The 115343-nt window shown below is 67.6% G+C and carries 93 protein-coding genes (2 of these 93 cut by a window edge); 57 read left to right on the plus strand and 36 right to left on the minus strand.

The features are described 5' to 3' along the window. The 3 genes from IBX18_RS16695 to IBX18_RS16705 all read right to left on the minus strand — a co-directional run. A protein-coding gene (locus tag IBX18_RS16695) for an LLM class F420-dependent oxidoreductase (protein ID WP_194834562.1) crosses the window boundary here: on the minus strand, window positions 1-923 show its 5' portion. 70 nt of this gene lie to the left of the window's left edge; the window shows 923 of its 993 coding nt (coding positions 1-923); it begins with the start codon at window positions 921-923; the stop codon falls past the left edge of the window. Window positions 924-1042: 119 nt separating this feature from the next. Further along, window positions 1043-1774: a class I SAM-dependent methyltransferase gene (locus IBX18_RS16700; protein ID WP_194834563.1), complete on the minus strand. Its 732-nt coding sequence runs from the start codon at window positions 1772-1774 to the stop codon at window positions 1043-1045. Window positions 1775-1866: 92 nt separating this feature from the next. Then, the gene (locus IBX18_RS16705) at window positions 1867-3267 is read right to left on the minus strand and encodes a glycosyltransferase (RefSeq protein WP_194834564.1); all 1401 of its coding nucleotides are present in this window, start codon (window positions 3265-3267) and stop codon (window positions 1867-1869) included. 335 nt (window positions 3268-3602) lie between these two features. Between IBX18_RS16705 and IBX18_RS16710 the strand changes: the two genes are divergently transcribed. The 3 genes from IBX18_RS16710 (at window position 3603) to mraY (ending at window position 7126) form a co-directional block, all read left to right on the plus strand. Then, entirely contained in the window at window positions 3603-4145 is a 543-nt protein-coding gene (locus tag IBX18_RS16710) for a hypothetical protein (protein ID WP_194834565.1), read from the plus strand. Between the two features lie 259 nt (window positions 4146-4404). Beyond that, window positions 4405-5769 (plus strand): magnesium transporter, encoded by a 1365-nt coding sequence (gene mgtE, locus IBX18_RS16715; protein ID WP_194834566.1) that lies wholly within the window; start codon window positions 4405-4407, stop codon window positions 5767-5769. Between the two features lie 280 nt (window positions 5770-6049). Continuing rightward, window positions 6050-7126, plus strand: coding sequence for a phospho-N-acetylmuramoyl-pentapeptide-transferase (mraY, locus tag IBX18_RS16720; protein ID WP_107658576.1), 1077 nt, complete (start codon window positions 6050-6052; stop codon window positions 7124-7126). Window positions 7127-7229: 103 nt separating this feature from the next. Here mraY and IBX18_RS16725 read toward each other — a convergent pair whose 3' ends face one another. Next, the gene (locus tag IBX18_RS16725) at window positions 7230-7433 is read right to left on the minus strand and encodes a DUF397 domain-containing protein (RefSeq protein WP_228541263.1); all 204 of its coding nucleotides are present in this window, start codon (window positions 7431-7433) and stop codon (window positions 7230-7232) included. Next, window positions 7421-8308, minus strand: coding sequence for a DUF5753 domain-containing protein (locus tag IBX18_RS16730; protein ID WP_194834567.1), 888 nt, complete (start codon window positions 8306-8308; stop codon window positions 7421-7423). Before IBX18_RS16730 ends, IBX18_RS16725 begins: the two co-directional genes overlap by 13 nt. A gap of 309 nt (window positions 8309-8617) precedes the next feature. On the opposite strand from IBX18_RS16730, the gene IBX18_RS16735 reads away from it, so the two are divergent. After that, complete coding sequence (locus IBX18_RS16735) at window positions 8618-8860, plus strand: hypothetical protein (RefSeq protein WP_107658573.1); 243 nt, start codon at window positions 8618-8620, stop codon at window positions 8858-8860. 357 nt (window positions 8861-9217) lie between these two features. Here the strand turns inward: IBX18_RS16735 and nrdF are convergent, their stop codons facing one another. Beyond that, window positions 9218-10180, minus strand: a complete 963-nt coding sequence (gene nrdF, locus IBX18_RS16740; protein ID WP_107658570.1) for a class 1b ribonucleoside-diphosphate reductase subunit beta — start codon at window positions 10178-10180, stop codon at window positions 9218-9220. A 417-nt stretch (window positions 10181-10597) separates the two neighbouring features. Between nrdF and IBX18_RS16745 the strand changes: the two genes are divergently transcribed. After that, the gene (locus IBX18_RS16745; RefSeq protein WP_194834568.1) at window positions 10598-10996 is read left to right on the plus strand and encodes a hypothetical protein; all 399 of its coding nucleotides are present in this window, start codon (window positions 10598-10600) and stop codon (window positions 10994-10996) included. Between the two features lie 142 nt (window positions 10997-11138). Here the strand turns inward: IBX18_RS16745 and IBX18_RS16750 are convergent, their stop codons facing one another. The 8 genes from IBX18_RS16750 to IBX18_RS16785 all read right to left on the minus strand — a co-directional run bounded on the left by IBX18_RS16750 (window position 11139) and on the right by IBX18_RS16785 (window position 30722). After that, the gene (locus IBX18_RS16750) at window positions 11139-11597 is read right to left on the minus strand and encodes a GNAT family N-acetyltransferase (protein ID WP_194834569.1); all 459 of its coding nucleotides are present in this window, start codon (window positions 11595-11597) and stop codon (window positions 11139-11141) included. Window positions 11598-11805: 208 nt separating this feature from the next. After that, window positions 11806-12624 carry an ABC transporter permease gene (locus tag IBX18_RS16755; RefSeq protein WP_194834570.1) on the minus strand — a complete coding sequence of 273 codons (819 nt, stop codon included), beginning with the start codon at window positions 12622-12624 and terminating at the stop codon, window positions 11806-11808. Then, window positions 12624-13442 (minus strand): ABC transporter permease, encoded by an 819-nt coding sequence (locus tag IBX18_RS16760; RefSeq protein WP_194834571.1) that lies wholly within the window; start codon window positions 13440-13442, stop codon window positions 12624-12626. Before IBX18_RS16760 ends, IBX18_RS16755 begins: the two co-directional genes overlap by 1 nt. After that, window positions 13439-14437: an ATP-binding cassette domain-containing protein gene (locus tag IBX18_RS16765; RefSeq protein ID WP_194834572.1), complete on the minus strand. Its 999-nt coding sequence runs from the start codon at window positions 14435-14437 to the stop codon at window positions 13439-13441. The genes IBX18_RS16760 and IBX18_RS16765 overlap by 4 nt, the downstream gene beginning before the upstream one ends. Next, window positions 14434-27798, minus strand: coding sequence for a non-ribosomal peptide synthetase (locus IBX18_RS16770; protein WP_194834573.1), 13365 nt, complete (start codon window positions 27796-27798; stop codon window positions 14434-14436). Before IBX18_RS16770 ends, IBX18_RS16765 begins: the two co-directional genes overlap by 4 nt. A 230-nt stretch (window positions 27799-28028) precedes the next feature. Next, window positions 28029-28484: an AMP-binding protein gene (locus IBX18_RS16775; RefSeq protein ID WP_194834574.1), complete on the minus strand. Its 456-nt coding sequence runs from the start codon at window positions 28482-28484 to the stop codon at window positions 28029-28031. Window positions 28485-28638: 154 nt separating this feature from the next. Next, window positions 28639-29736 (minus strand): ABC transporter substrate-binding protein, encoded by a 1098-nt coding sequence (locus tag IBX18_RS16780; protein WP_194834575.1) that lies wholly within the window; start codon window positions 29734-29736, stop codon window positions 28639-28641. A 179-nt stretch (window positions 29737-29915) separates the two neighbouring features. Continuing rightward, on the minus strand, window positions 29916-30722 hold the full coding sequence (locus IBX18_RS16785; RefSeq protein WP_194834576.1) for a VOC family protein: 807 nt from the start codon (window positions 30720-30722) through the stop codon (window positions 29916-29918). Window positions 30723-30971: 249 nt separating this feature from the next. On the opposite strand from IBX18_RS16785, the gene ctaD reads away from it, so the two are divergent. From ctaD to IBX18_RS16835, 10 genes are all read left to right on the plus strand, one after another. Next, window positions 30972-32714: a cytochrome c oxidase subunit I gene (gene ctaD / locus IBX18_RS16790; RefSeq protein ID WP_135232624.1), complete on the plus strand. Its 1743-nt coding sequence runs from the start codon at window positions 30972-30974 to the stop codon at window positions 32712-32714. Between the two features lie 130 nt (window positions 32715-32844). Further along, a complete protein-coding gene (serB, locus tag IBX18_RS16795; protein ID WP_194834577.1) occupies window positions 32845-34062 on the plus strand; it encodes a phosphoserine phosphatase SerB in 1218 nt (405 codons plus the stop codon). Between the two features lie 91 nt (window positions 34063-34153). Next, window positions 34154-34600, plus strand: coding sequence for a protease inhibitor I42 family protein (locus IBX18_RS16800; protein WP_194834578.1), 447 nt, complete (start codon window positions 34154-34156; stop codon window positions 34598-34600). Further along, window positions 34600-35406, plus strand: a complete 807-nt coding sequence (locus tag IBX18_RS16805) for a peptidyl-tRNA hydrolase (protein WP_194834579.1) — start codon at window positions 34600-34602, stop codon at window positions 35404-35406. Before IBX18_RS16800 ends, IBX18_RS16805 begins: the two co-directional genes overlap by 1 nt. Window positions 35407-35638: 232 nt before the next feature. Next, on the plus strand, window positions 35639-35806 hold the full coding sequence (locus IBX18_RS16810; RefSeq protein WP_194834580.1) for a hypothetical protein: 168 nt from the start codon (window positions 35639-35641) through the stop codon (window positions 35804-35806). 62 nt (window positions 35807-35868) lie between these two features. Then, on the plus strand, window positions 35869-36702 hold the full coding sequence (locus IBX18_RS16815) for an ABC transporter ATP-binding protein (protein ID WP_107658558.1): 834 nt from the start codon (window positions 35869-35871) through the stop codon (window positions 36700-36702). Window positions 36703-36811: 109 nt separating this feature from the next. Next, window positions 36812-37582, plus strand: coding sequence for an NUDIX hydrolase (locus IBX18_RS16820; RefSeq protein WP_228541338.1), 771 nt, complete (start codon window positions 36812-36814; stop codon window positions 37580-37582). Window positions 37583-37612: 30 nt separating this feature from the next. Then, window positions 37613-38389 (plus strand): enoyl-CoA hydratase-related protein, encoded by a 777-nt coding sequence (locus IBX18_RS16825; protein WP_194834582.1) that lies wholly within the window; start codon window positions 37613-37615, stop codon window positions 38387-38389. 168 nt (window positions 38390-38557) lie between these two features. Continuing rightward, window positions 38558-39535: a class I SAM-dependent methyltransferase gene (locus IBX18_RS16830; RefSeq protein WP_194834583.1), complete on the plus strand. Its 978-nt coding sequence runs from the start codon at window positions 38558-38560 to the stop codon at window positions 39533-39535. Continuing rightward, window positions 39536-40729, plus strand: a complete 1194-nt coding sequence (locus IBX18_RS16835; RefSeq protein WP_194834584.1) for a class I SAM-dependent methyltransferase — start codon at window positions 39536-39538, stop codon at window positions 40727-40729. It abuts the gene before it with no gap. On the opposite strand, the gene IBX18_RS16840 is transcribed toward IBX18_RS16835, so the two are convergent. Then, window positions 40713-41255, minus strand: coding sequence for a DUF1697 domain-containing protein (locus tag IBX18_RS16840; protein ID WP_194834585.1), 543 nt, complete (start codon window positions 41253-41255; stop codon window positions 40713-40715). The genes IBX18_RS16835 and IBX18_RS16840 overlap by 17 nt on opposite strands. Window positions 41256-41270: 15 nt before the next feature. Beyond that, complete coding sequence (locus tag IBX18_RS16845; RefSeq protein ID WP_194834586.1) at window positions 41271-42017, minus strand: acyltransferase; 747 nt, start codon at window positions 42015-42017, stop codon at window positions 41271-41273. 316 nt (window positions 42018-42333) lie between these two features. Here IBX18_RS16845 and IBX18_RS16850 point away from each other — a divergent pair, with 316 nt between their 5' ends. Next, window positions 42334-43647 carry a PQQ-binding-like beta-propeller repeat protein gene (locus IBX18_RS16850; protein ID WP_194834922.1) on the plus strand — a complete coding sequence of 438 codons (1314 nt, stop codon included), beginning with the start codon at window positions 42334-42336 and terminating at the stop codon, window positions 43645-43647. A gap of 159 nt (window positions 43648-43806) precedes the next feature. On the opposite strand, the gene IBX18_RS16855 is transcribed toward IBX18_RS16850, so the two are convergent. The 3 genes from IBX18_RS16855 to IBX18_RS16865 are packed head-to-tail and all read right to left on the minus strand — an operon-like array spanning window position 43807 to window position 47449. After that, a complete protein-coding gene (locus IBX18_RS16855) occupies window positions 43807-45060 on the minus strand; it encodes a glycosyltransferase family 4 protein (RefSeq protein WP_194834587.1) in 1254 nt (417 codons plus the stop codon). Next, window positions 45057-46634, minus strand: a complete 1578-nt coding sequence (locus tag IBX18_RS16860; RefSeq protein ID WP_194834588.1) for a glycoside hydrolase family 57 protein — start codon at window positions 46632-46634, stop codon at window positions 45057-45059. The genes IBX18_RS16855 and IBX18_RS16860 overlap by 4 nt, the downstream gene beginning before the upstream one ends. Next, window positions 46631-47449 (minus strand): class I SAM-dependent methyltransferase, encoded by an 819-nt coding sequence (locus tag IBX18_RS16865; protein ID WP_373889197.1) that lies wholly within the window; start codon window positions 47447-47449, stop codon window positions 46631-46633. The genes IBX18_RS16860 and IBX18_RS16865 overlap by 4 nt, the downstream gene beginning before the upstream one ends. Before the next feature lie 360 nt (window positions 47450-47809). On the opposite strand from IBX18_RS16865, the gene IBX18_RS16870 reads away from it, so the two are divergent. The 4 genes from IBX18_RS16870 to IBX18_RS16885 all read left to right on the plus strand — a co-directional run bounded on the left by IBX18_RS16870 (window position 47810) and on the right by IBX18_RS16885 (window position 51459). Then, window positions 47810-48595 carry an electron transfer flavoprotein subunit beta/FixA family protein gene (locus IBX18_RS16870; protein ID WP_107658547.1) on the plus strand — a complete coding sequence of 262 codons (786 nt, stop codon included), beginning with the start codon at window positions 47810-47812 and terminating at the stop codon, window positions 48593-48595. 36 nt (window positions 48596-48631) lie between these two features. Continuing rightward, window positions 48632-49588, plus strand: a complete 957-nt coding sequence (locus tag IBX18_RS16875) for an electron transfer flavoprotein subunit alpha/FixB family protein (RefSeq protein WP_107658546.1) — start codon at window positions 48632-48634, stop codon at window positions 49586-49588. A 150-nt stretch (window positions 49589-49738) separates the two neighbouring features. Then, window positions 49739-50308: a DUF4365 domain-containing protein gene (locus tag IBX18_RS16880; protein WP_194834589.1), complete on the plus strand. Its 570-nt coding sequence runs from the start codon at window positions 49739-49741 to the stop codon at window positions 50306-50308. After that, window positions 50305-51459: a hypothetical protein gene (locus tag IBX18_RS16885; RefSeq protein ID WP_194834590.1), complete on the plus strand. Its 1155-nt coding sequence runs from the start codon at window positions 50305-50307 to the stop codon at window positions 51457-51459. The genes IBX18_RS16880 and IBX18_RS16885 overlap by 4 nt, the downstream gene beginning before the upstream one ends. Before the next feature lie 22 nt (window positions 51460-51481). On the opposite strand, the gene IBX18_RS16890 is transcribed toward IBX18_RS16885, so the two are convergent. Beyond that, window positions 51482-52339: a LysR family transcriptional regulator gene (locus IBX18_RS16890; protein WP_107658544.1), complete on the minus strand. Its 858-nt coding sequence runs from the start codon at window positions 52337-52339 to the stop codon at window positions 51482-51484. A 111-nt stretch (window positions 52340-52450) separates the two neighbouring features. Between IBX18_RS16890 and IBX18_RS16895 the strand changes: the two genes are divergently transcribed. The 3 genes from IBX18_RS16895 (at window position 52451) to IBX18_RS16905 (ending at window position 55998) form a co-directional block, all read left to right on the plus strand. Further along, the gene (locus tag IBX18_RS16895) at window positions 52451-53743 is read left to right on the plus strand and encodes an NAD(P)/FAD-dependent oxidoreductase (protein WP_194834591.1); all 1293 of its coding nucleotides are present in this window, start codon (window positions 52451-52453) and stop codon (window positions 53741-53743) included. Window positions 53744-54127: 384 nt separating this feature from the next. Further along, a complete protein-coding gene (locus tag IBX18_RS16900; protein ID WP_194834592.1) occupies window positions 54128-54955 on the plus strand; it encodes a GNAT family N-acetyltransferase in 828 nt (275 codons plus the stop codon). Beyond that, a complete protein-coding gene (locus IBX18_RS16905; protein ID WP_306796289.1) occupies window positions 54952-55998 on the plus strand; it encodes a lysophospholipid acyltransferase family protein in 1047 nt (348 codons plus the stop codon). Before IBX18_RS16900 ends, IBX18_RS16905 begins: the two co-directional genes overlap by 4 nt. 58 nt (window positions 55999-56056) lie before the next feature. Here IBX18_RS16905 and IBX18_RS16910 read toward each other — a convergent pair whose 3' ends face one another. Further along, window positions 56057-56404, minus strand: coding sequence for a DoxX family protein (locus IBX18_RS16910; RefSeq protein ID WP_194834593.1), 348 nt, complete (start codon window positions 56402-56404; stop codon window positions 56057-56059). Between the two features lie 250 nt (window positions 56405-56654). Here IBX18_RS16910 and IBX18_RS16915 point away from each other — a divergent pair, with 250 nt between their 5' ends. The 7 genes from IBX18_RS16915 to IBX18_RS16945 all read left to right on the plus strand — a co-directional run bounded on the left by IBX18_RS16915 (window position 56655) and on the right by IBX18_RS16945 (window position 65494). Continuing rightward, window positions 56655-57542, plus strand: a complete 888-nt coding sequence (locus IBX18_RS16915; RefSeq protein WP_194834594.1) for an NAD(P)-binding domain-containing protein — start codon at window positions 56655-56657, stop codon at window positions 57540-57542. 257 nt (window positions 57543-57799) lie between these two features. Beyond that, window positions 57800-59029, plus strand: a complete 1230-nt coding sequence (locus tag IBX18_RS16920) for a cysteine desulfurase family protein (protein ID WP_194834595.1) — start codon at window positions 57800-57802, stop codon at window positions 59027-59029. After that, entirely contained in the window at window positions 59029-60150 is a 1122-nt protein-coding gene (gene mnmA, locus IBX18_RS16925) for a tRNA 2-thiouridine(34) synthase MnmA (RefSeq protein ID WP_194834596.1), read from the plus strand. Before IBX18_RS16920 ends, mnmA begins: the two co-directional genes overlap by 1 nt. Window positions 60151-60335: 185 nt before the next feature. Beyond that, the gene (locus IBX18_RS16930; protein ID WP_306796290.1) at window positions 60336-61409 is read left to right on the plus strand and encodes a methionine synthase; all 1074 of its coding nucleotides are present in this window, start codon (window positions 60336-60338) and stop codon (window positions 61407-61409) included. Window positions 61410-61530: 121 nt separating this feature from the next. Further along, the gene (ligA, locus tag IBX18_RS16935) at window positions 61531-63654 is read left to right on the plus strand and encodes an NAD-dependent DNA ligase LigA (RefSeq protein ID WP_194834597.1); all 2124 of its coding nucleotides are present in this window, start codon (window positions 61531-61533) and stop codon (window positions 63652-63654) included. Window positions 63655-63764: 110 nt separating this feature from the next. Continuing rightward, window positions 63765-64460, plus strand: a complete 696-nt coding sequence (locus IBX18_RS16940) for an SDR family oxidoreductase (protein ID WP_194834598.1) — start codon at window positions 63765-63767, stop codon at window positions 64458-64460. Further along, window positions 64457-65494 carry an S-adenosylmethionine:tRNA ribosyltransferase-isomerase gene (locus IBX18_RS16945; protein WP_194834599.1) on the plus strand — a complete coding sequence of 346 codons (1038 nt, stop codon included), beginning with the start codon at window positions 64457-64459 and terminating at the stop codon, window positions 65492-65494. Before IBX18_RS16940 ends, IBX18_RS16945 begins: the two co-directional genes overlap by 4 nt. A gap of 1 nt (window position 65495) precedes the next feature. On the opposite strand, the gene IBX18_RS16950 is transcribed toward IBX18_RS16945, so the two are convergent. Continuing rightward, window positions 65496-65843 carry a hypothetical protein gene (locus IBX18_RS16950; protein WP_194834600.1) on the minus strand — a complete coding sequence of 116 codons (348 nt, stop codon included), beginning with the start codon at window positions 65841-65843 and terminating at the stop codon, window positions 65496-65498. A 227-nt stretch (window positions 65844-66070) separates the two neighbouring features. Here IBX18_RS16950 and IBX18_RS16955 point away from each other — a divergent pair, with 227 nt between their 5' ends. The 3 genes from IBX18_RS16955 (at window position 66071) to IBX18_RS16965 (ending at window position 68326) form a co-directional block, all read left to right on the plus strand. After that, complete coding sequence (locus IBX18_RS16955) at window positions 66071-67315, plus strand: ATP/GTP-binding protein (RefSeq protein ID WP_194834601.1); 1245 nt, start codon at window positions 66071-66073, stop codon at window positions 67313-67315. A 43-nt stretch (window positions 67316-67358) separates the two neighbouring features. Then, entirely contained in the window at window positions 67359-67706 is a 348-nt protein-coding gene (locus IBX18_RS16960) for a hypothetical protein (RefSeq protein ID WP_194834602.1), read from the plus strand. Window positions 67707-67807: 101 nt separating this feature from the next. Next, entirely contained in the window at window positions 67808-68326 is a 519-nt protein-coding gene (locus tag IBX18_RS16965) for a GNAT family N-acetyltransferase (RefSeq protein ID WP_194834603.1), read from the plus strand. A gap of 419 nt (window positions 68327-68745) precedes the next feature. Here IBX18_RS16965 and IBX18_RS16970 read toward each other — a convergent pair whose 3' ends face one another. Next, complete coding sequence (locus IBX18_RS16970; RefSeq protein WP_014987212.1) at window positions 68746-69396, minus strand: amino acid-binding protein; 651 nt, start codon at window positions 69394-69396, stop codon at window positions 68746-68748. Between the two features lie 486 nt (window positions 69397-69882). Here IBX18_RS16970 and gatC point away from each other — a divergent pair, with 486 nt between their 5' ends. Continuing rightward, window positions 69883-70182, plus strand: a complete 300-nt coding sequence (gene gatC / locus IBX18_RS16975) for an Asp-tRNA(Asn)/Glu-tRNA(Gln) amidotransferase subunit GatC (RefSeq protein WP_194834604.1) — start codon at window positions 69883-69885, stop codon at window positions 70180-70182. Then, window positions 70179-71651 (plus strand): Asp-tRNA(Asn)/Glu-tRNA(Gln) amidotransferase subunit GatA, encoded by a 1473-nt coding sequence (gatA, locus tag IBX18_RS16980; RefSeq protein WP_194834605.1) that lies wholly within the window; start codon window positions 70179-70181, stop codon window positions 71649-71651. Before gatC ends, gatA begins: the two co-directional genes overlap by 4 nt. A gap of 90 nt (window positions 71652-71741) precedes the next feature. On the opposite strand, the gene IBX18_RS16985 is transcribed toward gatA, so the two are convergent. Next, a complete protein-coding gene (locus tag IBX18_RS16985) occupies window positions 71742-72587 on the minus strand; it encodes an SDR family NAD(P)-dependent oxidoreductase (protein ID WP_194834606.1) in 846 nt (281 codons plus the stop codon). 110 nt (window positions 72588-72697) lie between these two features. Here IBX18_RS16985 and IBX18_RS16990 point away from each other — a divergent pair, with 110 nt between their 5' ends. After that, window positions 72698-73285: a TetR/AcrR family transcriptional regulator gene (locus tag IBX18_RS16990; RefSeq protein ID WP_194834607.1), complete on the plus strand. Its 588-nt coding sequence runs from the start codon at window positions 72698-72700 to the stop codon at window positions 73283-73285. Between the two features lie 242 nt (window positions 73286-73527). Here the strand turns inward: IBX18_RS16990 and IBX18_RS16995 are convergent, their stop codons facing one another. The 3 genes from IBX18_RS16995 to IBX18_RS17005 form a co-directional block, all read right to left on the minus strand. Continuing rightward, entirely contained in the window at window positions 73528-73971 is a 444-nt protein-coding gene (locus tag IBX18_RS16995) for an SRPBCC domain-containing protein (RefSeq protein WP_194834608.1), read from the minus strand. Window positions 73972-73996: 25 nt separating this feature from the next. Further along, window positions 73997-75292: an alpha/beta-hydrolase family protein gene (locus tag IBX18_RS17000; protein ID WP_373889203.1), complete on the minus strand. Its 1296-nt coding sequence runs from the start codon at window positions 75290-75292 to the stop codon at window positions 73997-73999. Between the two features lie 188 nt (window positions 75293-75480). Continuing rightward, window positions 75481-76272 carry a hypothetical protein gene (locus tag IBX18_RS17005; protein ID WP_194834610.1) on the minus strand — a complete coding sequence of 264 codons (792 nt, stop codon included), beginning with the start codon at window positions 76270-76272 and terminating at the stop codon, window positions 75481-75483. 167 nt (window positions 76273-76439) lie between these two features. Between IBX18_RS17005 and IBX18_RS17010 the strand changes: the two genes are divergently transcribed. Next, window positions 76440-77651 carry a sensor histidine kinase gene (locus IBX18_RS17010; RefSeq protein WP_228541264.1) on the plus strand — a complete coding sequence of 404 codons (1212 nt, stop codon included), beginning with the start codon at window positions 76440-76442 and terminating at the stop codon, window positions 77649-77651. A gap of 42 nt (window positions 77652-77693) precedes the next feature. Next, window positions 77694-78359: a response regulator transcription factor gene (locus IBX18_RS17015; RefSeq protein ID WP_135232589.1), complete on the plus strand. Its 666-nt coding sequence runs from the start codon at window positions 77694-77696 to the stop codon at window positions 78357-78359. Between the two features lie 3 nt (window positions 78360-78362). On the opposite strand, the gene IBX18_RS17020 is transcribed toward IBX18_RS17015, so the two are convergent. After that, window positions 78363-79262, minus strand: a complete 900-nt coding sequence (locus IBX18_RS17020) for a hypothetical protein (protein ID WP_306796292.1) — start codon at window positions 79260-79262, stop codon at window positions 78363-78365. 274 nt (window positions 79263-79536) lie between these two features. Here IBX18_RS17020 and IBX18_RS17025 point away from each other — a divergent pair, with 274 nt between their 5' ends. Next, window positions 79537-81510: a protein kinase gene (locus IBX18_RS17025; protein ID WP_306796293.1), complete on the plus strand. Its 1974-nt coding sequence runs from the start codon at window positions 79537-79539 to the stop codon at window positions 81508-81510. 10 nt (window positions 81511-81520) lie between these two features. Here IBX18_RS17025 and IBX18_RS17030 read toward each other — a convergent pair whose 3' ends face one another. Together IBX18_RS17030 and IBX18_RS17035 are read right to left on the minus strand one after the other, a co-directional pair. Beyond that, entirely contained in the window at window positions 81521-84013 is a 2493-nt protein-coding gene (locus IBX18_RS17030) for an FtsX-like permease family protein (RefSeq protein ID WP_194834612.1), read from the minus strand. Continuing rightward, entirely contained in the window at window positions 84010-84717 is a 708-nt protein-coding gene (locus tag IBX18_RS17035) for an ABC transporter ATP-binding protein (protein ID WP_194834928.1), read from the minus strand. The genes IBX18_RS17030 and IBX18_RS17035 overlap by 4 nt, the downstream gene beginning before the upstream one ends. 275 nt (window positions 84718-84992) lie before the next feature. On the opposite strand from IBX18_RS17035, the gene IBX18_RS17040 reads away from it, so the two are divergent. The 9 genes from IBX18_RS17040 to gatB all read left to right on the plus strand — a co-directional run bounded on the left by IBX18_RS17040 (window position 84993) and on the right by gatB (window position 97196). Further along, window positions 84993-86321 carry a sensor histidine kinase gene (locus IBX18_RS17040; protein WP_194834613.1) on the plus strand — a complete coding sequence of 443 codons (1329 nt, stop codon included), beginning with the start codon at window positions 84993-84995 and terminating at the stop codon, window positions 86319-86321. A 58-nt stretch (window positions 86322-86379) separates the two neighbouring features. Continuing rightward, window positions 86380-87075 carry a response regulator transcription factor gene (locus IBX18_RS17045; RefSeq protein ID WP_194834614.1) on the plus strand — a complete coding sequence of 232 codons (696 nt, stop codon included), beginning with the start codon at window positions 86380-86382 and terminating at the stop codon, window positions 87073-87075. A 61-nt stretch (window positions 87076-87136) separates the two neighbouring features. Next, window positions 87137-90010, plus strand: a complete 2874-nt coding sequence (locus IBX18_RS17050; protein ID WP_306796294.1) for a protein kinase — start codon at window positions 87137-87139, stop codon at window positions 90008-90010. Between the two features lie 52 nt (window positions 90011-90062). Beyond that, a complete protein-coding gene (locus IBX18_RS17055; RefSeq protein WP_306796295.1) occupies window positions 90063-90890 on the plus strand; it encodes a hypothetical protein in 828 nt (275 codons plus the stop codon). A 110-nt stretch (window positions 90891-91000) separates the two neighbouring features. Then, window positions 91001-92548 carry a serine/threonine-protein kinase gene (locus IBX18_RS17060; RefSeq protein ID WP_306796296.1) on the plus strand — a complete coding sequence of 516 codons (1548 nt, stop codon included), beginning with the start codon at window positions 91001-91003 and terminating at the stop codon, window positions 92546-92548. A 72-nt stretch (window positions 92549-92620) separates the two neighbouring features. Further along, complete coding sequence (locus tag IBX18_RS17065; protein WP_194834616.1) at window positions 92621-93655, plus strand: ATP-dependent 6-phosphofructokinase; 1035 nt, start codon at window positions 92621-92623, stop codon at window positions 93653-93655. Window positions 93656-93732: 77 nt separating this feature from the next. Continuing rightward, window positions 93733-94176, plus strand: a complete 444-nt coding sequence (locus tag IBX18_RS17070) for a hypothetical protein (protein ID WP_194834617.1) — start codon at window positions 93733-93735, stop codon at window positions 94174-94176. A gap of 74 nt (window positions 94177-94250) precedes the next feature. Continuing rightward, on the plus strand, window positions 94251-95636 hold the full coding sequence (locus IBX18_RS17075) for a S9 family peptidase (protein WP_194834618.1): 1386 nt from the start codon (window positions 94251-94253) through the stop codon (window positions 95634-95636). A gap of 54 nt (window positions 95637-95690) precedes the next feature. Beyond that, window positions 95691-97196, plus strand: coding sequence for an Asp-tRNA(Asn)/Glu-tRNA(Gln) amidotransferase subunit GatB (gene gatB / locus IBX18_RS17080; RefSeq protein ID WP_194834619.1), 1506 nt, complete (start codon window positions 95691-95693; stop codon window positions 97194-97196). A 299-nt stretch (window positions 97197-97495) separates the two neighbouring features. Here gatB and IBX18_RS17085 read toward each other — a convergent pair whose 3' ends face one another. Further along, window positions 97496-98599 carry a sorbosone dehydrogenase family protein gene (locus tag IBX18_RS17085; protein WP_194834620.1) on the minus strand — a complete coding sequence of 368 codons (1104 nt, stop codon included), beginning with the start codon at window positions 98597-98599 and terminating at the stop codon, window positions 97496-97498. 151 nt (window positions 98600-98750) lie between these two features. Between IBX18_RS17085 and IBX18_RS17090 the strand changes: the two genes are divergently transcribed. Continuing rightward, complete coding sequence (locus IBX18_RS17090) at window positions 98751-99608, plus strand: DoxX family protein (protein ID WP_194834621.1); 858 nt, start codon at window positions 98751-98753, stop codon at window positions 99606-99608. 1148 nt (window positions 99609-100756) lie between these two features. Here IBX18_RS17090 and ilvD read toward each other — a convergent pair. Together ilvD and IBX18_RS17100 are read right to left on the minus strand one after the other, a co-directional pair. Beyond that, the gene (gene ilvD, locus IBX18_RS17095) at window positions 100757-102598 is read right to left on the minus strand and encodes a dihydroxy-acid dehydratase (RefSeq protein ID WP_194834622.1); all 1842 of its coding nucleotides are present in this window, start codon (window positions 102596-102598) and stop codon (window positions 100757-100759) included. A 520-nt stretch (window positions 102599-103118) separates the two neighbouring features. Further along, entirely contained in the window at window positions 103119-103826 is a 708-nt protein-coding gene (locus tag IBX18_RS17100; protein ID WP_194834623.1) for a PH domain-containing protein, read from the minus strand. A gap of 328 nt (window positions 103827-104154) precedes the next feature. Between IBX18_RS17100 and IBX18_RS17105 the strand changes: the two genes are divergently transcribed. From IBX18_RS17105 to ilvC, 3 genes are all read left to right on the plus strand, one after another. Beyond that, on the plus strand, window positions 104155-106110 hold the full coding sequence (locus IBX18_RS17105) for an acetolactate synthase large subunit (protein WP_194834624.1): 1956 nt from the start codon (window positions 104155-104157) through the stop codon (window positions 106108-106110). Continuing rightward, entirely contained in the window at window positions 106107-106610 is a 504-nt protein-coding gene (ilvN, locus tag IBX18_RS17110) for an acetolactate synthase small subunit (protein WP_107658505.1), read from the plus strand. The genes IBX18_RS17105 and ilvN overlap by 4 nt, the downstream gene beginning before the upstream one ends. A gap of 105 nt (window positions 106611-106715) precedes the next feature. Continuing rightward, a complete protein-coding gene (ilvC, locus tag IBX18_RS17115) occupies window positions 106716-107795 on the plus strand; it encodes a ketol-acid reductoisomerase (protein ID WP_267897906.1) in 1080 nt (359 codons plus the stop codon). 237 nt (window positions 107796-108032) lie between these two features. Here ilvC and IBX18_RS17120 read toward each other — a convergent pair whose 3' ends face one another. Together IBX18_RS17120 and IBX18_RS17125 are read right to left on the minus strand one after the other, a co-directional pair. Further along, entirely contained in the window at window positions 108033-108326 is a 294-nt protein-coding gene (locus IBX18_RS17120; protein ID WP_135232572.1) for a hypothetical protein, read from the minus strand. Window positions 108327-108660: 334 nt separating this feature from the next. After that, a complete protein-coding gene (locus IBX18_RS17125; protein WP_194834625.1) occupies window positions 108661-109872 on the minus strand; it encodes a sodium:proton antiporter in 1212 nt (403 codons plus the stop codon). A 122-nt stretch (window positions 109873-109994) separates the two neighbouring features. Here IBX18_RS17125 and IBX18_RS42805 point away from each other — a divergent pair, with 122 nt between their 5' ends. Further along, a complete protein-coding gene (locus tag IBX18_RS42805; protein ID WP_255528069.1) occupies window positions 109995-110117 on the plus strand; it encodes a hypothetical protein in 123 nt (40 codons plus the stop codon). 247 nt (window positions 110118-110364) lie between these two features. Here IBX18_RS42805 and IBX18_RS17130 read toward each other — a convergent pair whose 3' ends face one another. Beyond that, entirely contained in the window at window positions 110365-110781 is a 417-nt protein-coding gene (locus tag IBX18_RS17130) for a PPOX class F420-dependent oxidoreductase (protein WP_194834626.1), read from the minus strand. A gap of 97 nt (window positions 110782-110878) precedes the next feature. Here IBX18_RS17130 and IBX18_RS17135 point away from each other — a divergent pair, with 97 nt between their 5' ends. From IBX18_RS17135 to IBX18_RS17150, 4 genes are all read left to right on the plus strand, one after another. Next, on the plus strand, window positions 110879-111757 hold the full coding sequence (locus tag IBX18_RS17135; protein WP_194834627.1) for a MoxR family ATPase: 879 nt from the start codon (window positions 110879-110881) through the stop codon (window positions 111755-111757). 420 nt (window positions 111758-112177) lie between these two features. Next, entirely contained in the window at window positions 112178-113596 is a 1419-nt protein-coding gene (locus IBX18_RS17140) for a VWA domain-containing protein (RefSeq protein ID WP_194834628.1), read from the plus strand. Window positions 113597-113809: 213 nt separating this feature from the next. Next, entirely contained in the window at window positions 113810-114973 is a 1164-nt protein-coding gene (locus tag IBX18_RS17145) for a DNA cytosine methyltransferase (protein WP_194834629.1), read from the plus strand. A gap of 246 nt (window positions 114974-115219) precedes the next feature. Then, window positions 115220-115343, plus strand: partial view of a Z1 domain-containing protein gene (locus IBX18_RS17150; RefSeq protein WP_194834630.1) — the beginning only. 2450 nt of this gene lie beyond the right edge of the window; only the first 124 of its 2574 coding nucleotides appear in the window; its start codon is at window positions 115220-115222; its stop codon lies off the right edge, out of view.

Genomic DNA, 115343 nt, shown 5'->3' on the forward strand with positions numbered 1-115343 from the left:
AAGTTGAAGATGGCGTAACCGAGTCCGAGATCCCGTATCGCGGACAGCTTTTCGATGACCTGCTCCGGGGTGCCGGTGGCGGCGGAGGTGCGGAACATCCCGTCGACGTAACCCTTGGCCTGATCGTCGCCGATCGCCGGAGTCAACTTTGCCTGGATCGCCGAGAGGCGTTCTTCGACTTCGGCTTCCGTGGCAGCGATCACCGCGTTGAAGTTCGAGGAACGCACGATGGCGTCGAAATCGGTGCCCACGTCGGCACAGTGGGCGCGCAGGATCTCAGACTTCTGCGTGAACTCCTCGGGCACATTGCTGAAGTTGGTGTACTGGGCGTACTTCGCCGCGATTCGCAGCGTCTTCTTCTCACCGCCGCCCGCGATCCACAGCGGAATCCCGCCCTCCTGCAAGGGAAGTGGCTGCACGATGGCACCGTCGACCTGGTAGTGGACGCCGTCCAAGGTGGCCTTGCCCTCGGTCCAGGCCTGCCGGAAGATCTGCACGCCCTCGTCGAGCCGGGCGAGCCGCTCGCCCGCTGTCGGGAACCCGTAACCGTAAGCGCGCCATTCGTGTTCGTACCAGCCGCCACCGATGCCCATCTCGACCCGGCCGCCCGAGATCAGGTCGACGGTCGCGGCGACCTTCGCCAGATACGCCGGATTGCGGTAGCTCATCGCGGTGCACATCTGCCCGAGCCGAATCCGCGAGGTGGACGCCGCGAACGCCGACATGAGCGTCCATGCCTCGTGCGTCGCCTCCTCGGTCGGCACCGGAACCGTGTGGAAGTGGTCGTACACCCACAGCGACTCCCAGATGTCACCGGCGTCCGCGCGTTGCGCGAGGTCCCGCATCACCCGCCACTGCTCCGCCGGTTCGATACCAACCAGGTCGTGCCGCCAGCCCTGCGGGATGAAGATGCCGAAGCGCACAGATTTCTCCTTCGTGTATGTACCCCAAACCTAACCAATCATCCCGTGATGGGCCGATCGAGGCGCGGTGACCGGCGAAACGCCAGTTACGCGGGACGGGGGAGCGGTCAACTGGTTGATCAGGCTGCGGGTTTCTCCCAGACGGAGACGTGCTTGCGGCTTTCGTGGGTGAAGGGGGTGCGGGTCCAGTCTGTCCAGCGGTGGCGTAGGCGGAGGCCGGCGAGTTGGGCCATCAGGTCCAGTTCGGCGGGCCATACGTAGCGGAAGGGAATGGATCGGTACTCGCCGCGGCCGTCGATCACTTCGAGGTAGTTGGAGCTCATCTGCTGGGTGGCGACGTCGTAGTGGTCGAAAGCCCAGCGGGTGGAACTGCGCTGGAACGGGACCATGGTCTGGCCGGGTGGCAGGCTGCGCAGGTCGGGGACGCCGACCTCGATGACGAAGCAACCGCCGGGTGCGAGATGGGTTGCGGCGTTGGTGAAACAGGCGACCTGCTCGGCTTGGGTCGTCAAATTCATGATGGTGTTGAAGACGAGGTAGGCGACGGAAAAAGAGCCGTCCACGCGGGTGGTCGCGAAGTCGCCGAGCGTGACATCGATCCCGTCGCCGCCGGGCTTGGCGCGCAACCGATCGACCATCGCCTGCGACAGGTCGATGCCGTGCACCGGGACGCCCCGGCGCGCCAGCGGGAGCGCGATGCGGCCCGTGCCGATGCCGAACTCCAAAGCTCGGCCGCCGTCGGCGAGTTCCGCGAGCAGGTCGACCGCCGGTCCGACGACGTCCGGCTCGAACATCGCCGCGGACGACTCGTCGTATCGTGCCGCTACCTGCTCGCCGAAGTGATCGTCCATAGCCGGAACGTACCGCGCCGAATGCGCACGGCGCACGTGCTTTTCACGCGGTGGTATCGAAAATGCCTGGCGCACGGGCGTTCAGACAGCGATCAACGGTCACGACGCTGCCAGGTCGTCCAGTACTGATCATCGGTAGGCGGAGAATCCTTGGGCGGCAAGACAATCGGGTCCGGCTCGCCAGGTGTGATCTCCGGCGCCACCTCGTTCGTCGGATAAGCGTGCGAACTGTGCGTCGGCGTAGTTCCGGTCCAGGCTGTGTGCTCGATAGCGTGCCCGGCAAAGTGCCGCTCCAGCAGCTCCGCACCGCGCAAGGTGCCGCCCGCCGCCGCGAATCCCGCGGCCACCCGGGCGGCGCCGTCCCGGCAGGTCATCGCCTTTTCGATCCCGGCACGCAGGTGCGCCACGGTGAGCCGCTTGGCGGACACCCAGGTGCCCGCCTCGTTGGTGACCACCCGCCGCGCGACCTCGGACTGACTCCGCCCGAACGGCACCACACACACCGGAACCCCTGCGGCCAAAGCCTTTTGGGTGATGCCCATGCCGCCGTGCGTGACCACGACGGCAGCCCGGTCGAGCAGGAGATGGTGGGGCAAGAACTGTTCGACCCGCGCGTTCGGCGGAACAGTCAACGTCGCGGCGTCGACGGCCCCCGCGGTGACGACGGTGTACAGCCCACTGTCGGCCAGCGCGTCCATCGCGACCTGAGCGAGTCTGCCGTCGTCCTGGAACTCGGTCGAGCAGGTGACCACTGCCAGCGGCCGGTCGATCTCGTCGAGCCAGCCCGGCGGCTCCGTGTCCGGCGCCCATAGGCCCGGCCCGATCTGGTGCACCGTCGGCGGCCAGTCGCTGTGCACTTCGTCGAACGGCGGCGCGGTGAAGTTGAGCGTCAGCGTCGGCTGGCGCAGGTAGTCCTCGGTGTTTCCCAGCGGATCCAGTCCGTAGTACTGGCGCATGTGATTGAGCTGCGGCAGCACTTCGTTCCATCGCCGGGTGAGAAACCAGCGCAGGCTGCGGTCGCGGACCCGGCCGAGCAGGTCCGACCGCGGTCTCAACCCGGGTCCGAACGGTGGCGAGTCGCGCGAGGGGATCGGCAGCAGCATCGCGGCCCACGACGCCCACGGCAGCCCACTGGCCGAGGCGAGGATCTGCGCGCCGGGCGCGGTGACGTCGATCAGCAGCGCGTCCGGCCGCTCGGCGATGATCGCGCTGCGCAGGGCCTGGATCTCGTCCGGGATGCGGGCGACCAGCGCGCGGACGGCTGCGCGCAGGGCCGGGATCCGGGCGGTGGTCCCCCAGTCGTCGAGCGTATGCGGCGCCAGCGTGGGCGGCAGTTCGCGCACGGTGATGCCGAACGGATCCAAGGCCGCTTGGCTACCGGGCAGCGTCAGCACGGTGACGTCGTGGCCGCGCGATACCAGCTCAGCCAGGACCGGCGCGACCGGATACAGGTGTCCTTCGGCCGGTGACGTGAACGCCAGTATTTTGGTCATACGACAGGCTAACTTGTAGCTAATAGCTACGTCACCCGTCTGGCCATGCGTTATCGGCCATAGAGCCGGATCGTTGCATGTGGTTTGATGGGGACTTTGCGCTTGGTAGTACCGGTTTTGCAGCCGCTAGCCCAGCGCTCAGTCTGTTGGCTGACGACGGAGAAGGCGCACAGTCCGTAAAAACCTCGAACTCATTACAAGCCTCCAGCAACTGACTGGCTGACAGTGCTGGGCATGTCGTTTTTCCGGACCGCTACGGGTCGATGAACCGCCGCCGCTACGGGCCCGAAATTCACTGGCGTCGGCCGGGTAGTCCGAGTCATGCTCGAACGCACATGAAAACAGAGAAACAACCTCGACTCGGCGTCGATTTCGGCCGAGTCATCCAGGGGGCGGCCCTGCGACCGGGGGATGGCGACACGGTATTCCTCTCCGGCGGCCTCGACGAGGCCCTGCGCACACCACCCAGCCCCGACGCCTTCGACGTGCTGCCCCGGCTGGTCCGGCGCTTCGGCGGCCGAGCATGGGTGATCTCCAAGTGCGGGGTGCGGATCGAACAGCGCACCCGGCAATGGCTCGACCACCACGACTTCTACGACCGCACCGGGATCCCGCGCGACAACCTGCGCTACTGCCGCAAGCGCGCCGACAAGGCGGGGCACTGCGCGGCCCTCGGCATCACGCACATGATCGACGATCGCATCGAGGTGCATCACCACCTGCGCGACCAGGTGCCGCACCTCTTTCTGTTCGGCGCGCAAGCGGGTCCGGTGCCCGACTGGGTGCGGCACGTGCCCACCTGGCTCGCCACGGAGACCGCCGTCACCACCACGCTCACGCCGGAGTGGTCAACTGACCAGCACGATCGTTCGTGGTGAGCACTTCAACCGATTGCCTGTATCCTGCACAGGGATGCTTTCGCATCCGATCAAGGTTTCAGTAATGGTGCGGACGCGTCAGGTCTGCGGCAGCGACGAGAAGGAGGTGGGGTTGCCATGCGCAGCGAACCTCCCAGTCGAAGGCCGCGCGGCGTCGCCCCTTCGCATTCCTGAGTAGTCAGCGACGGTGGGGGCCGACGCCCGCGCGGTGTGAATTTTCGCGCTCCCATTCACTCACGCTTATTGCTGAGGACACCCCATGTCGCAGACCGATGTCATCGAAGTACGTCCGTCGCTGTCCGAATCACTGCAGGACATCGCCGACACCCACCGCGTCGACGCCGCGCTGGCCTGGCTCGACACCCATCCGCCGCACGTCATCGCCGACCAGCTGGCCCGGATGGACGCCGTCCAGGCGGGCATGGCGTTCCGGCTGCTGGACAAGGATCTGGCGCTGGCCGTCTTCGAAGAACTCGAACCGGTCGACCAGCAGCAGATCCTGCAGGGCCTGCGCGACCAGAGCTTCCGCGACCTGATCGAGGGCATGGCGCCCGACGACCGGGCCCGCATGCTGCGCGAGGCCCCCGCCAAGGTGGCCAAGAAGGTGCTGGCCGGGTTGAGCCCGCGCGAGCGCCGGATGACCGCGGCGCTGCTCGGCTATCCGGAGGGTTCGGCGGGTCAGTACATGACCCCCGAGGTGGTCGCGCTGCCGCAGAACCTGACCGTCGCCGAGGCGCTGACCATGGTGCGCGCCAAGGGTGCCAACGCCGAAACCGTCTACACGCTGCCCGTGGTGGACGCGGGCAGGCGGCTCACCGGCATCGTCGAACTGCGTGAGCTGGTGCTCAGCAAGCCGGACACGATGATCGCCGAACTGGTCGTCACCGAACCCGTCTGCGCCCGCGCCACCGACTCCGCCGAGAAGGCGGCCCGGCTGATGCGCGAGACCAACGACATCAACATGCCCGTCGTCGACAGCGAGAACCGGCTCGTCGGCCTGCTCACCATCGACGACGCCGTCGAGGTCATCGAGGCCGCGGACAGCGAGGACGTGGCCAGGCAGGCCGGCTCGGCGCCGTGGGAGGGCCACTACATGGCGGCGGGGGTGTTCCAGCTGGCCCGCTACCGCGCGATGTGGTTGCTGCTGTTGCTGTTCGCCGCCACCCTCACGGTCAGCGTCACCGACATGTTCGAGGGCACGCTGCAGCAGGCCGCCCATCTCGCGCTGTTCATTCCGCTGCTCATCGGCGCGGGCGGCAATGCGGGCGCGCAGGCCGCCACCGCCTGCGTGCGGGCGCTCGCCGTCGGCGAGGTGCGGGTGACCGACCTGTTCAAGGTGATCTGGCGCGAGTGCCGGGTCGGGCTGGTGCTCGGATCCATGCTCGCCGCGGCCGGATTGGTGATCGGCGGACTGTTCGTCGACCTGCGCGTCGCGCTGGTCGTCGGCATCACGCTGGTGCTGATCTGCGGGTGGGCCGCCACCATCGGCGGCACCATGCCGCTGCTCGCCAAGAAGCTGCGGATCGACCCCGCGGTGGTGTCCGCGCCGATGGTCACCACCCTGGTCGATGCCACCGGCCTGATCATCTACTTCACCACCGCCAAGCTGGTCCTCGGTATCTGAGCACCGGTCGGCGCGTGCGACTCGCGCTGACCGGAAGTCCGCATGCACGCCGCGGCCACCCGCACCAGGGTGGCCGCGGCTTCGGCATGTAGCGGAACTTCACGGGACAGCACACATCCCGCACGCTTGCTAACGTCGTGCATTCGCGAGGGCGATCTTTGACGCTCGGCGCTGTGTGGTGCGATCCGCAGCGGTGGCCGGGCGGCTGGGCAGTGAAAACGAGTCCGCGCGTTGGTGTTTCAATGAACGAAGAGTCCGATGACGGCCGCATGAGGGGCGAATGAGACAGATCTTGTTCTCGGCGATGATCGCGCTGGCGGTTTCCATCACCTTGACACCATTGCTGATCATGCTGTTTGCCAGGCGAAATGTCGGGCAGGAGATCCGGGCCGACGGACCGGTCAGCCACCAGGCCAAGCGCGGCACGCCGACGATGGGTGGCATCGCGATCCTGGTCGGTATGTGGGCGGGGTACCTGGGGGCGCATCTGATCGGGATCCGGCACGACGGGGAGGGGGTATCCGCCTCCGGGTTGCTCGTGCTCGGTTTGGCCACCGCGCTGGGCGTGGTCGGCTTCCTGGATGATTTCATCAAGCTGCGCAGGCAACGCAATCTCGGCCTGACCGCGACCGGCAAGTACATCGGCCAGCTCACCGCCGCAGTGGTTTTCGGTGTGCTGGCGCTGCGGTACCCCGCCAGCTCGGGTCTGACGCCGGGCAGCAGGCACATGTCCTATGTCCGGGACGTGGCCACCGTGTCGTTCGGGGTGATCGGGTTTCTGCTGGTGGTCAGTTTCCTGGTGGTGGCCTGGTCCAACGCGGTGAACATCACCGACGGCCTGGACGGACTGGCCGCCGGATCGATGAGCTTCGCGCTCGGCGCCTACGTGATCATCACCTTCTGGCAGTACACCAACGCCTGCGCGGTCACGCCCGGCGCCGGCTGCTACAACGTGCGCGATCCGCTCGATCTGGCGGTGGTCTGTGCCGCCGGGGTCGGCGCCTGCACCGGATTCCTGTGGTGGAACGCGGCTCCGGCCAAGATCTTCATGGGCGACACCGGTTCGCTGGCGCTGGGCGGCCTGCTCGCCGGTCTGGCCATCACCACCCGCACCGAGCTGCTCATGGCGGTGGTCGGCGCCCTGTTCTTCGCGGAGATCCTGTCGGTGCTCCTTCAGATCGTGGTGTTCCGCACCACCCGCAACCGGCTGTTCAAGATGGCACCGTTCCACCACCACTTCGAACTCAGCAAGTGGGCCGAGACCACCGTCATCATCCGCTTCTGGTTGCTGGCAGGCGTCGCCGCCGCCGTCGGCCTGATGCTGTTCTACGGTGAATACCTCGCCGCCATCGGCTGATTCACCGTAACGGTCCACTGTGCGAAAGTCCGGCGGCGACATCGTCGTTCGACGCACAGCGCGAGACCCCCACGGGTAGTGGGGGTCTCGTGGAACGGGTCGATTACGGATTGTCGAGATCACCCTGCGCGAGGCTCGAGGTGAAGGTGTCCCATGCCGCGGGGCTGAAGACCAGGGCGGGGCCGGTGGGGTTCTTGGAGTCGCGAACTCCGACCGATCCGCCGTCGAGATGTGCTACCTCGACACAATCTTTCACAGCGCTGCTGTGGGTGCTCTTGAACCAGTGTGCGTCAGTCATATCGTACATGCGGAGAACTCCTCTGCTATTTCTCGAATGAGAGTGCGACTTTCGGTCTCACCCAACGCCAGACGCTTGAGGTCTGTGTACACAACACGATACGCCGCAATCTCCTCCGGGCGTTCTAAATACAAATCTCCGGTGAAACCTTGGACGTAAATCACCGGTGGCTCAGTCAAATACGCGGTCGGGTGCGGCGGGAACTCCAGCAATACGAATGTTCCAACTGTTAAACCCTGATACGTTCCCGTCGACGCCGGCATCACGCGCACCGAAACATTCGGCAGCTGTGCGACATCGGCGAGATGCCGCAATTGACCGGCCATCACCGCGGTGCCGCCGGTGGGTCGGCGCAGCGCCGACTCATCGATCAGCACATCCAGGGTCACGGGATTGGCATCACTGTGGAGTCGGTCTCGGCGCAGTGCCGCTATCCTTATTGTTGTCTCCACCTCTGGCGACGGCATATTGGGAAATTCCACCCAAATCATTGCGCGCCGGTACTCATCGGTCTGCAACATTCCAGGTATAAACGTTGTCTGATACGAAATGATGTGATGCGCCGCGTCTTCCAGGCCGACGAACAGCCCGAAGTCCCTGGGTATCGACTCGTCGAAGGTGTGCCACCACCCCTTGGTCTTCGTCTCCTCGGTCAGCGCAAGCAGTACCTGGGTCAGCCCCGGCGATACCTCGTAGAGCTCGCATAACCGTTTGACGAACAACGGGTTCAACCGGATCGGGATCCCGCTCTCCATTCGCCAGAATGTTTGCTTGCTGACGCCGATGGCGTTCCGCGCGGTTTCCGAGCTGACCTTCGCCGTTGCGCGAGCTCGGCGGAGCTCGCGGGCCAATAGCCTACGGGGAAGGGTCGAGCCAGTCGTCATAGCTGTATCTCCGAGGGGTCGCTGAAGAATGGCGGTCTATTTTGGAACCCAAGTGCGGCAGCGACTGTGGAACCTCACCGAAATACCGACAGAGCTCAGTCTCGGAAGGGTGCCGACCGTGTGGCTGCGGTGTTGCACTGCATGTGTTCGGAAAGCCGATCAGCCCCAACAACCGGCGAATCGGTTTCCGCGCTCATCCAACCAGCAGACTGTAATGGAGGTTTACGGATTCGCCGAATTGCTCAGTGCGACAACGCAACAGGAACAATCCAGAATATAAATTCCTTCCAGGAAAGGCGCTGTATAACGATGGACGCGGACCTGAAATGGCAACTGGAAGCCATGGAAAATCGCGAGGCCCACATGGAGTTCGGACTGTCGACCCTGGCCGACCGAGCACGAAGAATGGATGAGCAACTGCGCTCGCTGACCGTCGCGGTCGGTGCTATCCGGTTCGCCGTCGACGGCCTCGCCGCGGACAGCGCGGACGTGCTGCACATTCTCCGGAGTGTCTATGGCGAGGGGTGGTTCGAGGAACGCGACTCGGCGTAGGCGCGCGTGGGCGGGGGGTGAACCGTGGCGATGCACACCAACTCCCGGCCGCCTGGTGCATGACGGCCGGGAGGTCGGTGCGTCAGCCGCCGAGTTCGAATCGTTCGGCGAAGCGCGACATCTCGTCGAACGGGTTGCCGGGATCGGTGCTGCCGACGACGATCCGGGTCACCCCTTCCGCGGCGAGACCTTCGACACGTTCGGCGGGCAGGTCGATCGAACCCAGCGGGTGTACTCGAGTGCGCCCGGATCACCGCCTGCGGCAACGGGTCCCGTACGGAGAGGTCCCGCACGCCATCCCCGGAAACGCGAAACGGCGGCGGAAAGCATCCGCCGCCGTGTCGAGCTGGGTATCGCTCAGAACTCCCAGTCTTCGTCTTGGGTGTTCACAGCCTTGCCGATCACGTAGCTCGAACCCGAACCCGAGAAGAAGTCGTGGTTCTCGTCCGCGTTGGGGGACAGGGCCGACAGGATGGCCGGGTTCACCTCGGTCTCGTCCTTCGGGAACAGTCCCTCGTAGCCGAGGTTCATCAGCGCCTTGTTCGCGTTGTAGCGCAGGAACTTCTTGACGTCCTCGGTGAGGCCGACCTCGTCGTAGAGATCCTGGGTGTACTCGACCTCGTTGTCGTACAGCTCGAACAGCAGCTCGAAGGTGTAGTTCTTCAGCTCGTCGCGCTCGGCCTGGCTGACCAGTTCCAGACCCTTCTGGTACTTGTAGCCGATGTAGTAGCCGTGCACGGCCTCGTCGCGGATGATCAGCCGGATCAGGTCCGCGGTGTTGGTGAGCTTGGCCCGCGAGGACCAGTACATCGGCAGGTAGAAGCCGGAGTAGAACAGGAAGCTCTCCAGCAGCGTCGAGGCCACCTTGCGCTTGAGCGGATCGTCGCCGTTGTAGTAATCCAGCACGATCTCGGCCTTGCGCTGCAGGTTTCGGTTCTCCTCCGACCAGCGGAACGCGTCGTCGATCTCCCTGGTGGAGCACAGCGTGGAGAAGATCGAGCTGTAGCTCTTGGCGTGCACCGACTCCATGAACGCGATGTTGGTGTACACCGCCTCCTCGTGCGGGGTCAGCGCGTCCGGGATCAGGCTCACCGCGCCGACGGTGCCCTGGATCGTGTCCAGCAGCGTGAGGCCGGTGAAGACCCGCATGGTCAGCTGCTTCTCATCGGTGGTCAACGTGCCCCACGAGGGGATGTCGTTGGACACCGGAACCTTCTCGGGCAGCCAGAAGTTGCCGGTCAGCCGGTCCCAGACCTCGGCATCCTTCTCGTCGGGCACCCGATTCCAGTTGATGGCCGATACCCGATCGATCAGTTTCATCCTGCCTCCACACCTTTCCCGAGCCCGCTGCCGTGACGGATCTTCTCTCCACCGGACACTACTCCTAGTGGGTGACAAGTCCGTGCAGCACAACACCTTGTGTCGCAGCGATGCGTGTCACCGAGGCGAGAAACGCCGGGAGCCATCGCGTGCGGCCCCTATTCTGCGGCACGATCGCGCGAACAGCCACATCGGTGCTGGCGCGCCGCGCGAGATCGCCAATTGTTTGCCAATGGTCCGTCCGTGGCTCGGCGCGTGCGGGCACCACGACGTGATCGGGGCGCGGCACGTTTGCCCGGCTCCGCCCGGTAGTCGGCGCCATCCGGTGACCCACCTGCCCACCTGCGCCGATTTCGCCTGATCAGGGGCTACGTTGGGCGGATAGAAGTACCACGCGTTTCGGAAGGAGTGTGTGTTATGACTAGTCCCGGCCCCGTCCGGACCGGCCCGGTGCTCAACGACATGACCATCTTCGCCGGTGTGCTCATCCTCATCACCGGCGTGCTGCACCTGCTGACCGCCGTCGCCGCCATCGCAGGCCGCGATATCTTCGTGGTCACCGAGGATCAGGTGTTCCTCGTCGACGTCTCCGCATGGGGATGGATCCACCTGGTGATCGCCGTGCTCGTGCTGATCGCCGGCTTCGGCATCGTCACCGGCAAAACCTGGGGCTACCTCGCCGGCATCGTCATGGCGTCGGTCAGCATCCTGGACAACTTCCTCTTCGCCCCCATCTACCCCTTCTGGGCACTGGTCATCATCGCCATCGATGTCCTGGTGATCTGGGCGCTCGCCCGCCAACTCGGCGCCCGGTAGCTCTCGAAACCTTCGGCCCCGGCACCCCTTTCGGCGTGCCGGGGCCGATTCGCGCCCGCTCGTTCATCGAGTGGCACACCATGGAGAGGTCCTCTCGGCGAACGCCGCCACCATGTGCCACTCGACGAGCGACTGCGGCCTACTATTCGCTGGAGTAGAGGGAGAGGCAGATCATGTCCGGTTCGAATCCGAGACCTGCCCAGAAGCGGTGGTCCTCATGGGCCTGGGCACAGGATAGATAGCGAATCGGGGCGGCGCCCCGATCGCGTAACCAGGCGACGGCGGCCTCCGCCAGCGCCCGGCTGATTCCCGAACCGCGGTGCCCCGCAACCACGTACAGCGAGTCTATTTCGCCGCTCATGCCCGGCAGTAGTCCGTCACCGGTGTCGACCCGCCCGTTGACGAACCCGGCAATCGTCGAATCCACCACCGCGACAAGGCAGAACGCGTCCCGATGCCACGCACTCATATCGAGCATTCGCGACAGCTCTGCCAATCCCCGCTCGGTCAGCGGGCCGCCGTCCACCACCTCCCGGCACATGCGATCCCACAGCTTGCCGACCACATCACCCTCACCCCGTGCAATCCGCCTGATTTCCATAGCAATTCCTTCGTCTCGTTCCATCGGTCAGCGACTGAACGGACGAAAGGCGGAGCCCGGGGCCACCGGACGTATCGAGATCTCTAGCGTCAACCTGGCATGCCACCACGGTATCGAGGCGGGGTGCTGCGGGCAACGGATTTCAGCCCAGCGGGGAACGACACGTGGCTCGAGTCCGCTGTGTAGCCGATCCGGTGGTCGCAGCGGGTCAGCGCCTGCTCGCGCGGCGGTAGCCGATGGTGGCGGGGATGGCGAAGAGGAGGATGGCGCCGAGGGACCAGAGGAGGGTGAGGGTCAGGGGGCGGGCGAGGGGGCCTTCGAGGGCAAGGGCTTTCATGGCGTCCACGGCGACGGACATGGGTTGGTTGCGGACTATGGGTTGGATCCACTGGGGGTAGGCGGCGAGGGGGACGAAGCCGGTGCTGAAGAACATCATCAGGGAGGTGAGGATGGTGATGGCTTCTACCAGAGTGGCTTTGGCGGTGAAGACGGCCACCGCAGTGACGACGGTGGCGAAGGCCAGCCCGAAAAGTACTGGGATGAACAGGAATACGAGGGTCGCGAGGACGCCCTGGTGGAAGCGGAAGCCGAGCAGGTAGCCGACGAGGATGATGGCGAGGGTGCCTGCGAAGATGCGGCACCCCTCGGCGAGGATGCGGGAGACGAGCCCGGATGCGCGGTGCACGGGCAGTACCCAGAACCGGGCGAGCAGGCCCGCGTCCCGCTCGCGGCCGAGCAGGACACCACCGGCCACCGCGCCGGACAGCGCGCCCACGAGGGTGACCATTGGTACCGAGCCGAACAATGCGCTCTCCCCGGTGAACTTACGGATCTGACCGCCGATGACGGTCTCCAGCATGATCAGCAGCAGGCACGGGATGATCAGGGTTTCCAGCAGCGTGATCGGATTGCGCGTCCAGCGCAGCAGCAACCGCTGCGTCTGAATCATGGTGTGCTGCACCAAGGACGCGACCGACACCTCCGAACCGGTGCGGGTATCTGCGGTGTGTTGAGCCAGCAGCGCCATCACGCCCTCCTCGAACTCAGTCGGATGGTCAGCGGAATGCACAGGGCGAGAATGGCGATCGCCCACGCCAGCGGCGGCCCCATCAACGACCAGGTCACCTGGCCGGCGTTGCCCACCGTGTCACCGGCCAGCGCGCGCAACCCGATCGCGAATTGGGACACCGGCTGGTTGCGTACGAAGGGCTGCACCCACGCCGGAAACTGCTGGGCCGGAGCCAGGCCCGTCGAGAGCATGCCGAAGATCAACGGCGGCAACACCAAAGCCTGAGTGGTCGCCTCCGGACTGCGCGACACCGTGCCGATCACATCGGCACCGAGCATCAGGGCAAGCCCGACGAGCATCGCGAACAGCAGGAAGCCGATGGTGTGCACGGTGTCGAGACGGAACCGGAAGCCGATCACATGACCGCAGATAACCGCCGTGACCAGCGCGATCGCCAGCCGGAACAGATTGCCGGACATGCGCGCGGCGACGGGTACGAGCGGCCCGACCGGCATGGACCCGAAGCGCCGATTGAGCCCCGCGACCGAGTCGGTGGCCGCCCGGAACGCAGCCGAGATGGCCGTGAACGCGGCGGCCTGCAACACCACGATGGGCATCATGAACTGGGCGTAGCTGCTGAATCCGGTGCCCGCGAAGGTCATCACGGTTTTCAGGGGAATGTAGAAGCTGGCCGTGAAGGCCGCGGGCGCCAGGATCGAGGCGAGCACCTCACCGGTCTTCACCGACGGCACGATCAGTCGCGTCGTCAGCACCCACCACTGCTGTGCCCGCACCGGCGTGGCTCGGGTCTGCGTCAGCCAGGTGCCGGCGGTCACGAGACACGCTCCACATCAGCCGTTTTAGTGTCGGCTCCGTCAGCAGAGGCGAGGTGGCCGGTCAGCTGGAGGAACACATCATCGAGCGACGGCCTGCGCAGCGCGATATCGACCAGTTCGACGTCCGCGCCGTCCAGGCGGCGCAATGCCTCCGCGAGGGTCTTCGCGCCGTCCGGCGCCGGGATCGCGATCCGATCCGAGTCCGGCGTCATCGCGGCCCGAATATCCTCCGGCAGCAGCGAACCGAGCGCATCGGCGATGACCGGCAGATCCTTCAGATCCAGCGGCACCACCTCGCAGTAACTTCCGCCGGTCCTGGACTTCAGCTCGTCCGCGGTGCCCTGCGCGATCACCACACCGTGGTCGATCACGATGATCCGGTCGCTGAGCGCGTCCGCTTCCTCCAGGTACTGGGTGGTGAGCAGCGTCGTGATGCCCGCCTTCTTGAAGCTGGTCACCAGATCCCAAACCCCTTGCCTACTGCGTGGATCCAGACCGGTGGTCGGTTCGTCCAGGAACACCACATCCGGCCGGACGACGAGACCGCACGCGATGTCGATACGCCGCCGCATGCCGCCCGAGTACGTGCCGACCCGGCGGCCCGCCGCGCCCACCAGATCGAACTCGGCGAGCAGCTCGTCCGCCCTGGCCCGGGCGGCGCGCTTGCGCAAACCCATCAGCCTGCCGAACATCACCAGATTCTCGTAACCGCTGAGCATGTCGTCGAGCGCGGCGTACTGCCCGGTCAGCATGATGGACCGGCGCACCGCCGCCGGGTCGGCGACCACGTCGTGCCCGGCGACCACCGCGCGTCCCCGATCCGGGGTAATGAGCGTCGACAGGACGTTCACCATGGTCGTCTTCCCGGCGCCGTTCGGGCCGAGGATGCCGAGCACCTCGCCCGGCTCGGCGACGAAATCGACGCCACGCAAAGCTTTTACGGTGCCGAAGGACTTCTCGATTCCTTCGACGACGACTCCTTGTTCGGAATTCATCCTCGGCCTCCCAGATGTTCGTCGAGCACGCGCGCGATGATCGGCAGCACGTGCGGTGCGGTCAGTTCGTCGTGGGTGACCTCGACGTCGTGGTTGCTGATCTCACCGGTCACGTACGGCCGCCAGCCGTCCGGACCGAAGATGTCGGAGGTATCGACGGTCGCGCTGAAATACACGATGTCGCCGTCGAATACCGGTCGTCGATAGCCGGTGCGGGTCCGCGCCGACGCGTTATAGGAGGCGGCCATCCGCTCGATGGTGTCCGCGTCGATGAGCGAAACACCGCCCAGCCGTTCCCGAATCAGGTCGGCGGCCTCCTGCGCCGTCGCCTCGGCGGGGACGTCGTCGATGCCGAAGACCGAGCCGAAGGAGTTCACGAACGCGCCCGCGCTGAGCCGTTCGATGCTGTCGCCGTCGATATCGGCGGTGTCGGCGTCCAGCAGGGCGACGACGCCGACGGTCTCGCCCGCCTGCTGCAACTTGGTGGCGATGGCGTGCGCGATGAGTCCGCCGAATGACCAGCCGAGCAGGTGGTACGGGCCGCTCGGTTGGATGGCGCGGATCTCGCGCACGTACCGGCCGGCGAACTCCTCGATCGAGCGGGCCGGTGGTTCGTGGCCGCCGAGATCGGGCGCTTGCAGACCGTAGATCGGCCTGCACGGCCGCAACGCATCCGCCAATCCCAGGTAAGTCCAAGACATCCCGGAGGACGGGTGTACGCAGAACAGTGCGGGTTCGGTGCCGTCGGGGCGGATCGGCAGCACCACGTCCAGCCCGAGTCCGGTGGGTGCGGCCGTGGCGATCTGTGCCGCGGCTTGCGCGGCAATGGCGGCGGTCTCGTCGTCCGCCGCGGTGCGTGCGGCGGGGGACTGCGCGAATTCGGCGGCGGCCCGCAGCGTGTCGACCCACAGATCGGCCAGCTCGGCGACCTCGTCCTGTGACAAGAGCTCTGCCGGGAAGCCGAAGCTCGCCTGCAACCGGTCACCGACCACCACGGCGTTCACATCGATCGCCGATTGCAGTGGCACAGTGGGATGTTCGGTGGCGTGCAGGTCGCCGAGCTCGTCGGTGGGCAGCCAGCCGAGTCCTTCGAGCCCGGCCGGGATGTCACCGGTCGAGTACCGGCCGAGGTAGTTGAAGCTGACCTGGCCCGGCAGTCCGGCCGGAAGTTGTTCGGCCGCCACTGGATTCAGGTAGCGCAGCAGGCCGAAGCCGATGCCCTTGTCCGGCACCGCGAGCAGCTGATGCTTCACGGCGCGGATAGCCGTGCCCATCGCCGCACCACCGGCGAGCGCGTCGTCGAGGTCGATGCCGTCGAGGTTCAGCCGGACGGGGTAGATGCTGGTGAACCAGCCGATCGTGCGGGACAGATCGGCACCGGGGATCACTTCCTCTTGCCTGCCGTGCCCTTCGAGCCGGAGCAGTGCCTCGGCGGTTCCGGCGGTACGAGACCGCCAGCGCGCCAGCGCAATCGCCAACGTGGCGAGCAGTGCGTCGTTCACCCCACCCTGGAACAACCCGGGCAGTGTGGTGAGCAGTGCGTTGGTGACCTGCGGGGAGACCTCGCGGTCGAGCATGCGCAACGTGTGCGCCTGGTCGATGGCGGAGTCCAGCGGGCGGGAACCGATCAGGGGATCGTGCCCGGTGATGACGTCGCGCCAGTAACCGAGCTCGGAAACCCGCTTGTCCGTGTGCGCCTCGTAGACCAGGGCATGCGCCCACCGCCGCATCGACGTGCCGGTCTCGGCGAGCACCGGGGTGTTGCCGACCGACACCTGTGCCCACGCGGCGACCAGGTCCGGCACCAGGATGCGCCACGAGACACCGTCGATGACGAGATGGTGCGCCACCACGATCAAACGTCCGGCGCGCGTGCGGGTTCCACCATCGCCCACCGGGTCCAGCCAAATGAACTGGAGCACAACACCGTCGGCCAAATCGAGCCGGTTCATCGCGGCATCCAGCTCGGTCACCGCGTATTCGCGCAGCTCGACCGAGTCGGCGGCGGCGTCGAACTCGATACGGTGCACGAGCGCGTCCACCTCGACCGAACCGACTTCGCCGACTCGCAGGCCCGGCGCACCGTTCTCGTCGGGAGAAAGCCGGGCACGCAGCATGTCGTGCCGGTCGACCACCGCTGCCAGCGTGGCGACGATCTGGGCTCGATCGATCCCGACCGGCAGCTCCAGCACCGCAGTCTGTGCGAAGCGGCGATAGTCGCCGCCCCGTTCGAGCATGTAGTGCACGATCGGCGTCAACGGCAGCTCGCCGACGCCACCACCGGGCAGTTCGTCCAGTATGACTACCGCGCCTGCGGCGTCGGCGGCCGCGGCCAGTGCGGCCACGGTCCGGTGCTCGAACACCTGCAGCGGTGTGCAGTGCACGCCGTGTTGCTTTGCCCGCGAGACCAGTTGGATGGCGAGGATGCTGTCGCCACCGAGCGCGAAGAACGAGTCGTCGGCGCCGACCTTGTCGAGCCCGAGCAGCTCGGCGAAGATCCCGGACAGGGTCTCCTCGGTCGGCGTGGACGGCGCACGGTACTCGGTGCGTTCGGCGGTGAATTCCGGTGCGGGCAGCGCCTTTCGGTCCAGCTTGCCGACCGCGGTGAGCGGAATGGCATCCAGCACAACGAAGGCGGACGGAACCATGTAGGCGGGCAGCGTGTCGGCGGCGTTGGCGCGGACCCGGGCGAGATCGAGCTCGACGCCCGGCGTACGCACCAGATAGGCAGCCAGCGCGGTTGCCCCGGTCGGACCGGGAACGCCGAGGGTTACGGCGAAATCGACACCGTCGACCCGGCCGAGCACAGCGTCGATCTCGCCGAGTTCGATGCGTTGACCACGGACCTTGACCTGGAAGTCGGTGCGGCCGAGGTACTCCAAGGCCAAGCCGGCGGTGGTGCGCGTCCAACGCACCAGGTCGCCGGTGCGATACATCCGCTCGCCCGCTTCGCCGAACGGATCGGCGATGAACCGGCCCGCCGTCAAGCCGGGTCGGGCGTGGTAGCCGCGGGCCAAGGCAGGCCCGGCCAGGTACAGCTCGCCCGCGACGCCGACCGGCACCGGGCGCAGCCGGTCATCGAGGACGAGGGCGGCGGCCCCGCGCACCGGCGTGCCGATGGCCACCGGCTCGCCGACCACCAGTGGCACGGAACCCGTTGCCCAGATGGTGAATTCGGTCGGGCCGTACAGGTTGATCATGGTGCGGTCGGCGGCCCAACGCTCGACCAACTCTGCGCCGACCGCTTCGCCCGCCACCGCGAGCATCCGGACACTCGATACCTCGCCGGGATCCAGGGTGGCCAGCGCCGACGGTGTGATCACCATGTGGGTGACCTGCTCTGCCGCAATCAGTTCAGCGAGGGCGCTGCCACCGAATACTTCTGGTGGCGCGACCACCGAGGCGCCGCCGGAGCCGAAGGCCATGAGCGCCTCGAAGACCGAGGCGTCGAAACTCGGTGAAGCCACCTGCAATACCCGGGAGTGCTCATCGAGTCCGAGCGACTCGCGTTGCGCGACAATCAAGTCGGCGACGCCGCGGTGCGACACCGAGACACCCTTCGGTGTTCCCGTCGAACCGGAGGTGTAGATCATCCACGCCGGGTTGTCCGGCCGGATCGGGCTCGGGAGTTCGCCGTCGCCCAGCGGGCTCGCACTCGCCCGGCACCAGCGTCCGACCAGGTCCACGTCGTCCAGCACCAGCCAGTGCGTGCTGTCCGGCAGCAGCGGCCGGTAGGCGGCCACCGTGAGACCCACGCGGGCCTGAGAATCGGTGAGCATGTGGTCGATGCGCTCCACCGGATGCTTCGGGTCGACCGGCAGGAAGGCCGCGCCGACCTTCGCCGCCGCCCACATGCCGGTCAGCAGTTCGGCCGAACGGGGAAGGCTGAGGGCGACCACGGATTCCGCGCCCACGCCGGCTTCCAGCAGTAGGCGGGCCAGCCGGTTGGTGTGTGCGTCGAGTTCCCGATAGGTCGTGGTGTGTCCGGCGGCGACCACGGCGGGTCGGTCCAGGTGCCGGTCCATTGTCCGTGCGAGTAGCTCGGGAAGTGTTGTCGTCCCGGCACTCTCGGGTCCGCGCACCAGTACCAGGGTGGCGCGTTCGGTGTCGTCGAGGATGTCGATATCGGCGAGCCGTGTGTCCGGCTCGGCCAGCACGGTCGCGAGTACGCGCCGCCATCGAGTGGCGAACGCCGCCACTGTTGCCGCGTCGAACAGGTCCGTTGCGTAGGTCAGCACACCGGACAGTCCGGCCGGACCCGTCTCGCCGAAGCGCTCGCGCAGGTCGAGGGTCAGGTCGAATTGTGAAGTGCGCCGGTCGAAGTCCTCCACCTCGAACCGTAGTCCCGGCAGTTCCAGCACCGGCTCTACGAAGTTCTGCAACGTCAGCGACACCTGGAACAATGGATGATGCGCAGTAGACCGAGTCGGATTCAACACCTGCACAAGGCGTTCGAACGGCACATCGGCATTCGCGAACGCATCCAGATCCACGGCGCGCACCGCGGTCAAGAAGTCGCCGAATCCGGCGCCCGGATCGACCGATGTGCGCAGCGCCAGGGTATTGACGAACATCCCGACCAGCTCGTCCAGCGCTTGCTCCCCGCGCCCGGCGACCGGCGTGCCGATCACCACATCGTCGGTGCCACCGAGCCGCGCCAGCAGCACCGCGAGCGCCGCGTGCACGACCATGAACAGGCTGACATTGTGCGACGCCGCGAATTCCACCAGCGCACGGTGCAATCCGGCATCGATGGTGAACTCGACGTCGGCACTGCGCATGGTCTGCACCGCAGGTCGCGGCCGATCGCTGGGCAACTCCAGGACATCGGGCGCTCCCGTGAGCGTGTCGTTCCAGAACCGAAGCTGCTGCGCCGCCATCGAGTCCGGATCCGATTCGCTACCGAGCAACTCGCGATGCCACAGCGCGAAATCGGCATACTGCACGCCCAGCGGAACCCTGGTCGTCTCCGCACCACTGACCCGCTCCGAATACGCGGCGACCAGGTCGGCCGCCAGCGGCGCCATGGACGCACCATCCGCACTGATGTGGTGCACCACGAGGACGACGATGTGCACGGCCGGGGTATTCGTGCCGGGGGAGTCGTCGGTTACCACCGGAGCTGTGGCCATCGAGTGGCCCGACGATACCGGTGGGGTGCCCGACGATGGGCTGGACTCGACCGGAGGGCGGCCCGCAAGAGGACTCGACACCACCGGCGCGGAACCCGCGAACGTGCTGGCCGGGGCCAGGCCGGAATCCGCTGCGTCCGCCGTGACGATGCGGAACAACCCGACACGCAGCGGCGGCTCCTTGGCGATGTCGAATCCATTGCCCGCCAACGCGTTGATTCGCGCGCGGAGCGGCGCACCGTCCTCGCTGTCGATCAATGTCAGGGTGGGCGCCGCCATCTCGGTACTCATCACCACCTGGCGGGGGCCGTCGGAGTCGGCGGGGTAGATGGTGCGCAGGCTTTCGTGCCGGTCGACGACGTCGGTGAGGGCCAGCCGCATGGCGTCCACGTCGAGCGCACCGGTCAGCCGCAGGGCGACCGCGATGTTGTACGCCGACGAGGTGGGGTCGAGCCGGTTGAGCACCCACATGCGCTGCTGTGCGGGGGACAAGGGGATGCGGTCCGGCCGGATCCGGGGGGCGAGCGCGAAGCGGCCGGGCTTGCCGTCGGTTGCCGGGACCACGCGCCCGGACAGTTGGGCGACGGTGGGCGCGTCGAACAGGTCACGCAGCGCGATCGTTGATCCCAACGCCGAATTGACCCGGGCGACAACCTTGGTCGCGCTGAGCGAGTTGCCGCCGAGCTCGAAGAAGGACTGGTCGACACTGACCCGCTCGCGGCCGAGCACATCACCGAACACCTCGGCCACCGCCTGCTCGACCGGTGTACGTGGCGCCAGGTAGGGCCGGTTGGTATCCGAGAAGTCCGGCACGGGAAGGGCTTTGCGGTCCAGCTTGCCGACCGGCGTCAGCGGAATCGAGTCCAGCACGACGAGATAGCCGGGCACCATGTAGCCGGGCAGCTCGGCGGCCACCTGGACGCGCAGTCGCTCGGTATCCAGCTCGACGCCCTCGGCGGGCAGCACATACGACACCAGCACGGTCGCGCCCGCCGGCCCGGCCCGGCCGATCGTCACCGCGTACTCGACCTGCTCGTCGCGCGAGAGCACCGCGTCGATCTCGCCGAGCTCGATGCGCAGGCCGCGAATCTTGACCTGGAAGTCGCTGCGCCCCAAGTACTCCAGCTCGCAACCGCCACCGCGACCGACCACCCAGCGCACCATGTCGCCGGTTCGGTACATCCGCTCGCCCGGCTCGCCGAACGGATCGGCGACGAAGCGACTCGCCGTCATCTCGAACCGGTTGAAGTAGCCGCGCGCAAGGGCTGGTCCGGCCAGATAGAGCTCACCCGCGACCCCCACGGGCACCGGCCGCAGCCAGGTGTCGAGCACCATGTTCGCCGCGCCACGGATCGGCCCGCCGATGGTGATCGGTTCGCCCGCAACGAGTTCCGCAGGCCCGGTGGCCCAGATACTGAACTCCGTCGGGCCGTACAGGTTCACCATCCGCCGCCCGACGGACCAGCGCTCGATCAGCTCGGGCGTGGCCGCCTCACCCGCGACCGAGAGCACCCGCAGGTGGTCGAGATCGGTCGGGTCCATGGTGGCCAGCGCGGACGGCGTGATCACCGCGTGGGTGACCCGTTCGGTACGCAGCAGTTGTTCGAGTTCGCTGCCGCCGTAGACATCCGGCGGGGAAACGACCAACCTGCCGCCCGAGCCATGCGCGGTCAGCAGTTCGAACACCGAAGCATCGAAGCTCGGCGACGCCACCTGCAACGCACTCGCGGTCGGATCCAATGCCAGCGAGTCCCGCTGGGTGGCAACCAGATTCGCGATACCCCGATGGCTGAGCAGCACGGCTTTGGGCTTGCCGGTGGAACCGGAGGTATAGATCAGGTACGCGGTCTGATCGACATCGATCGGACCGCCGCGCTCCTCGTCGGTGATCGGATCGGCGGACACCGTCATCACCCGGCGGATCGTGTTGAGGTCGTCGAGCAGCAGCCAGTCGATGCTGCCCGGCAGCGTCTCACCGGTCGCGGTGACCGTCACGCCGATGGGCGCCTTCGAGTCGGTGAGCATGTGCTCGATCCGCTCGACCGGATAGTGCGGGTCCAGTGGCGCGAACGCCGCGCCCGACTTGGCCAGCGCCCACACCGCGACCACCGACTCCAGCGAGCGGGTGAGGGCGAGCACGACGAACACCTCCCGCCCGACGCCCCGGCTCAGCAGCAACCGCGCGAACCGGTTCGACCAGGCATCGAGCTCCCCGTAGGACATGCTGAGCTCGCCCGCGCTGACCGCGATGGCATCGCCATCGATGGCCGCACCGGCGGCGAGGATGTCGGGCAGCGTGCGCACGGGCAGCGACTCCGGTCCCCGCACCGGCAGCAGCGCGGCACGTTCGCCGTCGTCGCAGTACTGCACCTGCGAGACCAGGGCGCGCGGGTTGTCGGCGAGCTGGGTGAGCAACCGGACGAAGCGATCCAGCAGCGGTCGCGCGTCCGCGGCATCGAGCTGATCGGCCATGAATTTCAGGCTGACGCGCAAGGTGTCGTGACCGTCCGCGCCGCGCAGCGGAATGACCATGAGGTTCAACGGGTATGGCGTCGCGTCGGTGCCTTCGACGTCGAGCACTCGCATGCCCGCGATGTCCAGCGCCTGCGAGAGCGCCTCCCGGTCGATCGGGTAGGACTCGAAAACGGTGAGTGTGTCGAACAATTCGGCGAGACCGACGGCCTGATGGATGGCGGCCAGCCCGACATGCTGATGATCCATCAGCCGCGCCTGCTCGGCTTGCAGGCGGGCGAGCAGGTCGACCACCTTCTCCGCCGGATCGAGGCGAACCCGCACCGGCAAGGTATTGATGAACAGTCCGATCATCTCTTCGACACCGGTGAGTTCCGGTGGCCGCCCGGAGACCGTGCCGCCGAACACCACATCGGTGCGGCCGGTGCGCATGGCGAGCAGCATCGCCCAGCTCGCCTGCACGAGAGTGTTGACCGTGGCTCCGGATTCGCGAGCGGTCGCCTCCAAACGGGCGACGGTGTCGGCGGACAGCTCGGTGGACAGCATGCCGGTCTCGGTCGATTCGATGCCCGCCAAGGTCGGCACCGCGCGGGTGGGGGTATCGATGCCGGCGAGCGATTCCCGCCATGCGGCAATCGATTCGGCGTCGTCCCGCTCGTCCAGCCAGGACAGAAATTCGCGATAAGAGTGCGCGGGCGGCAGCGCCGAGGCGTCACCCGAGGTGACGTACAGCGCGAGCAGCTCGCGCACCAGCAGCGGCGTCGACCAACCGTCCAGCACCAGATGGTGATTGGTGAGCACGAACCGGTAGGCGTCGACGGAAATACGGATCAGCGTGCAGCGCACCAGCGGTGGCCGGGTCAGCTCGAAGCGGGTGCGGGCGTCGAGCGCGATCACCCGGTCGAGTTCGCGCTGCCGCAGTTCGGCATCGTCGATGCCGGCCAGATCAACTTCCTGCCACTGTATTTCGGCGTCGGCCAGGGCGAGCTGCCGTGGACCGTCGTCGGTTTCCACGTAGGCGACCCGCAGATTCTCGTGCCGGGCCACCAAAGCCTGTGCGGCGGTGCGCAATCGGGCCGCCTCGACGGTGCCGGCCAGGGTGAGCAGCGACTGCACCGTGTATCCGTCGGCGGTATCGGAGTCGTAGAGCGCGTGGAACAGCAGGCCGTATTGCAGTGGCGAGAGCGGCCATACGTCGGTGAGATTCGGGTAGTCGCGTTCCCAGGTATCGATCTGCGACTGCGTCACCGGGACGAGCTCGAAGTCCGACGGTGTGCGGCCGCCCGATCCCGCGGACTCGGCATGCGCGGCGAGCGCTCGCAGTGCCTCGGTCCAGAGCTCGGCGAGCCGGTCGACGTCGGCTGCGTCGAGCAGCCGAGATGCGTACGCCCAGGTCACTTCCAAACCGCTGTCGGTGAGTACCGCGTTGATATCGACGACGGCGGCCAGCGGTGCCCGATCGTCCTGGGTGGCCGCGAAGCGTTGCGGCAGCCACGGTCCGGTGTCGGCGCCGGTGGTCGCCCGGCCCAGGTAGTTGAAACTGATCTGCGGCGTGGGCCCTTCGGCGAGGACCGCGGCGGTGTCGGCGGTGAGGTAGCGCAGCATGCCGAAGCCGACACCTTTGTCCGGCACCGTCCGCAGCTGTTCCTTGGTGGTCTTGATGGCGGTGCCCGCCGCGGCGCCACCGGTGAACGCGTCGGCGAGATCGACCCCGGTCAGGTCGACGGCCACCGGATACACGCTGGTGAACCAGCCCACCGTGCGCGCGACATCGGCGCCGGGCAGGATCGCCTCCGTCCGTCCGTGCCCTTCCAGGGTGAACAGCGTCGCGGTCCGCTCGCGCCACCGCCCGATCGCCATGGCGAGCGCGGCGAGCAGCACATCGTCTGCGCTGCAATGGAATCGATCGGGTGCGGTGCTGAGCACGGTGTGCGCGATATCGGGCGTGACGATGGTCTGCCGGTGCGCCATGGTCGCCACGACATCGACGGCCGGATCCAGGGTGTCCGAACCGAGCGCCGGATCGGGAGTCGCCAGGATGCGTTGCCAGAGCGGCAATTCGGCGGCCCGTTCGCCCGCCTGCGCCACCTGGCCGTGGGCCCAGCGCCGGAACGAGGTACCGACCGGCGCGAGGGTGCCACCCAGCGCGGCGGTGGCGAGATCGGGCAGCAGGATGCGCCAGGAGACCCCATCCGTCACCAGGTGGTGCAGCACCAGCCAGAGCACGGGCTCCGCATCGCTGTGCTCGATCAGCACGAAGCGGGCGACCACCCCTGCGGCGGGATCGAGCAGATCGGCGGCGCGCTGCAACTCGCGTTCGTACGTTTCCTGGGTATCCGGTCCGGCCGCGACGACATCCACCAAAGATTCGGCAGCCACCGAACCACGCTCGGCCACCACCCACTCCCAGTTCCCCGCGGTGTGCCGCAGCGACGAACGCAGCAGATCATGCTGGTCGAGCAGCGCCTGCACCGCCGTGACGAGGCGAGCCCGCTCGAAGCCGGCGGGCAGTCCGACAAGCACCGCCTGAGCGAATCGGCCCCAGCTGTCGCCCTGATCCAGCATGGCGTGCACGATCGGCGTGAGCTCGACCGCGCCGACCCCACCGCCGGGCAACTCGTGCACCACCTGCGCCTGCACCTCGGTGGCGACGGCGGCCAGCGCGGCAACGGTCTTGCGCTCGAACACATCCCGCGCACTGAGCCCGATGCCCGCGGCTTTGGCCCGCGACACCAGCTGGATGGACACGATGCTGTCCCCGCCGAGTGCGAAGAAGCTCTCGTCGACGCCGACCGACTCCAGCCCGAGCACCTCGGCGAACAGCGCGGCCAACGCCTCTTCGCGCGGGGTGGACGGCGCGCGGCTGACGATCGCGCGCGCCCCGAAATCCGGTGTGGGCAGAGCCTTGCGGTCCACCTTGCCGAGCGGTGTGAGTGGGATGCTGTCGAGCACCATCACCACCGCGGGCACCATGTAGGCCGGAAGTGTTTCTCCGGCAGCAGCTTTCAGCGCCTCGGGATGTACCTCGGCCCCGGGCTTCGGCAGGACATACGAAACGAGTGCGGTGGCACCGGATCCCGTTTCGGCCCCGACCGTGATCGCGAAGTCGACATCCGGATGCCGTTGCAGCGCGGCATCGATTTCCCCGAGCTCGATGCGAAAGCCGCGGACCTTCACCTGGAAGTCGCTGCGCCCCTGGTACTCCAGCTCGAGCCGGCCGCCGCGTTCGCTCCAGCGCACCAGGTCGCCGGTGCGGTACATGCGCGCCCCGGCTTCATAGGGGTTCGCCACGAAACGCTCTGCGGTGAGCCCATTGCGCCGGTGGTAGCCCCGTGCGAGTCCGGCACCAGCCAGATGCAGCTCACCGATGGTCCCGGGCGGGACCGGCCGCAACCACGGGTCGAGCACTACAGCAGCGACACCGCGCACCAGGCTGCCGATGGTGACCGGCGCGGCAGGGACGAGCCCCTCGCTCAATGTCGCGGTCACCGTGGTTTCGGTGGGGCCATACCCGTTCAGCAGGGTGCGACCGGCCCACTTGGCCACCAGCTCGGGCGGGCAGGCATCGCCGCCGACGATCACGGTGCGCAGCTCAGGCAGGGTCGCCGGATCGAGCGATCCCACGACCGTCGGCGTGACATTGAGATGGGTGACGCGATGGGTGCGCAGTACTTCCGCCATCTCCTCGCCGGCGTACGCGGCGGGCGGCACGACGGCCAAGGTGGCGCCGCAGGCCAGCGTCACCAGAATCTCCTCGACTGATATGTCGAAGCTCGGCGAAACCGCATGCGCCACTACGGAATCGGCGGTTACGCCGAATCCGGCCCCGGAACCGGTCGCGAGGTTGGTTAGTCCGCGATGCGAAACCAGTACGCCCTTGGGCAATCCGGTGGATCCCGAGGTGTAGATGATGTACGCGACCTGATCGAGGTGCATGGCGACGGTGACGGCGGTCGTGTCCTGCTCGCGCACGCTGCGCGTGGTCACCTCGTCATCGAGGATCAGCCAGGTCACCCGCTCCGGCAACGACTTCCGGGCGGCCGCGACGGTCACCCCGGCGACCACACCGCTGTCGCCGACCATGTGCTCGATCCGGTCGGCGGGATAGGTCGGATCGATCGGCACGAACGCCGCGCCGGTCTTGGCCACCGCGATCATCGCCAGCACCGACTCTGCCGAGCGGGGGATCGAGATCGCCACGGCGCGTTCCGGTCCGGCGCCGTTCGCGATGAGCACCCTGGCCAGCTGGTTCGTGTACTCGTCGACCTGACGGTAGGTCAACGCGGTAGCCCCGGCTCGGATCGCCACCGCATCGGGATCGAGTGCCGCACCGGCCGCGAGGATTTCCGGCAGGGTGCGAGGCGTGACTCCTGCGGGTCCACGGGCAGGCACCAGCTCGGCCCGCTCGTCGTCGGACACGACCGGCACCGTCGAGAGCGCGGCTTCCGTTCCCGCAGCGAGGAATTCGTGCAGGAACAGCAGGAAGCGGCGATGGTGCGCCGCCAATTCCGCGTCGCTGTACAGGTTTCCGTTGGCTTGAAAATCGATGTGGGTGCTCTCGCCGCCCACGCCCGGATACACATTGACGAACAGATCATCGATCAACCCGGACGTCAGCACGTGCAGGCGACCGGTGACCGCACCGAGCTGAATCCTGGTGTCCACCATCATCAAATTCACCGAGGGCCCGAACGACGCGGTCTCGTCCATCGGCCAGCCCAGATCGCGGAAGATGTCCTCCTGGCGGTATCGCTGCCGCCGCAGTGCCCCGGTCAGCTCGCCCTGGGCCGCCCGGATGACATCGCCGACCGTGGTGGTCGGCGTCATGGTCAGCCGCAGCGGAACGACATTGGCGATCATGCCGCCGGACCGGCGCAGTACCGCCGTGGTACGCGCCGAAACAGGCAGGCTCAGCACAACTTCGGGCGCACCGGTCATCGCGGCGAGATACGCCCCGAACGCCGCGACCACCGTCGGCGCGACACCGGAGGAGGCCGCCTTCGCGACGTCGTCGAGCAGCGCGGTGGTCTCCGCGGGCAGCGCGCCCGCGACGCGACTCGGGTGCGCGTCGACAGCTGCGGTGCGGCCGGCGAGACTCACCGGATCGGCCATCCCGTGCAGATGCTCGCGCCAGTACTCCCGGTCGGTGCCGAACCGATCCGAACTGCGGTACGCCGCATCGGCCTCGACGATCCGGCGCAGATCCTCGGCCTTCGCGGCAGGCGGCTCCTTGCCCTCGACCGCCGCGTTGTAGAGCTCCCCGGTGCGCTGCACCATGGTCAGCGCGCCCATGCCGTCCAGCACGATGTGATGGATCCGCGAGTACCAGTACCAGTGGTCGTCGGCGACCCGCAGCATGACGACGCGCACCAGTCGATCGCGGGTCAGGTCGAGCGGAGCGTCGTATTCGGCCCGCATCCACGCGTGCGCGGCGGTCACCGGATCGCGTTCCCCGCGCAGATCCAGGGTGTCCAGGGTGTCGTCGAGGGTGGTGTCCACGAACTGATACGGATGGCCGTCGACCTCGACGAGCCGCAGATACCCGGTGCCGAACTCGCGGCCGGCCTGACGCGCCGCATCGGCGAGCAGGTCCAGGTCGATCGGTCCGCTCAACTCGACGTACTGGGCGATGGAGATCGGCGTGTCGCCGGCGAGGTGCTGGGCGAACCAGATGCCGCGTTGCGCCGCGGACAGCTCGAAGGCGTCGATGGGCAGAGCGCTGCCGGATTCGGTGGGCGAGGGGAGAGGCTGTTGCATGAATAGTCCTACGTTTTTACCGCCCGCAGCTGCCGCGGAGTGACCGCCGCTGAGCCACCGCGGTAGTGGTAGTACTTGCCGCACAGCTCGCGACAAGATTCATTCTGAACCGATGACGTGTGCACCGATGGCGTTTGCCAACACGAGGTCCGAACATGCCGACAGGCGCGTCCCGAACATGCCGACAGGCGCATCCCGAACGGACATCGTCCGGGGCGCGCCTGGGGAAATCAGGCCGACTTCGGCAGTGCGAACTCAGCCGAAGTCAGCGGTGCATCGGAGCCCGCGAGGTAGCGCTGCAACGTCGAGCGGTCGTCCAGCACCAGCCAGGAGATCGCGTCGGTGAGCTCGCCGCGCTGCGACTTGGTCGTCACACCGAGGGCGGTACCCAGCGCGAACGAACCGTCGTCGGTGATCGGCGCGGGAGTGGCGCCGATCTTGACGATGGCCCGCTCGGCGACCACGGACTCGATCTCATCGGTGATCGCGATCGCGATTCGAGTGTTGGCTGTGGCGCCGATCCCGAGCAGCAGCCGAGCCAGCCGGTTCGACCAGCTGTCCAGTTCGGCGTAGGTGAGCGTGCAGTCGCCGGTGGACACCACAACCGCGTTCGGATCGACCTCGGCGACGGGCCGCGCGAGCGGCAGCAGGCGGATGTTGTCGAGCGATTCGGTCAGCGTATGCATGGTGGTTGTTCCTCGGAGTCTCGGTGAAGAGGTGTCTTGCGTACCTCTAAATCTCGTCTACGAGGGCGAACTTCGACAGCAACCCAAGCGCTGGTCGAGGTACCTCCCAGGGTGGGGAAAATTTCACCCCAGGGGTACTGCGGAGCTGGACAGGTCAGTCGGTGACGAACCCGTTGAGCGTGCCGCTCAGGTCGGCGAGCAGGGCGCGGGCGGCGGTGAGGCCGTTGCCGTGCCAGACGGTGTCCTCGACGGCGAACACGCGCTTGTCGGTCGCGGCGCCGAGGTCTTTCCACTCCTCGGTGCGCAGCACCGTCTCGCCGCGCTTCTTGCCCTCTTCACCGGCCAGGAGCACGTAGATCAGGTCGCCCTCCACCTTGGTGGCGAACTGGTCCGGGGTGACATCGAACGAGGCGCCGCGCTGCGCGGTCGGCCGCTGCACACCCGCGTCGCCGACGACCTGACCCGCGAAGCTGTTGTTGCCCTGAACTTCGTTGGTATCGGCGGTGAATCGGATGAGCGAGGCTTGAGTTTGATTGGCGGCGATGTCGTTGCCGGTGGTCGTTGCCTGGGTGCGGTAGTCGTCGAGCGCGGTGTCCGCGGCCGCGCGCCGACCCAAACCTGCTGCGAGCGCGGTGAATTCGGCCTGCCAGCTGTTGTTCGCGCCGACCAGCACGGTGGGCGCGATGGCCCGCAGCGTGTCGAAACTCGCGGTGGCAGTAGGGATATCGCCGAGTATGAGGTCTGGGTGCAGGTCGGCGATGAGCTTCGGATCGGGCTGTGCGGCGGAGCCGACGCCGGGGATCTTCAGCACGCCGGTGCCGAGATAGGCGGGCTGCGGGCTCGGGCCGTCCAGGGTGACCGCGCCGACGACGCGTTCCCACAGACCGACCGCGCACACCGCGTCCAGCGCCGAGGTGGTGAGCACGACGATGCGCTGCGGGTCGGCGGGCACCTCCGAGACGCCCGCGGCGTGCGTGACGGTGCGCGTGCTGCCGTTGGCCGGATCGGGTGCGCTCGGCAGCGCACAGGCCTTACTGGTGTCGCGTTCGAGCCCGACCACGCCGGCGCCGGCGATGTTCGTGGTGGTGCGCACGATGCTGCTCGCGTCGTCGGGTGTGCTGCTGCACCCCGCCGCGACGACCGTCGCGCATAACGCGGCGACGGCGACGATCCGGCGCCGTGCCACGCGGGCGGTGCCGGATCGGGGAGAGGCTGTGCGGTTTCCGGTGCGAACGTAGGCGCTCAGCGGCATGCGGGTGAGGGTACATGCGTGCCGGGAGCACGGCGGGAAGTGCCCACCGTGCCCGCGTGCCCATAGCGATGGCCGCGCCGATGGCCGCGCGGAACCCCGGATGCGCCAAAGGATTCCGTGCGGCCGCCGGTTCGGAGTGCTGGAAGTCGTCCTCGGGAGTGCCTGCGCGCGAGCCTGCCTCAGGCGCTGTCTCCGCCGATGCTGAAGCGGGCGCCGGTGACATCGGCGACCGATGCCATCCGGCCGTACGGGGTGTCCTGGGGCGCGGAAAGCACCGTGCCGCCGAGCTCGACGACCTTCGCGGCCGCCTTGTCCGCATCGTCCGCGCCGAAATACACAGTCCAGCTCGCGGGCACACCCTCGGGAAGGAAAGCGGAAGCGTCCATGACCCCGCCGAGCATCGGGCTTTGCGAGTGGATCGTGGTGTAGCGGAACTCCGGTGCGTCGGAGATGGTGAACGGGTCCTGCCAGTCGAATACGGTGCGGTAGAAGTCGAGCGAGGCGTCATACGCACGGGTATGCAGTTCGAACCAGGAGGGCGCGCCCGCGTGGTCGCGCCACTTCCCGTCGTTGACCAGCGCCCTGGTCTCGAAACCGGCGAATTGGCCTGCCTGCCAGATGCCGATGCTCGCGCCACCCACATCGCCGAGGACCGCCATCTTGCCGACATCGCCGACCGGCATCGGCGCCAAGGCCACCGAAGCGCCTTGCGCGACCGCCTTTTCCACGGTGGCCTCGACGTCGGGGCTGGCGAGATAGATCGTCCACAGCTCCGGGCTGTCGACGTCGCCGTCCATCCGTCCCATCGCGCCCGCGACGGCGAGGCCGTCCTTGCGGAAGGTGACGTAGCCGCCGAATTCCGCGCCGGCCCGCTCGGCGGTCCAGCCGAACAGCTCGCTGTAGAAGGTGATGCTGCGGTCGAGGTCGGAGGAGTAGAGATCGACCCAGCAGGGATCGCCGGGCTTGGGCTGGTTCTGGTCGGTCATAGCTGGTCTCCTGGACGAGGGTGGAAGACTGATCACCGATATAGACGGCTGCCGCGCAAGAAACTCATCGCGGCGGCCCGGTCCACCCGGACCAACGAAATACGACACAGAGTAGGACCCGTGCGGATTGCTGCGGCAGCACGGTTTACGATTCCAGAAGCGCAAGCGAACTGTCGTCTGTTCCGACATGGGGATGGATGCAAGCAGCGGAGCCTGCGGAGCGACCTAAAGGCACCTTCAGGAGGATCAGTGACTGCGGTAGAGCCCCAGCCAGTCCAGCAGTTGGAAGCGACTCGGCCGTATCCGGCGCGGACCGGGCCGAAGGGTTCGTATCTCTACAAGATGGTCACCACCACCGACCCGAAGGTCCTGGGCACCATGTACCTGGTGACCGCGATGAGCTTCTTCCTTATCGGTGGTCTGATGGCGCTGTTGATGCGAGCCGAGCTGGCGCGCCCCGGCCTGCAGTTCCTCTCGCCCGAGCAGTTCAACCAGCTGTTCACCATGCACGGCACGATCATGCTGCTGTTCTACGCGACGGCCATCGTGTTCGGCTTCGCCAACATCGTGCTGCCGCTGCAGATCGGCGCCCCCGACGTCGCCTTCCCCCGACTGAACGCGTTCAGCTATTGGCTGTACCTGTTCGGCGGCACGATGGCGACCGCGGGCTTCATCACCCCGGGTGGTGCCGCGGACTTCGGCTGGACGGCTTACACCCCGCTCACCGACATCCTGCACTCGCCCGGCGTCGGCGCCGACCTGTGGATCCTGGGCCTGGCCGTCTCCGGTCTCGGCACCATCCTCGGTGGCGTCAACATGCTGACCACCGTCGTCTGCCTGCGTGCGCCCGGCATGACCATGTTCCGGTTGCCGATCTTCACCTGGAACATCGCCGTCACCAGCGTGCTTGTCCTGCTGGCCTTCCCGCTGCTCACCGCCGCGCTGTTCGGACTCGCCTTCGACCGTCACCTCGGTGGCCACATCTACGACCCGGCGACCGGCGGCATCCTGCTCTACCAGCACCTGTTCTGGTTCTTCGGCCATCCTGAGGTGTACATCATCGCGCTGCCGTTCTTCGGCATCGTGTCCGAGATCTTCCCGGTGTTCTCGCGTAAGCCGATCTTCGGTTACACCACGCTGGTCTACGCGACGCTCGGTATCGCCGCGCTGTCGATCGCGGTGTGGGCGCACCACATGTACGCCACCGGTGCGGTGCTGCTGCCGTACTTCTCGTTCATGACGTTCCTGATCGCCGTCCCGACCGGTGTGAAGTTCTTCAACTGGATCGGCACCATGTGGCGAGGTCAGTTGACGTTCGAGACACCGATGCTGTGGTCGATCGGCTTCCTGGTCACCTTCCTCTTCGGTGGTCTGTCCGGTGTCATCCTGGCCAGCCCGCCGCTGGACTTCCACGTCACCGACTCGTACTTCGTGGTCGCGCACTTCCACTACGTGCTCTTCGGCACCATCGTGTTCGCCACCTTCGCGGGCATCTACTTCTGGTTCCCGAAGATCACCGGCCGGATGATGGACGAGCGCCTGGGCAAGTGGCACTTCTGGGCCACCTTCGTCGGCTTCCACACCACCTTCCTGGTGCAGCACTGGCTCGGCGCCGAGGGCATGCCGCGCCGCTACGCCGACTACCTGCCCAGCGACGGGTTCACCGTGCTGAACACCATCTCCACCATCGGCGCGTTCATCCTCGGCGCCTCGATGCTGCCGTTCGTCTGGAACGTCTTCAAGAGCTTCCGGTACGGCGAGGTCGTCACCGTGGACGACCCGTGGGGCTACGGCAACTCGCTCGAATGGGCCACCACCTGCCCGCCGCCGCGGCACAACTTCTACGAGCTGCCGCGGATCCGGTCCGAGCGTCCGGCCTTCGAGCTGCACTACCCGCACATGATCGACCGGATGCGCGCCGAGGCGCACGTCGGCTGGGGTTCGGGTAAGCACGCCACCGAAGTGCACGAAGGCGCAGTGGCAACGAAGTAGGAATCAGTAACGACGACGAGTGTGCGCCCGCTGGTGACCAGCGGGTGCACACTCGTTTGTGCAGTACCGGAGCGCGTGACAACGAGGTCCAGCAACAGCTACGGCAACTTCGAATCTGGAGTACACACAGTTGGCCGACACAACCGTTCTCGTCACCGTCACCGGGCCCGACCGTCCCGGCGTGACGTCCGTACTGCTCGCGGCGATGTCCCGGCACCAGGTGAGCCTGCTGGACGTCGAGCAGGTCGTCATCCGCGGCCGGCTGACCCTCGGCGTGCTGGTCACCTGCCCGGGTGACCCGGAGTCGTTGCAGGACGAACTCGAGGAGGCGATGACCACCGTCGGCATGCACGTCGACGTCGAGGTCGACGCGGCGATCGGCAGGCAGCCGATGTCCACCCACGCGGTGGTCGTCCTCGGCGCGCCGGTCACCGCGCACGCGTTCAGCACGGTCTCCCGCCGGCTTGCTGCGCTCGGCGCGAATATCGACTCCATCCGCGGCATCGCGGACTACCCGGTCACCGGGATGGAACTGCTGGTCACCGCGACCGACACCAGTGCGGACACCGACGCACGGCTGCGCACGGCACTGGCCGAGATCGCGGTTGCCGAGCAGGTCGACGTGGCGGTGGAGTGGGCCGGACTGGCCCGCCGGGCCAAGCGCCTCATCGTGTTCGACGTCGACTCGACGCTCATCCAGGGTGAGGTCATCGAGATGCTCGCCGCGCACGCCGGGGTGGAGGACGAGGTCCGCAAGGTCACCGAAGCCGCCATGCGCGGCGAGATCGACTTCGCCGAGTCGCTGCGGCAGCGGGTCGCGACGCTCGAGGGCCTGGGCGAGTCGGTGATCGAGGAGGTGGCCGACCAGATCGAGCTCACACCCGGCGCGCGCACGACTATCCGCACGCTGCGTCGGCTCGGTTTCCGCTGCGGCGTGGTGTCAGGCGGGTTCCGTCAGGTGATCGAGCCGCTGGCACACGAACTCGAGCTGGACTTCGTGCAGGCCAACACCCTGGAGATCAAGGGCGGCAAGCTGACCGGCCGGGTCGTCGGCGAGATCGTCGATCGCGCGGCCAAGGCCACCGCGCTGCGCAAGTTCGCGGCCGAGGCGGGTGTGCCGATGGAACAGACGGTCGCGGTCGGTGATGGCGCCAACGACATCGACATGCTCAACGCGGCGGGGCTCGGGGTGGCGTTCAACGCCAAACCCGCGCTGCGCGAGATCGCCGACGCGGCGCTGTCGCATCCGTTCCTGGACGCGGTGCTGTACGTCCTGGGTGTCACCCGGCACGAGGTGGAGGCCGCCGACGCCCGCGATGGACTGCTGCGCCGGGTGCCGCTGAGCTGACCACGGCGGACCCGGTGTCGTAGCGCCGGTCCGGTGGTCGCCGTCGGTAGGCTGGCGCCGACCAGGATCGTCGGGTGAATCGGAGGGTGCGTTGCGGAAATCTCTGCTTGTGCTGCTGCTCGGCTTGTCTGTAGTGGGTTGCGGCACCAACGATTCGACCGACGGGGACGCGACCTCCTCGGCCGCGCCGACGTCGGCCCCCGGGCCTGCCGCGGTGACGGCCACCGAGTCCGACAACGGCCAGGAGCGACGGCTCACCGTCGGACAGCACCTGGTGGTGACGCTGCCCGCGAATCCGTCCACCGGATACCTGTGGCAGATCTCCGAGCTCGATGCGAATGTGCTGCAGGCGCAAGGCGATCCGGGGTTCGAGACGGACCCGAACGTGCCGGTCGCCCCCGGTGCCGGCGGTAGTTCGGTATGGACCTTCGCCGGTAAGGCCCCGGGCAGCACCAAGCTCTCGATGCAGTATCTGCGACCGTGGGAGCAGGGTGTCGAACCCGCGCAAACGTATTCGTTGACGATCAAGGTGGAGTGATGTCGAGCATCCCGGAATGTGGTGCCGGAGTCCGGGACGCCGTGGCAGACCCGATCGAGCCGGCCGAATTCGACGAGGCAGGCTTCCGCGTCCGGCACGCGGAACTCGCGCAGGGCTACGGCGGCGCGGGCGATCCCGACGACCCGGCCATGGTGCAGGCCATGCAGATCGTGCTGCACCTGCCCAAGGTGGACCCGCCGCCGCGCAGCGCGGTGCTGGCCGCGGCGGCGACCGCGTCGGTGGCGCTGTGCCTGGACGAGCGGGTCGGTCCCGGCGGCGAGTGGGCGGAGCGTTATCTGGCTTGGAAGCGCTCACGTATTCGTAAAGTCAGTCGACGCGCCCGCGGTGCGCAGTGGCTCGCGGCCAACGAGGTGGACGGCGTCACGGTCGAGGTCGAGGGCGTGCAGGCCAGGGCGCTGGTCCCGGGGCCGGTGGGCGAGGTGGACCCGCGGATCAAGCGGTTACAGATCGGCGGCACCGACCTCGAGCACGACGAACCCGGCCCCGCCGACCCGGAACTGCCGGTGCTGTGGGTGAATTCGGCGCTCGGCATGACCGTGGGCAAGGCGGCCGCGCAGGTCGGGCACGCCAGCATGTTGCTCGCGGGGGCGTTGAGCGCGGCGCAGGCGCTGCGGTGGGCCGAGCGGGAATTCCGTTGCTCGGTACGGGATGCCGACGAAGGACTATGGCGGACGTTGGCCGATCAGGTCGCGCGTGGCACGGCGGTGGCCGTGCGCGATGCCGGGTTCACCGAGGTGGCGCCCGGCTCGATGACGGTGATCGCGGTACCTGCGCGATCTTGGTGAGGGGGAGCCTTGGTGCGTCGCGGATGCGTCAGGCCGCTGAGCGCGCTTGCCGGCCGCGACTGCCGCACACCGGAAAAACACCTGCGTGGATTGCGCGTTGCGCAAGGCCGATTGGGGTATGTCTTCGGTCTACTCCTCTGAGGACGTTGTGCCCTACCCGCGCTGAGCTCTCCAGGCGGAGGCTCGTCGTATCGAGGCATCGCGGCCTCGCCGACCGAAGGAAGGACCAGCTATGACGACGCTGCTGGTGATTCTCGTCCTGTGGGTGCTCCTCTCGGTTCCACTGGCCCTTCTGGTGGCCCGGCTGCTACACAAGTCCGACGGTGAGGAGCATCCGCAGCCCGATCAGGGCGACGACCAGCGGCTACGCGACCACTTCCTGCTCGGCCACCGCCGCTGACCCGAGCGACACGCTGCCCGCACCCCGCCCGCGTTGGCGAGCAGCCCGTGGAGTGGGCCAAGATGGACCGCGTGCCGCAACCCGATCCCGATCTGCTCATCGATTTCACCGACGTCACCGTTCGCCGCTCCGGCCACACTCTCGTTGGCCCCGTCACCTGGCAGGTAGAGCTCGACGAACGCTGGGTCGTGCTCGGCCCCAACGGCGCGGGCAAAACCTCCCTGCTGCGCATGGCCGCCGCCGAGCTGCACCCGACCTCGGGCACCGCGCATCTGCTCGGTGAGGTGCTCGGCAAGGTCGACATCAGCGAACTGCGGCCGCGGATCGGCTTGTCCTCCGCCGCGGTGGCCGGCCGGGTGCCGCGCGACGAGAAGGTCAGCGATCTGGTGGTGTCGGCGGGCTACGCGGTGCTCGGCCGCTGGCGTGAACGCTACGAAGACATCGACACCGACCGCGCCGTAGACATGCTGGAAAGCCTAGGCGCGGAACATCTTTCGGACCGCACCTACGGCACGCTCTCGGAGGGTGAGCGCAAACGGGTGATGATCGCCCGCGCGCTGATGACCGACCCGGAGCTGTTGCTGCTCGACGAACCGGCGGCCGGCCTGGACCTGGGCGGGCGCGAGGAACTCGTGGAGCGGCTCGGCGATCTCGCCGCCGACCCGGACTCGCCCGCCATCGTCCTGGTCACCCACCACGTCGAGGAGATCCCGCCCGGCTTCACCCACGGCCTGCTGCTCAACGAGGGGGAGGTGGTCGCGCAAGGTCTGCTCACCGACGTGCTGACCTCGGAGAACCTCAGCGACGCCTTCCGTCAGTCGATCGCCCTCGACCGGGTGGACGGCCGCTACTTCGCCCGCCGCGCACGTCGCGCGGGCAAGCACCGCACCCGCTGACCCGCCGCCGTGACGGCGCTCACCGTGCGCGGGTTAGTGTGCAGGAGTGAGTGAGATAAACCCGCAGGCCGACTCTCAGCCGTCGGCGCCGAAGGACGCGTCGACGGTGATGCTGGTGCGCGACGGCGCTGCCGGGCCGGAGATATTCCTGCAGCGCAGGGTCGGTGCGATGGCGTTCGCGGCGGGGATGACCGTGTTCCCCGGCGGCGGCGTCGACCCCTCCGACGGGACCGCCGACATCGAGTGGGCCGGGCCCGAACCCGGTTGGTGGGCAGCGCGTTTCGCCACCACCGAGCCGCGGGCCAAGGCGCTGGTCTGCGCCGCTGTGCGCGAGACCTTCGAGGAATGCGGTGTGCTGCTTGCCGGTCCGACCGCCGACAGCGTGGTCTCCGATACCGCGGGCTACCGCGAGTCGCGCGGCAAGCTGGAGCGGCGCGAGCTCTCGCTGGCCGATTTTCTCGCGCAGGAGAAGCTGGTACTGCGCGCGGATCTGCTTCGGCCGTGGGCGAATTGGATCACTCCGGTGGTCGAGCCGCGGCGCTACGACACCAGGTTCTTCGTCGCGGTACTGCCCGAGGGGCAGCTGGCCGACGGCGCCACCTCCGAGGCCGCTGAAGTGCACTGGCGCACGCCCGCGGAGGCGCTGGACCGGTGGCGGGCGGGCACCGACATTCTGCTGCCGCCCACCTGGTCGCAGTTGTTCGCGCTCGCCGAGTTCGGCTCCACCGCAGAGATTCTCGCCGCCGACGTGGTGATCGAGCCGATCATGCCGGTGCTGCACGCAGGCGAGGGTCGGCGCGGGCTGGCCTTCCCGGGCAGTGAGCAGTACTTCGCCGGTCTTCCGGATGCGAGCAGGCTCAAGGGATCCGTCCGCAAGTAAGTCGCCCGGCGACCGGTAGCGTGGCGTCCCATGGCCGAATTCGTGACCCTGGATCTGCTCGAGGGTGCCGGCGCGCGCCGCGTCGCCGTCCTCCGGATCGCTCGCCCGCCGATGAACCTGCTGAACGCACAGCTGGTGCGCGAGCTGGCCGCAGCGGCCGAGACGGTCGCCACGGACCCGACGGTCGCGGCGGTCATGCTCTACGGCGACGAGCGGGTGTTCTCGGCGGGTGACGACCTGACCGAGCTGGCCGGCCTGAGCGAAGATCAGGCGCGGGCGATGGCCGCCGATTGGCAGCGCGATTTCGGCTGCCTGGCCCGGCTGCCGCAGCCGACGGTCGCGGCGATCAGCGGCTACTGCCTCGGCGGCGGGCTCGAGCTCGCCCTCGGCGCGGATCGGCGCATCATCGGTGACAACGTCAAGCTGGGTCTGCCGCAGATCAAGGCCGGGCTGATCCCGCTCGCCGGAATCCGCCGCCTCGCCCTGCTGATCGGCCCGGGACCGGCCAAGGACCTCGTCTACAGCGGCCGCTTCGTCGAAGCCGAGGAGGCCCGCACCCTCGGACTGGTCGACGAGGTCGTCCCGCCCGACGACGTCTACACCGCTGCGCTCACCTGGGCGCAACGTTTCACCGACGGCCCGGCCCGCGCCCTCGCCGCCGCAAAAGCCGTTTTCGAGGCAGGCCCACACGGCCTGGACCGCGCCCAGACCGAATGGTCTGCTTTGTTCGCCACCGAAGACCGTCGCATCGGGACCGAGTCCTACCTGGCCGACGGACCCGGCTCGGCGGCCTTTGTCGGCCGCTGAGCCTTGCCGAAGTCGATCATTCGAGTCCCGATCGCGACGTTCTGAGCAGCGGTTTTTCGAAGATCGCCTGATGGGAACAGGTTGCTATCTGGCCATAGGTCCAGCTATGCCCGGAAACCATGGGCCGACAGCAGGGCAGGTCTGCGTATTTGGGTAGGCTTAGCCTCCATGACGGTACGTCCCGACGACCCAGCGCCTAACCCGCATGCGACCGAGGCCGAGGTCGAGGCAGCGCGCAAGGATACGAAGCTCGCCCAGGTGCTTTATCACGACTGGGAAGCCGAGACCTATGACGACAAATGGTCGATTTCCTATGACGAACGCTGCATCGAATACGCCCGCGGCCGGTTCGACGCGGCCGTCGGCCCCGCCCCGCTGCCGTACGAGCGGGCCCTCGAACTCGGTTGTGGCACCGGCTTCTTCCTGCTGAACCTGATGCAGGGTGGCGTGGCCGAGACCGGCTCCGTCACCGACCTGTCGCCTGGCATGGTGAAGGTCGCGCTGCGCAACGCCGAGCACCTCGGCCTGGACGTCGACGGACGGGTCGCCGACGCCGAAACCATCCCGTACGAGGACGACACCTTCGATCTCGTGTGCGGCCACGCGGTGCTGCACCACATCCCGGATGTCGAACTCGCGCTGAAGGAATGCCTGCGCGTGCTCAAGCCGGGTGGGCGCTTCGTCTTCGCGGGCGAGCCGACCACCGCGGGCAACTTCTACGCGCGCTGGCTCGGCCGGATCACCTGGAAGGCCACCACCACCGTCACCAAGCTGCCGCAGTTGGCCGGTTGGCGGCGGCCGCAGACCGAGCTCGACGAGTCCTCGCGGGCCGCGGCGCTGGAGGCGGTCGTCGACCTGCACACCTTCGACCCCAGCGACCTGGAGCGGATGGCGAGCTCGGCCGGTGCGGTCGACGTCAAGGCGACCACCGAAGAGTTCGCAGCCGCGCTGTGGGGCTGGCCGGTGCGCACCTTCGAGGCGGCCGTGCCCGACGAGAAGCTGACCATGGGCTACCGGCTGGCCATGTACAACGCGTGGCTGCGGCTGAGCTGGCTGGACGAGAACGTCATGCGCCGGGTGGTGCCGCGGCAGTTCTTCTACAACGCGATGATCACCGGCGTGAAGCCGGGCACGTCTGCCAAGTAAGTGGGCTACGGCTTCAGTCGCGAGGATGTCGCCTACCTCGGTAGTCCGGCGGGCACAGCCGCGCTCGCCGAGGTAGACCGGCTGGAGCTGACCCAGGCGACGCACCTGCGCGATCTGGCGCGGGTGCGGCGCGACCACGGGGATCAGGCGGCGGCGCTGGTCGAAACGGTGCGTTTGCGGCGTAAGGCGGGTGCCAAGCTCGTCGGCGCGGGGGACTGGCTGTTCACCGACGATGCTTTGCAGCAGGCGACTCCGACACTGGTCGCCCGGCACCGGGCCGCCCGGTTGGCCGGGCGCGCGGTGCACGACGTGACCTGTTCGATCGGGGCGGAACTCGCCGAGCTGGCGCGAGTCTGTCCCGCTGTGATCGGTAGCGACCTGGATGACGCGCGGCTGTCAATGGCCGCGCACAACCTCGCCGGATCTCGAAATATATTGCTGGCCAAGGCAGATGCGCTGGTGCCGGTGAGCAGGGACACCATCGTCGTCGCCGATCCGGCCCGCCGGGCCGACGGCAGGCGCACGCACGATCCGGCCAAGTTGCAACCGCCGCTGCCGGATCTGCTCGCCGCCTACCCTGGGCGGGACCTCGCGGTGAAGTGCGCTCCCGGACTGGATTTCGATCGACTCGACTGGTCCGGGGAGATCGAAGTCGTCTCCCTGGACGGAGCTGTTCGCGAAGCGTGCCTGTGGTCGGCCGGCCTGAGCGGTCCGTCGGTCGCCCGCCGCGCGACCGTAACGTCCTCGGCTGGAACGTCTTTCACCCTCACCGACGCGGACTCCGACGACATCCCCGAACAGGAACCCGGCGACTGGATCATCGATCCCGACGGTGCCGTCGTGCGGGCCGGTCTGGTCCGCCACTACGCCGCGAAACACGGCCTCTGGCAACTGGATCCGCGCATCGCGTACCTCACCGGCAACGCCGTTCCGCCCGGCACCCGAGGCTTCCGCATCGTCGACCGACTCGACTACCGCGAGAAAACCCTCCGCACCGAACTCCGCCGCCACGACTGCGGCCCCCTGGAAATCCTGGTGCGCGGCGTGGACGTCGACCCCGACAAACTCCGCCGCACCCTCAAACCGCAAGGCACCCAACCGTTCACCCTGGTGATCACGCGGATCGGCCGCACGCCGACGGCCTTCCTGTGCACCGCTGTCGCACCGGTGCCGCCTACTACTCCATCTTCTTGACGACGCGCTGCACCGTGAGCCAGGTGCGGGTGGTGATGTCCTTGCCGTAGGTCTTGTCGAGCCAGGTCATGAAGTCGGGGGTCTTACCGGGTTCGCTGTTGTCGACCACCGCGAGGAACGCGTCGCACGCTTTGTCGTAGCCGACGACCCGGGTGAGCGGGTCGGGCTGTTCGGGCAGCTTGCCGGGTGCTTTCTTGCGCTGCTTGCGGAACGTGGCGATGAGGTAGGTGCCGCGTCCGTGCGTGAGGCCGGGGAACGGATCGGTGTCGAGCAGCGCGCGCAGCTCTTCGTAGCTGCGGATGATCGTTCCGCCTGCGATGCCGAGTTCCGCGTTGAGCGCCTGCTGAATCCGGGTCTCCAGCTCGCTGACGTCGGTGTCCGCGCTCTGGAACACGATGTTGCCACTGGCGAGCACCGAGGCGACCTTCTCGAACCCGAGCCCCGCGAAGACACCGCGCACCTTCTCGTTGCTCATATTCGGATTGCTCGGCGCGATCCCCCGCAGCAGTGCGGCATAGCGATTCATATCGGGCAACCTACGTTATCCGGTCTTGGCGCCGTTCTTCTTGCGCTCGATATCTTCCAGTGCCGCAAGGTATTTCGCGCGCTCCTCGGCGCTCGCCTCCCAGGCGGTCTTGCGATTCTTGACCACCTTGGCCGGCGCGCCGACCGCGATGCTGTAGTCCGGGATCTCGCCCTTGACCACGGCGTGCGCGCCGAGCACACAGCCGCGGCCGACCCTGGTCTCGCGCAGCACGGTGACCTTGGCGGCGATCCAGGTGTCGGGGCCGATCCGGACGGGGCTCTTCACGATGCCCTGGTCCTTGATCGGCAGCGTGATGTCGTCCATCTTGTGGTCGAAGTCGCAGATGTAGCACCAGTCGGCAACCAGGGTGGATTCACCGATCTCGATGTCGAGGTAGGTGTTGACCACGTTGTCCTTGCCGAACACCACCTTGTCGCCGATGCGCAGCGAACCCTCGTGGCAGCGGATGGCGTTGCCGTCGCCGATGTGCACCCAGCGACCGATCTCCATCCGGCCCAGCTCGGGGGTCGCGTGGATCTCCACCCGCTTGCCGAGGAAGACCATGCCGCGCAGCACGATGTGCGGGTTGGCCAGCCGGAACTTGAGCAGCCGGTAGTAGCGCACCAGATACCAGGGCGTGTACGCCCGGTTCGCGAGCACCCAGCGCAGCGACGCCACGGTCAGAAAGCGCGCCTGCTGCGGATCCCGGCGGCGCGATCCCCGCCAGCGCGAGCGCAACGGTGCGCCCCACATGCTCGTCACGAACGGCTCTCCTGTCGTGGTCCAACGGCTCGTCGCCTGCCTCGGCGGGCGACGGGTAGAGCATAACGGGCGCGCTCGAGGGCGATCCGCGCACGCGGGGGACGGCAACCCGCGCTGCGCAACGGCGGGACTCGCACACCCGCGCGGGCCCCTACCGTACAGTGACTGCGGCGCCGCGGGCGGCGCCCGGCGAATCCACCACGCGTACACCCGAACCGGGTCGCGCCAGCGCGGTGGTTCGGCACGCTTTAGTCTCGTGCGAGCGGAAACGACGACAGGAGTGCAGCAGGTGCGAAGCGGCGTACTGGCTAGTTCCATGTGGCGACCGTCCCGGCTGCGGGTAGTTGCGTCGCTGGCCGCGGCCGGTGCGCTGGCGTTGACCGGGTGCGGCACCGACGTCGACGACATCACGGTCGGCTCGGGCAAGGGCTGGCCCGCCGCGTACCACGACGGCCGCAACGGGGGCAGCAGTCCGGTGGTCGGCGCCAAGAAAGTCGCGCTGAGCTGGTCACGCCCGATCGGCGGGCCGGTCGCCGAGCCGGTGACCATCGGCCCCGACGGGCAGATGTTCCTCACCACCCGAGCGCCCGGCTGCTCGATCTTCTCCTTCCAGATGGCCACCGGGCGCAAACGTTTCTGCACGCCGCTCGGCGCGACCGCGGTCGCGGCACCGTCGGTGGTGGACGGCATGACGAACGTCTACGTCGGCGACGACACGGACAACGTCGGCGCGGTCATGTCCTTCAACTACCTCGGGCAACCGAGATGGCGCACCCCGGTCGCCGGTACCCCGGTCTCCTCGCAGTTCACCGGCGACGGAAACCTGCTGACGGTCACCCAATCCGGTCAGATCGACGTGCTCTCGCGCCAGACCGGCCAGCGCATCGTGCCCACCGTGCAGCTGCTCGGCCAGCCCGACTTCCTGGACAACCCCAACCTCGACTGGCCTGCCGCCGGACAGGGTCTGGACGACTGCCACGCCGGCGAACCGCAGTGCCCGGTCGCGAACATCTCGGCCGTCGACACCGCGAGCGGACGCTTCTTCGTCACGGTGTGGAAGCCGGGTAAACCGACCGCCGCGCTCGTCGCACTTCGCTACGCGGACAACAAGATCGAGCAGGAGTGGAGCGCCGACCTGCTGTTCGGCGGTAGTGCGACCAGCCCGACCCTTGCGCCCGACGGTAAGACCGTTTACGTGGGGGACAACAGCAACCGGCTGATCGCCGTCGACGCCGCCGATGGTCGTACCAAGTGGGTACAGCCGCTGGAATGGACTCCGCGCGGCGGTATTTCGGTGTCCGGTGACGGCCTGATCATCCCGTCCGGCGACGACGGCTACCTCCTCGCGCTGCGTGACAAGGGCGATGTCGCCGAACTCGCCTGGGAGCGTAAGGATTTGGGCCTGCGCGGTGTCCCGGTGCAGACCGCGGGCGGTACCGGCTATACGCCGGCCGCGATCGGCGAGGGCCTGAACCTGATCACCTTCGACACCAAGACCGGTGCCACCATCGATTCCGATGTGCTGCCCGGCGCGCAAGGCAGTACCACCGGCACGTCCGTCGGCGCGCAGGGTGAGGTCGTCGTCGCCACCCGCATCGGTGAGCTCTTCGTCTTCAAGCCCGAACGCTGACTTCGGCGCGGGACCGGCTCGGCGCGACCTACTTCAGGACGCCGGCTTCAGCACGCGTCAGCTGGACGGGACCTACTTCGAAACGCTGACTGTCGCACGGGGTCGGCTCGGCGCTACCTAGTTCAGACGCTGACCCACGCGGTGTCAGCTCGACGCGACCTACTTCGGGTCGCGCTCCGGCAGTGGCCGCTCGATGATGGTCGGGCGGCCCAGCGGATTGCGTACTCGACGCTTGGCCGAGTGGTAGACCTGCGCAGTCTCGGCGGCGACCACGTCCCACGCGAAGTCGGCGGTGAGCCGCTCGCGGGCGGCGTACGCGCGATCCTGAGCAGCGTCGGGATCATCGAGGGTGGCACGCGCGGCCTCCACCAGGCCGTCGACGTCCGCAGGCGCGAAGGACGCGCCGGTGACGCCGTCGATGACCGCCTCACCGAGCCCGCCCGCGGAGGACGTGATCAGCGGGGTGCCCGCGGCGGCCGCCTCCAGTGCGACGATGCCGAAGGGTTCGTACCGGCTCGGCAGCACGATCGCGTCGGCGCCGTGCAGCCAGCCGAGCAGTTCGGCGTGGTCGAGCTGGCCGGCGAAGTTCACCGCACGGGCCACCCGGTGCACGCGCGCCCGTTCCCGCAACCATTCGAACTGGGTGCCGACGCCGGCGATGGTGAGCGTCGTGCCGGGGTGCGCGCGGCGGATGCGCGGCAGCGCGGCGATCGCGTCCTGCACGCCCTTCTCGTATTCGAGCCTGCCGACATACAGCAGCCGCGGCGGCCCGGTGCGCGGCGAGCGCGGCCGAAATGTCCAGGCGCCCACGTCGATTCCGTTGCGGATCACCGTCATCGGCACCCGCTCCGGGCCGTAGAGCCGCTCCACCTCGTCCTGCATCGAGGCCGAGCAGGTGATCAGCGCGTCGGATTCGTTGGCGAGCCACCACTCGACCGAGTGCACCTGCCGGTTGACCTTGCCCGCGACCCAGCCGCTGTGCCTGCCTGCCTCGGTGGCGTGGATGGTCGACACCAGCGGCACGTCGTAGTACTCGGCCAGCGCGATACCCGGGTGGGCGACCAGCCAGTCGTGCGCGTGCACCACGTCGGGTGCCCAGCCGTCACCGATGCCCGGCTTGCCGAGCGCGATGCCCGCCCGCACCATCGCGTGGCCCATGGCCAGCGTCCAGGCCAGCATGTCCTCGCCGAAGTCGAAGACCGGCGGATCCTCCGCGACCGCGACCACCAGCACGCCCTCGGCGATGAAGGAGTGGGTGGGATGGGTCGAGGAGTCGGTGCCGGAGGGGCGCCGGGCCAGCACGACGACCTCGTGGCCGGCCACGGCCAGCTCGGTCGCCAGGTGGTGCACATGCCTGCCCAACCCGCCGACCACGACCGGCGGGTACTCCCACGACACCATCAAAATCTTCATGCATGTCCTTCTGCGCTGGACGCGGCGTGCTGAGCAGCCACGGCGAAGCTTCCTCCGGACCCGGCGCCGCCGAGCCGTCGCGCATCCACACCGGGGAAGAGTCCGTCAGCCGCCCCCCATCCTGCCGCCAACTGCTGTGCTTTCGCGAGTTGGCCCGCTCCGACGGCGGCCGCGATCTCTCGCACGGCGTGCGCGTGCCGGTGTGCGCGGTCGCGCGCGTAGCCCGCGGCGGAGTCCTTGCTGACCATGAAGGCCCAGTCGCTGGACACGGTGAGGATGGCTTCGCGCAGCAACTGGTCGGCGACGTTGTCGCGCAGGCCGGGTGCGCCGTCGGCGGCGCGCATCTTGTCGATTGTGTCGAGGGTGAGGCGCACGATGTCGGCATTGAGTTCCACCAGGTCGTTCACCTGGTCGCCGGCCCAGACCCGCCAGTCCTTGCCCGAACCCCAGGACGAATCGGCCAATGGCACCGGCGCACCGACGAATCCGCGTTCGCGCGCGTCGGCCAGCGTGCCGATCGTGACGCCCGCTTCGGGCAGCGCCCGCAACACCTGGGCCAACCACTGCGGCCCCTCGTGCCACCAGTGGCCGAACAATTCGGTATCGAAGGCGGCGACCACGAGCGCCGGTCGACCGATGCGCTCGGATTCGCTGAGCAGTCGCTGGCGCACCGTCTGCACGAAGTCGTCGACGTCGCGGCCGATCGCCGCGGCCGCGAGTTCCGGGTCGTAGGGGGCCTTGTCCGGACCGTCGACGGTCTTGCCGGTGACCCGGGACGGCTTGAGTCCGGTCGCGTGGTCGTAGTGATGAAAGTCACGGTAGGCGCTCTGGCCCGGGTAGCCCGATTTCGGCGACCACACCCGATAGCTCACCTGGAGATCCCGCCCGAACGCGACCACGTCGGACTCGCGCACCGGCCGACCGAGGGTCGTGTCGCCGCGCAGTGCGGGTCCGTCGACCATGAAATGGGTCACACCGGCGGCGGCGTAACCGACCTCCATGCCCGGGGTGTATCCGCACTCCGGAGCCCAGATGCCGGTGGGTGTGTGGCCCCAGCGGTGTTGCGCGTCGTCCAGGCCTTCGACCAGCTGGAACTGCCGCAGCCGCGGATCGAGCAGCGGCTGGAACGGATGGGCCAGCGGGCCGCCGAGCAGTTCGATGGTGTCGGCGTCGATGAGCTCGCGCCAGACCGGGGCGGCGCCGTGCCGCCAGCGCTGCTCGAAGTCCGCCAAAGCCGCTGTGGCCAAACGATGTTCGTGCCTGCCGAGGGCGAGGTTGCCCGCCATCGCGGCCTCGTCGGCGCGCAGCTGCCAGTTGCCGAGCCAGTGGTGCATGCCGGCCAGGCAGTGCGGGTCGTCCAGCTGGGCCGCGAGCACCGGCGTGATACCGAGGCTGAGCAGATGCGAACGTCCTTCGGCGGCAAGGGTTCTCAGCACCTGAACCAGCGGAAGGTATGAGGCGGCCCAGGATTGGTAGAGCCATTCCTCGCCGACCGGCCAGCGGCCGTGGTGTGCCAGCCAGGGCAGATGGGAGTGCAGGACCAGGGTGAACTGGCCGGGAACCGCCTTGCTCAAGGCTTCACCGCGATGGCGACCAGATCGAGGCTCGCGTCGATGTCCTCGGCGATCAGCACGAAGTCGTCGATGGTGACGGCCGCGACGTCGGCGGTGAGGTCGGCGGGCCACGGCTCGCCGGCCAGCGCCCGCTCGATCTGCGCATCGATGAACGAGCCACCGTGCTTGGCGTCCAACGCTTTCAGGCTCGGGCCGTGGTGCACGCCGGTCATCTGCGCGACCTCGAATCCGGCTTCGACCAGCAGTTCGGTGAGCTCGGCGGCGTTCAGTTCGCGGGTGTGGAACGGGTTGAGCGGGGTATCGCGGCCGGGGGAGAAGGTGATCCGGTTCGGCGTGCTGATCAGCAGTTCGCCACCGGGACGCAGCACCCGCAGGCACTCCCGGAGGAACTGACCCTGGTCCCAAAGATGTTCGATCACTTGGAAATTCACCACGACGTCGACCGAGGCGTCGGGCAGCGGCAGGGCCGCGAGGTTGCCCTGGATCATCTCCACCCGCGGGTACCTGGCCCGCACGTGCTCGACCGCGCCGGTGTCGTAGTCCACGCCGGTGACCTTGGTGGCCACCGTGGCGATCATGTCGGCGCCGTAGCCTTCGCCGGATCCGGCCTCCAGCACGGTTTTTCCGGCGCAGCGGTCGAGCAGCCGGGCATAGGCGATCTCGTGCCTGCGGAACCAGTAGTTCTCCTCGGCGATGCCGGGGACGGTGCGCTCGCCGGTCAACGGCAGCGGTTCGACGGCACCGCCGGTTGTTGCCGGGGCATCGGTCATGCCCGTCAAGTCGTGCACTGCGGCAGGGATCACAGCCTCGCTCATGACTCCACCTCGCTGGCGCTCGGTTCCGTCACGAGCGAGAGCTCGGCTGTGTCCATTGCTCGCTCGCTTCGCTCGCTCATTATTCCGACGTTACTGGTACCCGAGGTTCGCGGGATACCCGCACCCGGTCACCGGGACACCCCTACCCAGTACCGATGCCCCGTCATGCGGGGGTCACGAGGCTGGGCTCCAGCCCGGCACGATATCGCCGGGACTGGCGTTGTGAGAGAGAAGCGACTAAGTTACCCATGAGTAACTTAACGTAGGGTAGTGTCACGCCCTGAGCTACTCACACGGACGTACGGCCCGCTCGTGCGACCGCCCATACGTGTAACCAGAACAGGAGGTCGACGAAGACCGATGCCGAACATCGTCGTACTCATCAAGCAGGTTCCCGACACCTGGTCCGAGCGCAAGCTGACCGATGGTGACTACACCCTCGATCGCGAAGCCGCCGACGCCGTCCTCGACGAGATCAACGAGCGCGCCGTCGAAGAAGCGCTGCTGATCAAGGAGGCGCAGGGCGGCGAGGTCACCGTGCTGGCCGCCGGTCCGGACCGGGCCACCGAGGCCATCCGCAAGGCGCTGTCCATGGGCGCCGACAAGGCCATCCACATCAACGACCCGGCGATCCACGGCTCCGACGCCGTGCAGACCGCCTGGGTGCTGGCGAGCGCGCTCGGCCAGGTCGAGGGCGTGGAGCTGGTCATCGCGGGCAACGAGGCGACCGACGGTCGCGCCGGTGCGGTGCCCGCCATCATCGCCGAGTACCTCGGCCTGCCGCAGCTGACTCACCTGCGCAAGCTCACCGTCGACGGTGACAAGGTCACCGGCGAGCGCGAGACCGACGATGGCGTCTTCAAGCTGGAGGCCACCCTCCCGGCCATCGTCAGCGTGACCGAGAAGATCAACGAACCCCGCTTCCCCTCCTTCAAGGGCATCATGGCCGCGAAGAAGAAGGAAGTGCAGACCTTCACGCTGGCCGATCTGGGCGTCGACCCGTCGACCGTCGGTGTCGCGAACGCGGGCACCACCGTCACCGGCGCCACCCCGAAGCCGCCGCGGACCGCGGGCGAGAAGATCGCGGACGAAGGCGACGGCGGCACCAAGATCGCTCAGTACCTCGTCGGTCAGAAGATCATCTGAGTTCGCCGGTCCGAGACTGCTTAGGAGAGAACACAAATGGCTGAAGTACTTGTGCTCGTTGAGCACGCAGACGGTGCGCTCAAGAAGGTCAGCACCGAGCTCCTGACCGCCGCCCGCAACCTGGGTGAGCCCGCCGCCGTCGTGCTCGGCACCGCGGGCACCGGCGAGAAGCTGGCCGACGCGCTCGCCGCGGCCGGTGCGGAGAAGATCTACATCGCCGAATCCGACGACGTGGAGAACTACCTGCTGACCCCGAAGATCGACGTGCTCGCCGCGCTGACCGAGCAGGTCTCCCCGGCCGCCGTCATCGTCGCCGCCTCGGCCGACGGCAAGGAGGTGTCGGGCCGCCTCGCCGCCCGCATCGGCTCCGGTCTGCTGGTCGACGTCATCGACGTCAAGTCCGACGGCACCGCCGTGCACTCCATCTTCGGTGGCGCGTTCACCGTCGACGCCAAGGCCACCGGCGACGTGCCGGTGATCTCGGTGCGCCCGGGTGCCATCGAGGCGTCCGCGCAGGCCGGTGCCGGCGAGAAGGTCACCGTCGAGGTGCCCGCGCAGGAAGACGGCGTGGTGAAGGTGACCGCGCGCGAGCCGATCGTCGCCGGTGACCGCCCGGAGCTCACCGAGGCGAACATCGTCGTCTCCGGTGGCCGTGGTGTCGGTTCCGCCGAGAAGTTCTCGGTCGTCGAGGAGCTGGCCGACTCGCTCGGTGCCGCCGTCGGCGCCTCGCGTGCCGCCGTCGACTCCGGCTACTACCCGGGCCAGTTCCAGGTCGGCCAGACCGGCAAGACCGTCTCGCCGCAGCTCTACATCGCCCTCGGCATCTCCGGCGCCATCCAGCACCGGGCAGGCATGCAGACCTCGAAGACCATCGTCGCGGTCAACAAGGACGAAGAGGCCCCGATCTTCGAGATCGCGGACTACGGCATCGTCGGCGACCTGTTCAACGTCGCCCCGCAACTGACCGAAGCGGTCAAGTCGCACAAGGGCTGAGATAGCATCGGCTCGCTCGAACATGGTGGCCCCGACTGAAATTCAGTCGGGGCCACCTTTTCGTTGCTGGGTGATCCGGTGACGAGAGCAGCTAGTGTTTTCGAGGGGGCACGCGCTGCGCGGGTTCTGCGGACATCGGGGGAGGGCTGCATGGTTGATGTCGATGGCAGGGGAAGTCTGCAAACGGAGTCGGCGGCACCGACTCTGGATGGTGGCCTGCCGATGTCTGCTCGACAGGAACAATTCAGTCTGGCCTTTATTCGTATGGTTGCCGCCGCTGCGGGCTGTTCGATCAAGGGCCATGAGACTGACTACGACGGAGTCGACATCACGATCGTCGCGTCCGCGGAATATGCGAGATACTACTGTCCAGAATTCGAGATGCAGCTCAAGTGCACCACACAGAGTCGGCTGCTCCAGGCCGACCACCTGGCATGGTCGTTGAAGCGCGACCGCTTCCTCAAACTGGTGAGCCCCAAACGCTTCACACCTGCACTACTCGGCGTTCTGCTCGTACCCGAGGATCCTGATCAGCTACTCGACCTTTCCGAAGCAGGCCTGACCACTTCGAGCCGAATGTACTGGGAGCATGCGAAGAAGCTCGGCGGGATCGAGGACGGTAAGGCCAGCAAAACGGTCCACCTGCCTCGAAGCAATCTGTTCGACGTGGGCAGTCTTCAGGGCATCATGCAGGTAATCGGCGAAGGAGGTCAGTGGTGAGGAAGATCCCGCTAGATGCTCTCCAGGAGATCGCGTCCTCTTTGTCGCCTCCGGCCGTGTCCCAATATCTTGCGAGCCACGATTGGCAGCTGGAAGCTCGCGACCACAATGTCAAGGAGATCTGGCGGTTGCCGGGGGCGGACGGCCTCCTCGGTCGGGTGATGCTGCCGTTGGCTACCGATTACGTCGACTTTCCAGTGCGCTTTCGGGACACTCTCCAAGCTCTCGCCGCCATCTACGATTGGGATCCTGCGCAGCTGGCGGAACGTATCGCCGCAGCGCGTGCCGATCTCTTCTTCGTGCGGCTCGACCAGGAAATGACGGACGGGACGATCCCGTTTCGGCAGGCAGAGGCGACGCTGGAAGCATTACTCACGATGATGCGGGCCGCCGCGACAACTGCTGACGACCCGACTCATTCGCACCGCGGTAGAAGGTCGGCTACGGTCACCGAATTTCTGGAAGAGGATGTCCGTCTCGGGCACACGAAACCCGGCAGCTTCGTATTCACAGTCGTAACTCGTCTCGGTGATGTCCTGCCGCCACACGAAGACGGGTCGCCGACCGTACCTTTCCCGCGCAAGGTGATGACAACGTTGGCCACGGGTCTGCAGTCCACCAAACAGTTGGCGCTCGATTGGGACGAGAGCGCGCTCGACCGGTCCGGGCAGCTGGGGCTCAGCGCCGGTTTGGTGGAGTCGGTGCTGGAGTTGACTCAGCCGGAAACGCTACGCGCACTTGACCTATCGTTCGATTGGGCGGCCGCGGAGCCGCCACCGGAGGTCAGCACGTCGCGAATCATCGTCGATCGCAATGCAATGGCCGGCTTGCCTCGCGTCCGGGAACGGTTGGTGCGACGTGAGGAGCCGCCGCGCTACACGACGCTGCTCGGCACTGTGCGCACACTCAATCGGGATGACCTCGGTGACGAGGATCAGGAAGCCACCAGCATTGTGCTGTCGACACATGTGGACGGCCGCCCGCGAAAGGTCCATGTCCCACTGGCGGGCCAGGAATACGCCTGGGCGATTCGCGCGCACCAGAGCAGGCAACCGATCGTCGTGTCGGGTGATTTGATCTTCGAACGGGGTGTTTGGCGGCTTACCGGAGACATCAGCGTGGACCCGAGTTTCATAGACCGCCAGCCCTGACACTCACGCCCGCACCGGGGGGTCAGGTTCGGTGTAGGGCGGCGAGCAGGGTGGTGAGGATGGGGGAGCGGCGGGCGTCGCTGCGGAGGACGGCGGAGACGGGGATGCGGAGTTTGTGTTCGGCTAGTTTGAGGACGACTAGGCCCTCGGTGGGGCTTTCGGCGTAGAGGACCGTCCAGGCGTCGGGGCGGTTGATGAGTTCCATGGTCGCGGTGTGATCGGGTGGGATCGGGGGGCCGAAGGTGGGGCCGGTGGGGAGCTCGGCGAACGCGGACCGAATCACGGTGTGCAGCAATACTTGTTCCTGCTCCGGCGGCAGCAGTAGCGGATGCCTGCTGAGGTCGGACAGGGTGACGGTTTCTCTGGTGGCGAGCGGGTGGGCGCTCGAGGTGGCGATGACCAGATCCTCGACCCACAGCTGTTCGACCTCGAGGCCGGGCTGATCGACGCTGCCGCGGATCAGTGCGAGATCGCAGTCGCCGTCGGCCACCGCGGTGATCCGCTGCCGGAACGGCTTGATCACGAACTCGATCTCGGCCTCGGGATGCGTCGCGCGGGCGCCCGCGATCGCCGACAGCGACCTAGTCGCGAAGGACATGTTCGCGGCGAGCCGGATGCGCGGCCCGACGGTGCGTACCGCGGCCCGGATGGCCGACTCGAGGCTCAGCATCTGTTTCGCAAGGGGAAGTAGCCGTGCGGTGGCGTCGGTGGGCACGACTGATCTTGTCGAGCGCTCGAACAACGAGACGCCCAGATCGCGCTCGAGCCGGGAGATTTGATGGCTGATCGCCGACTGTGAGATAAAGCACCGTGCGGCGGCACCGCTGAAGCTGAGCTCCTCGCAGACGGCGACGAAGTAGGTGAGCTGCCGAAGTTCCACAGCGCCTCCGATTAATGACGGATCGAGATAAGAGTCATCTGCATTATGCGCCCTAACACCTGAAATATCTCGCTTCCCGATGACGGTTGGTAATGAGAGAAGGAGGCTGTCATGCAGTACGTGGATGCGGGAATCGAAACCGCGGGTGTCGTCATCGTCGGATCGGGGTTCGGCGGACTCTCCGCCGCAAAGCAACTTGCCAAGTCGGGTATCGATTACGTGCTGATCTCCAGCACCCCGGAGCACCTGTTCCAACCGTTGTTGTACCAGGTAGCGACCGGTGTGCTGGCATCGGAGGAGATCGCGCCGCCGATCGCCTCCATTCTGCGCCGTCACCGCGAGGCCGATGTGCGTCTCGGCAAGGTCGTGGCGATCGACCCGGACAAGGCGATCGTCACTTATGAGCACGACGGCGAGCAGCGCCGCATCCGGTACGGCTCGCTGATCGCCGCCACCGGCGCCAGCCAGTCCTACTTCGGCCGTGACGATTTCGCCGAGAAGACCTTCTCGCTCAAGACCATCGACGACGCGAAACTGCTGCGCGCGCAGATCCAGCTGGTCTTCGCCGAGGCCGCGGGCGCCGATGAGGAGACCAGGCGCAGGCTGCTGAGCTTCGTGGTGGTCGGGGCGGGCGCGACCGGCGTCGAGGTGGCCGGTCAGCTGAAGGAACTGGCGAAAAGGTACTACCACCAAGAAGTTTCGGTCACCCTGGTCGAGGGTGCCGGTGAGGTGCTGCCACCGTTCGGCGGCGGGCTGTCGGAGTACGCGAAGAAGTCGTTGACCCGCACCGGCGTCGACGTGCTGCTCGGCACCTTCGTCACCGACATCGAGCACGGCAAGGTCACCGTCAAGGACAAGAGCGGCGCCCAGCGCGACATCGCGGCGGAGACCATCGTGTGGTCGGCCGGTGTGCAGGTGGGCGGGTTCGCGAAGGTGCTGGCCGAGGCCACCGGCGTCGAAACCGACCGGGCCGGACGGCTGTTGATCAATCCCGACCTGACCGTCGGCGGCTACGCCGACATCTACGCGATCGGCGACATGACCTCGCTGAACGGCTACCCGGGCCAGTCGCCGGTGGCCATGCAGGAGGGCAGGCACGCCGCCGACATCATTCGCCGAAAGAAGCAGGCGGGCACCGCGTTCAAGTACTGGGACAAGGGCAGCATGGCGGTGATCAGCCGGTTCAGCGCGGTGACCAAGCTGAACGACAAGATCACCTTCCGCGGCCTGATCGCCTGGTTCATGTGGCTCGCGGTGCACCTGTTCTACCTGGTCGGGTTCCGTAACCGCTTCGCCGCGGTGGCGTCGTGGCTGGTCGCCTTCATCGGGACCGGGCGGCCCGGGTTCGCCGAGGTGGAGAAGACGGCCAAGCTCTCGCCGGTGTCTGAACGCACGGCCGCTTAGCGCCCGTTCGGCTGCTGAAAGCCGCGTCGCGATAACCGTGCGACGCGGCTTTCGCGCTGTCGGTGCGCTCGAAAATACGCCGCTGAGAAGGGTGATCAGCGGCAGGACACGCTCGAAATGTGTTCGCCGACAAGGTTGATCAGCAGCACGACATGTTCGGAGTACGCTCGGCGCGAAGGTTGGTCAGCGGCAAACTCGCGCTCGGAATGCGTTCGCCGCGAAGGCATTGATCAACCGAATAACGCGATTTCGGCGCGACCGCGCGAACAGGCCGCGACGGTCTGATGAACGCTCGGTGTGACTGGCATCTCGTTCACCGAGTCGGCATCATCGAGACACTTCGAGGTTGCTCCAGCGCAGTCTCGGGCTGGCTTCATCAGCAATATGACTATTACGTCCGTGTTGACAGCCCCGGCGCGCTCGACGGACTCCGGGGTGGAACGGTCACGGTACTCGCTGGTCGTCTCGTCCGACGCAGAGCATCGCGCGGCGGCGCAACGACTGCGCTACGGCGTGTTCGCCGGCGAGCCCGGATTCCACATCCCCGACAACGGCACCGGCCTCGATGCCGACCGATTCGACGACCACTGCGACCACCTGCTGGTCCGCGACGACCTGACCGAAGACTTCGTCGGCTGCTACCGCATGCTGCCGCCGGACAAGGTCGCGGCGGCGGGCGGCTACTACACGGCCACGGAATTCGATCTGACCCAACTGGATCCGGCAGGCCGCCGGATCGTCGAGATGGGTCGCGCCTGCGTGGTGCCCGATCACCGCAACGGTTCGGTGCTGACGCTGATGTGGGCGGGCATCCTGCACTACATCCAGCTCACCGGTTACGACTGGGTGATGGGCTGCGTCTCGGTGCCGATGCAGGACAGCCCCACCGACGAGCCCGGCGTGAACGTGCGCGGCGTGCGCGACATGCTGCTCGGCAGGCACGCCTCGGATCCGGAACAGCGGGTGCACCCGCTGCGCCCGGTGGTGGTCGACGGCAAGACCCTCGACGACATGACCCCGCCCGCCCGCCCCAAGCTGCCGCCGCTGCTGCGCGGTTACCTGCGCCTCGGCGCCGAGATCTGCGGCGAGCCCGCGCACGATCCGGACTTCGGCGTCGCCGACTTCGTCGCCATCCTCGGCCTGGACACCATCAACACCCGCTACCTGAACCGATTACAAGACGCCGCCGCGACCTTCGACGGGGGACGGTGAGGACCGTGGTCTTCGACGCGCCGCCCGCAAAGGCCACCGCACACGCGTGGATGCCGTCGAGCCCGTGTGGGGCCGGCTGCATCGAGTCGATCGATGAGGTCGGCACCGGCCGGGTGCTCGGCCGGCTACTCGGCGTCGCCGGGTTGTTGATCAGCTTTCCGATGGTGAATCTGGTGACGCCACCGAGTAAACGGGAAAGCGTGCAGCGCGGGTACGCGCGCACATTGTTGAGTTGTCTGGGAATGGAATTGCGGATCGTCGATCGCCGGATCGACCAGAACACGCGCGGTGCTGTCGGTGAGGGCAGCACCGCGCGCGCCGTTTACGGGGAGCCCGGAACCGGTGTCATGGTCGTCGTCGGGCACATCGGCTGGACCGATATCGTCGCGCTCGCCGCGGTGCAGCCGCTCGGCTTCGTCGCCCGCGCGGACATGGTCGACTGGCCGGTGCTCGGCAAGCTGGCGACGCTGATGCGGGTCATCCCGATCGAACGGGAGAAGTTGCGTGCGCTGCCCGGCGTGGTGGCGCAGATCGGCGCCAGGCTGACGGCGGGCGATCGGATCGCGGTGTTCCCCGAGGGCACCACCTGGTGTGGTCGCGCGTACGGCAGCATGCGGCCCGCGCTGTTCCAGGCGGCGATCGACACCGCGACTCCGGTGCAGCCGGTGCGGTTGCGCTACCTGGACCAGCACGGGGCTCAGTGCACTGTGCCGGGATTCGTCGGGGACGACTCGTTCGGCTCATCCGCCCGCCGGGTGCTCCGCTCGCGCGGCATGGTCGCGGAGATCGTGTTGGCAGAGGTTCAGCAGCCGGGCAGTGATCGGCGAGATCTCGCGCGTCGCTGCGAAGCCGCGGTGCGCGGTACCGAACTGTCGCGGCACGGCGTGCGCGATGCCACGGTGTGGATCGAGGCGGGCAAGACGCGGGTGCAGGACCCGACGGTGGCCTCGGACGCGCCGGAGGTTCGCAGACCGTCTCGACGTCTGCGGCCCGTGCTGCGTGGTCGCGGTCGCAAGGTCGAATCGGCGGATAGCAGCGCCTGATCTTCGACACACGAGCAGCCGCGGGTCGGTGACCCGCGGCTGCTCCGTCGTTCGCTGACTATCTGGCCAACTGCAGCGCGAGCGTGGCCGCCGCCGGGACCAGGTACAGCACCGGGAACACCGCAGTCTGGTACGAGCGTGCCCGAATGGCGGTCGCCGACGCACCGACGAAGTACAGGATCAGACCGATCGCCGCCGCGACACCGATGACGGGCACGAAGAACCCGACGATCAAGCCGAGCGCCCCAGCCGATTTCGCCATTGCCAGCCAGTTCCACCACGCCCGCGGCACCCCGTACTGCTCCAGCGGTTCGACCACGAACTGCTGCTGCGAGAACAGCGAGTACCCCGAGAACCCGATCCACAGGGCAGCCAGCACACCGACGATGTAGTAGGCGACGTTCATTGCAATCCTCTTTCCTCATCAGGCTTTCTGCCCGTTCGCCTGATGGACGACGCAGCGTGCGCGGGTGTGACATCCACTCCGAGTAACGCGCGCCGGAGTGACGCTGATCATGCGGCGCGGCAGGGGGCAGCGGTGAGCTGGTTGCTTACCTCGACGTGCGTATTCGACCGAAAAGTGCGTACTTGTCGGCTGTTCCGGTGCCGCCGAGGCTTGTTCTGCACGGGGGCAGACGATTTGGAAGGCAACCACGATGACCGATGGCACACGGGTACCGGTGACCGTTCTCGGATTGGGATCGATGGGGCGGGCGCTGGCCGAGGCGTTCCTCGCGGCCGGGCACCCGACCACCGTGTGGAACCGGAGCCCGGACAAGGCGGCGCCGTTGGTCGCCGCGGGGGCGATCCACCGGTCCGCGATCGAGGACGCGGTGCGCGAGAGTCCGCTCGTCATCTCCTGCTTGACCACATTCACCGCCACACAGGCAGCCCTGGCGCCGGCGAGCGCGGCGTTGTCCAGCCGGACACTGGTTACCTTGAACAGCGGAACCCCAGCAGCGGCAAGGGAATTCGCCGACTGGGTGGCCGGGCACGGCGCCCGCTACCTGGCCGGCGCGGTCAAGAACGTGCCGACGGCCGTAGGCAAGCCGGACACCCTGCTCTACTACGGCGGTGACCGGGCGACCTTCGACGAGCATGTGGCGACCCTGCGCGTACTCGGCGGTGACACAGTGCACCTCGGTCCGGAACCGGACCTCGCCGCACTGTACGAGTCGGCGGTCGGCGCGACGCTGCTGCCCGCCTTGCTCGGCTTCTTCGAGGGTGCCGCCGTGCTGACAGCGCGCGGCATGACCGCCGGGTCGATGGTGCCCTACGCGACCAAATGGTTGCAGATGATCGAGTCGCTGCTGCCGATCATGGCCGACGAGATCGACACCGGCGACTACACGAAGCTGGGGTCGTCGGTCGGCCTGTTCCACGAGGCCATCGGCAACGAGGCCGAACTCGGCGCGGAAGCCGGGGTCGACATGGCTTGGCACGAACCGATGGATGACCTGCTGCGGCGAGCGGTCGCGGCGGGACACGGGGAGCACAGCATCACGGCGCTGATCGAGGTGCTCCGGAAGCCGACGTCCGCATAACGTCGCTCACCGAGCAACCGGTAAGCACGGTCCTGCGCCGTTTCCCTCGGCGGCCTCGCGCCGCCGAATTCATCGGGATGCCGCGATGTCCCGGTGGTGACCTGCACGCCGCGCTGAATCGACCGACACCCTGCTGCGGGAATACCGCACTGTGCTCAGCGGGTTACGACTCGTAAGCGAAGTTCTGCATAATTCGCAGAAACCGGGGGGCTACCCCAAAGAAGCGCAGGTCAACGGTGGGATAGGCTTTATCGGTCATGAAGGCGGCTTTTGCGGGTCCGGTCCACGGTGCGGCGGCCCATACGGTCTACCTCGATCATGCGGCTACCACCCCGATGTTCCCGGCCGCCATCGAGGCGATGACGGCTGCGCTGGGCATCGTGGGGAACGCGTCGTCGCTGCACGGGTCGGGTCGCGCCGCCCGGCGGACGCTGGAGGAGGCGCGGGAGTCGATCGCCGCCGATCTCGGCGCCCGGCCCTCGGAGGTCATCTTCACCTCCGGCGGGACCGAGAGCGACAATCTGGCGATCAAGGGCATCTACTGGGCGCGCCGCGACGCCGAGCCGCGCCGGACCAGGATCATCGCCAGCTCGGTCGAGCATCACGCGGTGATCGACGCCGTCGAGTGGCTGGAGCGGCACGAGGGCGCCAGGGTGACCTGGTTGCCGGTGGACGCCGAGGGCACCGTCTCACCGCGCACGCTGCGATCCGCGCTGTCGGCGAACCCCGACGATGTCGCGCTGGTGACCGTCATGTGGGCCAACAACGAGGTCGGCACCGTCCAGCCGATCGGTGAATTGGCTGCCGTGGCACAGGAATTCGGCGTACCCATGCACAGCGACGCGGTCCAGGCCGCGGCGCAGCTGCCGATCGGCTTCGCCGCGAGCGGGTTGTCCGCGGCGAGTTTCGCCGGGCACAAGGTCGGCGGGCCGCACGGGATCGGCGTGCTGCTGCTCGGCAGGCAGGTGCCGTGTGTGCCGCTGCTGCACGGCGGCGGACACGAACGCGACCTGCGCTCGGGCACCTCGGACACCGCGGCGGCGGTCGGCCTGGCCACCGCGCTGCACCAGACGGTGACCGAATTGCCCACGCGCACTCCAGAATTGATTGCGTTGCGGGACGCGCTGATCGACGGCGTGCTGGCCATCGAACCGGATGCCGTGCTCAACGGCGCGCCCGGTGAGCGGCGGCTGCCCGGCAACGTGCACTTCACTTTCCCCGGCTGCGAAGGAGATTCGCTGCTGATGCTGCTGGACGCGGCGGGCATCGAGTGTTCGACCGGGTCGGCCTGCACCGCGGGCGTCGCGTCGCCGAGTCACGTACTGATCGCGATGGGTGTCGAGCAGTGGCAGGCCCGCGGGTCGCTGCGGTTTTCGTTGGGGCACACCTCGACTCGCGCCGATGTGGACGCGCTGTTGGGTGTCTTGCCCCAGGTGGTTGATCGGGCCAGGGCCGCGGGTCTGGCCGGTGCGAAGGGAGGTGTTTGATGCGAGTACTTGCCGCGATGAGCGGTGGTGTTGATTCGGCAGTTGCGGCGGCACGTGCTGTCGACGCTGGTCACGAGGTGGTAGGCGTGCATCTGGCGCTGTCCGCGTCGCCGGGCACATTGCGCACCGGGTCGCGTGGCTGCTGCTCGAAGGAGGACGCGGGCGACGCCCGGCGGGCCGCCGACGTGCTCGGTATCCCGTTCTACGTCTGGGATTTCGCCGATCGCTTCAAGGAAGACGTGATCGACGATTTCGTCGCCGCCTACGCGGCCGGTGAGACGCCGAACCCGTGCCTGCGCTGCAACGAGAAGATCAAGTTCTCCGCCCTCGCCGACCGTGCCCTCGCGCTCGGCTTCGACGCCGTGGTCACCGGTCATTACGCGCGACTCGACGACGGCGTGCTGCGCCGGGCCGTCGACGCCGACAAGGACCAGTCCTACGTGCTCGCCGTGCTGAACGCCGAGCAGCTCTCCCGCGCCATGTTCCCGGTCGGCGACACCCCGAAGCCGCGGATTCGCGAGGAGGCCGCCGAGCGCGGGCTGGCCGTCGCGAACAAGCCGGACAGCCACGACATCTGCTTCATCCCGTCCGGCGACACCCAGGCCTTCCTCGGCGCGAAGATCGGCATCCGGCCGGGCGCGGTGGTCGACGCCGACGGGCAGAAGCTCGCGGATCACGAAGGCGTGCACGGGTTCACGATCGGCCAGCGCAAGGGGCTCGGGCTGCCCGGGCCCGCCGCCGACGGTAAGCCGCGCTACGTGACCGGGATCGATCCCGACTCCGGCACCGTCCGGGTCGGCTCGGTCGAAGACCTGCAGGTGTGGACCGTTACGGCCGAGCGCGCCATCTGGACATCCGGTGCCGCGCCGGACGGGCCGATCGAGTGTGTCGCGCAGGTGCGCGCGCACGGCGGCACCGCTCCCGCGATCGCCGAGGCGGTCGGCGACGGGCTCTCGGTTCGCCTGCGCGAACCGCTGACCGGCGTCGCGCGCGGCCAGGCGGTCGTGCTGTATCGCCCGGATCCGTTGGGAGACGAGGTGATCGGCAGCGGAACCATCTCCGGTACCGGCGGCGTCGACAGCACACCGGTGGGCAGCGACGCGGGTTCCGCCACGCGGTGAGCCGCGCCGGTGTACCGGTGTGGGAGGGTGAGCCGGACCGATTCGGTCCGGACACGGTGATCCGGGTCGGATTCCGCCGGCTCGGCGAATCTGCCTGGTGCGCATAGTGGTCAGCGCGCATCCGGGCAGTTGGTGCGCACGATGATCGACCAACGGAGCGGACTACGGTGAAGCAAGACGGCACAGTGAGTAAAGATTCCGTCGTCACGGACAACAGCGAGCTGTTGCGCGGTGGCACCGCTACCGCCGTCGGCTCGTGGCCCGGCACCGATCGGCGGGAGTCCGCCGCCACCATCCTCGGTGAGCTGCCCGATCTGCCGCACCTGGTGGAACTGCCCGGCCGTGGCGTCGGCGCGGATCTGATCGGGCGGATGTCGGCGCTGCTGGTCGACATGCGATTCGACACCACCACCCGGGGATACCGGCTCGCCCCACGGCCAGGCGCCGTGTCTCGGCGGGCTCGTGATCTGCTCCGCGCGGACCTCGACACGCTCGAAGAAGCTTGGGAGACAGCAGGTTCGACGGGCACGAATCGCCCGATCAAACTGCAGGTCGCCGGTCCGCTGACGCTCGCCGCTCAGGTCGAACTGCCCAGCGGTCATCTCGCGCTCACCGATCCCGGTGCGCTGCGCGACCTTTCGGAGTCCCTCGCGGAGGGGCTGCGTAGCCACGTCGCCGAGGTGCGTAAACGCCTCGGCGCGGAAGTTGTTCTGCAACTGGACGAACCGTCACTGTCGGCGGTGCTCGAGGGTTCGCTCAGCGCGGTCAGCATGCTCGACAGTGTCCGCGCGATGCCCGAACCCGAAGCACTCACCGTGCTCAACACCGTGATCGCGACCCAGTCCGCGCCGGTGCTGATCCACAGCTGCGCCGCCCCACCCGCCCTCGCCTTCCTGCGCGGCAGCACCGCCGCCGCCGTCGGCTTCGACATCACCACCATCGGCACCCGCGAACTCGACAGCATCGGCGAACTCCTCGACGCCGGCAAACATCTGGTACTCGGCCTGGTCCCCACCACCGCCCCCGCCACCCCACCCACCTGGCGCGACATCGCCGAACCCGGCGTCCGCCTCATCGACCGCCTCGGCTTCCCCCGCACCACCCTCGCCACCCAAGTCCTCGTAGCCCCCGCCTGCGGCCTCGGCAACACCCCCCTCACCTGGGCCCGCAAAGCCCTGACCCTCGCCACCGAGGTAGCCCGCGCCTACGCCGAAGACCCCGAATCCCTCACCTTCGAGGGCCCCTCGAACACCGCCTGACCCACCCCTTCGCGCGCACCCGCCCGGTCTGACAGCTGCCACGGCTCAACCGCACATCCAGTGCGGCGACGTGCGGGAACAGTGCCGGGAGATGTCGGTGGGCTGCGCTAATGTGCGTTGGGTGAGTGAGAGCGGTGCGGTAGGGAAGGACGCGAGCCCGGCGACGGCGGAGCAGCGCGTCGAGTGGCAGCGGCTGGCGGACGAGGTGCGCGAGCATCAGTTCCGCTACTACGTGCGGGACGCACCGATCATCTCCGACGGGGAGTTCGATGCGTTGCTGCGCCGGTTGCAGGCGATGGAGGAGGAGCATCCCGATCTGCTCACGCCGGATTCGCCGACCCAGCTCGTCGGTGGCGGGTTCGCGACCGATTTCACCGCCGTCGATCACCTCGAGCGGATGTTGTCGCTGGACAACGTGTTCGACTTCGACGAGCTGCGCACCTGGGCGAGCCGGGTGGAGGCCGAGACCGGGCCGAACCTGCACTATCTGTGCGAGGTGAAGATCGACGGTGTCGCGCTGAACCTGGTCTACGAGAACGGGCGGCTGGTGCGCGGCGCCACCCGCGGCGACGGGCGCACCGGCGAGGACGTCACCCTCAACGCGCGCACTATCGAAGACATCCCCGGCGAGCTGACACCCACCGACGAATTTCCGCTCCCGACGCTGCTCGAGGTGCGCGGCGAGGCGTACATGCGGCTCGAGGACTTCGAGACGCTCAACGCGTCGATCGTGGCCGAGGGCAAGCCGCCGTACGCCAACCCGCGCAACACCGCCGCGGGCTCGCTGCGGCAGAAAGACCCGTCGGTCACCGCGCGCCGCAGGCTGCGGATGATCTGCCACGGTTTCGGCCGCATCGAGGGCTACACCCCGTCCTCGCAGCACGAGGCCTACCGCGCGCTCGCCGCGTGGGGTCTGCCGGTGTCCGAGCACACCAAGCTGGTGCAGGGCATCGACGCCGTCATCGAGCGCGTCGAATACTGGGGCGAGCACCGCCACGATATCGAGCACGAGATCGACGGCCAGGTCATCAAAATCGACGAGATGGCGTTGCAGCGTCGCCTCGGTTCGACCTCGCGGGCCCCGCGCTGGGCGATCGCCTACAAGTACCCGCCCGAGGAGGCGACGACCAAGCTGCTGAACATCGCGGTGAACGTGGGTCGCACCGGTCGGGTCACCCCGTTCGCGGTGATGGAGCCGGTCTCCATCGCGGGCTCGACGGTCTCGATGGCCACGCTGCACAATGCCTCGGAGGTCAAACGCAAGGGCGTGCTGATCGGCGACACGGTCACCATCCGCAAGGCGGGCGACGTGATCCCGGAGGTACTCGGCCCGGTGGTCGACGCCCGCACCGGTGACGAACACGAATTCGTGATGCCCACGCACTGTCCGGAATGTGGCACCGAATTGGCACCGCAGAAGGAGGGCGACGCCGACATCCGCTGCCCCAACCAGCAGTACTGCCCCGCGCAGCTGCGGGAGCGGGTCTATCACGTCGCGGGCCGCGGCGCCTTCGATATCGAGTCGCTCGGCTACGAGGCCGCGAACGATCTGCTGAAGTCGGGTGCGATCACCGACGAGGGTGATCTGTTCGACCTCGACGAGGCGACGCTGCTCACCACCACGCTGTTCGTCAACAAGGACGGCGGCCTGTCCGCCAATGGCAAACGGCTGCTGGAGAATCTGGCGACGGCCAAGAATCGGCCGCTGTGGCGGGTGCTCGTCGCACTGTCCATTCGGCACGTCGGTCCTACTGCAGCTCGGGTACTCGCCCGCGAATTCGGCAGCCTCGACCGGATCCAGGACGCCTCGGCCGAGGAACTGGCTGCCGCCGACGGGGTCGGACCCACCATCGCGGCAGCGGTCGCGGAATGGTTCACCGTCGACTGGCACCGCGCGATCGTGGACAAGTGGCGTGCCGCGGGCGTACGGATGGCCGACGAACGTGACGAGTCCATCGAGCGCACGCTCGAAGGTCTGTCGATCGTGGTGACCGGGTCGCTGGAGGGGTTCTCGCGTGACGGGGCCAAGGAGGCGATCCTGATGCGCGGCGGGAAGGCCGCCGGATCGGTGTCGAAGAAGACTGCGTTCGTGGTGATCGGTGATTCGCCGGGGACGAAGGCGGCGAAGGCGGAGGAGCTCGGCGTGCCGATCCTCGATGAAAACGGCTTCCGATTGTTGCTGGAATCGGGGCCCGAGGCGGTCACACCGGCCGCAGCAGATGCCGATGCTGATGCGGAAGAGTAAGCGAACCAACGCTTTTCGCTGATCGGTGTGCGCGGTCGGTATCGAGTGCTTGACCTGAACCTCTCTTTAGGTATGAGGATTGAGCGGTAGGCAACTACCAGGAGGTTCTCATGGCTCGTCCCACCGCACTGGTCACCGGCGCGTCCGCCGGGTTCGGGCTGGCGCTCAGTCACGCACTCGTCGAACGCGGGTGGCGCGTGATCGGCACCGCCCGGCGGGCCGATCGGCTGGCGCGGGTATCCGAGGAGCTCGGCGAGGCATTCATCGCGGTCCCCGGCGACGTGACCGATCCGGCGCAGCGGTCGCTGCTGGCCGAAACCGTAAGCAGCACGGGGGAACTCGCGTTGGTGGTGAACAACGCGAGCAGGCTCGGGCCGAGCCCGCTCAGCAAGCTCGCTGACTATCCGCTCGATGAGCTCGAACTGGTGTATCGGACCAATGTCCTCGCCCCACTCGCGATTCTGCAATTCGCGTTGCCGCTGCTGACGCCGGGTGCCGGCGTGGTCAACGTCAGCTCCGATGCCGCCGTCCAGCCGTATCCCGAATGGGGCGGCTACGGTTCGTCCAAGGCCGCGCTCGATCAGCTGACCGCGATTCTGGGTGCCGAGCATCCGGAGCTGTCCGTCTATGCATTCGACCCCGGCGATATGCGCACCGAGATGCATCAGGCGGCGTTCCCCGGTGACGACATCTCCGACCGTCCCGAACCCAGCACAGTGGTGCCCGCGCTGCTGCGGCTGTTGGCGGAGAAACCCGAGAACGGACGATATGCCGCAGCCGATTTCGCCGTCGGACGCGCGTCATGACGGTCACACTGGCGCAGCCTTCCTTTGTTCTGCCACCCGAACGCAATGCGGTCGCCCCACCGGAGGCGCGCGGGCTGGCCAGGGACGAGGTCCGGCTGCTCGTGGCGGGAGATGGCGTGACCCACGCACGTTTTCGCGAGCTGCCCCAGCATCTGACGCAAGGCGACCTTGTGGTGGTGAACAATTCGGCGACCCTCGCGGCGGCGATCGACGGGCGGATCGACAGCGGGCCGATCGCTGTGCATTTCGCGACCTGGCTCGACGACGGTGGTTGGGTGGTCGAGCTTCGCACCACCGCACGCACTCCTGTTCCCGCAGAAGAGCTTTCGACAGGCATGCGCATTCAGCTGCCGGAGGGAGCGCAAGCGACGCTGCGTGAACCGTGGCTGGCCGGTGCCCGCCGCCTGTGGATCGCCGACGTCACCACTGATCCCCGGCACCTACTGGACGTCTACGGCTATCCGATCACCTATTCCTATGTGCCGCAACGATGGTCCGCGTCCTACTACTCGACAGTCTTCGGTCGCATCCCAGGAAGCGCGGAAATGCCTAGCGCGGCAAGGCCGTTCACTGAGCACTTGGTGCTTGATCTGATTGCGGCAGGCATCGGAATCGCACCGATCACCTTGCATACCGGAGTGTCCTCACCGGAAGCGGGTGAACCCCCGAGTCCGGAACGCTTTGGCGTCCCGGATTCGACCGCCCGCTCGGTGAACGATACGAAGGCCGCCGGCGGACGCGTCATCGCGGTCGGCACCACGGTCACCCGAGCCCTGGAAACCGCAGCCGACCCGTCGGGCCGCGTTGATCCGGCACACGGGTGGACCGAACTGGTCCTCGGCGAAGATCGCCCGGCCCGCGTGGTCGACGGCCTGATCACCGGCTGGCACGCACCCGGCGCCTCCCACCTGGATCTGCTGGTCGCGGTGGCAGGGGAGGCCACCGTCCACGCGGCTTACTCGGCAGCGTTGGACACCGGATATCTCTGGCACGAATTCGGCGACAGTGCCTTGCTGCTGGGTGGTTGCGCCTGAGTCAGTTCGGGGTGACGGAGACGGTGGCGCTCTGCTGGCCGGCGATCTCGAACCGCCCGCAGCGCCCATTGCTCAATTCGAGCCGCTGGGTGACGGTCTTCTTCCTGGCGTTCAGGTAGGTGGCCTCGGCGACCACGTCGGCGCCCGCCATCGAGCACACCTTCGCGATCGTCTGCTCGCTGTAGCTCGCGGTGCCCGTCTGACACGAGGGCTCGCTGTTGGAGAAGAAGATGCGAGCCGAGCCGTCGGCGCACGTCTCGGCGGCGGCCTGTGGCGCGATGACCACGATCGACCCCAAGGCGATGGCGGCGGCGACGGAGCTTCGGACTGCAATGCGACGAACCGTCATACCTATCGTTACCCATCAGTTTCGAACGTTTCCAGCAATAACGGCACACGAACAAGTCGTGGCGCCCAGCATGCTAACCCGTAACCAGCGTCTTTGTCGGGCGATCGACGGGCAGCACCGGCCAGTGCTCGCACTATGCGTATTGGCTATGAATCGTTTCCAACTGTTCGGCGCGCGGATAAAGCCCTGCCGTCGCGGCACGGCGGCCGGGACGAAAGGATAACGGGATGCTGCGCAGTTTCCAGGTGACGAATCACAGATCGCTGGCCGAGGGGCAGGAACTACGGCTGACCAAGGGGAGTGGCCCGGTAGCCGTGCCGGTCACCGCGATCCACGGGTCCGCCGCGGCGGGAAAGACGAACCTGATCGACGCGCTGGCGCAGATGCGCGACGCGGTGCTGCATTCGGTGACCGGCTGGGATCCGTACGCCGGACCGGTTCGCGCGCCGCACCTCGGATTCCCGGACCGCCCTTCGGAATTCGTCGTCGGCTTCGTGGCCGAGGGCGTGCCCTATACCTACGGCTTCCGGCTCGACAACGCCGACGTTACCGCCGAGTGGCTGTACACCCAGCCGCGTTCGCGCAAGCGAATCGTGTTCGAGCGCAACGGCGAACAGATAAAGATCGGTCCGATGTTCGAGGCCGCGCGCTACGGGATCGCCGCGCTGGTGCCGCTGGTGCGCCCGAATGCGTTGCTGCTCAGCCTCGCCGGGCAGATGTACGCCGACGCACTGGTGCCCGCCTACCGCTGGTTCGAGTCGATGCTGGAGGTGCAGCTCGGCCCAGCCGAACCGGCCGCCATCGCGCACCGGCTCGGCAGTCACCTCTCGCGGTCGCCGGAGAACGCCGGGCGGCTGCTCCTGCTGCTGCGCACCGCGGGCCTCGGCATCACCGATCTGCTGCTCGCCGAGAACGATCCGATGTACGCCGACTATCTGCGCGACCTGGACGCCGACATCGCCGCACTCGGCAAGCAGATCGAACTGTGCGCCACCTCGCCCGATTTCGCCGATCGGCTGTTGCAGGAGAACGGCTTCACCCCCATGCTGCTGGAACGCGAGCTGACCAACCTGAAAGCCGCCAGGGACGCCCTGTACGCCCGGATGGTGGCCCGGCGCGGCGTCGGGCTCGGCCTGGTCCACGACGGCATTGCCAACCCGTTCGACATCACCGACGAATCCACCGCGACACAGTCGCTGCTGCGCGTCCTGCCGACCATGCTCGACGCCCTCGACTCCGGCCGTGTGCTCGCCGTCGACGACATCGGCGCGCACCTGCCCGCCGAGGAGACCGACCGGCTCATCCAGCTGTTCCAGAACCCGGAAACCAATTCCCGTGGCGCCCAACTGATCTACACCACCAACAACCGTGCCCTGATCGATCGCGGCAACGGGCGGTCGTCGCGCACCCGCAGCGCGGTCTGGCAGATCCGCCGGACCGACCACGGCACCAGCGAGCTCGCCACGGTGTAGGCGGTGTGCCGGGTTTGTCCGCCCGGCGCAATAGCATGGGGCCATGCTGGAGTTCGGAATGCTGCTGATCATGATCGTCGCCGCCGTCGGCATCGCCATGATCTATCTGCGCGGGCGCGGCAAGATGCGCCCCGCACAGGGCGAAACCGGCACGCTCTACGTCACGGGCGTGAGCCCGCCACCCGACGGCGCGGTCGGCGAGCAATACGTGACCATCACCGGCAACCTGACCGGCCCGACAGAACCCGGCGCCGTCGTCTACGGCCGGTTCGCCTGGGATGTGAACGCATGGCCGTCCATCGGTGATCTGATCACCGTCGTCTACCCGTCGGGCAAGCCGGAACGCTGGCAGATCGCGCACCCCGGCGCCCGCCCAGGTCTCGGTTCCTGACGCTGCGCGCCCGCGCTCGGCACGCCTCGAGTCTCGGTTCTCGGCTCCGCACACGCGCCCACGGCATGTGTGACGTAGACCGTTCTACGGCGAATGGCACGATGCCGGGTATGGATGCGAAGGACACGGGATTGGTCATCCGGACGGCCGAGCTGGACGAGTACGCGGCGGTCGGCGCGCTGACCGTGGACGTCTACGTCGGCGAAGGCTTTGTGCAAGAAGAGAGTCCGTACGTGGCGGACCTGGCGGACACCGCGCATCGCGGCGCCTCTGCGCAGATTCTGGTGGCGATTCACGCCGACCGTATCGTCGGATCGCTGACCGTCGCCCGCCCCGGCACGCCGTACGCGGAGATCGCCCGCCCTGGCGAACTCGAATTCCGGATGCTCGCGGTGTCGAAGTCGGCCCGCGGTCTCGGCGCGGGAACCGCCTTGGTACGCACGGTGATCGACATGGCCAAGGCCGAAGGCTTCCACGCCGTCGCCCTCACCACCATGGCCGCCATGTCCGACGCCCGCCGCATCTATGACCGCTTCGGCTTCGTCCCCACCCCTGACCGCGACTGGCGCACCGGAGCAGGCGAACTACTCAACGTCCTCCGCCTAGACCTGCAGCCCTAACGCCGAACGGGACATCACGTCGTCGCTACCCGCACTTCCGCGCCCGCATGTCCCGAGGTGCGTGCGCAGTGGTGTCGAGCGGGACATGATGGTGCCGTCACTCGCACTTCCGCGCCCCGATGTCCCGTACGGCGCAGCATTCCTGCGCTGCGGATATGAGTTCGCCGATCGACCGGCTGCGGTCCTCGGCCGAGGTTTCCCACACGGCGGATAGCTGGGCGAACTGTCGTACCGCGCGACTCCCCCGTAGGCGATCCGAGACCCATCTACCTCGTAGACAAGGTCGTCTCTACTCGCACTGTGCCGCAGTCACGTCCCATTCGCGCGTGGGTTGCGTACGGGCTGAATCGGATCGGTGAGTGGCACACCATGGTGAGTGCTTCTCGCGATTTGCCGCAGCCATGTGCCACTCGCGGGAGCTACCCCAGGACGGTGGCGACGATGCCGGCAAGGTACCCGAGGCGTGCCACTTCCGAGGGACGGAAGTCGGGTCCGCCGGGGCGGCCGAGGAGCAAAACCTTGCCGGTGTTGCCGAGGGGAGCGGCGGCGAGTTTGGTGTCCATGTCGCGCCAGATCTCCGGGACCCATTCGGATTCGGGGTCGAGGATGGCGGGCTTCTCCAGCGGCATCCATGGTGCCGAACCCGCTTGTGTCTCCGGCGCACTCGGGCTGCCGACCACGCGGTAGGCGCCTTGCGGGCCCATGTCGATGATGGTGCTCCAGCCGACGCGCAGCACCCGGGGCACGCCGTCGACCAGTACCTGCAGCCGGTCGTCCTTGGCGCTGGCCACCTGGTCGATGAGTTCGAGTTCGCGGTGGGTGTCGAGCACACCGGAGTACGGGCGGATGGAGTCGACCCGCACATCGCCGATCGATTCGGCGGCGGTGATCAGGGTGTCGGGTAGCGCGCCTTGCGGCACCTCGACCACGAGGTCGTCGACGGCGAAACCGGCGCCGCGTTCCACCACATCCAGCGAGAGAATGTCGGCGCCGACGGAGCCGAGTGCGAGCGCGAGAGCGCCGAGGCTTCCCGGTCGATCCGGAAGTTGCACGCGGAGCAGATACGACACGTGCGTTCCTTTCCTAAAGCGGCCGAGGCTCTGAACGGATACCCGGGTCACGCAATCCTTACACTCCCGCGCCCCAGTAATCGACTGGAAGTGCGGCCAGTGATGTACGCCACGCGGCGATTTCGTGACAATACGGCGTGTCGAGCTAGTTGGGAAACCGTGTCGACGAATCCGGTAATCGGATCAGCACCGTGGGAGGCCCGACCAGCCTACCTCTGGGCAGAGACATCGGCGGCGGGTGTCCCGCTGTCGGCGATGGTCGGTCCGCCGCGATCGGATAGGTCGTATCCGATCGGATACGTCGTATCGCTTTGCGTCCCTGCGACGCGATCTCGCTGGCCGAGACATGGGCGGCCGGTGTGGCCTCGCTGTCGGTGGCTAGGCTGTGGGATTGGATCAGATGTAGCCGTTCGGATGCGTCGTATCCTATTGCGTCTCTGTGACGCGATCCCAACTGTTGAAACCGAAGCCGAAAGGGGTCCCGCGGTGCCCGCCATCTCCCGTGACGAGGTAGCACACCTCGCCCGGCTGTCCCGGCTCGCGCTGTCCGAAGCCGAACTGGATCAGTTCGCCGGTCAGCTGGATTCGATCCTGAGCCACGTGCGGACCATTTCCGAGGTCGCCGCCGCCGATGTCCCGGCCACCGCGTCGCCGAACCCGACGACCAACGTGACCCGTCCCGATGTGGTCGTGCCCTGCCTGACCCCGGAGGAGGCGCTGTCCGGCGCGCCCGCGGCGGAGGAGCAGAAGTTCGTGGTTCCGCAGATTTTGGGAGAGGCCGAATGAGCGACTTGACTACGTTGTCGGCCGCCGAACTGGCCGACAAGATTCATGGCGGCGAGGTGTCCTCGGTGGAGGTCACCCAGGCGCACCTGGATCGGATCTCCGAGGTCGACGGCGAGTACCACGCTTTCCTGCACGTGGCGGGGGAGCAGGCGCTCGAAGCCGCGGCGGCCGTGGATTCCGCGCTCAGCGCCGGCACCGCGCCCGCCTCGCCGCTGGCCGGAGTTCCGTTGGCGCTCAAGGATGTTTTCACCACCACCGACATGCCGACCACCTGTGGTTCGAAGATCCTCGAGGGCTGGGTATCGCCCTACGACGCGACGCTGACCACCCGGTTGCGCGCGGCGGGCATCCCGATCCTCGGCAAGACCAACATGGACGAGTTCGCGATGGGTTCGTCCACCGAGAACTCCGCCTACGGCCCGACCCGCAACCCGTGGGATGTCACCCGGATTCCGGGCGGTTCGGGTGGTGGTTCGGCGGCCGCGCTCGCGTCGCATCAGGCTCCGTTGGCGATCGGCACGGACACGGGTGGGTCGATCCGGCAGCCCGCCGCGGTCACCGCCACGGTCGGCACGAAGCCGACGTACGGCACGGTGTCCCGGTACGGGCTGGTCGCGTGTGCATCCTCGCTGGACCAGGGCGGTCCCTGCGGGCGCACCGTGCTCGACACGGCCCTGCTGCACGAGGTGATCGCAGGACACGATCCGCGCGATTCCACCTCGCGCAATGTGCCGGTGCCCGCCGTGGTCGCCGCCGCTCGCGAGGGTGCCAAGGGTGACCTGAGCGGCCTTAAAGTCGGTGTGGTGAAGGAACTTCACTCCGACAGCTACCAGCCGGGTGTGCTCGAATCCTTCGACGCCGCCGTGGCGGTGCTGAAAGAACTCGGCGCCGAGGTGATCGAGGTGTCGTGCCCGAACTTCGAGTACGCGCTGTCGGCCTACTACCTGGTGATGCCGTCGGAGGTGTCCTCGAACCTGGCCCGGTTCGACGCGATGCGCTACGGCATGCGCGTCGACGACGACGGGCAGCACAGTGCCGAGCAGGTCATGGCGGCCACCCGTGCCGCCGGGTTCGGCCCGGAAGTCAAGCGCCGCATCATGATCGGCACGTACGCGTTGTCCGCGGGTTACTACGACGCCTACTACGGTCAGGCGCTCAAGGTCCGCACGTTGATCGCGCGCGACTTCGACAAGGCGTACGAGCAGGTCGACGTGCTGGTGTCGCCGACGAGCCCGTTCACCCCGTGGAAACTGGGTGAGAAGGTCGACGACCCGCTGGCCATGTACCTGTCCGACCTGTGCACCCTGCCCACCAACCTGGCGGGCCACCCCGCCATGTCGGTGCCGTCCGGGTTGAGCAAGGACGACGGCATGCCGGTCGGCCTGCAAATCATGGCTCCCGCGCTGGCCGACGACCGGTTGTACCGCGTCGGTGCCGCGTACGAAGCTGCTCGCGGCGCCATCGCCTGACCTGCTTTCCCACGCCTAGGACTTCGCACACCGGACAGTTAGCCGCCGTGTGTGCGGAGTCCTGGCGCGCGAAGTTCTGGCGCTCAATAGTCAGACCGGCCAGGTGAATTCGGGATCCGTCAGATAGTCCTGGCGGCGCTGATCCAACGCCATCGAGACCATCTGATGGGCGCCGGGCCCGATGATTTTGCGGACCGGCGGGTTGGGCATGTTCACCAGCGCGAGGAGCCCCGCCGCGCCGACTTCCGGTGCGGCCTCCTGCCATTCGGATTCATAGTCGGTGGCCGGCGGCGGCGCGCTCGGGTCCGGGTAGTCCGGCATGCCGAGGATCGCGGTGCGCACCTGCTCGTAGGCGGGTAGCGCGGTGCCGAACTTCATGCTCGTCTTCGCCCAGTCGGTGTCGAAACCACCCAGCTGAGCGAGGGTTACGGAAATGCCGAAAGGCCGCAGCTCGTCGGCGAGCGCCGCGCTGAATCCTTCCAGTGCCCACTTGCTCGCGTTGTACATGCCGAACAGTGGAAGGCTGCCGACCGCGCCGACCGTCGAGATCTGCACGATGTGTCCGGAGCCCTGCGCGCGTAGGTGCGGCACGGCTGCTTGTGAAACCCACAGGGCACCATAGAAATTGGTGTCCATCTGATCGCGGATGTGCGACTCGCTCAGTTCCTCGATCGCACCGACCAGGCCGTAGCCCGCGTTGTTCACGATCACATCGATCGTGCCCGTGAGCGCGAAAGCCTTGTTCACGGTGGCGATTACGTCATCGCGACCGCGAACATCCAACGGCAGCACGGTGAGTCGATCCTGGGCGAGGTCGGCCATGGACCGCGGGTCGCGAGCGGTCGCGACGACGCGGTCACCCTCACTGAGCGCAGCCAGCGTGAAGGCCCGGCCGAGTCCGCGGTTGGCACCGGTGATGAGCCACGTTTTGGTCATGGGGGAGATCCTTTCGTCGCGAGACGCTCCGTCTCGTTTGAAGAGAATGCACCGCTGGTCCAGCAATGTCAATACGAGACGTTTCGTCTCGTTGGTGTTAGCCTGGCCGCATGCCGGACACCCCCAGCGCCACCCGCCGCAGCGAACGCGCTCGGGCCGCGATCATCGCCGCCGCCACCGAGCTCATTCGCGAAGTGCCCTACGCGAAGCTCACCGTCGAGGCGATCGCGGCCCGCGCGGCCGTCGGCAAGCAGACCATCTACCGCTGGTGGCCGTCCAAGGGTGCGGTCGTCTTCGACGCGATGCTCGAACTCGACTCGGGCCCGGACGGTCTGGCCCTCCCGAACACCGGCGACATCGCCGCCGACCTGCGCGCCCTGCTGCGCGGCTCGATCGCCGCCCTCACCGACCCCGGCTTCGAATCCTTCCTCCGCGCGATGTACATCGAGATCCAGCAAGACCCGGAAATCGGCGCCGCCTACCGCGAACGCCTGCTGCTTCCGCAACGTGCCGCCGTCGCCGACCGCCTCGCCGCCGGCGTCCGATCCGGCGAGCTCCGCCCAGACCTCGACCTCGACCTGGCCACCGACCTCCTACTCGGCCCGATCCAGAGCCGCTGGTCCCTAGGCCTCGGCGGCCTCACCGAGTCCTACGCCGACGCGGCACTCGACGCGGCCCTAGCTCACCTCCGCGCCTGACTGGGCATCGAGCCGCGGCAACGTCTCGCAGTTCGCGGCCTGGCCACTCCGTGAACTGGTGGGCTGAACGTGCGGTCCGGCGAGCTCTGCGGGCCACCTGGCGGCCGAACACCCTTTGTGTAAGCCGCACACCACGTGTACTGGGTGTGCGGCTTACGAAAAGGGTGTGCGCTATCTGCTGATGCGCATCCTCAGCGCAGCGCAGGGAGCACTGCGGCCACAATGCGACCGTGCTGGGTGGATCAGCTGGCGCGCAAAGATTCCGCCCGCTCTTTGACCCCTGCTGTCATCCCGGCGAAACCGCGCTGGAGGTGCTTCCCGAGCAACGCCACCACCACCGGTCGCAACCAGCCGTTCAACTCGAAGTGCGACTCGTACCGGGTGCGCTCCGCATCGATCGGTGTGATCGTGTGCGAGCGGAAACTGTTGAGCGTGCCCAGCGGCACCGGCTTCATCGAATAGCTCAACTCGTGCCCCGGTGTGTGCGAGCGGATCCATTCGCGCTGCCGACGCGGTCGCGGCCCGAGGTGGACGACCATGTCGATCGGCTCGCCGGGGACCAGCGAGCTGCGGCATTCGCTGACGAAGGGGTTCCACTCGCCGTAGCGGGGGAAGTCGGTGATCACCTGCCAGACGAGTTCGGCGGGCGCGTCGATGTCCACGGTGGCGTCGATGACAAAGGCCATGGGCACAATTAGAACACGTTCTATGTCAGCAGCTGCCCATGGCAGTGCCCTGATCGGTGCCGTAGCGGTGACCGTGCCCTGCGGGTGCGTTCAGTGCGGCGAGCAGGTCGGCGGTCGCCTGCACGAAGCTGACCGCCGGAAGCCATTGGGGCAGTGGCGCATCCATGCGGGCGCCGGTCAGGTCGGGTGCGCGCCACAGCAGCGCGGGCGACCAGTGGATCACCGGGTCGGAGGTGTTGGCCAGCACGGTTGCGCCGGCGCGATGGACCTGCCCTGCGGGCGGTCCGGCCCAGAGCGTGGCGCAGGTGCGACGGTCCTGGTCGGCGTCGTCGGCGAAGACCGAGCTGCCGCCGATCGCACCGAGGCTCTGCCCGTACAGGTAGAGCGCGGGCTTGTGCTCGAGCGTGCGAATCCGGTCCTCCACAGCGGTGAACAGCGCCCGCGCGGCATCGACGGCATCGTCGCGACCGAAGACGAAGGTCACCCAACTGGGCGCGTAGGAGTACTGCAAACCGACGAGGGAGACGTCGCCACCGAAGCGCTGGTCGAAGCCGCGCACCGCGTTGCTGTCGATCCAGCCCGAACCGGTCGGCACCATCACCACCAGGTTCGACCGCTCGAAGCCGCCGGAGCGTTCCAACTCCCGAACGGCCAGTGCGACACGGGAATCCAGATCCGGCGCCGACTCCACCCCGACGTACACCCGGGGCGGCCCGGCGGGCGCACCGCTGACGAACTTGCGCCCCTCCGCCCCGAGCGACGACCAGCTCACCGCCGACGCCGCACTACCGGACCTGGCGTCCGAGACCGGCTGCACCAGAGCCGGATCCAGCGCGGCATTGGCACCGGCGTAGGCGGTCTGCCGCCAACCCACCGCCGCTGGTGCCGCGACGAGATACAAGAACCCCGCCGCGACCACGGCCAGTGAAACCCCACGCGCCCAACCGAGTTTGCGTAGTACCCACCCGATCGAACGGCTGATCCCCAGCAGCACACCGACGATCAGTACCGACTCGATCAGCCACAGCAGCCAGTAGCCCGCCCCGATCGGTGCCGTACTCATGGCCGCCCGCAACGAGTTCTGCCAATCCCCGGCCAGTGCGACCGCGCCGACCACCAGCACGGCGGTCCCGATCAGCAACGGCAACCGGGCCCGCACCAGCCTGCGATGAACATCAAAACCCCAGCGCCGCACCACGAACCGAACGATCCCTGCGATACCCAACGAGAGCACCACGAGCAATCCGGTCAATATCGCCTGTGCCCCAGGCGTCCGCGGCAGCAGTCCCGGAGCGAGGGAAATTAGCGTGCCCACACCGATCGCCACCGTAGTACCGGCACGCGGTACCGAAAACTGTTGTGCCGCAGTCGATAGCGCGGCGCCCAACTTCCGGCGGACAGCGCCGCGCGGCCTTCGTACCTGCAGATCATCGAATCCCAGCACAGCCCCATCGGCAAGCGCGTCATCCGTGACATCGGTGTCGACCGATCTCGACAGTGTGCTGGTCATCACTGAACCCCCTGTGCCGCAGTAGCTTTCATCGCCCAAGGAACACCGGCGCTCTGTGTCGCCCGCCGCACCGTCAGCACCGCACCCAGCCCGGCCACCCCGGCACCGAGCACTCCGAGCAACTGCCAGCTTGTCGCCGAATCGGCGTCGGCCGCACCGAACGTCGACTCCACCACGGGCGCCCCATAAGCCTGCCGACGCGAATTCAGATCCACGAACGTGCTCGCGATAGCCGCCATGGCATTGCACCTGGTCCGCGAGAACGGATCCACCCGGCTCTCGCACGACTCGTGCATGTGCCGATCGAGCGTGCTGTCCAACGCCTGCCGCGCCCACGGCCCGAGCGGTTCACCGCGCTGCTCGGCGTAGCGCAGCAGGTCGTACCCCAGGTCGTGCGCCTTGCACGCCGTCTCGAACTCCACGGGCAAGGTCACCGGCGACGAACAGTCACCCTGCGGGTTCGCCAGCAGTCCGTCGACGGTGCTCGGCCGATACCCGAACCGCGCGGCGAAGTCGTCCGGCATGGCGGCGAGGGAACCGGGACCGCCCGAGGTCAGGTCGGCCACCGCCGCGCCCGCCACCGCGTTCTCGACCGGTGCGGACACGCTCGCCGCCGCGGCCTGCGGTGCGGGCGCCAGGAACACGGCGGCGGCCATGGTGGTCAGTGCCGCGGCGGTCAGTGCCGCCGCCCGTCGCGTCGCGGAACCGGTTGCGGCGGAGGAAGAACGGGGGGCGCCTGCGGCCTGTGCGGACCGCGCCGTTGCGGGTCCTGCGGTGGTCGGTGTGCTCATGATCTAGACGCTAGGAATCCGACCCGCTCGCGGGCCTCACGCCGGGGACCGGTTTCCGGGGCCGTGCCCCCGGGGGAGTCCGGTCATGCCCTCCTACCTGGGTACGGGGTGCGAAATCACCCGGGGGTATGACGTGGTAGCACGCTGGACTTTCTAGGGTCGTAACTATGAAGCAGCAGAGCCGTGCCCGGGTCCGGCAAATGAGCGCCCAGATGTGGTTCGACTTCAGCACCGTGGTCGTCGCCCTCATCTTCTTCACGGTGGCCTGGCCGACCCTGCACATCACCCACGCGGTGCCGCCTGCGGTGCAGCCGTTCATGGCGGCGCTGGCCGCGTTCCCGGTGCTGCTGGTCCGGATCAATCCGGCGCTGGGTTGGGCCATCTCGGCGGGCTCCGGCATGCTCATCGCCCTGGCGATCCCGCACCAGCCGAACAACGACATGCCGATGCAGGTCGTGCACATCCTCTCGCTGTTCGTGCTGCTGTTCGCAGTCGCGGTGCGGACGACGGTCCCGATCATCGGCGTCGCCTGGGTCGCGACATCGCTGCTGCTCGGCACCACGATGTCGAACGAGGGCGGTGTGGCGAGTTCGGTGTGGGGCTGGCCGATCGCGCTCGGCGCGGTGGTGCTGTTCGGCCTGCTGGTGCGGTGGCTGGTGCAATCACGCAAGCAGTTGGTGCGCCAGGAAGAGGAGAACGAGGTCGAGCGGGCCCGTCGGGTGATTCTCGAAGAGAAGGCTCGCATCGCCCGCGACCTGCACGACGTGGTCGCCCACCACATGTCGCTGGTGGTGGTGCAGGCACAGACCGCGCCGTACCGGGTCGAGGGCGTAACCCCTGCTGCCCGTGCCGAATTCGAATCCATCGGCGCCACCGCCCGCGAGGCGCTCAACGAGATCCGCGGCATGCTCGGCGTGCTGCGCAGCGACGGCCAGGCGCCCGAGCACACCCCGCAGCCGAAGGCCACCGATGTGCCGAGCCTGTTCGAGGGCGCGTTGCGCGCCGGCGTGCGGATCGCGTGGACGATCGACGGCCAGCTCGAGACCGTCCCCGACGGCGCGGGCCTGGCCCTGTACCGGATCACCCAGGAATCGCTGTCTAACGCGTCACGGCACGCACCGGAGGCCCCGGTCCAGGTGCACCTGCGCGTCGGCCCGCTCGTGGAGCTCATCGTCGGCAACGGCCCCACCGCCACGGTCGCGCGCCCCGTCGGCAACGGCGGCCACGGCATCGCGGGTATGCAGGCCAGGGCACTGGCCGTCGGCGGCGACCTGACCGCGGGCCCGCGCCCCGACGGTGGCTTCGAGGTGCACGCCCGGATTCCGCTCAACCCGACGACCACCCTGGACCCGGTCCTGGTCGAGCAAGCCGCCAACTGAACCGTCTCGCTGTCGCGGGCGTCGTCCCCTTAGGGTAGGGCGGTGGCAATAACGGTGTTGATCGCTGATGATCAGGCAATGGTGCGGCAGGGCTTCGGTGCGCTGCTCGCGGCCCAGCCGGACATCAGCGTGGTGGGGGACGCGCAGGACGGGAAGATCGCGGTGGCCGAGGCCAAGCGGCTGCGCCCCGACGTGGTTCTGATGGACGTGCGCATGCCGGAGATGAACGGACTGGACGCGGCGCGGCTGATCCTGGCCGCCGGGTTCGAGCCGCCGGTGCGGGTGCTGATGCTCACCACCTTCGACATCGACGACTACGTGTACGAGGCGCTGAGCATCGGCGCCAGCGGCTTCCTGCTCAAGGACGCGCCCGCCGAAGAGCTGGTGCGCGCGGTCCGGGTGGTCGCCGACGGCCAGGCCCTGTTGGCGCCGACGGTCACCCGGCGGCTCATCGCCGACGTCACCCGCCGTCGCTCCGCCGCTCGCGCGAAACCGGCGCCCGCGCTGACCTCGTTGACGCCCCGTGAGCGTGAGGTGCTGGAGCTGATCGCCAAGGGCATGTCCAACACCGAGATCGCGGAATCGCTGTTCGTCGCCGAGCAGACCGTGAAAACGCATGTCTCCAAGGTCTTTTCGAAGCTGAACCTGCGCGACCGGGCGCAGGCCGTGGTGCTGGCCTACGAATCCGGACTGGTCACGCCCGGCTGACGGTCATGGCGTGCAGCTGCCGCCGCGCAGCTCGTTCAGGTGCCGTCCGAGCAGTACGGCCAGCCGGCTCAGCATGGCGGTGGCGTCGTCGTAGGTCCCCGAATCGGCCTGTGCCGCAAGGGCTACGGCGACCAGCCCGGACTCCGTCGGCACCACCCCGAATTGCCGGACCGTGTAGATGCCGGTGTCGTCGTCGGGACCCCAGCCGCCCTTGAACGCGGCGCCCGGCAAAGTGCCCAGCCCCCAGGACTGTTCGGGCGTGATCTCCGACATCAGCGCGGTCACCTCGGACGTCTGCGGCAGGCACGGCAGCCGTGAGGCGAACCGCACCTGGTTCGCCAGCGTCCACTCGGTCTGCCCGAATGCCGTGTAGTCCAACCTGGTTCGCGGCCCGGCCACGCCGGTCGTGGAGTCGCCGCCCTCGTCGATCACGTCCTGCACCGCCTGGGCGGCCTCCAGGCCGTCGCCGAGCGATTGCCAGAGTTGCTCGGCCGCATCGTTGTCCGAGACGGTGATGGCGGCCTCGGCGTCTTCGAGGATGCGGCGGTCCGAGTCGTGCCGCAGCGCCGCGATGGCCAGCGGGACCTTGATGGTGGACCAGGCGATGCCACTGGTCCAGTCGCCGAAGATGGTCATCCGGCCGCCGCCGACCGGCATGATCGCCAGGCCGACCTGGCCGCCGAGGCTCGGTTGCAGCTGGGTGAAGTCGGCGGCCAGCGAGTCGGGGATGGACACCGAGAGGCCGGGCCGGAAGGATCCGGCGGTGTCGACGACGACAGCGGGCCGGTCGTTGTGGTTGCGGTCGCCGGGGAGCAGCGCGCACGAGGTCAAGCCGAGCAAGGTGACCAGGGCGGTGCCGCGCAGTAATCTGCGCAGCACAGATCCGGTTCCCGTCGACTTCACCACGCGTCCTCCCCACCACCCGCTCTGCGTGTCATCGCTGTCAGTCGGCGGTGCAAAATTTAGCTCATCCGGTCGACCCGATCGGTAACCGGGCGTGCGGACATTATGAACGCGTCATAGATCGTTGACGTGACCATGATGTCTCCACCATAGTTTCACCGATTTCCCCTAAGAATTCGAAACGGCATGGCTACGGGGTTACCGGTTATGCTCCAAGCTCTGTGTGACGCGCTCGGACGTGACATCCGGGGGCCGCGGTCGACCTGAAGGGAACGTGTTGCTGACCAGCGGTGAGGTTTTCGCCGGGTTCACCATCGAGAAGCTGCTCGGGCAGGGCGGCATGGGCTCGGTGTATCTGGCCCGCCATCCCAGGCTGCCACGGCAGACCGCGCTGAAACTGCTCAACCGTGAGCTGTTCACCGATACCGAGGTGCGGGCGCGGTTCGAGCGAGAAGCCGATCTGGCCGCTCAGCTCGATCATCCGAATATCGTCGCGGTGTACGACCGCGGCACCGAGGACGACCAGCTGTGGATCTCCATGCAGTACGTCGACGGCATCGACGCGGCGACGGTGACGCCGCAGAAGCTGCCGCCGGAGCGGGCCGTGCAGATCATCGAAGGCGTCGCCGGGGCACTGGATTACGCGCACGGCATGGGCGTGCTGCACCGCGATGTGAAGCCGGCCAACATCATGCTGGCCCGGTCCAGCGGCGGGCACCGCGAGCGGGTGTTCCTCACCGACTTCGGCATCGCCCGGCTGCGTGAGGATTCCACGCACCTGACGCAGACCGGCATGTTCACCGCCACCCTGGCCTATGCCTCGCCGGAGCAGATGACCGGCGCGCACCTGGATCACCGCTCCGACCAGTATTCGCTGGCGTGCGCGCTGTATTGGTTGCTCACCGGGGTCGCGCCGTTCGACGCGCCCGCCCCGGCCGACATCATCCGCGGGCACCTGCAGTTACCGCCGCCGTCCGCGTCGGCGCTGCGGGCCGGTCTGCCGCCCGCGCTGGACGCGGTCATCGCGGTGGCGATGGCGAAACGTCCCGACCAGCGGTTCGCGTCGTGCCTCGACTTCGCCACTGCCGCAAAGCAAGCGCTCGCCGGGCAGCTGCCGCAGTTGCCCACCGCGGTGCAGTACACCGCGCCGCCCGCTCCGACGGTGCTCGCGCAGCCGCCGAGCCAAGGTTCGTACCAGGTGCCGTCGTACCCGGCGCCGCTCGCCGGCTCCGCCCCGACCTACGCCGCGCCGCAGTACACGTCGGGCGCTGTTGCCGGGCAACAGTTCCCGTCCGCCGGAACCGGCTATTCGGCGCCGCCGCAGCAGTCCGTTGCTGGACAGTCGTTCACACCGGTCAGCCAGGCCGGCGTTGGCTATTCGCCGCCGAATTCCGCTGCCGGACAGACTTTCCCCCCGGTCAGTCAGGCCGGCGGCGGCTACGCGCCCAGTTCCAGCGCCGACCAGTCGTTTCCACCGGTGGGCCAGGCCAGTGGTGGCTATCCGCCCAATTCCGGTGCCGGGCAAGCCTTCCCACCAATGGGTTACAGCCCAGCGGGTGCCGCTCAGGGCTACCCGGCCCCCCAGGCCCGGCGCTCGAACACCGGCCTGATCGCGGTGATCGCCCTGATCGTCGTGGTCGTGCTCGTGGTCGCCGGGGTTGTGCTGACGAAACTGCTGGATTCGGACTCGGCGGACCCGCTGGACGTCGGTAAGCCCCCGGCAGCGGACACGTCCGCCGATGCGTCACTCGTCGCCAAGGCCTTCCCGAAGATCCTCCCGCAGGGCGTCGACACCCAATACGGAATCGGCACCGGCAAGGGCTATCACGACAAGACCTGCTTCCTGGACACCGCTAAGGCGGGCGAGAAGATCTCCAGCGACGACGACGTGCCCGCCTTCCCGAAGTGGGAGACGGGGTGGAACTGCTGGGGCGTGCCGATCGCCGAGCCGGACTTCATCGTGGTCGCCTTCAAGACACCCGAGGACGCCAAGGCCGCGGTGCGCGACCTGCCGTCCAACACCAAGGCGACCGAACGCAACGGCGGCAAGTCCTACACCACCTATCGGTGGCAGAAGGCCGACGGCGGCTTCCCCGACGGGTTCCTGGTGGTGAGCTTCGAATCCGACTCGGCGCGGTCGAACTACCTGTTCTTCGCCAAGGTGACGCTCACCGACAGCCAACCGGAATCCGGATTCGGCATGACCCAGCAGAAGTTCAAGACCTGGTTCACCGGATTGCCGTTGTAGCCAACGGTATTCAGTCGACCGCCAGCGCCGCCACGATCGGCAGCCGTCCCGCCCGCAGTGCGGGCGGGATGGAACCGAGCAGTGCGAGCGCGAGCGCGATGGTTCCGTAGACCAGCAGCATCGGGCTCGGCTGGTAGACGACGTCGATGGTGAGCGCGTGCGCCATGGCGAGGGTGGCCAGGTACTGCACGGCGATGCCGACGACGAGACCCAGTGCCGCGCCGATCAATCCGATGCCCGCCGCCTCGGCGAGCACCGAACGCATCAGGAATCGGCGGCTGGTGCCCATGGCCCGCAGCACGCCGAGTTCCCTGCGGCGTTCGAGCACCGACAGCATCAACGTGTTCAGCAGGGCCACCGTGGCCACCAGCACCACGATCCAGAGGATGGCGTTGCTCATCGCCGAGCCCTGTTCGATGCTGGCGGTGGCCGCGATGACCGCGTTGGCTCCGGTGTCCACGTGCATCTCCGGCGGTACCAGTTGCCGGATCGCCCCCTGCACGGCCGCGGGATCCGCGCCGGGTGCGATGTTCACCGCGACGATCGTTTCGCCGGGTCGCTCGTACCACGTGCGCAGCAGGTCGAGATCCATCATCACGACGCCGGAGATCGCCGAGAAGTACGGAATCACTTGCAGCACAGTGACGGTGCGTGGGCCGGTGGGGGAAGGCAGGGTCAGCTGGGCGCCGGCGTCCACGCCGAGCGACTTCGCCACGTCACGCGAGATCGCCACGCCCGCACCGGCGGACAGTCCGGCGGCGACCGTGTCGTCCAGCATGCGCATTCGGGTCTGCCGTGCGCTGGGCGGGAAGCCCTGCAACATCACCCGGCCGCTGCCGAGGGTGGCGAAAGCCATTTGGGCCGGGCTGACCTCGGCCACGCCGGGGACCGCCGCGATCCGGTCGGCCAGTCCGGCGGGCAGCAGCGGACCGGTCGGAAACTGTGCCCTCGAGGCGGGGCTGACGTACAGATCGGTGCTGGCCAGGTCGTCGAACGTGGTGGTGGCCGAATCCACCATGTTGTTCGACGCCCCGCTCATCGCGACGGTCGCCGCAACACCGATCAGCACGGTCATCGCGGTCGCCCACACCCGGCGCGGTGCGCGTTCCAGCGTGGTCGCGCCGAGCGCACCGGGCGCACCGAACGCACGCGCGATGGCCGCCGCCGCTCGAACGAGTGGACCGGTGGCGGCGAAGCAGAGCGCGATGGCCGCGACGAACGCGGTCGAGATGGCGCCGAGCGAATAGCGGCCGAGGTCCACCGTGGCGATCGCGACCGCCAGCGCGGCCAGCCCGAGACCCGCGCCGACCGCGGCCCAGCGCAGCAGCGGGCTGGTCGTATCCGCACTGTTGACACCGACCGGCACCAACGCCTCGATGGGCTCCACCTTGTACACCTGGCGGGTGGCCAACCCGGCGGCGGTCACGCTGGCGACCACGCAGGCGGCGACGGCGACCGGGATCGCGTAGCCGGGCACCAGATACTCGGTGCGCGCCTCCACCGACGACATGATGGCGACCGGCAACTGGTCGATCGCGAGGCGCCCCATGAAGATACCGAGCACCGCGCCGACGGCGCCGCCGAGCAGGCCGAGCAGCGCGGCCTCCGCGAGCAGATCCCGCACCATCGGCCCGCGCTTGCCGCCGATGGCCCGCAGCAGCGACAGCATGGGTCTGCGCTGGGCGATGGCCATGCTCATGGCGTTGTAGATGAGGAAGGCCGAAACGATCAGCGCCGCAGCCGAAGCCATCATGGTGGAGTACCGCACCAGCTGCACGGCGCTGCCTGCCTGGGCGGTGCGCAGGCTCGGGTCGGCGACCACCGCGCGACCATCGACGGCCGCGGTGAGTTCGGCACGCAAGGCCTCGCCCGAAATGCCCTGTGCCGGAATGACCTGAATGGAATCCAATCGGCCGCTCCGCCCGGTGACCTGCTGGGCGAGCCCGAGCGGCGCGGCGACAATATGGCCACCGTTGAGCTGTTTCGACGTCTCCTCGTCGAGAACGCCTGCGACGGTGACGGTTCCGGAACCCAGGACGAACCGCGCACCCTCCGCATGTCCCATGGCGGCACCGACCAGGACGCCGTTGGGCACCGTGAGCAGCTTGCCGACCTGTGCGGTCATCGGCCCGGCCAGTCCGCCACCCAGCGCGCCGATATTCTGGTCGGCCCCGATCAGCAGGGCCCGGTCCGCGCCCGAACCGATCTGCGCGCGCACCATCGGCACTGCCTTGTCCACCCCGGGCATGGCCGCGACCCGTTGCAGCAGTTGCTGATCGAAGCCCGCGTCGGTGACGCCGGTGACCTCTAGCGCGGCCCGGCCGCCGAGGCTGTGCGTCAGCCGGTCCACCGACCCGGTGACCGAACCGGAGATGCTCAGCACCGCGACGAGCAGCCCCGCCGATACGCCCATCACCACGAGGGACAGGACGGTGCGTCCGCGATGGACGAGAAGTTCTCCGATATTGAACAGCCGCAAGCGATCCCATGCGGCGCCGATCATGCGCTGACCGACCGCTCGGCGGTTTCGTTGGACCCGATCTTGCCGTCGCGCAACGTGATCACCTGGTCGCAGTAGGTCACCGCGCTCATATCGTGGGTCACCATCACCACCGAATTACCCGAACCGGCGATCTCGCCGAGCAGCTCCAGAATGGACGCGCCGGTATTGGAATCCAGGTTGCCGGTGGGCTCGTCGGCCAGGATCAACGGCGGATCCATGATCATCGCCCGGGCCACCGCGACCCGCTGCATCTGACCGCCGGACAGCTCGGCAGGCCGATGGCCCGCACGATCGCTGAGCCCGACGCGGTCGAGCAGCTCCAGCGCGCGGGGTTTGGCCTTGCGTAATCCGGTACCGTCCAGCAGCTTCGGGACCGCGACGTTCTCCCACGCGGACAGTGTCGGCAGCAGGTTGAAGAACTGGAAGATGAAACCGACCCGGTGCCGGCGGAACTCGGACTGGCGCTCGTCGTCCATCCCGCCGATCTCGGTGCCCTGGAACAGGATCGAGCCCGCGTCCGGAGTGTCCAGCGCGCCGAGCAGGTGCAGCAGCGTGCTCTTGCCGGAGCCGGACGGCCCGATGATCGAGGTGAACTCGCCCGGCTCGATGCGCAGACTGATCGCGTCCAGCGCGCGGACCGTCTGCCCGCCGACTCGGTATTCCTTGGTCACGTCGGATAATTCGAGCATGGCCGGATCCGGCATAGCTGCCCCCACTCTGTTCGGTCGGTCTGATTGTCGCTTCTCGCCGTGCCAGCGCGCCAGGGCCTCCGGCGCGTGGCGGCGGCGATACCGGGCGTCGAGGACGGCACGCAGCGACATGACTCTCGCCTCCCTGTGACGCTGCGACTCACGTTACGGACGAGCCGGTCGGCCTGTCTTCGTGCCACGGACCCGAATCGATCTCCGCCCACGGTAGGAGAAGCGACCCGCTCCAGGAACGATGTACGGGCCGCGACCGGCCGGTTAGCCTTACCCGCATGGGTGTGATCGGCGTCTCCGCCCCGGCCGGTGAGCCGAGGCCGGCGGCCCGCGTGTGGCGGCGCGTGGTCGTCGGTCTGCGCCGCAGCGGGGAACGGATCGCCGAGTTCGCCAGACAACCGGTGGCCTCGTTCCAGCGCCGGGTCGAGGAACTGCCCTTCGACTATCCGCCGTCGGTCATCATCGCGGTCGATCTGGCGTTGGTCATCGTCGCCATCGGCGCGGCGATCCAGCGGCACAGCTACTTTCCGACCGCCCTTCCGATCCTGGCCGTGCTGCTGACCTCCGCGTTCGGCCCGATGTACGCGTTCCTCGGGGTGATGCCACGACCGGTGACGCTCGGGCTGCTCGCGATGGCGGCCGAGGCGCTGTTCCTCCTCCAGCCGGTCTCGCCGGATCTCGCACCTTTCGTGCTCGTCGCCGCGGCGGGTGAGGTGTCGGCGATCGCGGCCAAGCGGATCAGCGTGCCGGTGACCGCCGCGATGATGCTCGAACTGGTCCTGTTCGACATCTACGGGAACCTGTCGGAGGGTTTGCCGACCTATCTCGTCACCGTTGCGTTCGGGTGGATGGTCGGTGTGCTGATGCAGTATCAGCGGCGCTTCCTCTATCAGGAGCGCGGCTACCAAGACATCCGTGCGGCCCAGGCCGCCGACGAGGAACGCCGCCGGATCGCCCGCGAGGTGCACGACGTGATCGCGCACTCGCTGAGCATCACGCTGCTGCATCTCACCGCGGCACGGCACGCGTTGCAGACCGACCGCGACGTCGACGAGGCGGTGGAATCGCTCACCGACGCTGAACAACTCGGCCGTCAGGCCATGGCCGATATCCGGCGCACCGTCGGGCTGCTCGACGCGCGACCGTCGAAACACGTGCCGGAACCGGGTGTGGAGGACATCGCGACGTTGGTCGGCGACTTCGCCAGAGCCGGGCTGGACGTGCGCTACGCGTGCGCCGAGGACCTGCGTGCGGTCTCGCCCGCGGTCGGGCTCGCGCTGTATCGGATCGGGCAGGAGTCGCTGGCCAATGTCGTCAAGCACGCGCCGGGCGGGTCCGCGCTCGTACAGCTGGCGGTGGACGCGGCCGCGGTGACACTGACGGTGCACAACACGTTGCCCGCGGGCCTGCCCGCGCAACCGGGTACCGGAATGGGTCTGTCGGGGATGGTGCAGCGGGCCGAACTACTCGGCGGCCGCATCATCGCTGGCCCGGACGACGGCGGCTGGTCGGTCCGCGCATCCATTCCGCTGGCTCCGGTCCGCGGCGCGTGCCTGCTGTCCGGCAGTCCGCTCGGCGGCGCGGCGGCGAGCCGGGAGGCGGGATGATGACGACCCACCGCATCACACAGCCGGGGTGCGTTCCCCGCGACGCACGGGAGGCTCTGTGACAGCGGCATCACCCGCGGGCGCCGAAGACGCGGTGACCGTCCTGGTCGTGGACGACCAGGAGTTGGTCCGCGGCGGACTGCGCCGGATCCTGCGCCGCCGGGACGGATTCATCGTCAGCGAATGCGCCGACGGCGACGAGGTGGTCGCCGCGGTGGCGGCCGCGCGGCCCGACGTGGTGCTGATGGATCTGCGGATGAAACGCGTCGGCGGCATCGACGCCACCCGCCTGCTGCGCTCGCGCGACGGATCGCCGCCGGTGCTGGTGCTGACCACCTTCGACGACGATCAGCTGCTGTCCGGTGCGCTGCGCGCGGGCGCGGCCGGTTTCATTCTCAAGGATTCGCCCGCCGAGGATCTGATTCGCGCGGTGCGGATGGTCGCCGGTGGTGGCGCCTGGCTCGACCCGTCGGTCACCGAACGGGTGCTGTCGGCCTATCGCACGGTGCGGCCGAGCGCGACACGCACGAGCGCCAGGTTGTCCGATCTCACAGCGCGCGAGTACGAGGTGCTCGAATTGATCGGGCGCGGCCGGGTGAACGCGGAGATCGCTCGCGAACTGGGTATCTCGGAAGTGACCGTGAAAAGCCATGTCGGACACATATTCGGCAAGCTCGAGCTGCGGGATCGGGCCGCCGCGATCGTCTTTGCGTTTGACCACGGGGTGGTGACACCCGGAGAATCCACTCTTTGACGGGCCGGTGTTGTGAGAGTTATGCGTGCACATCCGGCCCGGGATGTGGAGGATTGACGGGGTGGAGGCACCTGGGCCCAGAACCGGTACACGGTTCGGGCCGTACGAATTGCGGTCACTGCTGGGCAAGGGGGGCATGGGCGAGGTCTACGAGGCCTATGACACGGTGAAAGACCGAGTGGTGGCGGTCAAGCTGCTGCACGAGGAACTCGCCGGTGACCCCGCGTACCAGGTGCGGTTCCGGCGCGAATCGCAGGCGGCCGCGCGGGTCGCCGAGCCACACATCGTGCCCATCCACGACTGGGGCGTCATCGACGGCGTGCTGTTCATCGACATGCAGTTGGTGCCCGGCGTCGATCTGCGCACCCTGCTGCGCAAGGAAGGACCGCTGAGCCCCGTTCGCGCGGTGAACATCGTCGAACAGATCGCCTCCGCGCTGGACGCCGCGCACGCGGGCGGGCTGGTGCACCGCGACGTCAAGCCGGCCAACATTATGGTCACCGCGGCCGATCACGCCTTCCTCGCCGACTTCGGCATCGCGCACACCGAGGGCGACAGCGCCGTCACGATGGTCGGCATGGCCGTCGGCTCCTACATCTACATGGCGCCGGAACGATTCGACGTCGCCCAGGTGACCGGCCGGGCCGACATCTATTCGCTGTCCTGCGTACTGCACGAGTGCCTGACGGGTGCTTCACCTTTCCCGGCCGCCAGCATGAACGTGCTGATCCGGTCGCATCTCTCCGAGACGCCGCCGCGGCCGAGCTCCCAGCAGGCGGGCATCCCGGCGGGCCTCGACGCGGTGATCAGCCGCGGCATGGCCAAGGATCCGGCCGATCGGTGGCCGACCGCGTCCGCCATGGCTCTGGCGGCGCGGGCCGCGCTCAGCAGTGCGCCCTCGACCGGCGTGCCGCAGGCGAGCGGGCCGGTGGCGGGTGCGAATTCGGCGGGTGCGCCGACTGTGTCGCCGCCGATCGGGGCGCCCAACGTGCCGCCGCCGACCGGTCCGATGCTGGTGGTTCGTGCGCCCGGCGCGGGTGGGGTGCCGCCGGAGTCGACGGGGGAGATCTCCGCCGTGATCCTGCCCAGCGCACCGACCGTGGTGCGGCCGACCGAGATCCAGTTCACGACGCTGTCGTCCGCGCCGGAACCTGCGCCGCCGCTCGGGCCGACGCCGCGATGGACCCCCGATCAGGGTCTGCCGCCGGTGCGGCCGTTCCCGGACGCGCATCTGTACTCGGAGGAGTCCGGGGGACAGGCGTATTCGGAGCATGGTGGGGGACCGGAGTATCCGGATCAGTCCGGGCAGCCGTATCCGGGGCCTGCCGGGGGACCGGCTTACTCCGAGCAGCCCGGTGGGCAGCGGTACTCCGATCAGCCTGACGGACAGCCGTACTCGGAACAGCCCGGACGGAATCATTCGGAGCCGTTCGGCGGAGAGCCGTATTCGGGTCGGCCCGGAGGACTGCCCTATTCAGGTGCGGCCGGGGGACAAAGGTACTCGGACGAGCCCGACCGGCAACCGTATCCGGAGCAGCCTCAGGGACCGCCGGACTCGGATCAACCTGAGGGCCGGCCGTACTCGGATCAGCCGGGCGGGCGGCAGTTCTCGGATCCTTCGGAGCAGCCGGGGTACTCGGGTCAGCCGGGGCGGCAGCCGTATTCGGAGCAGCCTGCGGGGCCGTCGTATTCGAGCCGGCCCGGGGGACCGCCGTACTCGGATCAGCAGGGTGGGCAGTTCTCGGATCGCTCCGAGGGGCCGGGGTACTCGGGTCAGCCGGGGCACCAACCGTATTCGGATCAGTCCGGCGGCCCGTACTCGGATCGCCGTGGCGGACAAGCGTATTCAGATCACCCTGACGGACCGTCGTACCCGAACAATCCCGATGGGCGGCAGTACCCGGATCGCGCCGATGCCGGGTCGTATTCGGAACAGCCTGGCGACCAGTCCTATTCGGATCGGCCGGGCCAGCCGTATCCGGGGCATCCAGGTGCGCAAGCCTATTCGGCCGAGCCCGGCCAGCCGTACGCGGAACACCCTGGGGCGCAGGCCTATTCGGAGGACAAGCCCTTCGTCGGCGGGCAGGCATACTCGGCCGCTCAGCAATACGAGACGACGCGCTTCCCTGATGAACCCGGCTTCGGGCGACCGCCGGGCGCCGACGACTATCCCCCCGACGACTATCCCGCCGATCATCAGCCCACCGAGGTCTATGCGGCACCGGGCGGGTACACGCCGCCGGAAGCCTATTCCGCACCGGACGAGTACTACGACCCCGCAAGGTTTTCCGAACCCGGCAGTCACGCCCGCGCCGACTATCCGCCGCAGAGCAACTACGCGAGCCGCAGCGAGTACCCGGAGCAGGGCTACGCGCCGGAGTACGACGACTACGACCCCGAGGAAGAGCCCTACTCGACCGGCAAGCGCCGATCCATCGTGCTGCCCATCCTGATCGCGGTGGTGGTGATCGTCGTGGTGGCGGTCGTCGGAGTGGTGGGCTGGCAGGTGTTCACCTCCACCAATGTCGCAAAGCCCACCGACCAGCAGGCCACCGCTCCGGTACCGACGGCCAGTGCGCAACCGCAGGCGCCGGGCAGTCCGTCGGCACCGCCGGCCACCTCCTCCACCCCGGCCAAGACGACCACGGCGGTTCCGCTGCCCGCCGGTGCGAAGCAGTGCACCCAGGGCGATTCGGGCTCGGGTGCGTTCACCAAGTCCGCCACCGGCTCCGCCGCGACGACGTGCGCGTTCGCCGAGGAAGTCCGGCGGGCGTACGCCGAGGCGAGCCCAGGGAGCACCACCTCGCGGAACGCACCGCGCACCGTGGTGGCGACCAGTCCGGTGACCGGCCGGACCTACACGATGAATTGCCTCAGTGAAGGCCAGCTCGTCACATGCAGTGGCGGCGAAAATGCGGTGGTGTATGTATATTGATCGATCCCGCGCGGCTCGTGTTCGAAAAGCATTGAGCTGTGCGGCATTAGCCGTGTTCCTGGTGGCCGGATGCGGGTCGGGCACCGACCGTTCGGACGCGGACGAAACCAGCATTACCGAGGCCGCGTCGCACGCGGACCAAAAGGGCCTGTCCATCACCGTCCCAGGCACTTTGGCTGCGAGCGTCGCGGAACTACAGGCGGGGGTGCGCGGACACCTCGGCTTGGCGATCATGCCGGTCGGCGGCGACCAGGTGGTCAGCTTCGGCGACTGGACCACCGGCCCCGCCTGGTCGACCATGAAGGTGCCGTTGACCATTGCCGCACTGCGGCGTAGTCCGGGCAACGCCTCCTATGCGGTGTCGGCCGCCATCACCGCGTCCGACAACGCCGCCGCCGACACGTTGTGGCAATCGCTCGGCACGAATCAGGAAGCGGCACAGGCGGTGCAGTCGGTGCTGCGCGAGGGCGGCGACACCAAGACCACCGTGCCGGCCACCCGGGCCAGGTCCGAGCATTCGGCCTTCGGTCAGGCGGAATGGTCACTGGCCGAACAGGTTCGGTTCGCCTCGCGACTGCCCTGCCTGCCGCAGTCCGCGACCGTGATCAACCTGATGGAGCAGGTCCAATCGGCCCAGCGCTGGGGCCTCGGTGCGTTCAGCGGCGCCGAGTTCAAGGGTGGCTGGGGTCCAGACGCCTCGGGCGCGTACCTGGTCCGGCAGTTCGGGTTGATCTCGACGCCGTCGGGGCAGATCGCGATCGCGTTCGCGGCCCAGCCGGACTCCGGTGCGTTCTCCGACGGGATGACGATGCTGGACAAGCTGTCCACCGTTATCTCCCAGCACTTGGACGAGCTGTCGGGCGGTCGCTGTCCTGCCTGATCAGCCGAGTTGGACCGGGTAACGGCAACCCCTGAAAATCCCGACGTATCGGATGTAGGCCGCCGGGCCTGCGGTGCGCCGGGTCGCGCATGTGAGGTGGAGGTGACGGGGTGGACGGACCGCGGACCAGAATCGGAACTCGATTCGGTCCTTACGAGCTGCGCTCGCTGCTGGGCCGCGGCGGCATGGGCGAGGTCTACGAGGCCTACGACACGGTGAAGGACCGGGTCGTCGCGGTCAAGCTGTTGCCGACCGAGCTCGCGAAAGACCCGATGTTCCAGCAGCGGTTCCGCCGGGAATCGCAGGCGGCCGCGCGGGTGGCCGAACCGCACGTCATCCCGATCCACGACTGGGGCGAGATCGACGGCGTGCTCTACATCGACATGCGGCTGGTGCGCGGCCATGATCTGCGCTCGGTGCTGCGCGGGGAGGGACCGCTGACACCGGCCCGCGCGATCGGCATCGTCGAGCAGATCGCCGCCGCGCTGGACGCCGCGCACGCGGAGGGGCTGGTGCACCGGGATGTCAAGCCGGCCAACATCCTCGTCACCGCCTCGGACTTCGCGTACCTGGCCGATTTCGGCATCGCCAGGTCCGCCAACGATCCCAGCATGACCGGCACCGGCGACGCCGCGGTCGGCTCCTACAGCTACATCTCGCCGGAACGCTTCGAGAACGGTCCGGTCACCGGCACCGCCGACGTCTACTCGCTGGCCTGCGTGCTCTACGAATGCCTCACCGGCACAACACCGTTCCGGGCCGAGGCGATGAGTGTGCTGATCCACTCGCATCTTTCGGCGCCGCCGCCGCGCCCGAGTGCGGTTCGTGCGGGGGTGCCCGCGGCCTTGGACGAGGTGATCGCGCGCGGCATGGCCAAGCGGCCGACGGACCGCTACTCGACCGCGGGCGGGCTGGCGTCGGCGGCGAAGTCGGCGCTCACCGGACGGCCGGTCGTCGCGGTCACCGAGTTACCGACCGACCAGATGGGCGCCGTATTGCCGAAAGCGCCGCCTACCGTGGTGTTTCCGAATGTCGGTCCCGAACAGCTGAATGCGAACGCCGTGCCGACGGACGCGATCGGGCGGCCGCCGGTCAACGGTCGGCTCGGTGCCGGGCGGATCATGCGACCGGAACCGGATCGAGGGCAAGGCCCCCGCGGTGAAGTCGTGCTGCGCGAACCACATCGCGTCCTGGATCCGATCCCCGACGCGGATACCGGCCCGAAAGCCGTGGTGGCCCCGGCGAAAGAGGCCGCGCCGCGACAGCGCCGGTCACGGCGCAGATGGCTGCCGGTGGTCGGTGCGCTCATCATCGTGCTCGGGCTGACCGGTGTCGTCGGCTGGCTGGGGCGGGGCTCCTTCAGTTCCGGCCCCGCATCCCTGACACTCGCCCCGGTCCCGGCCACCGCCAGGGGCTGCGAGACGAAATATCCGCCGGCCGGCCGTTTCCTCTACTCGGCGATCGGCACCGAGGTCACCTCGTGCGAGTTCGCCGAGGAGCTGCGCAAGGCCTACGGCCAGGGATCCGATGCCGCGGGCACTCGCCAGGTGACCGCGTTCAGCCCGCCGCTGCGGCAGAACTTCACCATGGAATGCGTCACCCTGGACGGCCTGGTCACCTGCACCGGCGGGCAGAACGCGATCGTCTACATCTACTGAGTTTCGCGAAAGAGGTTGGCCCAGCCGGGGGTCGGCCTGCCGAACTGGGCCCGGCGGGGCAAGATAGCGGCCATGCGCATCGGAGTCTTGACCGGAGGCGGAGACTGCCCCGGACTGAACGCGGTCATCCGTGCTGTCGTTCGCACCGCGAACGGACGTTACGGAGACGCGATCGTCGGGTTCGAGGACGGCTGGCGCGGTCTATTGGAGGATCGCAAGATCCAGATCCACAATGACGACCGCACCGACCGGCTGCTCACCAAGGGCGGCACCATCCTCGGCACCGCCCGCACCAATCCCGACGTGCTGCGCGCCGGGCTCGGCCGGATCAAACGGACCCTGGACGACAACGGCATCGACGCACTCATCCCGATCGGTGGCGAGGGCACGCTCACCGCGGCCAGCTGGCTGGCCGACGAAGGGGTGCCGGTGGTCGGCGTGCCCAAGACCATCGACAACGACATCGACTGCACCGACGTCACTTTCGGCCACGACACGGCACTGAGCATCGCCAGCGAGGCGATCGACCGTCTGCACACCACCGCGGAATCACACCAGCGGGTGATGCTGGTCGAGGTGATGGGGCGGCACGCGGGCTGGATCGCGATCAACGCGGGCATGGCGGCGGGCGCACACCTGACGCTCGTGCCCGAGGTGCCCTTCGACGTGGACGAGGTGTGCGCGATGATCAAGCGCCGCTTTCAGCGTGGGGACAAGCACTTCATCTGCGTCGTCGCCGAGGGCTCGCATCCCGCCGAGGATTCCGATTTCGCCTTGCGGGCGGGCGGCATCGACGAATTCGGGCACGAACGGTTCACCGGTGTCGCCCAGCAGCTCGGCGCGGAGATCGAACGCCGCATCGGCAAGGAGGTCCGCACCACGGTGCTCGGCCACGTGCAGCGCGGCGGCAGCCCCACCCCCTACGACCGCGTCCTGGCCACCCGATTCGGCCTGCACGCCGCCGAGGCCGTGCACGCCGGTCAGTTCGGGCAGATGGTGGCGTTGCACGGCAGCGCCATCGAGCTGGTGCCGCTGGCCGAGGCCACCAAGCAGCTCAAGCGGGTGCCGGACGAGCGCTATCGCGAGGCCGAGGCCTTCTTCGGCTGACCCGAATTCGCCAGGTGCACAGCCGATCAGCGGATGCTCGGCGGTGCGGCCGGGGCCGCCGGGTTACGCTGGCGGGCATGGCCGACTTACACGTGAACGACCTGCCGGACGCCGACGTCGCCGTGCTGCGGCGTCGGGCAGGCGCCGCCGGACTCCCGCTGCTGGGTTACGTGCGCGAAGAGCTCATCGCGCTGGCCCGCAAGCGCACCGCCGACGACGCGGTCGTGGAGTTCCTGGAGTCCGAAGGCCGCGAGCTCATCCCGGAGATCGATGCGGCCGCCGTCGCCCTCATCGACATCTACGACCTGCCCGCCGACGCCCTCGGCATCTTCGGTCGCCGCGCCTACGCCACCGGCCTGCCGCTCAGCGACTACGTCCGCCAGTCGCTGATCACCTCCGCCCGCCGCAGCACCTTCGACGACGTCATGCTCGAATTCCACGAGGCCCAAGATCGCGACCCGAGCCTGAACCTCGACATGGACGCCGTCGCCGCCTCGGTCCGCTACGCGCGCGGGGAATGACGGGTTCCGCACGGTCGACTCCGTACGGATCCCGATAGGTACTCCGTTTCACCGGGGATCGGTACTGTTGGGACATGCGCACTGGGCGACTGATCGCGTTGGCACTGTTCGTCATTGCGATGCTGGTTGCGGGTTGCACGTCGGGATCGGACTCGAATCCGCCGGAGCCGACCACCGGTGACTGGCACGGTGCGATCGAGGTGCCGGGGCGGCCGACCCAGATCGGCGTGACGTTCACCGACAAGGGCACGGCCACCATCGACATCCCGACGCAGGGCGTCGATTCGGTCGAGTTGAAGGACGTGCGGTCCGACCGGAACGGGGTGTCTTTCGCGATCGCGGATGTCCCGGGCGACCCGAAGTTCCGTGGCGAGTACGAACAAGGCGCCGACCAGATCGTCGGAGACTTCCTCCAGGGCGGCGAGACGTTCCGGCTCGTGCTGCAGCGCGGCACACTGCCCCCGCCGGTCCGCCCGCAGGAGCCGAAGCCGCCGTTCCCGTACAAGGCGGAAGACGTCACGTACCGCAACGGTGACCTGACCATCGCGGGCACCCTGACCAAACCCGAGGGCACCGGACCGTTCCCCGCGGTCCTGTTGATCACCGGCAGCGGACCGCAGGATCGCGACGAAGAACTGCTCGGCCACAAGCCTTTCCTGCTGATCGCGGACACGTTGACCAGGGCTGGTTACGCCGTCCTCCGGGTCGACGACCGCGGTGTCGGCGGCACCGGCGGCAAGCTCGACGACGCGAACTACACCGATCTGTCCAACGACGCCGCGGCGGGCGTCGGCTTCCTGCGAGGTCGCCCGGACATCGACCCGGCCCGCGTCGGCCTGCTCGGGCACAGCGAAGGCGGCTACCTCGCGCCGATGGTCGCCGCGCGGCCCGACAGCGGGGTCGCCTTCCTCATCCTGATGGCCGGACCGGGCGTCTCGGGTGCCGATGTGCTCGTCGAGCAAACCCGGCTGATCACCACCGCGAGCGGCGCTCCCGCCGACGTCGTCGACAAACAGGTCCGGGAAACCGCCGAACTGGCGGCGCTGTTGAAGGCGGGTGACCTGGCGGCGGCAAAGGACTTGGTGCGCAAGCAGAACGAGGCCAAGCCCGCCGACCAGCGGGCCCCGGAATCCCAGGTCACCGCCGGGATCACGCCGTACCTGGCCGCTCTCGTCGCCTACGATCCGGCCCCGGCGTTGTCGGCGCTGCGCGTTCCGGTGCTCGCGTTCTTCGGCGAGAAAGACCTGCAGGTGCCGCCCGGCCAGAGCGAGCCCGCGATGCGAGCCGCCCTCGCCGCCAACCCTGATGCGACCGTTCATGTGTTCCCCGGTCTCAACCACCTGATGCAACCCACCGAGACCGGACGGCCCGACGAGTACAGCGAGATCGAGACGACTGTTTCGCCGGAGGTGCTCAACTACGTCACCGGCTGGTTGACTCAGCGGGTCCAACCGAAGTAGGCGTGGGTGTGAGCCCGTGCGTTCTTGCGTGAGGGCTTACATAGAATGTTCCGCATGAGCACACCCACACTCGACTTGATGGATTACTCCGATGTCATTGCCCGGTTCGAGCCGGTGCTTGGCATGGAGGTCCACGTCGAGCTGTCCACCGCGACCAAGATGTTCTGCGGGTGCCCGACCGAATTCGGTGCGGGCCCGAACACCCAGGTGTGCCCGGTGTGCCTCGGTCTGCCCGGTTCGCTGCCGGTGGTGAACGAGAAGGCCGTCGAGTCGGCGATCCGCATCGGGCTCGCGCTGAACTGTTCGATCACCCCGTGGGGCCGGTTCGCGCGCAAGAACTACTTCTACCCGGATCAGCCGAAGAACTACCAGATCAGCCAGTACGACGAGCCGATCGCCACCGAGGGCTACCTCGACGTGCTGCTCGACGACGGCAGCACCTTCCGGGTGGAGATCGAGCGCGCGCACATGGAAGAAGACACCGGCAAGTCGACCCACGTCGGCGGCGCGACCGGGCGCATCCACGGCGCCAGCCACTCGCTGCTCGACTACAACCGGGCGGGTGTGCCGCTGGTCGAGATCGTCACCAAGCCGATCACCGGCGCGGGGGAGCGCGCGCCCGAGGTGGCCCGCGCGTACGTCACCGCGCTGCGCGAGGTGCTCCGGTCGCTCGACGTGTCCGACGTCAAGATGGAGCAGGGTTCGCTGCGCTGCGACGCCAACGTGTCGCTGATGCCGATCGGCGCCAAGGAATTCGGCACCCGCACCGAGACCAAGAACGTGAACTCGCTGCGCAGCGTCGAGGTCGCCGTCCGCTTCGAGATGCGCCGCCAGGCCGCCGTGCTGGCCGGTGGCGGCACCATCGTGCAGGAGACCAGGCACTTCCACGAGACCGACGGCACCACCTCGCCGGGCCGGGTCAAGGAAACCTCCGAGGACTACCGCTACTTCCCCGAGCCCGACCTGGAACCCGTTGCGCCCGAGGCGGAATGGGTCGAGCAGCTGCGCGACACCATCCCGGAGTACCCGTGGCTGCGCCGGTCCCGCATCCAGTCCGACTGGGGACTGTCGGACGAGGTGATGCGCGACCTCGTCAACGCGGGCGCGCTCGATCTCATCATCGCCACCGTCGACGCGGGCGCCCCGGCCAACGAGGCGCGCTCCTGGTGGGTCGCCTACCTGACCGAGAAGGCCAAGGAGCGCGAGGTCGCGCTGGAGGACCTGCCGATCACCCCCGCCCAGGTCGCCGAGGTGATCAACCTGGTCGAGGCCAAGACAGTCAACAACAAGGTCGCCAAGCAGGTCGTCGACTTCGTGCTGGCCGGGGAGGGCGAGCCCGCCCAGATCGTCGAGTCCAAGGGGCTCGGCATGGTCAGCGACGACAGCGCTCTGCAGGCCGAGGTGGAGAAGGCGCTCGCCGCGAACCCGGATATCGCCGAGAAGATTCGTTCCGGCAAGGTGCAGGCCGCGGGCAAGATCGTCGGCGACGTGATGAAAGCGACTCGCGGGCAGGCGGATGCGGCGCGCGTGCGGGAGCTTGTGCTGGCGGCCTGCAGCTGAATCCTGCTGGCCTGCACAGGTTGCAGGCATTGACGAGGTCGGCCGCGCTAGGCAGTTCGACACGACATGGGCTGCCGACTGGTTGAGTTGCCTCGCGAAGGTTCGGCGGCGCGGCAGTCAGGCGCATCGACGGGTTGCGTTGCCTCGCAACGGTTGGGCTGTAGTCGGGCGCTGCCGACTCTCCGTTGCGTCTGCTGCGCGGCGATCGGCTCATCCGCCGAACCTCTTCGGACGCAACCACCTTCGCATCGTAAACGGGCCGACTCCGTGGAGTCGGCCCGTTTACAGTTCGCCGGAGTCTAGTCCGGTCCGGTCCCACCGGACTGCGGCGGCGGAATGCGTACTACCCGATCGTCATTCGGCCCGGGCTGGCCGTCGGTCTTGTTGACGGTGCCCACCCAGATGGCGCCGTCCGCGCCGACGGTGGCACCGCCGAGCTGTCCGTACTTGTCCTGCGCGATCAGGGTCGGCGCCGAGGTGACCTCGTGGGTGTTGGCGTCGGCCGCCGCGATGGCGAGGGCCTTGCCCTTGGTCAGCGCGATCGCGACACCGTCGGTCGCGGCGGCGCAGCCCGCGACGCCCGGGCGGTCCGGCCAGGTCCATGCCGTGGTGACCGCACCGTCGCCGCCGAGTCGCTGCAACCGGTCTTCGACGGGGGTGCGATCGGTGATCCAGACGCTGTCCTTGCTGTCCCGGCAGATATCGCCGGCGACACCGATGCCGGACACCGCGATCTCCGCGGAGGCGCCCGGCGCGGGGGAGTTGACCCGCAGCAGCTTGCCAGCCAGCGAGGACGGGGAGTTCGCGGCGTCGGGGTTGCCCGCGTCACCGGTCAGCACCAACATCTGAGTGGGCGTGACGAAATCGATGGCGCCGTGGTTTCCGGTGGCGCCCTTGGGGATTCCGGTCAGGATGTCCTTCGGCGGGCCGCCGCCCTGGGCGATGCGGACCACCCGGTTGTCGCTGGGCGTGGTGATGTAGGCGTAGATCAGTCCGTCTTCGCGGAACGTCGGGGAGAGCGCGAGATCGCTGAGACCGCCGTCGCCTGAGCCGTCCACCTCCACTCGCGCGTACTCGCTCGGCGGTGTTTCCGGCGCGACCTTCAGGATGCGCCCGGTGCGCCGCTCGGCGACCAGCGCGCCGTCGCCGAGCGCGACCAGTCCGCCCGTGGTGTCCAGGCAGGTGGCCACCACCGCGGGATCCGGGTCGATGCACGGCCCGCTGGGTCGGGTGGTCGACGTCTGCTCCTGCCCCGGTTTCTTCGGGTCGATGTTCGCCCCGTGCAGCGTCGGCTCCGGCGTGAACGGGCTCGACGCCGAATCATCGAACCGCGCGCAGCCGGACACCAGCACGGACCCGAGCACCAAGCTCGCCGCAACGCGACCCACGACAACCAACCTCATAGCTCAGACGTTACGGAAAACCGTCCGACACCGCCGCTCCCGGGTCCGGTGCGCCCCCGAATTCCGGCCGCACACCTGTATTTTGTCGGGAACTGACACGCCAATAGTGTTTGGTGCCCGCTGTTGCGCGGCGCAGCATAGGGTATTGGCCGTGACCGAGAAGCCGAAAGACACATCCGACCCCTCGGCGGCCCAGCGTTCAGCGCCGTCCACGGCCGAGCGGTCGGCGGTGTCGTCCACCGGTCGAGGCGTCAGCAGTCCGTTCGATTCGCCGACCGAGCAGTTCCCCAGGCTGTCCAAGGACGTGCCGCGCACCGACGACGAACTCGGCCTCGACCCCGACGTTCCGCCCGTCGGCGCCAGCGGCACCGCGCCGGACGCGTCGCCCGCCTATGCCTACGCCAGCATCCCGCCCGCCGCGAACGCGCCGACCGACACCGGCAGGCTGCGTCGTCGTAACGGCGAGAACCGCCGCGGCACACTGGATTTCGGTCTGTTCCTGCTGCGACTGATCGTCGGCGGCACCTTCATCTACCACGGCCTGCAGAAGCTGACCGGCTGGTTCAACGGCCCCGGCCTCGACGGCACCCGCGACATGATGGAGAAAGGCGGCTGGGACCACCCGACCGTGTCGGCCATCCTGGTCACCATCGGCGAAGTCGGCGGCGGCGCACTCCTGGTCCTCGGCCTCGCCACCCCGCTCGCCGCAGGCGCCGTCCTCGCCGTCATCCTCGACGCCTGGGCCTGGAAGCAAGGCATGATCCCCGGCTTCCAATACAAGGCATCCGTGCCCACCGGCGTCGAAATGGAGAGCATCCTCGCCGGCGTATCCGCCGTCATCATCCTCACCGGCCCCGGCCGCTGGGCCCTCGACCGCAACCGCGGCTGGGCCACCCGCCCCTTCGCCGGCTCCTTCGTAGTCCTGCTCCTGGCCATAGCCGCCGCCATCTTCACCTACTGGTACCTGCACGGCGGCAACCCGTTGACCGGCATCGGCCCCTTCGACTAACCCCGAACTCCCCTGCGCCCCTCGGACTTCCGAGGGGCGCAGTCTTGTTTGCATGCTGCGACCGTAGGCGGTTGTCGAGTGGCCGAGCCGTCAGGTCCCGCTCGCTGCTATGCGCGGGCAGTTGCGGGACATGGTGGCGGCGAACTTCGAGTGGGCGCTGCGTCATGTCCCGTTCGCTGCTACGCGCGGCAGCTGGGGGACATGGTGGCGGCGAATGCCGTCATGTCCCGTGCGTCGTTACGTGAGGGGTCGAATGGGACGTGGTGGCGGCGAATATCGACTGGGCGCGCCCGCGTGTCCCGTTCGCCGCAACGTGGGGGGCGAGCGGGACGTGGTGGTGGCGAATGTCGAGTGGGCGCTGCGTCATATCCCGTTCGTTGCTGCGCGCGGGCAGTTGCGGGACGTGGTGGCGGCGAATGTCGAGTGGGCGCGCCGTCAGGTCTCGCTCGTTGCTACGTGCGGGCAGTTGCGGGACGTGGTGGCGGCGAATGTCGAGTGGCCGTGCCGTCAGGTCCCGTTCGCTGCTACGCGCGGCAGCTGGGGGACATGGTGGCGGCGAGTGCCGAGTGGGCGCGCCGTCATGTCCCGTGCGCCGTTACGTGAGGGGTCGAATGGGACGTGGTGGCGGCGAATGTCGAGTGGGCGCGCCCACATGTCCCGTTCGCCACAACATGAGGGGTCGAGCGGGACGCGTTGGCGGCAGTTGCCGAAGTAACCGCGCCCCATGTCCCACTCGCCGCTACATGAGGTGTTTGGTTGCCTCGAGCGGGACATCGTGGCGGCGAGTGCGAAGGGGCGTGCCGTCATGTCCCGTGCGCCGCTACGTGAAGGGTCGAGTGGGACGTGGTGGCGGCGAATGTCGAGTGGCCGCTCCGTCAGGTCCCGCTCGCTGCTGCGCGCGGGCAGTTGCGGGACATGGTGGCGGCGAATGTCGAGTGGCCGTGCCGTCAGGTCCCGTTCGCTGCTACGCGGGGGCAGCTGGGGGACGTGGTGGCGGCGAATGCCGAGTGGGCGCTGCGTCATGTCCCGTTCGCCGCTCCGTGTGGCGGTTGGTTGCGGCGAACGGGACATGGTGGCGGCCAACGACGGGGAGGTGCCCGGTGAAGTCCCAGCTTGGGTTGACCTTCAGCTGGGTCTGGGCGAAACCGCTACGGCACGTAGCGGACTGCACCCTTGTCGGCTGAGGTGGCGAGGGCGGCGTAGGCGCGCAGGGCGGTGGAGACGGTGCGGTCGCGGTTGAGGGGTTGCCAGGGGCGTTCGGAGGCTTCCATTTTGGCGCGGCGCTCGGCGAGGACGGCATCGTCGACGAGGACCTCGAGGGCGCGGGTGCTGACGTCGATCCGGATCTGGTCACCGTTCTCGATGAGGCCGATGGTGCCGCCGCTGGCCGCCTCGGGGGAGATGTGGCCGATGGACAGGCCCGAGGTGCCGCCGGAGAAGCGGCCGTCGGTGATCAGCGCGCACTGCTTGCCGAGGCCGGCGCCCTTCAGGAAGGCGGTGGGGTGCAACATTTCCTGCATGCCCGGCCCGCCCGCCGGACCCTCGTACCGGACGACGAGCACGTCACCCGGCTTGATCTTCTTGCCGAGAATGGCCGACACGGCTTCCTCCTGGGATTCCACGACGAGCGCGGGTCCCTGGAAGGTGAACAGTTCCTCGTCGATGCCTGCGGTCTTGAGCACGGCACCGTCGGGAGCGATGTTGCCGCGCAACACAACCAGCCCACCCTCCCGGGTGTAGGCGTGCTCGAAGTCGCGGATGCAACCACCGGCGGCATCGGTGTCGAGCGAGGACCAGCGGTTCTCGGTGGAGAACGGCTCGACCGTGCGCACGCCACCCGGCGCGGCGTGGAACAACTCGATCGCTTCCTCGGAGGCCTTGCCGGAGCGGACATCCCAGGTGTCGAGCCACTCGTCGAAGCTGCGCGTGTGCACGGTGCTCACGTCGGTCTCCAGCAGACCGGCGCGGCGCAGCTCGCCGAGGATGGCGGGGATGCCACCGGCCCGGTGCACGTCCTCCATGTGGAAATCGGAGTTCGGCGACACCTTCGACAGGGTGGGCACCCGGCGGCTGGTCTCCTCGATGGTGTGCAGATCGAAGTCGACCTCACCCTCCTGCGCGGCGGCGAGGGTGTGCAGAACCGTATTGGTCGACCCGCCCATGGCAACGTCGAGCGCCATCGCATTGCGGAAAGCCTTGGCGTTGGCGACATTACGAGGCAGCACCGAAGCGTCGTCCTCGCGGTACCAGCGGTTGGCGATGTCGACGACCACGGTGCCCGCGCGCTCGAACAGCGCCCGGCGCGCGGCATGGGTGGCCAGCGTGGAACCGTTGCCGGGCAACGCGAGTCCCAGTGCCTCGGTGAGACAGTTCATCGAGTTGGCGGTGAACATGCCCGAGCAGGAGCCACACGTCGGGCAGGCGGACCGCTCGACCTCGCTCAAACCTTCTTCGGACACAGCCTGATTCGCGCTGGCCGAGATCGCGGTGATCAGGTCGGTCGGCGCCTGCGCGACACCACCGACGACCACGGCCTTACCGGCCTCCATCGGCCCACCGGAGACGAACACCGTCGGAATGTTCAGTCGCATAGCGGCATTCAGCATGCCCGGAGTGATCTTGTCGCAGTTGGAGATACACACCAGCGCGTCGGCGGTGTGCGCGTTCACCATGTATTCCACGGAGTCGGCGATGATCTCGCGCGACGGCAGCGAGTACAGCATGCCGCCGTGACCCATCGCGATGCCGTCGTCGACGGCGATGGTGTGGAATTCCCGCGGCACGCCACCTGCGGCGCGCACCGCGTCGGCGACGATATCGCCGACGTTCTTCAAATGCACGTGGCCGGGCACGAACTGCGTGTACGAGTTCGAGATGGCGACGATCGGCTTGCCGAAGTCGGAGTCGGTCATGCCGGTGGCGCGCCAGAGTGCGCGGGCGCCTGCGGCATTGCGGCCGACGGTGGTGGTGCGTGAACGAAGCGGTGGCATTGATGGTCCTCGGTCTGGTCGCGGGGGGCTGGGATGCGACTGCGCAGAGTCAGCTCGGCGGCCGCTCCACGGTACTCCCGCGTGGGTGTCGGCCGACCTGCCGGTCAGCGCGGCTCGTGGCCGTCGTCCCGGTCCGTTCTGGTGTCAGTCCGTGCCGCGTGCCGGTGTCGCCGCGAGTGGTACTCGTCGACGCTGACGGTGTCACCGGAGTTGCCGGACCGTCGGGCCGCGTTGTGCGAGTCGGAGATCGATCTGCCGACACATCGCCGACAACATCCTAGCGTCGGCGATTGTTCCTGCTCCCGTCCGCAGTGCCATCGCCGGGTGCAGCCGTGCCAGAACGTGCGCAGGGCTGTGCTGGTGGACCTCTCGCCGCATCTCCGGCCCTATCCGCTGTCGGCTATGGGCGATGCCGTTCCCATTGGCGATGGCCTAGCCGCGATTTCGGCCGCGTAGCTGTGGCAACGGCTGATCTGGGTGGACGGGCGATGGCGCAAGCTCGCACGGACAGAAGCTGCGTCTACTGCTTGTTGCTGTCCTTGCCGGAGGCGTCGTCGTCAGCCGCGGCGCTGGCAGCTTCGCCCTTGTCGCGGTCGGTCCCGGCGTTGTCGGTCGTGCCCTGGGCGCCACTGTCCGTCACCGCCGCGTCCGCGTCGTCGGTCTCGGTCACATCCGCGTCGGTAGTCGAGGCAACCGCATCGTCCGACTTCGCCGAATCCGTGTCAGCGCCCGCCGCACTCGCGTCCCCCGACTTCGCCGAACCGGCATCACCCGGCGGCACCGCATACGGATCCGGAATCCGCCCCTGCGAAGCAATCGCCAAATCCCGCACCCGGTCGTAGCTGACCGCAGGAAGTTTCACCTCGGTCCCGTCGACCAAATCGGCCCGCACGTATCCACGCTTCGGGATACGCACCCCCTTCAACTGAGACCAGTCCAGATGCCGCGACCGGAACACGGTCCGCAAATCCAGCCCACCCTCGGAGACCGTCGTCTGCGTCCGCAGCACCCACACGCTCACCGCCACGGGGATCAGCAGCATCCACCACAGTCCGGCGGGCCAGCCGACGAACATGAAGAACACGCACATGAACAGGATGAACACACCTAGGAAGGCCAGGCGTGGGATGCGGATCACAGTGGCGGCCGAGCCGCCACCCGTGTCCGATCCCTCGGGCGCGGTGTGGGACGATTTAGCCGGTGGCACGGACTGATGCGGTGATGACACACCACCATCCTCGCATCCTGGTGAAGGACCCAAGCAGCCGCACTATCCCACATAATGGGACCTGTTTGACTCTTCGGCTCACGCACACATACCGTCATGCGCGTGAATCGAAACGAGCTTCTCGTAATCGGCCGGCGCGTCCAGCGTTGAGCCTGACTATCTGAGTCGAATACGTCAGCTCGCGTTGCGACGCGCCACCCTCGATCAGCCATGGGCTGACGGGGGCTTTTTTGTGTTCGGACAAATGTCCGGCATGGGCGAGTCGCAAGACACCGCATGTCAGACACAAATCCGGGGTCAGAACGACAAGCAGTTAGGAACGAAGACGGTGAGTGCACCTACCGCACGGCCCGGGCCATCGGCCCGCAGGCCAGCGCCTTCGGCTAATCAGCCGAGCACTGGCAGCTCGACGACGTCGGCCAACCGCCGCCAGGTCCCGCCCGAGCGGGTCACCGGCGCGCAGTCGGTCGTCCGGTCGCTCGAGGAGCTCGGCGTCGACACCGTATTCGGCATTCCCGGCGGCGCGATTCTTCCGGTCTACGACCCGCTGTTCGACTCGACCAAGGTGCGCCACGTGCTGGTCCGCCACGAGCAGGGCGCGGGTCACGCCGCGACCGGCTACGCGCAGGCCACCGGCAAGGTCGGCGTGTGCATGGCGACCTCGGGTCCGGGTGCGACCAACCTGGTCACGCCCATCGCCGACGCGCAGATGGACTCGGTGCCGATCGTCGCGATCACCGGCCAGGTCGGCCGCGGCCTGATCGGCACGGACGCCTTCCAAGAGGCGGACATCTCCGGTATCACCATGCCGATCACCAAGCACAACTTCCTCATCACCGAGGGCGTCGACATCCCGCGCATCATCGCCGAGGCGTTCTACCTGGCCGCCAGCGGTCGCCCGGGCGCCGTGCTGGTGGACATCCCGAAGGATGTGCTGCAGATGCAGACGACCTTCAGCTGGCCGCCGGAGATGCGCCTGCCGGGCTACCGCCCGGTGACCAAGCCGCACGGCAAGCAGGTGCGCGAGGCCGCCCGGATGATCTTGGAAGCCAAGTCGCCCGTGCTCTACGTCGGCGGCGGCGTGATCAAGGCCGACGCCTCGCCCGAGCTGCTCGAGCTGGCCGAGATGACCGGCATCCCCGTGGTCACCACGCTGATGGCGCGCGGCGCGTTCCCGGACAGCCACCAGCTGAACATGGGCATGCCCGGCATGCACGGCACCGTGGGAGCCGTTGCGGCACTGCAGCGCTCGGATCTGCTGATCACCCTCGGCGCCCGCTTCGACGACCGAGTGACCGGTCAGCTCGACTCGTTCGCACCCGACGCCAGGGTGATCCACGCCGACATCGACCCGGCCGAGATCGGCAAGAACCGGCACGCGGACGTCCCGATTGTGGGCGACTGCCGCGAGGTGATCATCGAGCTGATCGAGACCCTCAAGGCCGATCCTGCCGCCGCTGTGTCCTCGGGTCGCTCCGCAGGCACCGCTCCTGCTTCGCTGCTCGACCTCACCGAATGGTGGAAGTACCTGGACGGCGTCCGCAAGAGCTACCCGCTCGGCTGGACCGCCCCCAGCGACGGCTCGCTCTCGCCCGAGTTCGTCATCGACGCGCTCGGCCGCCTGGCCGGACCCGACGCCATCTACTGTGCCGGCGTCGGCCAGCACCAGATGTGGGCCGCGCAGTTCATCAAGTACGAGAAGCCGCGCACCTGGCTGAACTCCGGTGGTCTCGGCACCATGGGCTACGCCGTCCCGGCCGCCATGGGCGCCAAGATGGGCGCGCCGGACAAAGAGGTGTGGGCGGTCGACGGTGACGGCTGCTTCCAGATGACCAACCAGGAGTTGGCCACCTGCGCCGTGGAAGGCGTGCCGATCAAGGTCGCGCTGATCAACAACGGCAACCTCGGCATGGTCCGCCAGTGGCAGACGCTGTTCTACCAGGAGCGCTACTCCAACACCGATCTCGGCACGCACACGCTGCGCATCCCCGACTTCGTGAAACTCGCCGAAGCCTTGGGCTGCCACGGCATCCGGGTCGAGCGCGAGGAGGACGTGGAGGCCGCGATCCGCGAGGCGCAGGCCATCAACGACCGGCCGGTGGTGATCGACTTCATCGTCGGCAAGGACGCCCAGGTGTGGCCGATGGTCGCCGCGGGCACCAGCAACGACGAGATCATGGCCGCCCACGGCATCCGCCCGCTGTTCGACGACGACGAGCAGGCCGCCGAGCCCGCCGTCATCCACGAAGCGATGTCTCATGAGAAGAACAAGGTGACGGAATGAGTACTACGCACACGCTGAGCGTGCTTGTCGAGGACAAGCCTGGTGTGCTGGCGCGAGTCGCGGCGCTGTTCTCCCGCCGCGGCTTCAATATCGAGTCGCTCGCGGTCGGCGGCACCGAGATCCCGGAGATCTCCCGGATGACCATCGTCGTCACCGTCGAGGATCTGCCGCTCGAGCAGGTCACCAAGCAGCTCAACAAGCTGGTGAACGTCATCAAGATCGTGGAGCAGGATTCCGACACCTCGGTGGCCCGCGAACTGATCCTGGTGAAGGTCCGCGCCGACGCCAGCGTGCGGACCCAGGTGATCGAGGCGGTTACGCTCTTCCGTGCGAAAGTGATCGACGTCTCGCCGGACGCGCTCACCGTCGAGGCGACCGGGACCCGGTCCAAGCTCGACGCGTTGCTGCGCATGCTGGAGCCGTACGGCATCCGGGAGATCGTGCAGTCCGGTGTGGTGGCCGTCGGTCGCGGACCGAAGTCGATCACGGCGACGCGGTAACGCTCGCCGGTGTCGCGTCTTCGGGCCGGCCGCAGCAGAACAGTTGAATAGCGTGCGCCCGCAACCGATGTGGGCTCGACGCGAGGATCGCGCCACAGCGTTTCGGTGAAAACCGGGACAGGGACGCGACTTTCAGACCTAAACAGAAGAATCCAGAAGGGAACCAACCAAGTGGCAGTCGAGATGTTCTACGACGACGACGCCGACCTGTCGATCATCCAGGGCCGCAAGGTCGCTGTCATCGGCTACGGCAGCCAGGGCCACGCGCACTCGCTGAGCCTGCGCGACTCCGGCGTCGAGGTCCGGGTCGGCCTCGCGGAGGGTTCGAAGTCGCGGCCGAAGGCCGAAGAGGCGGGCCTCACCGTCGGCACCCCCGCCGAGGTTTCGGCCTGGGCCGACGTGATCATGGTGCTGGCCCCCGACACCGCGCAGGCGTCGATCTTCACCAACGACATCGAGCCCAACCTGAAGGACGGCGACGCGCTGTTCTTCGGCCACGGCCTCAACATCCACTTCGGCCTGATCAAGGCGCCGGAGTTCATCACCGTCGCGATGGTCGCCCCGAAGGGCCCCGGCCACCTGGTGCGCCGTCAGTTCGTCGACGGCAAGGGCGTGCCCGCCCTGATCGCCGTCGATCAGGACCCGAAGGGTGAAGGTCAGGCGCTGGCCCTGTCCTACGCGAAGGCGATCGGTGGTGCCCGCGCCGGCGTCATCAAGACCACCTTCAAGGAAGAGACCGAGACCGACCTGTTCGGTGAGCAGGCCGTGCTCTGCGGTGGCACCGAAGAGCTGGTCAAGACCGGCTTCGAGGTCATGGTCGAGGCCGGCTACGCGCCCGAGATGGCGTACTTCGAGGTGCTGCACGAGCTCAAGCTCATCGTCGACCTGATGTACGAGGGTGGCATCGCCCGGATGAACTACTCGGTCTCCGACACCGCCGAATTCGGTGGCTACCTGTCGGGCCCGCGGGTCATCGACGCCGACACCAAGAAGCGCATGCAGGACATCCTCAAGGACATCCAGGACGGCAGCTTCGTCAAGCGGCTCGTCGCCAACGTCGAGGGTGGCAACAAGGAGCTCGAGGGTCTGCGCAAGGCCAACGCCGAGCACCCGATCGAGGTCACCGGCGCCAAGCTGCGCGGGCTGATGAGCTGGGTCGACCGGCCGATCACCGAGACTGCCTGAGTTTCGACTGAAGCGGCCCGGCACCTGACTGGTGCCGGGCCGTTGTCGTCAGTAGGTGCCGCAGGCTCGGCGATCGTCCAGGCGATCCGAGTCGCAGTTCGCACGGCCATGCCGCACACTTTCTGATTTCACGCATACGAAATCGCATGCGATTCCCGGTGCGGAAAATCAGAAAGTGTGCGGCTGCCGGTGGGTACGGAACGGCCCGGCACCACAGTGATGCCGGGCCGCGGTGTGTTAGCTGCTGCCGAACAGTCCGTGCGGGCGGTTCTGCCGGAACTGCCAGAACGGATCGTCGTGGTGGCCGCGGTCGAACGGGCCGTTGTTGCAGCTCCAGTTCTTGAACGGGCCGAAGTCGCAGTTGCGATCGTGGTGTGGATGCCGGACGTCGGTGACGCCGGGCACGCCGACGCTCGGGCCTGCCGATGCGGGAATGGCCAAGGCGGTCAACGGAACCGCGACGATCGCACCCGCGACAGCCACTCGGGCCAGCATGCGGCGCGAAGTCGTGGACTTGGTTGTGGAGAACAACGTGGATCCTTTCACTCTGCGGTGAACTGCTCGTTCACCATCCCCCGCTGTGGTTTGCCCACGTGGCGTAGCGCACCTCGTCGGCAAGTCGGGATCAACTGTGTCGCCGCTGCTTTGCGGGCCCCCGCCCGGCACAACACCGACTGCACGGTCTCACTCTTACGCATTTCACCCGAAAGGTCACGGGTGCAGGCAGGTCTACGGAAGATTTCCACCCTCGGTACTAGGGGTTAACCCCCACTGACGCAACGGCAACCGAGTGATTCGCGTTGAGTGGCACACCATGGAGTGGCCTTCTCGACGTTTGCCGCGACCATGTGCCACTCACGCTGGGCTAGGCGTCTATTTGCTTGTCTCGGCGGCGTTTTCCGAGGTATTCCGCGGTGAGTGGTGCGCCGATGCCGTGCAGGACGACGCTGCCGACGACGACCACCAGGGTTACGCCGATCACGAGGTACGCGTCGTCGTCTTTATGGAGTCCGTTGAAGGCGAGCAGTGCGAACACGATCGACGCCACGCCGCGTGGCCCGAGCAGACCGAGCATGAGTCGTTCGCGTTGCGTGAAAGGTGAGCCCAGCAACGAGATCGCTACCGGAACGCACCGCACCACCGTCAACGCGAGCAGACCGTAGACGAACACCTGCCAACTGAGCCAGCCGAAGCTTGCCGCCGCGACGTTACCGACCACGAACCACATTGCCAGACCACAGAATTCGGCGACGTCCTCAGTCGATTGCAGTGGCTCACCAGGCAATTCGCGCCGAGTGGTGCTGTAGGCGATGCCCGCGAGGAACGCCGCCACAAATCCGTTGCCGTCCACCCACACCGCAATGCTGTAGGTGAGCACGGGGATCGCGATCGTCCCGATGCGCACCGCGCGTGCGTCGGTCCAGCGTTTGCGGATGGCGAAGGACATGCAGTATCCGGCCAGCGCGCCCACCGCTAGGCCGATCACTATCGACTTCAGCACCGCGGGCACCGCCTGCCCGAGCGCGTGCACCGCCTGATCCGACTCGGCACTGGCCTCCGCCGCCGCCAGCGCGAACAGGAAGATCGGCGCGACCAGCCCGTCGTTGAATCCGCTCTCCACATTGAGCGCATGCCGAACCCGTTCCGGCACACGCAGATCCCGCACAATCGCCTGAGCGGGCACCAGATCGATCGGTATCACGATGCACGCGATCAACAACAGCACCGTCCACGAAACACCCGGCAGCAGCGCGAATCCCAGCAGATAAGCGGCGGCGAGGCTCAGCGGGAAGGCAATGAACAGCAGCCGAAAGATGCCCGTATGCCGACGACCGGACAGCCCGTCGCGCACCTCGGTCGCGTCGGTGAAAAGGAACAGCGCCAAGATGAATTCGACGATCCGCTGCGCCGTGTCGGTGTTGATCGCGTTGGCCAGCCAGTGGTCGCTACCCCAACTGACCAGCGCGCCGACCACGACCATCGCCAGTGGGGCAGTCACCTTCCAGCGCGCCATCGATCGCGACAGGCACGACCAGACCAGGATGACCGTCATCGTCGCGGCGATCGCAATGAACATGAGTCTCCCGATTCGGACAGCCCTGGTGGACCTCGACCTCCTGTGCTGCTGTCCGGCATGCTGACAGCAAACGCAGAGCTTACTCGGGACGACGAGTCCTGGCTGGTTCAACTCGGGGGTTCATGATCAACGTGACAGGCGTCCGACTTGTCGCGGCCCCGCTGCTCGACGGTGTGAGTGCCGCCATCGGGCTGGCGGGCATGCCGCTACGCGATGGTGTGGGCGCCACTGTCGGGGTTGGCTGAGTCGTGCCGCTACACGGTGGTGTGGGCGCCACTATCGGTTTGGCCGCGTCTTGCCGCTATGTGATGGCAGCGGCCGCTACCATCAGGTTGGCGTGTCTTGCCGCGACTCGACGGTGTGGGGTGCTGCCATCGGGTTGGTGGTGTCTTGCCGCTGCGTGATGGTGCGTGTGCTGCCATCGGGTTGGTGGAGTCTCGCAGCTACGCGATGGCGGGGGCCGCATTCATCGGGGTCGGCCGAGTCTTGCCGCTACACGACGTTGCGGCTGCTGCCGTCCGGGTCGGCTGGGTCGATGTGCCAGCTCTTGATGCGGCGCGGGTGAATCCGGATGACATCGTTGGAGAACCATTCGGCGACCGGCGGAGAATCCAGTGTGAGCGTCTCCACCACGCCGCGGATCTCGATGCCCCGACCCCAGCCAGGCTTGACCGCACCGGGCTCGTCCGGGGTCATATCGTCGATCAACAGGCTGACCTTCGGGTTCTTCAAGATGTTCCGATAGCGCTGTGTCGCCGCGTGATTCGGCCCCCCGATATCGATCGTGTCGTCCGGGTTGAGTCGGAAGGCAAGCGGGACGAGCTGCGGTGCGCCGCTGGGCGATACGGTGGCGAGCCGGGCGAGCCCCTGGCCGCTGAGATAGGCGCGTTCGACGTCGGTGAATATCATGGGCCGACCATAAAACCTCGAGTGCGGTTCAGTTCAAGCCGGACTCGTGGGTCACGGGACGAAGGCCTGGTAGCCGAGCGATCTACACTGTCTACTGATGAGTAAGTTCTTTGGCTCCGTCGACGAAGTCACGCAGCGGCTCACCGAGGCCGGGTACCTCCCGTCCCTCGATATCGCCACCGCCGTCTTCCTCGCCGGCCACCTCGGCAAACCCCTCCTGATCGAGGGGCCGGCCGGTGTCGGCAAAACCGAGCTCGCCAAAGCCGTCGCCACCGCGACCACCGCCGACCTCGTCCGCCTGCAGTGCTACGAAGGCATCGACGAGGCCCGCGCCCTCTACGAGTGGAACCACGCCAAACAACTCCTCCGCATCACCTCCGAGCACGAAGGCTGGGACACCACCCGCGACCACGTCTTCACCGAGGAATTCCTCCTCGCCCGCCCCCTCCTCGCCGCCATCCGCAACCCGAACCCCACCGTCCTGCTCATCGACGAACTCGACAAGGCCGACGTCGAGCTGGAAGGTCTGCTGCTGGAGGTCCTCGGCGACTACCAGGTCAGCATCCCCGAACTCGGCACCATCACCGCCGTCCGCGAACCGTTCGTCCTCGTCACCTCCAACGCCAACCGCGACCTCTCCGACGCGCTCAAGCGCCGCTGCCTCTACCTCCACATCGACTACCCCACAGCCGAATTGGAGCGAGCCATCGTCCGCATGAAGGTCCCGGAGCTGGACGAGGCGCTGGGCGAACCCGTAGTCCGCGTCGTGAGCGCGTTACGCGAACTGTCCCTTCGCAAACCACCGTCCATCGCCGAAACAGTCGACTGGGCAAGAACTCTCGTAGCGCTGGGCACCCGCTCCTTGACCGGCAGCGTCGTCCGCTCAACTCTCGGCGTACTGCTGAAATATCAAGCGGACCACCGCATTGCGGCCGAACGTCTGTCTTTGGACACCGATGAGGGGCCGGAGAAGTGAGCGGACAGCGAGTTCCGAAGCCCGCCCGCCGCTTTGCTCGGCTGTGCGCACAACTATCGCCCGACCGAGGTGTTGGTGCGTCACCGGATTCGACTCCGGTCGCCAGCGTCGGATTCTCGCCTAGGCCCGGCCCAGGAAGCGACTATCGGCCGCTTCAAGCGCTTCGTGCTATCCACGCTGACCCTTGCGGCGCGGAAAGCAGCACCGGCATGACACCGTTGCGCTGCGCCGCGCAGCAGGCCTTCGACACGATCAGCGACGGCCCCGTGTACTCCGCTCCGAATGTATTGGCCCGGAAGGGAGCAGCGGCATGACTTCCGCGCGTCGCGACCCGGCTGCTCCGCAAGAGTCCATCGCCACGATCACCGTCGGCCCTGTGTTATCCGCGCCGAACACTGTGGCCCGGAAGGGAACTGCGGCATGACACCGTCGCGCCGAAACTCTGTTCCCCAACAGCCTTCCGACACGATCACCGAACGCCTTGTCGAATTCGTCGGCCTACTCCGTGACCACGGAATCAACGCCGGCCCCAGCGAAACAATCGACGCCGCAGAAGCAATGCTCGCCCTCGGCCTATCCGACCGCAACCGACTACGGTCCGGGCTGGCCGCCTGCCTCCTCCGCCGCAACGGCCAACGCGCAGTCTTCAACCAACTCTTCGACCTCTACTTCCTGACCACCGAACAGCCCCAACAAGCACCTGCTGCGACCCCGGAATCTATTGAGTCGCTTCAAGATCGCCTCACCACCGCCCTCACCGAAGACGACCCCGCCGCCGCAACCGACCTAGCCCGCCAAGCCCTGACCCAACTCGGCGCCTACGGCGGAGCAGGCACCGGCCAAACCTCCGCCCCCGTCACCACCGCCTCCGGCTCAGGCTGGTCCTCCTACCTGACCATGAGATCCCTACGCACAGAAGACCTCATCGACCGCATCACCGCAGCCACAACCAGCACATCCCCCCTCGACACCGCGGTCCGCACCATCGAAGCCAACCGCCGCCTCACCCAATTCCGCACCGCCGTCCAAACCGAAGCCCGCCTACGCTCCGCCCAACTGCGCGGCACCGAATACATCGCCCGCCGCGGCGTCGAATCCAGCCCAGACCAGGTCGACTTCCTAGGCGCCCGCGAACAAGACCTAGCTGAAATGCGCCGCCTGGTAACCCCTTTGGCCCGCAAACTAGCCACCCGCCTAGCCGCCCGCCGCCGCAAATCCGTCCGCGGCCAAATAGACATGCGCCGCACCCTCCGCCGCTCCATGTCCACCGGCGGCGTCCCCATCACCCCCGTCCTCCGCGCCCGCAAACACGGCCGCCCCGACCTGGTAGTCCTAGCCGACCTCTCCGGCTCAGTAACCGGCTTCGCCGAATTCACCCTCCAACTAATCCAAGCCCTACAAGACCAATTCACCAAGGTCCGCAGCTTCGGCTTCATAGACACCTGCGACGAAATCACGTCCCAATTCGTTCCCGGCGAACCACCCGTCGCCGGCCTCGCCGCCCGAATCGTCCGTGAAACCAAGGTCGCCCGCTACGGCAGCAGCAACTACGGCGAAGCCCTCCAAGGTTTCACCGACAACTACCTCGACGCCCTAGGCCCTCGAACCTCCCTCCTAATCCTCGGCGACGCCCGCACCAACCGCACCGACCCGAATCTCGATGCGCTGCAGACCATGTGCGACAGAGCCAAACACGCCTACTGGCTCAACCCAGAACCCGCCCGCTCCTGGTCCACCGGCGACTCCGCCGCCCACATCTACGCCGACCACATCACCATGCACGAGTGCCGCAACGTCAAGCAGTTGGCCGAGGTAGTGTCCCGTCTCCTACCTGTATGACCTGTATCGCTTTTATTGGCACACAAGGCAGATCCGCTGTCGAAAACTGAACGTTCGAGCACGCGGCGCCGTAGATTCATGGTGATGATCGAGTTGCCCGTGTCACAGAGTTGGTTGGTTCCCATCGTGATCATGGCTGCAGTGGACGATTCTTGCTCGAGGGCTTCGGCGGTGCGGTGTCCGCATATTTGCTCGGCCGGCTAGGATTCCACGATGCCCTTCGATGCTGTGGACCCTGCGCGAGCAGAGATGATCGATCTGTTCGCGGGACCGGGCGGACTGGATGTTGCAGCAAGTTGGCTCGGGGTGCCGGCGGTGGGAATCGAGCTGGACAGTAACGCATGCGCGACGCGCCGTAAGGCTGGGTTGACGACGAGGCAGACGGATGTTCGTAAGCTGCATCCCTGCCACTTTCCGAAGGCGCGGGTGTTGACGGCAGGGCCGCCTTGTCAGACCTTCTCGGTGGCCGGATCAGGCGCGGGACGTCGAGCACTCGACCAGGTGCTTGCCTTTGTGAAGCGGATGGGTGCAGGTGACGATGTCCGGGCGGACCTTGCGCAACTAGAGGACGAGCGGACGGGCTTAGTGCTCGAACCCCTGCGATGGGCACTGGAAGCGATCGAGTGGACTCGGCCGTTTGAGGTGATAGTGCTGGAGCAGGTTCCGACCGTGCTGCCGGTGTGGATGGAAGTTGGTGAAGCGCTGAGTGCGCGAGGCTACAAGGTCGAATGCCAGATCCTCCGTACCGAAGAGTTCGGTGTGCCGCAAACTCGCCGTCGAGCTGTACTCATAGCCCACCTACACCGTGCACCAAAGCGACTGGAACCCACCCATCGCAAGTTCCAAAAAGGTCTGAGACGCAGTGATGGAAAACAGAACCTGTTGGAATGGCGTTCCATGGGGGACGCGTTGGGTCGAGAGGACGAGTTCATCGTCGTCTCGAACTACGGCACGGGCGGCGTGCCCGAAGCCAGGGGCGAACGCAGGCACGATGAGCCAGCTTTTACCGTTACAGGGAAGGTGTCACGGAATAAGTTCAGCGTCGACGGAAGCCATTTGGGCAATCTCACGACCGAAGATGCCGGTCTATTGCAAACCTTTCCGCGCGACTACCCATGGTCGGGCAGAGACATCGCTCAGCAGATCGGCAATGCCATACCTCCCCGGCTGGCCGCTCATGTGTTGTGCGAGGCGATATTCGGACGGAAGCCGGAGGCGCAAGCCCTCGATGCTGCAGTGGCTGGGACGTGGATGCTCGCGAAGCAAGGTTCATATCGGTTGCTTCCCGATCACGACGACTTGGAGCTGCCCGAGTTCCGGGCCGACGAAGATGCGGCGACGCTGTTTGATATCGATTCGGCCACGATCTCCAAGTAGGCGCAACGGCTCGCGTAGATCAGCCAAAGTCTGGACAATCGTTCTTTCAGATTCAAAACCACTCGTGAGCAGCTCGGCAGCTGTCTTCGCTAACGTCGCCATCAATGTGAAACGCCTGTACTGCGAGTGATTTACCGCGGACACCGTCCCTCTGTCCGCCTCGGCGCCTAGTGTTAGCCGTAACACTCGGGGGGCGATTCGAGACTCACCTCCTTGAGGTAGTAGTCCGAGGCGTGGGGAGAACCGATGGCAGACCAAATCGATGATCAGTACGAAGTCTTCAAGATGCTTTTGGACTCCACCACTCCGGCCGATGCTGTCAAGCAGCTTTCGATACTGGGCGTCGGCGAGGCTACGATCCAGCAGATCG

The sequence above is a fragment of the Nocardia sp. XZ_19_369 genome, from assembly GCF_015355715.1.
Taxonomy (GTDB): Bacteria; Actinomycetota; Actinomycetes; order Mycobacteriales; family Mycobacteriaceae; genus Nocardia.

What these genes read in the sequence shown, in the direction of transcription:
- IBX18_RS16700 (WP_194834563.1), bottom strand. Translation starts at nt 1,774, where the DNA reads ATGGACGATCACTTCGGCGAGCAGGTAGCGGCACGATACGACGAGTCG.
- IBX18_RS16705 (WP_194834564.1), bottom strand. Translation starts at nt 3,267, where the DNA reads ATGACCAAAATACTGGCGTTCACGTCACCGGCCGAAGGACACCTGTAT.
- IBX18_RS16710 (WP_194834565.1), top strand. Translation starts at nt 3,603, where the DNA reads ATGAAAACAGAGAAACAACCTCGACTCGGCGTCGATTTCGGCCGAGTC.
- mgtE (WP_194834566.1), top strand. Translation starts at nt 4,405, where the DNA reads ATGTCGCAGACCGATGTCATCGAAGTACGTCCGTCGCTGTCCGAATCA.
- mraY (WP_107658576.1), top strand. Translation starts at nt 6,050, where the DNA reads ATGAGACAGATCTTGTTCTCGGCGATGATCGCGCTGGCGGTTTCCATC.
- IBX18_RS16725 (WP_228541263.1), bottom strand. Translation starts at nt 7,433, where the DNA reads ATGTACGATATGACTGACGCACACTGGTTCAAGAGCACCCACAGCAGC.
- IBX18_RS16730 (WP_194834567.1), bottom strand. Translation starts at nt 8,308, where the DNA reads ATGACGACTGGCTCGACCCTTCCCCGTAGGCTATTGGCCCGCGAGCTC.
- IBX18_RS16735 (WP_107658573.1), top strand. Translation starts at nt 8,618, where the DNA reads ATGGACGCGGACCTGAAATGGCAACTGGAAGCCATGGAAAATCGCGAG.
- nrdF (WP_107658570.1), bottom strand. Translation starts at nt 10,180, where the DNA reads ATGAAACTGATCGATCGGGTATCGGCCATCAACTGGAATCGGGTGCCC.
- IBX18_RS16745 (WP_194834568.1), top strand. Translation starts at nt 10,598, where the DNA reads ATGACTAGTCCCGGCCCCGTCCGGACCGGCCCGGTGCTCAACGACATG.
- IBX18_RS16750 (WP_194834569.1), bottom strand. Translation starts at nt 11,597, where the DNA reads ATGGAAATCAGGCGGATTGCACGGGGTGAGGGTGATGTGGTCGGCAAG.
- IBX18_RS16755 (WP_194834570.1), bottom strand. Translation starts at nt 12,624, where the DNA reads ATGGCGCTGCTGGCTCAACACACCGCAGATACCCGCACCGGTTCGGAG.
- IBX18_RS16765 (WP_194834572.1), bottom strand. Translation starts at nt 14,437, where the DNA reads ATGAATTCCGAACAAGGAGTCGTCGTCGAAGGAATCGAGAAGTCCTTC.
- IBX18_RS16770 (WP_194834573.1), bottom strand. Translation starts at nt 27,798, where the DNA reads ATGCAACAGCCTCTCCCCTCGCCCACCGAATCCGGCAGCGCTCTGCCC.
- IBX18_RS16775 (WP_194834574.1), bottom strand. Translation starts at nt 28,484, where the DNA reads ATGCATACGCTGACCGAATCGCTCGACAACATCCGCCTGCTGCCGCTC.
- IBX18_RS16780 (WP_194834575.1), bottom strand. Translation starts at nt 29,736, where the DNA reads ATGCCGCTGAGCGCCTACGTTCGCACCGGAAACCGCACAGCCTCTCCC.
- IBX18_RS16785 (WP_194834576.1), bottom strand. Translation starts at nt 30,722, where the DNA reads ATGACCGACCAGAACCAGCCCAAGCCCGGCGATCCCTGCTGGGTCGAT.
- IBX18_RS16805 (WP_194834579.1), top strand. Translation starts at nt 34,600, where the DNA reads ATGTCGAGCATCCCGGAATGTGGTGCCGGAGTCCGGGACGCCGTGGCA.
- IBX18_RS16810 (WP_194834580.1), top strand. Translation starts at nt 35,639, where the DNA reads ATGACGACGCTGCTGGTGATTCTCGTCCTGTGGGTGCTCCTCTCGGTT.
- IBX18_RS16815 (WP_107658558.1), top strand. Translation starts at nt 35,869, where the DNA reads ATGGACCGCGTGCCGCAACCCGATCCCGATCTGCTCATCGATTTCACC.
- IBX18_RS16820 (WP_228541338.1), top strand. Translation starts at nt 36,812, where the DNA reads ATGCTGGTGCGCGACGGCGCTGCCGGGCCGGAGATATTCCTGCAGCGC.
- IBX18_RS16825 (WP_194834582.1), top strand. Translation starts at nt 37,613, where the DNA reads ATGGCCGAATTCGTGACCCTGGATCTGCTCGAGGGTGCCGGCGCGCGC.
- IBX18_RS16830 (WP_194834583.1), top strand. Translation starts at nt 38,558, where the DNA reads ATGACGGTACGTCCCGACGACCCAGCGCCTAACCCGCATGCGACCGAG.
- IBX18_RS16840 (WP_194834585.1), bottom strand. Translation starts at nt 41,255, where the DNA reads ATGAATCGCTATGCCGCACTGCTGCGGGGGATCGCGCCGAGCAATCCG.
- IBX18_RS16850 (WP_194834922.1), top strand. Translation starts at nt 42,334, where the DNA reads ATGTGGCGACCGTCCCGGCTGCGGGTAGTTGCGTCGCTGGCCGCGGCC.
- IBX18_RS16855 (WP_194834587.1), bottom strand. Translation starts at nt 45,060, where the DNA reads ATGAAGATTTTGATGGTGTCGTGGGAGTACCCGCCGGTCGTGGTCGGC.
- IBX18_RS16865 (WP_373889197.1), bottom strand. Translation starts at nt 47,449, where the DNA reads ATGAGCGAGGCTGTGATCCCTGCCGCAGTGCACGACTTGACGGGCATG.
- IBX18_RS16870 (WP_107658547.1), top strand. Translation starts at nt 47,810, where the DNA reads ATGCCGAACATCGTCGTACTCATCAAGCAGGTTCCCGACACCTGGTCC.
- IBX18_RS16875 (WP_107658546.1), top strand. Translation starts at nt 48,632, where the DNA reads ATGGCTGAAGTACTTGTGCTCGTTGAGCACGCAGACGGTGCGCTCAAG.
- IBX18_RS16880 (WP_194834589.1), top strand. Translation starts at nt 49,739, where the DNA reads ATGGTTGATGTCGATGGCAGGGGAAGTCTGCAAACGGAGTCGGCGGCA.
- IBX18_RS16895 (WP_194834591.1), top strand. Translation starts at nt 52,451, where the DNA reads ATGCAGTACGTGGATGCGGGAATCGAAACCGCGGGTGTCGTCATCGTC.
- IBX18_RS16900 (WP_194834592.1), top strand. Translation starts at nt 54,128, where the DNA reads ATGACTATTACGTCCGTGTTGACAGCCCCGGCGCGCTCGACGGACTCC.
- IBX18_RS16910 (WP_194834593.1), bottom strand. Translation starts at nt 56,404, where the DNA reads ATGAACGTCGCCTACTACATCGTCGGTGTGCTGGCTGCCCTGTGGATC.
- IBX18_RS16915 (WP_194834594.1), top strand. Translation starts at nt 56,655, where the DNA reads ATGACCGATGGCACACGGGTACCGGTGACCGTTCTCGGATTGGGATCG.
- IBX18_RS16920 (WP_194834595.1), top strand. Translation starts at nt 57,800, where the DNA reads ATGAAGGCGGCTTTTGCGGGTCCGGTCCACGGTGCGGCGGCCCATACG.
- mnmA (WP_194834596.1), top strand. Translation starts at nt 59,029, where the DNA reads ATGCGAGTACTTGCCGCGATGAGCGGTGGTGTTGATTCGGCAGTTGCG.
- IBX18_RS16940 (WP_194834598.1), top strand. Translation starts at nt 63,765, where the DNA reads ATGGCTCGTCCCACCGCACTGGTCACCGGCGCGTCCGCCGGGTTCGGG.
- IBX18_RS16945 (WP_194834599.1), top strand. Translation starts at nt 64,457, where the DNA reads ATGACGGTCACACTGGCGCAGCCTTCCTTTGTTCTGCCACCCGAACGC.
- IBX18_RS16950 (WP_194834600.1), bottom strand. Translation starts at nt 65,843, where the DNA reads ATGACGGTTCGTCGCATTGCAGTCCGAAGCTCCGTCGCCGCCGCCATC.
- IBX18_RS16955 (WP_194834601.1), top strand. Translation starts at nt 66,071, where the DNA reads ATGCTGCGCAGTTTCCAGGTGACGAATCACAGATCGCTGGCCGAGGGG.
- IBX18_RS16960 (WP_194834602.1), top strand. Translation starts at nt 67,359, where the DNA reads ATGCTGGAGTTCGGAATGCTGCTGATCATGATCGTCGCCGCCGTCGGC.
- IBX18_RS16965 (WP_194834603.1), top strand. Translation starts at nt 67,808, where the DNA reads ATGCCGGGTATGGATGCGAAGGACACGGGATTGGTCATCCGGACGGCC.
- gatA (WP_194834605.1), top strand. Translation starts at nt 70,179, where the DNA reads ATGAGCGACTTGACTACGTTGTCGGCCGCCGAACTGGCCGACAAGATT.
- IBX18_RS16985 (WP_194834606.1), bottom strand. Translation starts at nt 72,587, where the DNA reads ATGACCAAAACGTGGCTCATCACCGGTGCCAACCGCGGACTCGGCCGG.
- IBX18_RS16990 (WP_194834607.1), top strand. Translation starts at nt 72,698, where the DNA reads ATGCCGGACACCCCCAGCGCCACCCGCCGCAGCGAACGCGCTCGGGCC.
- IBX18_RS16995 (WP_194834608.1), bottom strand. Translation starts at nt 73,971, where the DNA reads ATGGCCTTTGTCATCGACGCCACCGTGGACATCGACGCGCCCGCCGAA.
- IBX18_RS17005 (WP_194834610.1), bottom strand. Translation starts at nt 76,272, where the DNA reads ATGAGCACACCGACCACCGCAGGACCCGCAACGGCGCGGTCCGCACAG.
- IBX18_RS17010 (WP_228541264.1), top strand. Translation starts at nt 76,440, where the DNA reads ATGAAGCAGCAGAGCCGTGCCCGGGTCCGGCAAATGAGCGCCCAGATG.
- IBX18_RS17030 (WP_194834612.1), bottom strand. Translation starts at nt 84,013, where the DNA reads ATGATCGGCGCCGCATGGGATCGCTTGCGGCTGTTCAATATCGGAGAA.
- IBX18_RS17035 (WP_194834928.1), bottom strand. Translation starts at nt 84,717, where the DNA reads ATGCCGGATCCGGCCATGCTCGAATTATCCGACGTGACCAAGGAATAC.
- IBX18_RS17040 (WP_194834613.1), top strand. Translation starts at nt 84,993, where the DNA reads ATGGGTGTGATCGGCGTCTCCGCCCCGGCCGGTGAGCCGAGGCCGGCG.
- IBX18_RS17065 (WP_194834616.1), top strand. Translation starts at nt 92,621, where the DNA reads ATGCGCATCGGAGTCTTGACCGGAGGCGGAGACTGCCCCGGACTGAAC.
- IBX18_RS17070 (WP_194834617.1), top strand. Translation starts at nt 93,733, where the DNA reads ATGGCCGACTTACACGTGAACGACCTGCCGGACGCCGACGTCGCCGTG.
- IBX18_RS17075 (WP_194834618.1), top strand. Translation starts at nt 94,251, where the DNA reads ATGCGCACTGGGCGACTGATCGCGTTGGCACTGTTCGTCATTGCGATG.
- gatB (WP_194834619.1), top strand. Translation starts at nt 95,691, where the DNA reads ATGAGCACACCCACACTCGACTTGATGGATTACTCCGATGTCATTGCC.
- IBX18_RS17085 (WP_194834620.1), bottom strand. Translation starts at nt 98,599, where the DNA reads ATGAGGTTGGTTGTCGTGGGTCGCGTTGCGGCGAGCTTGGTGCTCGGG.
- ilvD (WP_194834622.1), bottom strand. Translation starts at nt 102,598, where the DNA reads ATGCCACCGCTTCGTTCACGCACCACCACCGTCGGCCGCAATGCCGCA.
- ilvN (WP_107658505.1), top strand. Translation starts at nt 106,107, where the DNA reads ATGAGTACTACGCACACGCTGAGCGTGCTTGTCGAGGACAAGCCTGGT.
- IBX18_RS17125 (WP_194834625.1), bottom strand. Translation starts at nt 109,872, where the DNA reads ATGTTCATTGCGATCGCCGCGACGATGACGGTCATCCTGGTCTGGTCG.
- IBX18_RS42805 (WP_255528069.1), top strand. Translation starts at nt 109,995, where the DNA reads ATGATCAACGTGACAGGCGTCCGACTTGTCGCGGCCCCGCTGCTCGAC.
- IBX18_RS17130 (WP_194834626.1), bottom strand. Translation starts at nt 110,781, where the DNA reads ATGATATTCACCGACGTCGAACGCGCCTATCTCAGCGGCCAGGGGCTC.
- IBX18_RS17135 (WP_194834627.1), top strand. Translation starts at nt 110,879, where the DNA reads ATGAGTAAGTTCTTTGGCTCCGTCGACGAAGTCACGCAGCGGCTCACC.
- IBX18_RS17140 (WP_194834628.1), top strand. Translation starts at nt 112,178, where the DNA reads ATGACACCGTCGCGCCGAAACTCTGTTCCCCAACAGCCTTCCGACACG.
- IBX18_RS17145 (WP_194834629.1), top strand. Translation starts at nt 113,810, where the DNA reads ATGCCCTTCGATGCTGTGGACCCTGCGCGAGCAGAGATGATCGATCTG.